The following is a 95,386-nucleotide window of genomic DNA, read 5'->3' as shown; positions in this document are numbered from 1 at the left end:
AATCAAGCTCACAAAATCAGACGCAAAGAAGTAGAACCCACCTCTCTCCTGCCGCAGTTTATCAATAAGTCCTTATTTATATAAAGAAAACATTCGCTAGAAAAATTCAAATATGGGATGGAATTATTAGGGGCTTACGTTGACATGAATAGCTCCTCGTAAAGAAACAGATGATTTTTGAAAACGAGGAGATGCTAGAGCAATTTTCTATAGTCTGTGAAGGAATGAAAAAAGATTAATTCTATTCTGGAAGGATTTTTAATTTGATTTTTTCTGGAAAAATTTTTAGTTAAAATTATTCAAATATTTTCCACACCTTAATATCTTATTTTATTAAATTCTATTGGGTTTGATATTGTTTTAATTTACGGAGTTATCGGACATATCTCTTTTTAGACACTGATCCGTTCTGGCCAATTCTTCAATCACCAAACGAGTAGCGGAGGCAATGACCGCATCGTGTTTAATTGCATTTTTTTCTTTCTGAGTTAAATAAACCACCATAACGATTGGATGACAGTTAGGCGGCCAAATAACTGCAATGTCATTGGTTGTTCCATAGCTACCACTCCCAGTTTTATCGCCGACCACCCAACCTTTTGGAACACCGGCGCGGATTTTTGCATCCCCAGTAGTATTATTCTTTAACCAGGTTTGTAGCTGTTCTCGTTGGGGCAAGGCCAGAAAATCACCCAGCGCCAATTGCTTCAAGCTATCTGCCATTGCATTTGGCGTCGTGGTATCTCTAACGTCTCCAGGAATAGCGGTATTTAATTCGGGTTCCCATCGATCTAATCGGAAGCTTTCATCTGGGATAGTCCTTGCAAATGCTGTTACTGCTGCAGGACCACCTAATAATTTCAAGAGTAGATTCATCGCCGTGTTATCACTATATTCCATAGCAGCTTGGCAAAGTTCCCCAACGCGCATGCCACTTCCAAGATGTTGCTTCGTAATAGGCGCATAACCACTTTCATCCACTTGATTTTGATCATAGGTTATTTGCTTTCTCAATAAATTGGGATCATTTTCGCTTTGCTTTAAGATGGTCGAAACAACCATGACTTTTCCGGTGCTGCAAAAAGGGAATCGTTCTTCACCACGATATTCAATACGTGTATTATTCGCTGTATTGATGGTAGATAAACCCAGGCGCCCACCTGAAGAAGACTCAAGTTCTTCAAATGGTTTTTTTGAGGCAAGAGGTTGAATTTGCTGGGTGTCTGCCATACAAGGTAAACCAGCAAAGATCAAAAAAACCGTAAAAACTAAACGAGATAACCGTCGAGAAATATTCATATTCATTACCTATTTAAAAAGCTATCTTAAGAGTATCACAAATTGCTCGCCCTTTCCCTACTCAATGAACTAAGCTAGATGAAGTAATTATTTCATCATCGTCAAAGACAGTCACGCTTTAATTCACGTATTCGACGGGTATTGTGCAATAAAACAAAGAATGAAAAAAATAAACAGTTAGCTATTATTTTTAATAGTACAGTTTCTTAGTCATGATGGAGGGGTTAATCTATTTAGATTGAGATTTTATTAGCTGAAGTGTTTTGATGCTGTTTGTAACTTTTAAGTCGACATTAATCCAAGAGGTAAATCGAATATAGTTTTTAAAATTGTGTGTCATTGAGAATAATTCGCCAGGTACAATACTGATTTTCCGTTTAATTGCTTCTTGAGTTAGTAAATTCATATCAACATATTCAGGTAATCGCACCCAAAGCAATCCGCCACCTTGAGGAAGCGTTACTTGTGTACCTTGAGGGAAATAACCCTGTATGGCATGCATCATTTCATGCGTATTGTGTTGAAGCGCTTTCCTGAGTTTGCGACGATGTCTTTCATAGCCGCCGTTTTGCAAATATTTAGCAACTAAATGCTGAGAAAATGAGGCAGAAGCCATCGAAGTCATATATTTTAATTTATTGATTTGAACCTGGTGCTTTCCTGGAATAGTCCACCCAATTCTCAAACCAGGAGAAAGCGTCTTGGAAAATGAGGATCAATACTGAACAATACCTTGTTCATCATAAGCGAAAAGAGGTTTAGGTGGTGATCGCTATCAATAACAAATTCTCGAGTCTAACAATACCTTTTGAGTAGCTCTGTTCAATGCTTAAGCCGTATCTTGAACTCTTTAAATCTCGAAATCCCTCTTCTATTTGCATCCGAGTTTTATATAACTTAACAACCCGCTTATCATGCAAATAGTGAGTTTTACCTAGGGAGGAGGCTAATAGCCAAGGTTCCCTAGCTGAATGGCTATAATCTTTAGCCTTTAGGCGGAGTTGCTTTTTATTTCCCAAAATACTGAGCTGCTACTTTGACAATTGCTTCTTGTTGCGCAATCGAGGTGGCAGATTGATTCTGCACTGATTGCACCAGTGCTGGTTCTGCAGTGCTGGGGTGGCCAGCATGAAAAGGAGGAAGTGGATTATATTCCAAGTACAGCTGGATTCTTTTAGCTTCATCAGCGCCAAATATTTCTGCAACAACCTGCAACGCAAAATCAATGCCCGCTGTGATACCACCTCCTGTGATACGATCGCGGTCAACTACAACCCGATCAGGTTTAGGGATAGCTCCAAAATACCGTAGTAAATCTAAAGATAGCCAGTGAGTTGTCGCTTGATATCCCTTAAGCAACCCTGCAGCACCCAATACCAATGACCCTGTGCATACAGATGTAACATAGCTTGCTGTTTGTGCTTGGTTTCGCAAAAAATTTAGCACGATTTTGTCGTTCATTAAATCATTCACGCCACCACCACCAGGCACTGTAATCACATCTAACGCAGGACAATTGGAAATAGTGATATTGGGCATAATCTGTAATCCGCCACTGACCTTAATGGGATCTAAGCCAACTGCCACAGTGTGGATCGTGACGTTGGATAATTGAGAGAATACGTCATAAGGACCTGCAAAATCTAACAATGTCATACCTGGAAAAATAAACAGGCCAAAATGCTTGTGATTCGGGTTAATATTCATAGTGAGTCCTCATGGTTTGTTTCATTTGAGCACCGTGAGCATTTAACAATTGCTAAACGCATGCGTACCAAAAAATTCAAATCTATTGAGCGAACAAGCTGAAAAAATTGCCAAACAAAAATTACAACGAGTTTCGCATTCGATGGCGCTTGAAGCTTAAGAAGTTACCAAGCCCCAACAACAAGAACAATTGGAAGAGCTGATTAATACCCTGCTCTCGGGTACTCTAAAACAATTATGGGATGAAACACCATGAAGTTTGAATACCCGGCAGGCGCTACACCCTTAGACCCGGATGAAATAGTTGGGTTAATTCCAGAACATTTTACAACCCAGACGGAATTAAATGAGTGGGAACAAGCAAATATTCTTGAAGCAGAAATGTGGTTCAGTGCTTTACACCGATTTGCTTACAACAATGTTCCAACTGCTGGTAACGTTATTGGCGGTCAAAATGCTACCCCAAATATCACCGAATTTTTAGATGTCACCTTCCTTCAGCAGATAAAAAAGAATGTTTCACTAAACCTGAATACCGTTAGAAATCCCACAATCAAGTTTTCCTCAATTGCGCGAAGGTAACCACCGAGATTGGATTTATGCCGATTAAAGCCTTCAGAAGCATCCAAGATCTTATTGTAAGGGGCGCTGATATGTGGAGATAAACGCTTTGGTATAAATGTAATCTTATTCTACAATATTCCCTCAGGCTGCGCTTTGTAGGGATAAACACCGTATCACTTAGATATCTTTGTTATTGTTATTATTCTTGGAGCTGTTAAACCAAGATATAAGTGAGAATGCAATTAGCTTAAAAAACCCTTAAACCAGCTGCTTTCCAAGGATCACCCAGTACTTGACCCTCTCATCCGCAAAAAGGCAACTGGAGTGCTATACTTACCAGAAGGAACAATGGAGGATTAGTAAATATGGACAAAAGATATAGCAATTTACTAAAAATTGTTTTTATTTTAGTAATTCCAAGCTTGGCACATACCACATATGCTCAAAGCCCTACAGATGTTATGAATCGATATTGCGCTACCCATAATTCCCCTTCTGCTCAACGAAAATGTACAAAATATTTTTGGGGATATTGGTATGAAAATGAGAATTATTATGATGAGGAACCTTATACTTATTACCCCAATTCATACTATTACCCCAATACATACGATAACCCTAATACATATTATTATTCTAATTCAAATTCAAATTATTACCCTTATTCTTATTATTACCCATATGCTTATTATCCCTATTATTATCCCAATTCATACCTCTCACCCTGAAAGTGTTACCATTGAAAATGAAGGAAATGAATAAGAGAATGAAAGTGGTCAAGTATTCACGTGTGAATACTTGACCACTGGACAGCAGCGCTTGCCATCAAGGCATTTATTCTATCGAATACTACAATTTCAAATATTACTGCACTTTATCCGTAAATACACAATTTGCAGGATCTTTATCTTGGCACACTGCATAGTCAGGATGTTTAGCATTTTCCCACCAATTATTGGTTACTGCTGTATAAAGATGTACAGGTCCATAAAGATCATAAACTAAAAATATCTCGTCTGGATTATCATAGTTGTAGGCACAAGAAACTAAAATGCCGAAGTAGCCTTGAGTTGGTATTCTTGCTAGGATCTGGGCATTATTAAGTGATACAACTTTCTGGCCATCCGGCTTTGGAGAAGCAAGGACTAATTCGCCGTAAGGCATTTGGATATTGGCTCCCTGGGCTTTATTGACTACATCAAGTGGTGGACAAATGTAATTTTCGGCGAATGCTACTGAACAGCTCAAGCTTAATAATGCTATTTTCAAGGTCTTAATAAATTTTTTTTTCATAAAACAGCTCCTTAGTTTTTATTAATTTTTATTTTATTTATCTTTTCAAGGTTGGATTGAATATCTAAAATTTCTTTCAATAGAGATACAAAACAAATTTGAAGACTTGAAGTATAACAGACATTACCCAGTTGTGCTTATGTGACCCTTGCTTTTAGAGCTTACGATCTTTCCCCACTATCTGCACTTAGGAGCATCATGATTTGCATTTTCCACTGAGGGTGGTTTATCAGACCAGCTTGGTCGTCTTATTCTAATATCTGCACCTTCAGCACGCGAAATTATTTTGTTGTTATTTATTATAGTTGGTGTTCCATCTGAAACTCCATTGTTAACAACTTTTGTGTTATTTGTATTTTTTATTACAGTGTAATGCCCTTGACCTCGTGGATGACCTCCACTTAGTGGGGATGGTGGGGATGGTGGGGATGGCGGCGTTGGCTGTTTCACCCTAGCAGGATCAGGGTAATCAGGAGCAGCAGGAAAAGATTGCTGAAAATTTTGACGACCTCGACCTGAACTAGTGCTTGTTCCACTATATTGAGTCTTAGGGGATGAATTATCTATTATGGTGTTTGGGCTATTTGAAATGTTTGTTACGTTGTTTCGGCTATCCGAAATGACTACCCTACCTTTCCCATCTGAGAATACTTTCATATCTCCATCTGATCTTACTTGATTACCCTGTTTATCTGAATACTCTGTGTAATCTCGATGTTTTTTCACAGTGTAATCAGCATTATGGCGTGATGAAGTGGCTTTCGGATCAATAGCTGTCTCATTTTTTATCCCAGCTTGTTGTCCTGATGGCTGTTCTGCAATTTGCGCTGCACGCACCAAAGGGGCAGGAGGAATTGCTTTTGTGTCTTCATTAGGAAAAATTGATCTAAAGAATTCTGCTATCGGCTGCTTATATCGTAAAGGTAAAAATTCTAAACCGGCTTGGATAAAATCCCCAACTCGCTTTAAGAAAGATTTTTTTGGTTGGCCAGATGGCATAAGTGCCCTCATTTAAATTGTAAGGTTCATACTGTAAGATCATGGTTTTACGGGGATTTTTAGCATTTTTTTATTGTACTAGGTATTTATTAACGATTTATTAATAGGTTTAAAGAAAGCAAATTTCCTCTCTGCACTAGACAAAAATATCATGTGCGCAGGCGGGAATCCATTTGTGAATATGACACAGTGCCACAGTTTGAATGGATTCCCGCCTGCGCGCATTAGTGTCCGGTTAACTACTGTAAACCCCCCCGTCTGTAGCCGAAGGGAATCCCCTTATGGGATGGGAGAGGGTTGGGGAGAGGCGAGATTAAGCCATTTCATTAAAAAATTTGAACCTGCCTGTTGGCTGCAACAGACAGGCCAAAATAGTTTAGGTCGACAATGGCGCAAACACACGCAGACGATGTTGATCGGGATCCAACACCACAAAAGTGTAACCAAAATCCATCGCCACAGGTTTTTGCGCAACAACTAGCCCGCGATTTGTCCAATCCTGATATAGCGCATCTACTGCTGCTTGATCCGCTGCAGTAAACGCAAGCTCTGCACCGCCACCGGTACATACGGGGTTGGGTTGCGCTGTATGGCGCGACCATAAGCCCAACTTCATACCGTTATCTAAGGCAAATACTGCAAACGTAGGGTGTAGTTCAAGCGGTGTTTTTTGTAACAAGTTCTCATAGACTTTTGCACTACGCAAAGGGTCATGGACATATAAAATGATAAGGTTGAGTTCTGACATAGAAATCTCCATAGGGATTAGGGAAAAGGGTCACTTGCCCTGGAATACCCATAGTAATGTAGGATTATGTCAGTTTTTGTCAGTAGCGCGATGGGAGGTCATCATTTCCTGCCGCCAGGCTTTTAGCAGTACCTGGCGTTTGCGAGGATAGCGTTCTTGCTTTGCGGTAAATTTACCAATGCGATCGGCGCGGAAGTGACGGAAATCATTACGCAATTCACACCAAGCAATCAGAATTCGCACATGATCAAAATACCCCAATGCGAACGGCCAAATAATTCGAGTGGTCATATCTCCTTGCGCATCTTTATAATCAATGCTAGCTTTGTGTTCTGCGCGAATGGCTTGGCGGATTTCTGCTACATCAGTTACATCAAGGATGTATTCCATTGGTGGACCAGGCAGTAATGTACTGGCATCCAACTCCTCACGTAAATTTGTCGGTAATACAGCAGCAATTTTATGTAAAGCACTATTGGCACCGGACTTTAGTCGCTCATCTCCTCGAGCAGCCACCCAGCGCGAACCTAACACCAATGCTTCAATTTCTTCTTCAGAAAACATCAATGGCGGCAACATAAAGCCAGGTCGCAGGATGTAACCCAAGCCTGCTTCTCCCTCAATATGCGCGCCTTGCGCCTGTAGCGTCGCAATATCTCGGTATATTGTTCGTACGCTGATGCCCAATTCAGCAGCGAGATTTGCTCCAGATATAGGGAAACGGTGATGGCGTAATAGTTGTAATAAATGAATTAAACGCTGGGCACGGGACAAGGTGAAAGGCTCTTCAAATGGTGAATGGCTTCATATAAGGTAAACGGAATAGTATATTTCAATGCGTGATGAATGTTTTTCCGACAGTGTAGCATAATTCAAGCCATATAAAGAGTTTTTCAAGATTAAGGCAGCTAGATTCGTGTAAAATAGATAAGTTTTGTAAAATTTTAAAGAGAGTCATAAACTAGAAATAGTCAAAATTTCTTAACAATCAAACGATGCAATATGAAAAACTTCTTCTATTTTTTCATTAACTCATATATCTGGAAATGATCCATGAAATTTCCTTTTACCCCCATCGATCTTACTCATGTGCTGGAGCACTCTATTCCTACCTGGGATGGTAGCTGTGGTTTTCAACATATCATTCGTTCTGATTATGAAGCATGTGCAAGTGAAGTCAAATTCAGAGTCGGTGAGTTTGCCATGCAGTCTGGCATTGGCACCCATCTGGATGCGCCAGCGCATTGCATACCAGGCACTAACACCATCGACCAAATTTCTTTAACAACATTAATAGCACCCTGCGTGGTCATTGATGTCTCATCCAGTTGCGACGAAAATTACCGTATTTCGCCTCAAGATGTAAAAAATTTTGAGAAAGAATTTTCGTCGATTTTATCCGGCACATTTGTCATGATTAAAACCGGATGGGAACGCTTTTGGCAAGATCCTGAAAAATACAGAAATAACCACCAATTTCCTTCCGTTTCTAAAGAGGCTGCTCTACTATTAATGGAAAGAGAAGCTTGTGGATTGGGCATTGATACTTTGTCGCCTGATTGCCCAGAAAGTGGATTTCCAGTACATCAATTATTTTTACAATCGAATAAATTAATTGTTGAAAATGCGGCCAATTTGGATCACTTGCCAAAAGTTGGGAGTTTTATTCTAATTATTCCTATCAAAGTAAAAGCAACGACTGAAGCACCTATTAGATTATTCGCATTGATTCCTTAGAATGGCTAGCTTGGGGATTTTGAGTCCACGGCAATCGCATTGAATTAATCCCCCTTTCCCCGTACTTCTTCGTCCCAGCATGGATGCCGGGATCCAGTAGGATGTCAAAGTTTCGCTTTCCTGCGAACTGGATCCCAGTATCCATGCCAGAATGACCTACTTAAGAAATTCAATGCGATTGCCATGATTTTGAGTCTGATAGGGCTATCTATTGGCGTGATTGGTTTATCAGAAAAAACTTTTAACTTACGTTGGAGAGCTGTATGCATACAAATACAAAAGAAACCATCGAAGACCTCATCGTTGCCACTAGAATTTTGGTAAATGAACAAGTCATTGATGGCTTTGGTCATGTTTCTATTCGTAATCCAAATCAGTCTGACCGCTATTTCATGACTCGGGACAATCTGGGCGGAACCAGTGAAGAGGACTACATTATTGAATTAGACGCAGACAGCAACCCCTGTAAGCCTAATGGTTCCAAACCCTCATTGGAGCGTTTTATTCATGGGGAAATTTATCGGGCGCGGCCAGATGTTAATGCCGTTGTGCATACACATTCCCCCGCCTTGATCCCTTTTGGTGTTAGCAAAACACCACTGCAGGCACTTTATCATATGTGTGGATTTCTGGCCAAAGGTGTCCCAGTATTTGATATACAGCACCAGTATGGCATGACGAACATGCTGATTCAGAACAACGAACTGGGTCGCTCACTCGCTTCGTCGCTTGGCAAAAGTGCTGTGGTACTGATGCGCGGTCATGGGGCTACAATCGTTGGTAGCTCTGTGAAAGAAGCTGTATTTCGGGCAGTCTATGTGACAATCAATGCTCATCTACAGCCTATCGCAATGCAGCTTGGTGAGCCAAAATTTTTGGATCATGAAGAGGCTATTAAGACTGATGAACTCCACCATGCCGTCTTGAATCGCCCTTGGGACTACTGGAAAAATAGGCTTTAACCAGAAAGAGAAAGATGGGTCAAGTTTTGCATTATACCTTTGGGTACTTTTGAACAGCTGATAATATCAGTCATTGATCCCTCTTGCTGACTTTCGCTCCTATCTGCTCAAAACTCGAGAACATTATGATTTTCATCTTCAGCAGTCTTATTCATCGAATTCTCTTCCAAAGTTTTTGGCATGCCAATTTCCTCTATACCTTTAGCTAGCTGCGTTGCTGACGGAATAGCTAATTCTGCAAGCTCCTGCCTGGTGGAGGACAAACCCTCTCGAAATAGACCAATGCTTTCCAGGCTTTGTTGCAAATGCTTCACCAATGGATCAACTTTAGGCTCTGCTTGCAAAGCCATGGGTATCTGCTCTCCCCAAAATGCTAGAAAATTTTCCCACAAACCCTTTGACTCTGGACTCTGATTCCTCTCCACTTTTGACAAAGGAAAATTCCACAGCTGACAAAGCCTAGCAGCTTCTTCTTTATTATTCACCACTGCCGTATTGTCATCAATCCCACCAAAAAGATATAGTTCAATCAATCTAGCCTGTGCAAACCAAAAACCTTGATTTGCTGCTAATCGATAATATTCAACGGCAGTTTGAAAATTTAACTCCACGCCCTGACCATATTCATAACACCTAGCTAAACGATACTGAGCACCTGCATATCCCTGTTTAGCAGATAATCGGTAAAGCGCGACTGCTTGTGATATATCTTCATTGACCCCTATCCCCTCTTCAAAACACCAACCCAATCTCAACTGTCCTTCTGCATAGCGTTGTCTAGCTGATGCTAAATAATAGAGATATGCATTTTTTTCATCCTTCACTACTCCCAAACCTTCTTCATAATACTGACCCATTAAGCATTGCGCTCTTACGTTGCCTTCTTGAGCTCTCTGTGCAATAGCTTTAAGAGTAATTTTAAAGACTTCTTTATCTTTTAAGGTCCATTTACTCTCCGGTTTAAATTTTTCCGTAGCATTAAATGCAATTCCTTTGATACGACGACACTGCTCAGTGACCTCATCAAAAATTAACCCCAGTGCATGCCATGCTACTTCGGTTGTCGGGGCAGCCAATAGATAATAACTGATGGCTTTATTTATATTTTTTTCAACTCCTATTCCCAGCTCATAGCACTTAGCTAAACTGACTTGTCCTTGTGGTTCTCTTTGGTCTGCTGATAATTTAAATAATGAGAAAGCCATTTTTTTATCTTCTTTTACTCCCTGCCCATCTTCATAGCACTCTCCCAAACAGACTTGAGCACGGGCATTTCCTTGCTGAGCGGAAAGTTGAAAAAATTTGGCCGCTTGTTTCACATCACGTTCTACTCCATTTCCTAATTTATAGCATCTACCAAGAAATAGTTGCGCGCTCTCATTGCCTTGTGCAGCGGATAAACGATACCAGTCGACAGCTTTTTTTATATCCTTTTCTATTCCCCCACTTCCCCTTTCACAACACGAACCCATCCACAGTTGTGCATGCTTATTTCCTTGTTCGGCGGATAGCTTAAACCACTTAGTTGCCTCCTTGATATCCTTATCAATGCCTATCCCTCTTTGATAAAGTTTTCCCAATCGATATTGTCCAGCGGCATTTCCTTGCGTAGCTGAGAGTAGAAACCATGCAAATGCTTTGTGCACATCTTTTTCTGTGCCTACACCATAATAATAACAATCACCCAATCTCCATTGGGCTCTGGCATAGCCTTTTTCAGCAAATAATTTACACCATTCAAAATTTTCAACATCGCTTGTGATTTTTGGAGAACGCGAGGGCTGCTCTAGCTTGGATTGTTCCTCAGACATCTCCAGGAACGAATCGTCTGGAGTTTTTATTTTACTTTCAGATTTTTTTTCTTTAGTTAATTTTTTATCTTCAATATCTTGTAGCATAATCCAATCCTAGTTAAATTATTATTTTTATAAGATCACTCGCGTTTAACTCCTTCTCCTTTTCTTCTACCATCTATAGGTATCAAGCTAAGAATCATTACTACTCTTAACCGTTTTTTAGTATCTGTTTAAGGCTTGATGGATCATCTTCTAGATCTTGTAGTTTACGTTTTTGAATAATTTTTTGTAAAGGTGGTGGCGAAGGTGGTGGCGGAGGAAAAAAACCTAATTGACTAGAAGGCATTGGAACAGACTGTTGTTGCTGTTCTGGTTGTGTTAAAACTTCTATCTTTGCTTCTAATAATTTGGAATCAGAAACAGAACCACTACTTACCTGAATAAATTTAATTTGATCTTCCTTGTAGCCTTCAAATGTAATCACTTGACCTGTTTTATCCAATATGAGCACTGAAGATTCTGGTATTTCATGGATTTTTGTCGGTACTTTTTGCAAATAATGACGGAAAATTTTATTGTATTCATTAATTGATTCCGCGAAGTATTGTTCAGCCTTGGGCTCATACTCTTTATCACGAACTTCTTCGTAACCTGTACGACATATTGCTAACTCAATTGAATAATCAATCTCACCATTCCTGGAAACAAAATCAGCTTCATTTTGGATAAATTCAACATCATCCTCATCATCTTCCAAACTCCCTACATGTGCCAAAGAAAATCTCCGACCATCCCGGCCTTTCATAATAATCGCAAAGCAAACTGCAAAACCACGAGAAAAAAGGCCATTGATTTTCACAGAAGAATCTAAATCTAATCTTTCTGCAGGCATATCTTGCATTGCCTCAATTAAACCTGAGTGAATAGCACCACTAGGAAGCTCAATAGCAAATTTTTTATTACTATTGTTTTTAATTGATTTCATTAATGAACTGATGTCTTTCTGCGAAATTTGATCCAATTGACTTTTTGCTTTTTCTTCTATATCTACATTTGGTTTTGAGGTTTCAGACCCAGCCTCATTTTTTACATGTTTATCAGTAATCCCAATAACTCTATCTAAAGATTCCTGTTTTTCTACTTGCTCTGTTCGCACCAATGCTTCTTTAATTTTAGTCTCTTTCCTTTCCAAAGTAGTCATTATCTGTCTCTATAGAAATCAATTTTTAATAAATTAGGGTCTATCATCAATTAGTCGCGAACAACAGAAATCAGGTTATCATCCTTAACTAAATCTTAAATAAACCTCTTCCCCATGTTTATAGTCTCACTGAAAAAATGCCCTATATAACACGCTAACCCAAAATGAAATTATTAGACCAATTTATCAATTAAATCCTTCTCAAGCAAGGATCATACAAGCCAATGTGGGCTAAAGAAATATGTTAAAGTGTCAATTGTCAAATATTATGCAGCGCTTTAAGGGTTGCACATTCGTTCACATGCCGTTCGGTTAAACTATTACCATCACTGAATTTTTCACCTTAATCAGCTAACTAGAGCGAAAAAATGATGCGTTATTAAATAGCTTGCCAAGAGACCAGATAAAAATCCAAATAAATGCCCCTCCCAAGATACACGCTCTTCTCTAGGAAATAAATTCAGCGCCAGGCTGCCAAAATAGTAAAGACAAAGCAAACCAAGCACAATTGTGAGCGCAGATTTTTCTTCAATAGCTCTGAAGAGCAAGTATCCCCAATACCCTAGAATAACACCACTGGCACCCACATGAATCACACGACGGCCGAACAGCCAGGTGGCAAAACCACCAGCGCCCATAATAATTGCTGTCACTATGAGAAACTCAGGTTTGCCATTCACTAATACCAAGGCACCTAAAATCAGTAATGGCAGAGTGTTAAAAAACAAATGCTGAAAACTGCCATGTAAAAAAGGCGAGGCAAGAATACCAATTAAACCATGAAGGCTTCGAGGGTAAATGCCCAATGTATTCAAGCGATATCCAAATATTTTGTTCACAACCTGGATGACCCATAAGGCAAGTATAATAGCCAGAAGGAAACTTATATTCTCCTGAATACTTGCGGAAATTTGATCAAATGTATTGACTAAGATTTCAAGCATAGATTACCTCAACGAGAATTTAAACTATTATATACATTAGAAAATATCGCAACCCCGCAACTGTCATCCTGAGTGCAAGCAGTTATAAAATATCTTTTAATCACCTATACCAATAACCTAAGTCACAGCTGCAGCGAAGTATTATGCATTTATTTATTTTAATAAAATTCCTTAAAAATAAGACAAACAAAATTATTTGAAATTATTATTATCTTTTTATACCTTCCGGCAAACTTTCTATGTCGAACAGATTTTCTAACCAATTTAATTTGTTGTCACAATAAATATTGATTTTGGGGACCGGATGATATGTTTCTGCGAGTGTTCCCAAATAAACAATATTCACACCAGGATATTTAGGGTTTTTATTATAAATCGGAGACCCACAAACTTTGCAGAAAAATTTCGTTGCTGTAGTCCCCTGTGCACAATAATTACTTAAAAAGGTTTCTCCTTTCAGTAATTTTAAATCTTGCTCCAGCACAATAATATAACTGGCAAAGGCAGCACCTGTCAGTTTTCTACAGAGTGTGCAATGACAGTTCAACACACTTTTGATATCGCCTAATTCATAACAGACAGCGCGGCATTCGCAATTACCATATAGATTATTCATATAAATGTCTTCAACTCCTAGTAGTGATTAAGATAGGAACACCCATTAAATCTGGTTTTGAATGCCTGAATAAAAGCAAAGTAATTGCACGGCTGATGTATTTTCAGAAAACCAGTATTTCAGAGGAGATATACCAGAGTTAAGGCTTCTGGATAGCTATTTCCTTACATCTTCTGGCCATTATTCATTATACAATTATTCCACTTAATACAGGAATTAATACTATATTCCTTTATTGGTAAATTTATTTCCCAATCTTTTTTACGTTAATGTTAAGAGATTGGACTAACGACGGGAGAAAATCATGAGCACGAAATTGAATAATTTGAAAGTAGCAATCCTAGTGGCCGATAATTTTGAACAGGTGGAAATGACCAAGCCCCGAGAAGCATTGGAAAAAGCCGGCGCGAAAGTTTATCTTATTTCTCCTAAAAAAACTGTCAAAGGCTGCCATCATGATAAACCTGGCGATGAATTTTCAGTAGATGTGTTACTTGATGATGCCAATGCGAATGATTATGGCGCTTTATTACTACCAGGCGGCGTTTTTAATCCCGATCATTTACGCACACTCCCCAATGCCATTCACTTTATCCACAAAATCGTTGCAGCACAAAAGCCAGTCGCAGCGATTTGTCATGGTCCGTGGACTTTAATTAATGCTGAGGCTGTGAAAGGCCGAACCCTAACCTCATGGCCATCAATAAAAGTAGATTTAATGAATGCCGGAGCACATTGGGTGGATAAAGAAGTTGTGCGCGATGGCAATTTAGTAACCAGTCGCAAACCTGGTGACATCCCCGCCTTTAACCAAGCGATGATTGAGCTATTTAGTGAAGCTATTTGAATTTTATTTGCTCATCTGTCGTACCAACAAGAAAAAGTTCATCATCTTGAAGCCATCAAGAAATTTTTATTCTCTTACTGCACTTACTTTAAAATTCACTTGAACATCATCTTTTACTGTTTTGGTATCTGACCATTCACCTTGGCCAACACCAAAAGCTGTGCGTTTAATGGTCGTGTTGCCAGTTATTTTGGCTGTCGAAGAAAATTCCTCAAGGGTAAAATTTAAAATAATGGGTTGAGTTTTATCTCGAATTGTTAGGTTGCCTTGGGCTTGATAGGTTTTCTCTCCGGTTTTGGTGAAGCCACTCGATTGAAATACGGCTTGGGGAAATACTTTAGCATTGAACCACTCTGCTGATTTGAGCGTATCAGAAAGTTGATTGTAAGCATCTGAAATGGAGCTCATGTTGACAATGATTTTGACATTGCTTTTATCCAGTTGTGACGGATCAAAATGAATATCGCCTGAAAAATTGCTGAATGTACCTGTAGTCGGTGCACCATTTTGAGTTGCGGTAAAAGTTAATGTGCTTTCATGGGGAACTATTTTCCAAGCCGGAACAGTTTGCGCACCAGCCAAAAGCGGCAGCAAAAGAAAAATTAAAAAAAACCTCTTAAGGCCAAAAAAATATTCTTTACGATAACCATAGAATTTGAATTTTTTCTGTGTTTTTTTTAAATGCATTATCTATTTATCCTTAAAATGAGTTATGGAGTTAGTAATCCTATTGTCATGTGAAAATGATACTTATGTCAAGGCGCTAAAACTACGTTAATAAGTTACACGCAAAAAAAGATCTTGCTTAATCTCCAAAGCTCCTACTTCGTGGTTTTTGTTTAATTTCGGAATGCTCAGTAAATAGGGGAAGATCTGACATGGATAAAGTACGCTGCAGTAATCCCCGGGAAACTATTAATTGTGCGGCAGAATATTTGCCAGTGTCTTGAGCTTTGTGTTTCGACACCTGTAATGATTGCAAAAAATCTGAACAGGGTGGCTTTGGTTCTGTAGGTTTGGCATCAAACTCAGTATCTGAAGGCGTCAACGGATCGGCTGTGCTGGTAGTTACGGTCTTTTTTACATCCAACGGGGGAGATTGCAGCTTTTTAAATTCTCCAGGCTCACTTGAAATGCCATGTTTTATGCGCCAAGATTTGATAGCTTCTAAAGTTAACTGGCTGTGTGGTGTAATGATATGCTTCCTGGGATCATATGGCTCCAAGTAATTAATGCCGTTATCTTCTACTTGACCAAGACGATACCAACATTCTAAACGACGAAAAATGTCATATGCCGGATATATTTTCCCGCTCCAGGTATCAATGATTAACGCATGCGGCCCCCAAGTAGTCGCATCATGAGGATTACTAGAAAGATCTCTATTCATCACTACAAATACATGGGCATGCCTCGTTTCATATTCATACCCTCTATTTTGTGATTGAAAATAAAGTTCTATGCCGGATGTTGCATTGAGTTCCGCCTCTTCAATACAATAAATCTCAGCATTGCCCGAGAAACCATAAGCAATAAGCCTATCTATCACGATTTCGCTATATTCCTGACAATTGGCAAAACCACTTTGTTTGCCTAGCTGCGCCCGAAAATGGCTACGACCCATTTTACTGTCTGCAATTTTTTTTGCTGTATCGCGTAATTTTCCAATGGCCTCATCTATATCCGATCTTTCTACGGGAGTTTTTTTATTAAATTTCAGATCAGTACTACCTTTTAACCTATAAGAAAATATTTCATCTTTAATTTTATGGGCAAGCTTCCAGCCAGGCACCCGAGTACCTGTAAGTAAATAAGGATTCAGATAACAGAATTTAATGTGGGCTGCGGTCAATAATTCTCGAAAAAATACCGCTTCTTTCGTTTTGCATTGCCTGATTAGATCAGAAAAATAAACTGCATTTGCGTGCTGTTGAATTTCACTCAGACACTGGGTAAAACGCTTTTTACTCGTATTTTTGTCAAGATTCTCAATTGCATGGTAAACCGGCAGCATTATTTCAGCCGCCAGATGCTTGTCAGGGAGGTCTCGCTTTATTGCATCAATCACAATTTTAGCCTGTGACTCAGTAATTGGATTTAACCAACCCGATAAAGTAGAATTTTTAAAACCTATAGAAATCGGGTAGCGAAAGCGTGACAAAACCGCTCGCATATAATCTTTAAAACTCAGCCTATCAGCACCTGAATTTTCTACAGATGCATGATCTGTTTTTTCCTGTTTTTTTTCTTTTTTCTCAGTGTTGGCTGTTACTTGCTTTTCCTTCTCTAATTCGTTCAAATCCCCTATCCCCAATGAAATGGATATAATGCTGCATATTTTCAAGCCTGTTTAAAGCTTGTGCAGCCAATAGAATTTCTCAAAAAAAATAGGATATAGAATTAACATTAAGATAATATTAGCAAGAATTTTTTGTTCTTTTTAAATTATATAGCTTTCTAATATCTTTAATCGTTGCAAACGATCACCCCAAATTTCAATAATTTTCGGATGACCATATTTGGGAAATACATCACATATCTCATCACGGAATATTTTCTTAAAACATTTATCTGTAGCCTTGCGAAATGCAGGATTTTCTTCAGTATAGTCTAATAAATGCTCTTTAGTAATGGGTAAGAATATAATTAAATCTAAATGACTCAACGCCTGTTTAATTTCAGTAAATTTTTCTGAAACACTACTGTCATGAATGTCGACTAAATCACGCTCCAATGAACACATAGCATATGCTATAAAATCGATAGGACATCTATCATAAATTATATTTTTCTCATTGGCATATCGATTAAGCTGCAGGATGCTGTAATCAAGTTCTTCTAATAAACTATCTAGAGACGGTTCTAAAGCAAGTTCCATGGTTTTTATATCCTGCAATTCATCATACGGTTCATTTACATCAATATAATCAGGATACTTTTGAATAAAATCGGCAATTAAAGTGCTTTTGCCAATAAAATGGGTGCCCGAAACAGCTATGCGCATAGTCATTTTCTCGTAATGATTGTTTAGCTTGCAAAATTAAACAAATTATATTAAGAAGAGCGAGCGTGCAAGTTCAGAGAATATAATCTTCCTTTGAAGACGGCGGATTAGGAGGATTTAAGCTTTCGCATTATTTATTAAACAATATGACACTCCAAAACTCTTTAAATCCTCCTTTTTCAAGGGGGAGTATAGTTGAGAGTAGTTACTTTTAGTTTACGGAATATCTATGATTAAAAAACCCTTTACTATCGGAGCTGTTCAGATGCGCATGAGCCAAGAGGTTCAGGCGAATGTCGAACATGCCTGCGAGTTACTTGGCAAGGCGGCAAAGTTAGGTGCAGAAATCGTCTGTCTACCAGAGCTGTTTCGCTCACCCTATTTTTGTCAAACTGAAGACCCCGAAGTGTTCAATTTGGCTGAATCTATCCCAGGCCCTACGACTGAAGCACTAGCTAAAGTGGCCAAACAGCAGGGTATTGCTATCATCGGCTCATTATTTGAGCGGCGTGCCGCAGGTATTTACCATAATACAGCGGTGATTATTGATGCCGATGGTCAGTTGGTTGGCATATACCGCAAGATGCATATTCCCGATGATCCACTTTACTATGAGAAATATTATTTCACCCCGGGTGACCTGGGCTTTAAAGCCTTTGATACACAATTTGGGCGCATTGGCACGCTGGTTTGCTGGGATCAATGGTATCCAGAAGGGGCACGCTTGACCAGCTTGCAAGACCCCAGTGTGCTTTTTTATCCCACAGCGATTGGTTGGCATCCTAGCGAAAAACAAGAGTATGGCGCAGCGCAGGTTTCTGCATGGGAGACGATTCAGCGCAGCCATGCGATTGCCAATGGTATTTATGTCGCTGCTGTCAACCGCATTGGTTTTGAACCGACGCCGGAAAATAAGGGGGATGGCATTGAATTTTTTGGTAACTCTTTTATTGCCGATCCGTTTGGACGCATTCTGGCCAAAGCATCGCAGGATCAAGAAGAGATTCTCACGGCAGTGGTCGATCCTAAATTACAAGAAGTCACCCGTCGCCACTGGCCGTTTTTACGCGATCGCCGTATCGACGCTTACAGCAATATCACTGAACGGTTCGGCAAATGACACTTAGGATGCCCGCTGAGTGGGAAAAACAGCAAGCGACCTGGCTAGCCTGGCCGCATAATGAAGCCGATTGGCCGGATAAATTTGCGCCTATTCCTTGGGTCTATGCGGAAATTATCCGTCACCTGACCCAAGTGCAACGCGTGCGCTTGGTTGTCAAACAGCTACGCCAGAAACACCAAGCCACCCAAATACTAGAACGCGCCGGAGTCAATCTCGATCAAGTCGATTTCATCATTGCCCCTACCAATCGCGCCTGGTTACGCGATTCAGGACCTACCTTTGTGTATAGTGGCAAAACTCGCCAACTGCTCGACTGGCATTTTAATGCCTGGGCAAAATATACAAATTGGCAGGCCGACGATAAAATTCCGATGAGAGTAGAGAAGTTTTTGCAACTACCTCGCATCCGCCCCATGCATAAAGGCCGGCGCGTGGTGTTAGAAGGTGGCTCTATTGAAGTTAATGGTAAAGGCACACTGATTACTACCGAGGAATGCCTTATCAGTCAACAGCAATGCCGCAACCCTGGCTTTCAGCATGAAGATTATGAAGCAGTATTTGAACAATATCTTGGCATCAAACAAGTCGTTTGGTTAGGCAACGGCATTGCCGGTGACGATACCCACGGCCACGTCGATGATATCACCCGTTTTGTCAATCCAACGACCGTTGTCACCTGTGTTCAAAAAGATAAACGCGATTGTGACTATAAACCGCTGCAGGAAAATCTAAAACGCTTGAAAGCGGCTAAGCTTGATGTGATTGAATTACCTATGCCTACCCCTGTCACCTTTGAAGGACAACGCCTACCTGCGAGTTATGCTAATTTTCTAATTGCCAATCGATTAGTACTGGTACCGACCTTCAATGATCGCATGGATCGTGTGGCATTAAATATCCTGGCCGAACTTTTCCCCAAGCGTGATGTGGTGGGAATTTACTGTGGAGATTTTGTTTGGGGGTTGGGGACTATTCATTGTGCTAGTCAGCAGGAAATTGCTTGAGAATGAATCTCGGTAATTGCTCACTCAGGTAATTCATAACTGCCGTCCCGGCATGGATGCCGGAATTCAGCCCGCAGAAAAGCGGAACTTTGACTTCCCTGTCAACTAGATCCCGGCATCCATGCCGAAACGACGTATCTGGGGTAAATATTTAAAATAACAACTTAATTTAATGCTCTATCAGAATCAAAGCGATCAGCATTCATCACTTTGACCCAAGCCGACACAAAATCGTGCACGAATTTCTGTTTTGCATCTGCACTTGCATACACTTCGGCGATGGCGCGTAGCTGAGCATGTGAACCAAAAATCAAATCAACACGTGTCCCCGTCCATTTTAAGGCTTGGGTTTTGCGATCACAGCCTTCATACACACCATCATTGGCAGCGGGTTGCCACTTGGTATCCATATCGAGCAAGTTGATGAAAAAATCATTGGTGAGTTTTCCAGGTTGATGGGTAAATACCCCATGTTTTACTCCACCAATATTCGCCCCCAGAACACGCAAACCGCCGATTAATACGGTCATTTCAGGCGCAGTTAGTTTTAATAATTGCGCACGATCCACTAAAGCTTCTTCAGGCCGCATGCGTTGTTTAGCAGTACTGCGATAATTTCGGAAACCATCTGACAACGGCTCAAGATGCGTAAAAGACTGCACATCCGTTTGCTCCTGCGATGCATCCATACGACCTGGCATGAACGGGACAGTTATATTGACATCTGCCGCTTTCGCAGCTTGCTCAATGGCTGCGCTGCCGCCTAAAACGATCAAATCAGCAAGCGATACTTTCTTACCACTTGCATTGAATGCTTGCTGGATAGCTGCAAGTGTTTGCAAAACTTTGGCTAATTCCGGTGGATTATTGACTTCCCAATCTTTTTGCGGCGCCAAACGAATACGTGCGCCATTGGCACCACCACGTTTATCAGAAGCACGAAAGGTTGAAGCTGAAGCCCAAGCTACTGAAACCAATTGTGATACTGATAAACCAGAGGCAAGTATTTTCTCTTTTAAAGAGGCGATGTCCTTGTCATCAATCAGTGGGTGATTGACTTCCGGAATTGGATCTTGCCAAATCAAAATTTCTTTCGGCACCAATGCACCTAAATAACGTGCAACCGGTCCCATATCACGGTGTGTGAGCTTGAACCACGCACGCGCGAAGGCATCAGCGAATTCGTTAGGGTTTTCATAAAAACGGCGAGAGATTTTTTCGTAAATTGGATCAAAGCGCAGTGATAAATCTGTCGTCAACATGGTGGGCACACGCTTTTTCGATTTATCGAAAGCATCGGGAATGGTTGCTTCGGCATTTTTTGCCTGCCATTGATAGGCGCCTGCCGGACTCTTGGTGAGTTCCCATTCGTATTTGAATAGATTCTCAAAAAAGTGATTGCTCCATTGCGTGGGGGTTTGTGACCAGGTCACTTCTGGACCGCCCGTAATTGCATCGGCTCCAACGCCAGTACCATACTTGCTTTTCCAGCCTAAACCTTGATCTTCAATAGCCCCCCCTTCCGGTTCAGGACCAATCAATGACGGATCACCGGCACCATGGCATTTACCAAAACTATGACCACCTGCAATCAAAGCTACAGTTTCCTCATCATTCATAGCCATGCGGCTGAAGGTTTCGCGAATATCACGCGCCGCTGCCACCGGATCGGGATTGCCATTGGGTCCTTCAGGATTGACGTAAATAAGACCCATTTGCACGGCGCCGAGTGGGTTTTGTAGCTCACGTTCACCACTATAGCGTTCATCACCCAGCCAAGTGCCTTCAGGTCCCCAGTACAGTTCTTCCGGCTCCCAGGTATCGACGCGGCCACCGGCAAAACCGAAGGTTTTGAAACCCATAGACTCCAAGGCCACATTACCGGTGAGGATAATCAAATCTGCCCAGGAAATTTTACGCCCGTATTTCTGCTTGATCGGCCAAAGCAAACGCCGTGCTTTGTCGAGATTGGCATTGTCCGGCCAGCTGTTGAGTGGTGCGAAGCGCTGCTGTCCCTGACCTGCACCGCCACGACCGTCGGCAACACGATAGGTACCGGCGCTATGCCAAGCCATACGAATAAACAAGCCGCCATAATGTCCAAAATCAGCAGGCCACCATTCCTGTGAATCGGTCATTAAGTTTTTCAAATCTTTGATGACGGCATTGAGGTCTAGTGTTTTGAATTCCGCAGCATAGTCAAAATCCGCACCCATAGGATTGGATAAAGCTGTATGGTTATGCAAAACCTGCAGATCTAATTGCTGCGGCCACCAATCACGGTTTCTGCGCGTGCGATTATCATGGGTGCCGTGCATGACTGGACATTTACCTGTTGGCTTTTCATCTGCAAATTTGCTCATGTTTGTCTCCTGTGATTTTTTAGTGCTTAGGCGGCTATTCCTAGTGACTAGTGGCTCAATCCTTCTCCCCTTGTGGGGGAGGGGATACAGTAGAATTTTCATACCTGACCAAAGTATTTTACTTGTTTTTATTAATGGCCAAGAAATGCAACACATCCTCATTAAATTGCTGCGGGTCTTGTAAGAATGCAAAATGACTGACCCAAGGTTCTATGAGCAGACCGGCATCGGGTATTTGTGCCGCCATAAATTCCGTATTTTCCCGCGTAACAAATTCATCATGATCGCCATCCACAATCCAAGTCGGCACAGTGATCGACTGTAATTGTTCTTTGGTAAAATGGGGTTGAGTTTCCCACATCTTATTGATTTGATCGTGGAAGATTTGAAATTCTTTGGGTGTGGGGGACAATTTTTCATATTCTTTACTCGTTCTTTGAGCATAAGCATTAAACACCACACTTTTAGCCAGATCAGAGCGCACACCGGAAGGATCAGAGTTAGCGGCATAAGCAAACAGTTTAGTCAGCCGTTCTGGATGATGGATAGCCATATCCAGACCAATAATTGCTCCATCACTCCAACCAATCACTGCCGCTTTTTTAATTTTCAAAAAATCCATTAAGCCAATGACATCTGAAGCCATCAAATCATAGCTGTAAGGTTGAGAACTCCGAGAACTTCTGCCGTGCCCTCTACTATCCATAACAATCACTTGATAATCTTTAGCCAAAACGGGAATTTGATTACCCCAATAATTAGAACTGCTCAAGCCGCCATGCAGTAAGATGACCGGTTGTCCATGACCATAAATAGCATACCAAATACGCACGCCGTTTATGAGTGCATAACCATTTTTTTCAGCCTGCGGCAAGGAAGGTGTAGGCGGCAAATTTAGCCAGCGAGGAGCAGCACTTGCGGGATTAAACCAGATAAAAATTAATAAAATAACGACTAAGAAAATATTTTTTTGCATAATGTCACCAATATCCTATACGCGATCAAAAGGCATATTAGCAAATAAGTATTTAAAATCAAAGCATTACTCCCTCGTCTCGCCGACAAGAAACAACTCGCTATCTTTATCATTAATCTTCACTTAATTAACCTATGTTAAGTTTAAAAGATAAAGGAATCATTTCTTATAGATTTATTGCATTTTTAATAAGGCAACATCCATGATAAATATACATATCGTTATTGACGGGAAAACAATAACACTTACACTCCAGAAAGACAGCACATTTTTAGACTTAGTGATGGCCGTACGAGCTGAGTGTCAAGCGCGTAATCTATCTTTGCCGGCGCATTATTATACTAAGCTGGGCAACCAACACACCAGTTTCACTCTAGGACATCTCGGTCTTAGCTTACAACAGATGGGTATTCACAATGATGCCATACTACAAACTGGCTTTGATTCTAGATTAACCGGCAGCAATCAAGATTTAACTATACAAAATCTGCGTTCCAGAATAGTCGATATCATTCTGGGCAGTTTAGCTAAGGAAATCACAGAATATCGCACTGAGTGCCTATTACATCCACTCTCCCCACCTGAGCCGAATACCCCCCAAACTTGTGCTTTACTTGCTCTGGCCTACCAATATCAGTTAATCAGTGCTGAAAAGGCGCAGGATATGATTTCGGCGTTGCAATCTCGCTATGCAGATCAAATAATTCCTGTAAATAGTCAAGAGCATGTGATTTATACTATGTTGAACTTGATGCTGAGTCCCGCTGGACAATTGCCTATTGCAGAACCTGCAGAAGAAAAACCAGAATCAACAGCAGATAAGAAAGATCCTTCAATAGCGAAAGTATTTGCTGATTTACCTTCAGTGCTTAAAGAAATGATCCGAGATGATGTACCCCCTTGCTCTGAAGCTGATGTGTTTGAGCATTTACCTCTAGGACTTCAAAATATTACTCGCGATTATGTAGAAGGTTTCGATCAGTGGATATGCAATACCGATATAGACCTCTCTATGTTTAGAACTTACTACAACCAGAGGACGCAACCCTTATATCACTTATATCAACAAGGACTTCCAGAAAATTGGGATGAATTGACTGAAAATAAAAAAACAATCTTTCTAAAACAGCATTTACCTGAAGATGAAATTTTACTCAGGCTAGGGTTGTATTTATCTGGGGTCAAACAAAATCTCAATCAATTATTATCAGACAGCACTAAATCTCTAAAATTAATATGGTATTTACAATTAGCGCTGGACCTGGGTGCTGATGTAAATCATAAAAATGAAGAGGGCTGGCCGGTACTTATGCAGGCAATTAATTCTTGCAATTTAATAGCCGTTAAAATATTTCTGGCGCAACCAGGTATTGATGTAAATTGCAGTAAGGATAACTTGAGTGCTCTGATGCTTGCATCATCTTATGGTTATTTCTCTATTGTTGAACTGTTACTAACCCACCCAGGCATTCAGATAGATCGTATGGATCATTTCCATAACACCGCGCTTATCTATGCAGCTCAAAGAAGTTTTAATGACAATGAAAATCTAATTTTAAAAATGTTATTGACGCATGGTGCTGACGAAAACCATACTAATAAAGCAGGTGATTCTGCGCTTATTTTTGCTTCTAGTAGCAACCGTGCTGCAAGAGTAGAAATATTATTAAAACACGGCGTTAATGTAGATCATGCTAATGACGATGGTGAGACTGCGCTTATCCGCGCATGTAGTTGTGGTCACTTGACGATCGTACCTATACTATTAACGTATGGTGCAGATTTAAATCATGTCAATCATGCAGGCGACACCGCACTCAAAATACTCAAGCGCGCATGTCATGTGGGCGATGCTTACCATCAAACCATTATCCTTTTAGAAAAAGAAGCAAAAACAAGACGTAGATCTATGATGGGTAGGCTTACCTCAGGTTTTTCTGAATTAAATCGCAGCCTTCCAAAACTATTGCAGACCCAAGCAAAACATAATGATGATAAACATCCTACTAAGAAAAAAGAGTTTAATATAGAACTTAGCAAAATAGAAATTTAACAAAGACTCCATAAAGTACTAACTGTTATGCTAAACTCTCACGCTCACATTGTTCAGGAGAAATCAATGGCATTAACTTATTCAAACCCCATGCAAGCAGGTACTACTGCCCCAGCATTCAATTTACTTGATACAATATCCGGCAAACAGTTGACATTAGCGCAACTCGCTTCCGACAAAGCGACTGTTATCATGTTTGCCTGTAATCATTGTCCCTATGTGCAACATATTTTATCTAAATTGATAGCGGTAGCTAACACTTATCAGAATAAAGGAGTGAGTTTTATTGCGATCAGCTCCAATGATGTCAAAGAATACCCTCAGGATAGTCCCAGCAAAATGCAACAACTTGCCATAGAAAATCATTTTACTTTTCCTTATTTATATGATGAATCGCAACAGGTTGCCAAAGATTATGGCGCAACGTGCACACCTGAATTTTATATATTTGAGGCTAATTTGCAGTGTGTTTATCACGGGCGTTTTGATGAATCAAGTCCCGGTAAATCAGTTGCAGTGACTGGACAAGATCTCTGCCAGGCATTGGATGCAATTCTAGCTGGAAAATCTATTCCTGAGCCACAGCATCCCAGCATGGGCTGCAATATTAAATGGAAAGCAGCTAAATAGTCGCTGGCACGAAATTCAAAAAATTATAAATTATATTAGAAGAGTATTTTTGCATGGGTCAATTATTTCATTATCTTATTCATTATAAAGGTCGACTTTCCTTTGCGGCGATTGCCAGCATTCTCAATAAAATCTTCGATCTTATGCCACCATTGTTAGTCGGTTGGGTCGTTGCAACCTTAAGCGGTCAAATTCCAAATTGGATACAAGTTTTACTGCCTAATCATAACATCTGGACGCTAGCTATTTTCTTAGCCATTTTGAGCGTGTTAATTTTTGGCTTGGAAAGCGTGACGCAATGGCTGGCTGATCGCGCATTTATGATGTTGGCGCAAGATGTACAGCACGATCTACGCATAGCCACCTATGAAAAAATCCAAGCACGGGAAATTGCATTTTTTGAAAATCATCGCATGGGTGAGACTTTGGCTATGCTCAACGATGATGTCAATCAATTAGAACGATTTTTAAATTCTGGATTTAGCGATTTGTTACAGCTGGCCACGCTGATGGTATTTTCCTGTTTTGTGTTATTTGCAACTTCTTGGCAGCTGGCACTGATTGGCATGGCGCCTATTCCATTGATTATCTGGGGTAGTTTGAAATTTCAACACTATATCGGTCCGCGTTATCGCTTGATGCGCGACAGTGTCGGACAATTATCCAGCCGTTTAGAAAACAATTTAAGCGGCATCATGGTGATTAAAAGTTTTACTGCAGAAAATTTTGAAACGGCACGTGTGACTGCGGCATCGAATCAATATCGCAAAACCAATTATCATGCGATTAATCTTAGTACTTTATTTGTGCCTTTAATCCGCATGTGTGTGGCTTGCGGTTTTGCTGGGGTTTTGTTAGCGGGGAGTTTCTGGATTCTCAATAATGAACACGGTATCAACGTTGCACAACTGGTAATGTTTTCTATGCTGATTCAACGTTTACTTTGGCCATTAACTCGTTTAGGGGTTACCTTAGACAGTTATCAACGCGCAGATGCCAGCGCCCGCCGCACTTTTTCATTGCTGGCTACTGAAGCCAAAATTAAAGATCCCGCGACACCAGTAACCCTATCCAAATGCCGCGGCACCATCAGTTTTAATCATGTGCAATTTCAATATGGTGAATATAAACCCGTATTGCAGGATTTAAACTTGCATATTGCCGCTGGAGAAACCATTGGCATTGCTGGGCAGACTGGTGCTGGTAAATCCACACTGATTAAATTGTTGCTGCGCTTATACGATGTGACGGGTGGTTCTATCTGTATCGATGGTCATGATATCCGGCAACTGTCCCTTTATGATTTGCGTCGTCATATTGGCTTAGTGAGTCAGGATGTGTATTTATTCCACGGAAGTATTGCAGAAAATATTGCTTATGGCTTGGCTGATGTTTCTCTCAATCAAATTATCCAAGCCGCTAAACTTGCGCACCTACATGAGTTTATCAGCACGCTACCGGAAGGATATGCTACCCTCGTCGGTGAACGCGGTATTAAATTATCAGGCGGCCAACGCCAACGCTTGAGCATTGCGCGTGCAATTTTAAAAAATGCACCGATTTTAATATTAGATGAAGCTACAAGCTCGATTGATACGGAAACAGAAAAAATTATTCAAGAGAATCTGAAATTAATTACCTCTGGAAAAACCGCGTTAATTATCGCCCACCGCTTATCGACGATTCGCGATGTCGATCGGATTTTTGTTATCGGCAATGGGGGTTTAATTGAGCAAGGGAGTCATGATGCTTTACTCAATCTCAATGGGGTTTATGCAGATTTATGGCGAGTGCAAAGTGGAGAGATTGAACATAAAGCACCTATCAGCGTCCTCAATTAAAACTAAATTTGTAACTATTCACCCGCTTTGAAAAAGGGGGTGAATAGTCAGAATTTTAGTAAGAAAAAAATGCATTCTAGCTAAATGAGTAACTAAATGCAGGTTTTCAGATCATTCGTACAACATATCTTATATATTAGCAGTTATTTTCAAAGAAATTGAATTCCGATAACTCTTATTCACACCATTAACAGTGTTAATTGAATTTTCAATATTAATCTTTTGATTTTGAATAAACGCATGCGCATAGCTGGTATCGATAGAAAAGATTTTGCTTAGCTTATATCCAACTGATGTCCCAAGTATCATATTATTACCTTCTGTTACTTGATAATTTGGATTCCCAGGTGATTCAACATAGCTGCCTGCTGTGCGAATGATCCATTTGGAAGATAAATGATAATAGCCACCAAAAGTATACACCCAAGCATTGTGGAAATGCAGAGGAATGGTAGCATTAGATAAAATAACTGGATTACCGCCTATTTCCGTTACCACATTATGCACATTGATATTATTGTATATATCCCATTGTATCCATTGGACTGTGGCAATCAAACCGAGACGCCGTGATAAAAACTGATTAACCGAAAGCACGTATCTCGCTGGAGTCCAATAATCAAAGCCAAAGTGATTCGATGCAATTGCAGGATTGCTTTCTAACTGACTAGTTCCCGTGAAGTGATAGGTCATTGAACTGCGGTAATTTAAGCCGATTTGTGTAGAAGAGGTAGGTTTTAACAGTACACCTAAATCACCACCCAAAGCATTGGCACTGGCTTCATCGCGGGTTTGAACATCGGGGATATCCAAGCTCGGGAATCCTGAAATCGGCGTAAACAGGAAATGGGCATGGGAAAAATTAACACTCGCACCGAAAGAGAGATAATCATTCAATTTAAAACCAACTGCAGGAACAACATCAATGTCTTCAATATTATTATCCGACATGACATAACGCAAAATAGAATTTTGGTCTAAGTCGCGGTTATAATTATTTGCCAATACTGCTAGTCCAAAGAACCATCTATCTGAGACAGGAATCCCTAAATAACCGGAAGGCAAAAAATAATTTGACTGGGTTTTAGTTGTGCCAGACTGATCAAAACCCGTGCTGGGTTGCGTCACTTTACCTGTAAATTGACTCTGAAACTGTCCCGCCGTACCCAAAGCGATTATTTGTGCATTTTTCAGTAAAGTTAAAGCAGCTGGATTAAAATAGGTTGCAGTAGCATCATTGACTACAGCAGTCCCCATGGTTGCTTCAATAAAAGAGGCTTTGCTCACTACGGGTACGAATAAAAATGCAGCAAGAATCTTCCATGATAATCTATAGTGAATCCATTTTTTCAACTTTGTCTCCGACGCACCTGCAGATAAGATTTTTTATTGGTTTTTAAATCATAATGCGCTAATGAGGGTATAAAATTATCGCATAATACTATAAGAAATTTATTTGAACACTATGTAGACAACGCGATGCTATGGTCACTTTCTACTCTGCCTATCTCGCAATCCACATTTAATACTATCTTAGCTAATTGGATAAATCAGCTAGAGATTTTTAATTACTTACGTGGAGTCTTAGCTTCGGGAAGCTGATCTGGTAACTCTACAGAGGGATTTCCAGAAGAAATATTTCAGGTCGTTGGACATGAAATCCTGATGGATTGGTTCCCATTGAATAGGTATTTTTTCTTAAAAGTTCTTGGCACTTTAAATATACTTCTTTAAGATTAAATCCAGAATCTACTAATGATTGAACTTGATCTGAATTGAGCTCTGATTCGTGCAATTCAATTTTTTCATTTATGGTTTTTAATAAATCAGATATTCTTTCTAAAGTTGACTTAAGCTCTTGACTAGTTGAGGGATACCCATTTACCCAAATAGGAAAAAAGATGTCACCTGCTTTTGCGCATAGCGCCCGGCAATCCTTTGCAGAAAATATTTTTGGTGCTGCTAAAGATAAAGCTTTAGCCTTTACTATTTCCTCCTCATCATCACTATCGCTTACAATATCTTCTACATCTGTTGTTTGATGTTTGGAATCTGTTTCTGAAGAATTTTTATTATTTAAAAATACAGATAAGTCTAATGCACTTTTTAATTCTTCTTCATCATCGCTTGCAACCTCATCCTCTATATCTGCTGGTTTTGATGTTAATTCTTGATTAATATTAAAGACAGCAAAGGAATGGTTGTTGCTTTCGCTAGTACTCGTAGTGGATGAACTTACAGCGGATGAAGTTGTTGATCGCGCTAATGTACTTAAATTTTGGGTCTCTACTATTTCCTTTAAGGTATTAAGTTCTCTAGATTGTTCGAGAGTAAGTATACGGTTTTTGCACTTAATTTCTAGTTGGTCAAGTAATTCTAGCAGTTCTACTGAAGTTTTACTGCCCACTGCGTCTATAATAGGTGATATTAGAGCTTTCCACTCGTTAGAGTCTATTAAAGTTTTCTTTATTTTTGTGTCTTTTATCTCAGTTTCTTCCACTGGGGGAGGAACTTGCAGATGAGCAGGAGCCGTGGCTCCCTTTTGGTAAAGTTCCTGATCGGTTGCCATTTTTTTGAGCAGATCTTGAACCGGACCCAGTTGCATGTCGAGTTTATATTTTGTAATTCTCTCTAGAAAATTTGCTTGAAGGAGCTTCAAATAGGGGAGGCGTTGATCCCGAGGTATTTCTTTAAGGTTGCTTATATTCTGTAAATAAATTTGTTTCAATTCTTCAATTATTTGGAGTTGAATCTTCGCCTTTACTTCGTCACAATATTCACGAAAAGGCTTTAGTGTAGGCTCTAAGATGTCTAAATTGACTCCTAAGCCCAGGATTGAATCAGGTAATTGCGATTCCAGCTTCGCTAATTGTTCGTAGATTGCTATTGATGAGGATGCTGATTCTACTAAAGCATTAATTTGTTCTTTGGCATTTAGAAGGATTTCATTCAACTTTTCCAATGTTTGTGCTAGGGGGGTTATTTCTGAAGTTGCTTGAGCCATGGCTGCAATACCTATGTTGATAAGGATAATTAGATTACAAGATTCTAATACATTTTCTCATACCTTGCTAAATTATTTTTATAGTCACTTGCAAAGACGCATCAAAAATAGGAACTTGACCTTTTAACACTCCGAATTTTGCTTCTGCCAAAAATTAGCTTCTTCCAAAGCATTTTTAAATTTCGGTAATTTCTTAAGTTTGTTCATAAATACCTCGTTCCTGTTTGCTCATATCACGTGCAGAAATGATTCTGATCAATTTTTTCCTGATAGTAAATGCAATAAATAATTGACGACCCGCATCTGTCACCCCAAGTAGCTACATACGCTTCTCTAAGACAGAATGCTTAACATCTTCAAAAAGTATTTAGCTAGGAATTTCCAACACTATTTTTCCTCGGACATGACCCGACTCAACAGCCTGATGCGCTTTAGCCGCCTCAGTTAAAGGAAATACCGATTGAATAAAGGGTTTAAGAGTGCCTTGCGCCAACAACTTAGCAATCTCTGTGAGTTGTTGAGAATTCGGCAGGGCAAAAACTGTCTTTCCTTCTATACCGTGCGTGTTTGCTGCCTTAATACCTTCAAAATCGATCATCGTGACAACGATGCCACCTTTTTTAACGAGTTGAAAAGATTTCTGCAAAACTTCTCCACCGATTGTATCAATCACCACATCGACTGGCTTTACGGCTTTTTCAAGAGGTGTTTTTGTATAATCTACATATTCATCAACGCCAATTTGGTTGAGAAATTCTGCATTTTTGGCAGAGGCCGTGCCGATCACATAAGCACCTTTCCATTTAGCTAATTGCACAGCTAGATGACCGACACCACCCGCTGCCGCTTGAATTAATACGCGCTGTCCTTCCGATATTTTAGCCACATCAAATAAAGTTTGCCAAGCTGTGATCGCGTTCATTGAGGCAGCGGAAGCTTCATGGTGACTGATTGCAGCAGGCTTAAGTACCGCCTCTTCTGCTTTAATTACATTATACTCTGCATAAGAACTGCCGACACGAAGTGCGTTAGGATAGGAAAATATTGCATCGCCTATTTTAAATTGCGTGACATGCTTGCCAATTGCCACTACTACGCCAGATAATTCCCAACCTAAAATAATCGGTAAAGTATAATAATCTTTTTTGTACCAACCTTCACGCACATGGATATCAAATGGACTGACACCGGCGCTGTGTACGCGAACTAATAATTCATCATCCCCAAAATTTGGTACTGGTACTTCTGCGTATTCAAGCACCTCGCTACCGCCATATCTTTTAAAAATTACTGCCTGCATGTGATTAGGATTTGACATATAACACCCTCTTAATAAAGATTATCCAATAAACTGGCATCATAAGGACGCAGTTCATTCTGATGATAAATACGTTGCACCAGATCAGGATTAGCAATAAATGCTCTGCCAAAAGCCACGCAATCGAATGCCGAATTGGATATAGCATCGATAGCAGTGCTGGGTGTATAACCACCACAACCAATCAACGTGCCCTGATAATGTGAACGTAGAAACTGGCTCATGGTCATTTGATTTAATTCAGCAAATGTTTTGCTATCATCGAAGTTCCCTGTGTGTAGATAAGCGATTGGGTATTTATTCAGCTGCATTAATAAATATTGAAAGACCTGCGCGTCTTTTATATCGCCGATGATTTGATTTAGATAAGCGCCGGGTGAGAGTCTAAGTCCCACACGTTCATACCCTAGCGTTTCACCGCAGGCTTTTACCACTTCCAATGCGAAACGCGTCATGTTTTCAGGCGTGCCACCATAATCGTCTTCGCGTTGATTTGTGTGATAATGCAGAAATTGATCAATGAGATACCCATTGGCACCATGAATTTCAACACCGTCAAAACCTGCGGAGATGGCATTGCGTGCAGCATCGGCATAAGCATCAATTAAATGTTTGATTTCTTCTTGTGTCACCGCGCGAGACTGTCCATAGGTTAGATTTTCTGTGCGATAGACTTTACCTACCATTGTGCTTGCCGAAGGTCCAATAGGTAATTCGCCCCGCAAAAAAGCAGGATGTGAGACGCGACCAACATGCCAGATTTGCAAAAAAATTAATCCATTTTTTTGATGTACTTTATCTGTCACTTTCTGCCAATGCTGAATTTGAGTTTTATTGAAAATACCGGGTACATTAAAGCATCCTAACGCACCAGGGCTTATGACCGTGCCTTCAGTGATAATGAGCCCAGCATCGGCTCGCCTAGCGTAATAATCAGCCATTTCTGGCGTGCTCACCAACTCCGCAGAAGCTTTGGCACGAGTCATTGGCGCCATGATAATTTTATTTTTTAGTGTGAATAAATGATTGAGTCGGTATTCTTGAAATAATGTTGAATGATTCATGATTTTCCTAATTTAGATATTGCAAAATTACGATTAATTTACAGAAAAACTATAGTTCTATAGGGTACTCTCAGAGTTATTGAATAAAATCTAGTTCCATTGCCGCTTAGAAATAAGAGGTGTCGGCCTAAGACTGCAGAGAAATTTAAGAAGCTTAGAAGCACTTCAAGCACTTGACGCCTAGTTATTATATCGTATTTTTCCGAAATATCAATGGGAAATTCTCTCTTTTTTAGTCTGTCATTTTAGTAAGCGTACAGGGCAATCATATTAAAAGGATTAAGTTAAGATTAGATTCGGCGATTACTATGAGTAAACGAAAGGTAACGACTAGAATTCGTTCATCAATGCATCAAACCCGCAATTCTTTACGCATATAAATCCGATCAAATCCCAATAAATAATCCTTAATCGTAGCAATAGGATAGAAACCGTGTTTTTCATAAAATCCTTGCGATTGAAAAGTATAAGTGTCGACATAGAGTTTTGATATACTTTTATTTCTAGGGGCATTTTCAATCTTCTGCAGGAGCTTTAGACCAATTCCTTGTTTGCGATAGGCCATAGCTACCCAAAGCACATCAATGTAAAGTGCATCACTATGCTCCCAAATTAATGCCCCACCAATAATTCTCTGCTGCTGATCTTTAACATAGATGCTCCAGTGTTTTGCAGTTTCTTGAATAACTTGCTTATTGAAATGGATAATTCCTTGACGAATAACTGCATCGTCTTCAGCTTTGGGATCATAATCAATTACATAGGTTAAAGTCGTTGCTAGTTGTGATTCTTGTGTTTTTAATTTGGTATCGAAAGTAAAAACCATACGATACGGCTGCGCCTGATTAGGTCTAACGTGTTTTTTTTCACAACGATATTTATCATGCATATATGCAGCAATAGTTTTTTGCCAAAAAACAAATGCGCTGCGATTTTCGGGAATGACTGTGATCTCCCACAATCCTGGATGTTGATCAAAAATCGCATGCGCAACAAAGCTTCCCACACCTTTGCCCTGAAATTTAGCCAAAATAAAAAATTCGTTCATATTCCAATCGGCATTAATTACGCATGAGCCCTTTTGATTTAATAAAACAAATCCGGCTAACTCATCATTGACGCGTATTAAATAGGCACGGCGCGTCGTCTCTTTAAAATAACTTAATAAATCAAAACATGCATATAGACCATCGGCAGGGATAGTCCAATCGGCTGAGATAAAACCACATTGCCGCGAAAGATCATAAACATAAAACCTTGCCATGTTTTGTATAACTGGATAATCTGGCAAGCTAGCGGATGTTATTTGAATATTCTGCTTCATAATTGTTTCGACATTAGATCTGTGTTTGAACCTCTGAGGCAATGCCAATGATCTCCAATGACTCTATTCCCATCACTGCCATCATTGATCCTAAAGTCTTAGCCATACCGATACAAGAATGCGGTGATGGCATGATGGATTTAACACAACAAAAAAACCTACTGTTCGGGGAATCCCCTGAAATACCAAATAATCAGGATTATACCAAATTGCGCATCGCAGTTTACGAAAAATTACTAATTGCCCAACAATCTTTACCTAATGACCTAAAATTTTGCCTCTATGAAGGCTATCGAAGTTTGCAATTACAAGAACAGTTATTTAATCAACGTTATCAAATGCTCAAGCAACGCCATCCCGACCTTGAACACCCACAGCTTTTTCAAGCAACCACCCGCATGGTTTCACCAACGATTAATTTAGATGGCTCTACAAATATACCGCCCCACGCCACCGGCGGCGCTTTTGATATTTATTTAGTTGATATGGCTGGCGAAATCGTCGATATGGGTATTCGCGCTGCTGACTGGATGCAGGACTATGATGGCTCCCTATCGAAAACTGATTCTTTAATCATTTCTGATCAGGCAAAGCATTACCGCGCCATCATGAGCCAGGCACTGAATGCCGTTGGTTTTGTCAATTACCCTTGGGAATACTGGCATTGGTCTTATGGTGATCGTTATTGGGCACATCAGCTTAAGAGGCCTTATGCTTTATATGGAGCCGTTTCTTGGTGAAAACACCAGTAAATTCCGGAGGTGAAGTCTGGAATTTACTGGTATTTTGAGCGTTGTCCTGGTAATATTTATTAATTTTTAGCAGGATAATAGCTTTATGATCTATAGAAACCTCTTTAACAAGGCTAATCAGCTATTAGAGCAATTCCCCGTCATAGTGCTTCTAGGAGCGCGTCAAGTCGGCAAAACCACCTTAGCCAGACAAATTAGACCCAATTGGCGTTATTTAGATCTAGAAAATCCTAATGACTTTGAGTTACTCACCAGAGACCCGGTTTTCTTCTTTAAGCAATTTCCTGAAAATATTATCATTGATGAAGCTCAGGAATTTCCTGGTTTATTTGCCGTTTTACGTGGGGTCATTGATCAAAATCGACAAACCAAAGGTCGTTTTATTTTAACCGGCTCAAGCAGCCTTGAGTTATTGACAGGCATCTCAGAATCACTTGCCGGCAGAATAGCTATCCTGAAATTAGGCACACTTAAAGCTAATGAGCTTTACCAACAACCTTTAAGCGATTTCTATAAATTATTTAGCCAAAAATTAAACCCTGACAATCTACCTAAAGGCAAACCGCTTCTGACTTTAGCTGAAATGCAAAAAATCTGGTTGCGCGGCGGCTATCCTGAACCTATATTAAATTATAACAATCATTATTACACTGAATGGATGGCTAATTATCGAGATACTTACATTAACCGAGATATTGCTAAATTATTTCCGCATCTTAATAAAAGTGCTTATCAACGTTTTCTGCAGATGCTCTGCCAACTGTCAGGAACTATGATTAATAAAAGCCAAATTGGCCGCAGCATAGAAGTCAGTGAAAAAACCATTAGCGAATATTTAAATATCGTCGCTGGTACTTTTTTATGGCAGCCCATCACCAGTTATGAAAAAGATCTGAGCAAATCCATAGTTAAAATGCCAAAAGGTTATTTTACCGATAATGGTCTTCAGCATTTTCTGTTAAAAATTCACGATCAAGATGATTTATATCATCATCCTAAAGTCGGCTCTTCATTTGAAGGGTTTGTGATAGAAGAATTATATAAAGGTTTACAAGCATTAGCCATTACTAACTGGGAGTTTCATTTTTACAGAACCCGCAACCAGGCTGAAATTGATTTAATTATTGATGGAAATTTCGGTGTACTACCGATTGAAATCAAACAAGGTAGTCAAGTCGCAAGACGCGAACTGATGACATTAACTCGATTTATTGAAGAGCAAAATCTGCCATTTGGTCTTTTAATTAACCAGGCCGAAGAAGCTTTGTGGCTGACTCCTAGAATCTATCAATTACCTATTAACTGGTTATAATTGGAGCAACCTAATTTGCCTAGGCTCACTGCTTTATAACTTCTGCTATCGCATTTATCTCTAGCAAGGCATCATAATGCAGTGCACAGCCGCAAGGAATTACTGTGCGTGCTGGCTTGTGCGCGCCGAGAATAGTTTGATAGACGCGATTAATCTCGCCCCAAAGCGCTAAATCCGCAACAAATATTTGCACACTGACTAAGTGATTCATATCAGAATCAGATGCTTGTAAAATAGCGGCGAGATTTTTAAAAACTTGTTCGGTTTGAGCAATAATTCCTTCGGGAATAAACTGATCTTTATTCGGCGTAAGAGGCAAAATACCCGAAACAAATACCAAACCTTGAGAAACGACCGCTTGTGAATAATGGCCGGCAGGCAGCGGGGCATTCACGGTTTCAATTAATTTCATGCGAGACTCCTTAAAAAAGAACAAAAAGAATTTAAATCAACATTACCTCCGCTTAAAATAACCCCTACTCTAGCGCCTTTAATATCTACTGTTTGGTTAAAAACTGCAGCCGCACCAAGACAACCGGTTGGTTCAACCAGTATTTTCATGCGTTCAGCAAAAAAACGCATTTGTTCACAAAGCGCTGTATCGCTAACTGTAACAATGTTTTTGACATGCGCAAGCAAAATAGGCAACACCAATTTGCCAATAAATTGCGTTTGTGCGCCATCGGCAATGGTATTCGGCACTGGGATGCTGATGATTTTTTTGCTTAAGAAGGATTGTTGTGCATCATTGCCTGTTTCAGGTTCTACGCCTATCACCTGACAATTTGGCGATAACTGCGCTGCAGAAATCGTCGAACCTGAAATTAGCCCACCTCCACCTATTGGAACAAATAAATAATCAAGTCCACCTACTTCTTCAAATAATTCTTTTGCGGCAGTTCCTTGACCTGCGATCACATCTTGATGATCGTAAGGTGGAATTAATTCTAGCCCACGGCTATTGACCAATTCTGCTGCAATGGCTTCACGATTTTCTCGTTGTCTATCATAGGTGATGATGTCTGCGCCATAACCTCTGGTAGCATTTAATTTGATGGTCGGTGCATCTTTGGGCATCACGATGGTGGCAGGGACATTGAGAAGACGCGCTGCCAATGCAATCGCTTGTGCATGGTTTCCTGATGAAAAGGCCACGACACCGCGTTGTTTTTGTGCTGGATTCAGGCGGCTAATGGCATTGTATGCACCACGAAATTTAAAGGCACCCACGCGTTGGAAGTTTTCACATTTGAAAAATAGCTTGGCGTTGACTTTTTCATCGGCCTGATGTGAAGTGAATACGGGGGTGCGATGCGCAATATGGTTTAATGTTTGCGCGGCTCTGGCAATATCATCATAATTGATAGGCAAATGGGTTGAGCTCATTAAAAAGACTCCGAATTAATGTGTAACTTTCTCGTAGGTAGTTACACAATTAATTACAAATTTATGTTTCTGTATCCTATTTTATTTTCCCAATGCCTGAAAAATCTTCTGCAAATCTGCCTCCAAAGAATGGGTTTCAATGGTTAATTTGGCAACTTGTGCATAGAGAGCATCCCGCTCAAGATGCAACTTGTTTAAAAAGGCTTTTCTGTTTTCTTCTGATAACAATGGGAAAGGTGGGAATGAACTTTGCGCCATGCGATCCAGCTGAGTCTGGGTGTCCACTTTTATATAAATTACATATTCCTGTGACAACAACTCTCTAATTTTTGGGCTTAAAATCACTGTATCATCGGTTGTAATCACCAGGTTTTCTTGCTTGGTATAATGAGATAATAAATCAGCTTGATATTGGAGAATCACTTCTTCACTCTGCTTACCCACCACATCATTAAGCGAACGACCCATATAACGTTCTAATCCTAGGTATATATCGATAAATTGCCAATCTAATTGATCGGCTACAGCTTTACCCAGTAAAGCTCGACCAGCGCCCATGTGGCCAACTAAAATAATACGTTTGGGTTTTTGCATAGCAATATCCTCGAAAAGATCAAACTCATGAAAGTAGAATTAACTCTTAAATACCAACCCCTCTTCGCCCTTGGTCACCACTATTTTATTTCCCGGCATAAATTTGCCAGATAAAATATCCTGCGCCAGTGGATTCTCCAAGTACTGTTGCACCGCCCGTTTTAACGGTCTTGCACCATAGACTGGGTCGTAACCGGCTGCAGCTAGAAAATCTAAGGCGCTGTCGGTCACTTCGAGGTGCAAATCTCTTTCCTTCAAGCGCTCTTCAACTCGCTTGATCTGCAGAGAAGTAATTCTGTGGATCTGGCTCTTATCCAGCAGATGGAATACAACCAACTCATCCACACGGTTGATAAATTCAGGACGGAAGTGTTGTGATACCACCTCTAACACGGCTTTTTTCATGGCCTCATAGGCACCGCCAGCCATTTCTTGGATCAAATGCGAACCGAGGTTAGATGTCATCACAATGACGGTATTGCGAAAATCTACGGTGCGACCTTGGCCATCAGTCAGACGGCCATCGTCCAATACCTGCAATAGCACGTTAAACACATCAGCATGGGCTTTTTCCACCTCATCCAATAGAATCAAGCTATAAGGCCGACGTCGCACCGCCTCAGTCAAATAGCCACCTTCTTCATAACCGACATAACCTGGCGGTGCACCAATCAAGCGCGCGACGGAATGCTTCTCCATAAATTCCGACATATCAATCCGCACCATGGCTTCTTCGGTATCAAATAAAAATTCGGCCAAGGCTTTGCACAACTCGGTTTTGCCGACACCCGTGGGTCCCAGAAATAAAAATGAACCAATGGGTCGATTGGGATCAGACAAGCCGGCGCGAGAACGGCGTATGGCGTCGGATACGACTTTGATCGCTTCATCTTGACCTATGACGCGCTGATGCAATAACTCTTCCATTTTTAGTAATTTTTCACGCTCACCTTCCAGCAATTTGCTGACAGGAATATGCGTCCATTTAGAAACGACTTCAGCAATTTCTTCAGCCGTGACTTTGTTGCGCAGCAAATGCGTTTCTTTTTTCTCAGCTTGCAAGGCAGAAGCCAGCTGTTTTTCTAATTCAGGAATGCGGCCATATTGCAATTCCGACATGCGCGTTAGATCGGAGGCGCGTCTTGCAGCCTCTAATTCGATACGTGCACGCTCCAAAGCTTCTTTGATCTGCTGGGCACCTTGCAGAGCAGCTTTTTCAGATTTCCACACTTCTTCTAAATCGGAATATTCTTTTTCCAGCTTTTTGATTTCATCTTCTAATTGCTGCAGACGTTTTTTACTGGCTTCATCCGTTTCTTTTTTTAAGGCTTCGCGTTCGATTTTGAGCTGAATCAAACGACGTTCTAATTTGTCCATCACTTCCGGTTTGGAATCTATTTCTAAGCGGATTTTACTGGCGGCTTCATCCATTAAATCGATGGCTTTATCCGGCAATTGGCGATCAGTGATATAACGATGCGAAAGCGTCACAGCAGCGACAATAGCCGGATCGGTAATTTCCACACCATGATGCAATTCATAGCGTTCTTTAAGGCCACGCAAAATGGCGATGGTATCTTCGACGCTAGGTTCATCTACTAATACTTTTTGGAAACGTCGCTCTAGCGCCGCATCTTTTTCGATATATTTACGGTATTCATCTAAGGTCGTAGCGCCAACGCAATGCAGCTCTCCTCGTGCCAAAGCCGGCTTTAACATATTACCCGCATCCATAGCGCCCTCGGCCTTGCCCGCGCCGACCATGGTGTGCAATTCATCGATAAATAAGATAATCTGTCCTTCTTGTTTGGCCAGATCTTTTAGTACGGCCTTTAAACGTTCTTCAAATTCACCGCGATATTTTGCGCCGGCGATTAGGGCACCCATATCGAGTGCTAAGACGCGTTTGTTTTTTAGTCCTTCAGGCACTTCACCATTGACGATACGCTGTGCCAGACCTTCGACAATGGCTGTTTTACCGACCCCAGGTTCACCAATTAAGACTGGATTATTTTTGGTGCGACGTTGCAGCACTTGGATAGTGCGGCGTATTTCATTATCACGACCAATCACGGGGTCTAGCTTGCCCTGTTCGGCACGGGCGGTTAGGTCTATGGTGTATTTTTCAAGCGCTTGGCGTTGTGACTCGGCTTCTGGATTATCGACTTTTTCACCACCGCGTAATTTATCAACGGACTTTTGCACGCCGTCTTTCGTGCCACCCACTTCGCGTAGGATGCGGCCTAACTCGCCTTTATCTTCAATAGCCGCCAGAATAAATAACTCAGAAGAAATATAGGCATCATTGCGTTCCTGAGCCAATTTATCCGCCACATTGAGCAAGCGATTTAAATCATTGGAAATATGTAGCTCACCACTGACGCCTTGCACCTTGGGTAGACGCGCCAAAGCGGCTTCTAAGCGGGTTTGCAATTGCTGGACGTTCACCCCGGCTTGGGCTAATAAATGCCGGGCGGTGCCACCGTCTTGCTCTAGCAATGCCAACATGAGGTGTAGGGGTTCTATGAACTGGTTATCTTGGCCGATGGCTTTTGATTGGGCTTCAGCTAAGGCGGTTTGTAATGGGGTAGTGAATTTATCAAAACGGGGCATAGGGGTCATCCTGTCAACTAATATAACTGGTAAATTGGGATGATCTCTGGTTTTTCAAGCTTTGAAGAACAAGCAGTTTGCCAAACTCAGCGCGCCCCCAGGGAAACTCATACCAACGAATAGTTGCTGCTTGGCAGGCTTTTCTGCGATAATTTTCTGGAATATGCCATTAACTGATTAAAAGGTTCATCCATTGTTTTAATGACAATATCAAATTCTTGCGGATTATCTTTATATTGCTCTTTTTTTAGCCTCTTAAAAATCCCATAAGCCATTTCTACTCCTCCGATCAATTTCAATACCTCTTCCGCTTCAGTACTTAAAATAAAATTTCCCTTCCTCTCATTTAGGAAAATAAAGATACAATCCATAATAAACTCATGGTCGCTTGGAAATATAGTCAATTCTTTAATAGCTTCTTTTAAGAATATAAAGCTGCGCTTACTTCTTTCAGCTTCGCATTCCTGACATAATGTCTTATATTGTTTTTTGAGCTCAGGAATTCTGCTGCGTTGCTGAATAATATCAGGATCTGAAGAGTCTGATTTTTGAATAATTTCTGCTACATCACCTAGAGAATCATCAGCATGTCGCAATGTTACCTTAGCCTGCTCTAAGGGTATAAAATATTTTTCCTTTAACTTTGCAATTCTTCCTTTACCCCATAAAGCTTTAAAATCAGCGTCTGTAAACTTTAATTTCGAAACTTTTTTTTCAGCTGGGTTTAGTTTAATTAATTGACCCACCTCGGCCAATATTTCACTAATTTCTTGCAATTGTTGCAGAATACCGTTTGTATCCTGTCCAGCTTTAAAAAATCTAATATTGGCTGTAGGAGACGCCGTTTGAAATTTGTTCCTACGTGCATCTAATTTTTCGTCATGATCTTTAGAAAAATCTAACTGGTTATAAAATATTTTTAAAGTCTCAATAAGGACTTGCATTTTCTTAAAATCATCTCTTGATCTATTTTTACTTTCTTGGTTTACAAACGCATTAGCTTGCAACACCTTATCTATCACTTTAAGCAGGTCATAAATAAATTGGTGGGCTATCTCAAATTCACAAGAATTTTTTACAAAGAGTGTCAAGCATGCTGCAGCCACATGAAAGTCTAATTGAGTAATTTTTTCCGCAGCTTCCTCTAAGATATGATAAGCTTGCCAAAGTCCCGTCTCATTTCTAATCAACAACAAATCATCACAGTACTTTTGTAACTCTAGAATTTTTTGAAGTAATATCGGGGATGCCAGAGCACCCACTTTGTTTTCATAGAGTGGTAAAAATTCTCCTACTATTGCTATTTCGGGCTTTGCTCTTTCTAGCGCTTCATAATATTTCAATTGCAATTCCATAAAGAGCGTACTTTCAAATCGCGCTTGGAATTTTTCATCGACAATTCTTGCTTTTTCTTCAGGAAAAAGGCCTTCCTCAATCAATCTTTGTATCGCACTTAATTGATCTTCAGCATCTTCCCAATTGGCTTGACCTTTAATAAATCTTTCTGAATCACAAGGCAAATCAAGGACAGGTCTAGATTTTTTTTCTTGGGACATATACTAAATAATACTCAACGACGTCTTTTTAAATCGACCACATAAAAAATCAATCCAACCACTAATAGGAAAATACCCCACCACAATGAAGGGTTTAACTGATATAGCACTGTTTGGGTATCGGGTTTAAACAGATAATAAACACCGGCACCGGCGATAATAATTCCGTAAATCATTAAAATAAAGCCGACAAATGACCAGATACTTAACTGCAGTTTGTTGGTAGTTGGCATTTTATATCCTCTTTCGTAGACCCCATTGGTTCGCATTACCAAAAGACAACGTTTAATACAATCAGCACTATGAATGATATCCCAGCCCACACTGCCGGTTTTTTATGCCAGGGTAAGGCTTCTGTCACTACTTCTCTAGGTGCACCTAGTACCAATCCTTTAATTGAGTCAAGCGGCTGCGGTGCTGTCAAAAGACTGATGATAATTGTTAATACAAAGGTAATGACCCAAGCCCAGATAGCTCGCCAAAAATCTGCAGCCATTGGGCTGGCAACCGCCGAAATGGTGAAATCAGCGGCAGACATCAGATTAAATTTCACCAATAAAAACATCACGGCTGAAACCACCATGCCGATCAGCAATCCCCAAAAAGCACCGGTGCCATTGGCACGTTTCCAAAACATCCCCAGCAGAATCGTGGCAAATAATGGCGCATTGACGATAGAAAATAACGCCTGCATGTATTCCATGATGGTGGGCATATCCATAGCCCAATATGCCGTCATAATGCTGATAAACATGCCTGCTAGCGTTGCCAGCCGTCCTATCCAAACATAATGCGTATCACTGCCATTTTGCACCCAATGCGCACGGTAAATATCATAGGTGAATACGGTATTGAAGGCGCTGATATTACCCGCTTGTCCAGACATAAAACCCGCCAACAACGCCGTAATTCCTAAACCCAACAAACCCGGCGGATAATAACGTTCTATGAGTACTAATAATGCTTCATCCGGGCGTTCTAGTGCATCGATATTATGTAACTTGACCAAAGCTAAAACGATTAAACCGGCAGTAACAACGATCAGTGGCACTGCCATTTTAAAGAAAGAAGCTAAAATCGGCGTTAATTGTGCTGTACGCAGATCTTTGGCCGAAAAAGCCCGCTGTACCACAAGAAAATCCGTCGTCCAATAACCAAAAGCCAAGACAAATCCCAATCCCATCGCCATGCCAAACCAATCGATAAACATGGGATTATTATGGGCACTGCCAGTATTTGCCCATAAATGCACAAAACCGGAGGGAATGCGTTCAGCAACGGCATGCCAACCGCCCGTCTCAATCACACCCAAGATAACAGCTAAAAACAATCCGCCCCAAATCAGAAAAAACTGCACCACCTCGGAAAAAATCGCTGAAGTTAATCCACCCAAGGCCACATAAATCGCCACCGTCAATGCGGAAATCCACATGCACGCAGAAATATTCCAGCCCAAAAAAATATGCAATACCAAGGCCATGGCATATAAATTGATACCGCTCACTAACAGGGTCATAATGGCAAATGCGATGGCATTTAACGTGCGAGTGGATTCGTTATAACGGAATTTGAGATAGGAAGGCACGGAGTAAATACCGCTGTGGTAGTAAAAAGGCATCATGTATAGTCCTAAAAACAACATCGCGGGAATGGCACCAATGAGGTAGAAATGCGCTGTGAGTATGCCGTATTGATAGGATTGTCCAGCCATGCCTAATAATTCTAGCGCACCTAAGTTGGCACTCAGGAAAGCCAGGCCAGCGACCCAGGAGGAATTTTTTCTTCCGGCCATAAAGAAATCATTGGCGCTCTGGGTGTGTTTTTTTACGTAGAAACCAATGCCAAGTACGAATAGGAAATAAATGAGGATAATGAGCCAATCAATGAAACTTAGGTGTGAGGTTGGCATGGGTTCTCCAGTGGCGGTTTTATTTTTTTGGTAACTGCGTCTAAAAGCTGCCGTATTGTCTCATATGAACCTGAAAATGCAATAAATTTGCAGAGATAATCAGGGAATACAGCCAAATTTCCTATATTTCACAAATTGCTTCACTCTGATATAATTTCATTTAGCAAATCTCCAAAAACCTATTTAGTGTAATGAAGCTATGTCAGATAAAAAAAACCACGAAACCTCGCAAACCTATGCACAATTGGCTTCTCTCTCTAAACCTTCTCTGCCAGAATTTTCCACCACCACTTCAAAACTTGACCAGGATACATTACTCGCCACTACGAATTTGGATACAACATCCAAAGAATTGAAAAAGAAATCTACGCAACTAGTTTTTGAAGATATAGACACTGATATAAAACTGGAAACTGAATTAACGTCCAATGAAGATTATGATTTAGATTTTGATTCTAATTTTGATTTTGATTATGGTTTGGAAAATGAAGCAATCTATAAAAAATGGGTAGAATTACGTAAAACCAGCGAAGAAATAGATAATTTAGAACAAGCAGAAGCTTTTGAGAAAAAAACAAAAAAATATGATAGCTTCAACATTAAGGGTTGTCTTTATGACGAACAACTGGAGGATTTAATTTACAAGCTGAATGTTTTCGTTACCAAAAAGAATTCACTGCTTAAAGATGCTTTTGCAATGGCAGAAAAAATTCTCCCTCTTCTTCAAAACCATTTAAGCAGACCTGAAATTCCTTCTCAAGTGTACCACAATTATGCTCTAAGTTTTCTGGCTATTACACAGACCAGGATTACTACATTTCATCAATTAGCCTTAGAATATCATGATGAATTTATCAGAGAACCTAATTTAACACATACCCACTATTGTGAGGTACTACATCGACTCGTTGAATTTACTATACAATCTTTCAAAGATCTTAAACTCCTCGAAAAAACTAAAGAACTTTACCAACACTGTGTGATTCAATTGCTTCTAAGCAATATTACTATATTACATGTGCATAACAAAAATATTAAAACACTGTGTGAATCAAAGTTATCTTTAGTCAATCGGGAATCAGGGAGACCAAGCTTTCTGTTACTTAAGAAAAATTTAGATAACAATATACAAGAATATTATCTTAACATACTAAAATTAATTCCTAGCTATGCTTTCGAGAAACTTAGTTTATATTTAGAAATTGTTCTTTATTTATCTCCACAAAATATTTCAAAAGAATTTAATGAGCAGACAAAAGAAGCCAGAGAATTTCACAAGGAAAACAAGCCAAAAAGAGTATTAGATTTGTTTAAAACAGCAACCGATCAGTTAGATTCAGATTTTGGCGCAGCAGTCCATAACTTTAAAATAACTATTAGATTTTTAAAACACATTAAACCTGAAGAAATTTTTTTTAATCTCATCTCTCCCCTAGTGGCAAAAGTTCAAGTCCACATAGAGCAACTAACAGATCGCTTAACGTTTTTATACAAAAAAATCCATGATAAAGGACCATCAAAGCTACAACTAAAAAATGATCTTGAGAAAATATCTATTTTATCTAAGGTCTTGATGGAAATTATCAATCTCGTACTTAGGCTTAAAAAAACACAAGACTACAATAAAATAATTTTTTGCGTCGAGTGTTGTCAGGCGAGGGTGAATCAAATCCGTGGCTGCTTTGAACAATTACACGGGCGTAGCAATGAAAAATTTTTAAAATCGGCTTATGAATCCCTGTTAAAATTAACTAGAAAAAATCAAGAAGCAATGACGCTTTTTTCTCTGGCAGAAACTTGCATGGCGTTAGGTAATTTTTCAGCGGCGTCTGCCGCCTGCCAGGAGAGCATTACTCAATTACACAAAGAACATAAAACAAAAACCACAGAACACCTTGATTTATTTAATGCTTTTAAGTCACTAAATGCCCAACTTACAACGCTGAGTCAAATTCAAACGTCTTACACACAATTAACAAAAAAAATAAATCTATTTTCTGCACAAATCGATGATAAATTAAAGAAATTAAAGGAATCTAAAGATAAACCCAAAGCTAATTCATTGGATTTTACAACATCACCACTCAGAACCTATCAAGAAAAATTAAATAAATTGGAGCAGTCAATATCGCAATATATCTCAACGCATGATGAAATTGATCCAGCAAAAAAATTGGCCGAAAATATCAGAAAAACACAAAAGGATATGCAGGATTTATCTGATAGAGTAGCACATGAAAAGCAGTTATTAACCCCAACCAATACACCACCCAAACCATCTATCCCTGAGACTGGCACAACTCCAACCATTGATAATTCTGTTCCTCAAGAACCCACCAGCCTTGAAGTACCCACAAAAACTTATAAATATCCTAAAAAAAAGCGGAGCACAAAACCACGGTTGAATAAAAACAATAAAACCGAACGAAAAAACAAAACAAAAAACACAGGATCAAGGAAAAAGCCAACTGCAGATACTAGCTTATCTGCAGATAATTTACCGAGCGATGACGTCAAAAATCAAAAAAATTCTGTGGAAAATACTACCAATGTATCTGAGGAAGCTTCCACTTCGAACCAAGAAAGTACGCCACCTCCATCTTTAAAATCTACAGATATCAATAGCAAAGCTATTTTGATAGACGATGCGCTAGAAAAATCAAAAAACCTAGCACCGCCTAAAGAAAGTACCAATCCTAAAGAAGATGCAAAAGCAGATCAATCCTTAACAGCAGAATCTAAAGCCCCGCCTGCAACCATTCCCATGCGCAAATCTATACCTGCTGAATTTACTGAGGATGCCATTCAAAGTGTACTTAGCCCCGAGAAAAAAGCAACATTGATTAGATTAATTACGCTAAAAAATGACTCAGATGTTAAAAAGCATGAAATTAACCTGCAATTACGCGGCTCGTTTATTATTTCTTGTGCCAGCGTATTTTTAATGGAGAAGCTATATATTTCTAGCGACATTGATTCAGCCTTTTTAACGTCTCAAGAAAATTTAACACAATTTGTGAGAATAGCTACTAACAAAAAGTATGGTTATTTAATTGTTTTTCAGCAAGGCAACTGTGTGGGGTTGAAGCACAGTAAAGATAAACTATCAGATATTCAAGGTGCAACACCAGACTATGTACCTAACTATAACCCTTTTATACTCACGCGTTTTCCTATGGACATTCAACTCAAAGATGGTAAATTGCATTTTGCATTATCTAGGAACGTCAGAAAAGCATTGGAGTTTTGCTTGTTGAATGGAATTTTTCCAGCCGAACTAGCACCACCAAACCGATCAAAAAATATCATGCATTATTTTCCACGTCTGATAAAATATACTATTAATTTCAAAGATATATTAAACATAGTTTTTAATGAACAAGACAAGGATTCTAATAAATTTACGCGGATAAAACCTGAAACCGTTTTTAACTATTTTAAACAATATTTTCGTGATCTTTTTGCTCAAAATGATGATTATTACATAAAGCATCATTTTTCTAGTTTGATTAAAATGATACAGATGGGAATTTTTGCCACCGCAGCTGCAACTGTTTACCTCACCCATCTTAATGAAGCCTACCTGTTACGCGATAAAGCCAGTAAAGACTCTACTCCGACGAGCCTGGAAGCTGCAAAAAATACGACGGCTATCCTTCAAACTTATTTTGATAGAAATCCAACGCGGGCACCCATTTTGCAACAAATAATGCGGCATTTATCTCGATTCAATTTAGAAGTTTTAGCCAGTGAAACGGAGAAAGCTCGGCTGATTGATGGTCTAGAAAAGCTATTTAATTTTTCATTTGAAAATTTACATCAGAAAAAAATTTTATTTCTTAGTTCTTCCTCAAACCCCAAAATTCAGCAACCATCTAACAATGAGCAAACAACACCACAGCCTACCAACCAGGAGTTAATATTGGGATAATATTTCTGCATAACACTCAGCACAGTATTCTGTTTCGGCTAAAAACCGAACAGGGCACCTGACGTGCCCTGTTGCAATCACTTTTTCGGGATAGCATACAAGGCTAACCTTCAACCCTGTCCATCCAATACCGCAGTATCGTCAACATAAGAAATTAAACTCACCCCAACAGCAGGAAAAGTTAAATCGAAGTGGCCGATGGTTGGCTTCAAAGCATTATCATTATTGCGCCAAAATATGCCTTTAACCAAATGAAATTGTGGGTTGCTAAAACTGACTGTCCGGTGCTCTTGATCCAGATTTACATCTACAGTCCCACCGCTTTCTGTAATTAGAGTACCCAGTTCACTGGGGCCTAAAATGCTCACGAAACAATGTGTCGTGGTTGCACCATTTAATCGCTGATTAATTAACTCATAGGAAAAATACCTGCCTGATTTAACATCAGCACTCGACCATACATCATATCTACCATTACACGTTAACAAACTCTCAACTCGCATATCGTTAGAATGAACCACCATGCCAATTTCACTTTCGGCATAAGCGCCAAGAACAAAGCATCCAAAAAATAATAGCAGAAATATTTTTTTCATTATTGTTATCCTGATAGTTTTGAGGGAATATAGAAATCACGATTAATGTGATTCCCGCTTTACAACATCACCACTACTCCCTACCAGGAAATCCAAATCAGCTCCCTGATCTGCCTGTGTGACATGATCGATATATAATTTCACATAGCCACGTTTAAAACCTAAATCTAATGGTTGCCAGCTAGCGCGGCGACTAGCCAATTCTTTATCTGTAACTTCTAACTGCAAACTACGTTTTTGAACATCGAGGCTAATCATATCGCCAGTTTTCACCAATGCCAAAGGACCACCAACAGCCGCTTCTGGACTGATATGCAGCACTACCGTGCCATAGGCAGTACCACTCATACGGGCATCGCTGATTCGCACCATATCGGTGCTACCTTGTTGCAATAACTTTTTGGGGATGGGCATGTTTCCAACTTCAGGCATACCGGGATAACCTTTAGGACCGCAATTTTTCAATACTAAAATGCTATCGCTGGTCACGGGTAAATCTGGATCGTCAATTTTCGCTTTTAGTTCTTCAATGGTTTCAAAAACATAAGCTGGACCGCGATGAGTTAATAAATGTTCAGACGCGGCAGAACGTTTAATGACAGCACCTTGTGGACAAAGATTACCGGTTAAAACCACGGTGGAACCGTGTTGATTCAATGGTTTTGTGCGAGAAAAAATCACTTCATCATTATAAATTTTAGCCCCTTTGACATTTTCGCCAAGGGTTTTGCCGGTGATGGTCAAAGCGTCACGATGCAACAAGTCTCCCAATTCTTCTATGACCGCAGGTAAACCACCGGCATAGAAAAAATCTTCCATTAAATATTGACCTGAGGGTTGTAAATTCACCAACAGCGGTACATCGCGCGTTAGGGTGTCAAAATCTGCTAGTGTCAATGGTATACCGGCGCGGCCAGCAATAGCCAAAAGATGCACGACGACGTTAGTTGAGCCGCCAATGGCCGCATTAACGCGGATGGTGTTTTCCAGAGATTTGCGTGTGATAATTTTGAGAATATTTAATTCTTCATACACCATTTCAACAATACGCTGCCCTGCTCTATGTGCTGATTGATAGCGGCGCGCATCGACTGCGGGAATTGCCGCTGAGCCGGTTAATTGTAGACCCATGGCTTCGGATAAATTAGTCATGGTCGACGCCGTACCCATGGTATTGCAGTGGCCGTGACTGCGCGACATACAGCCTTCAGCAGCAAAAAAATCCTGGGCACTCATCTCACCAGCACGAACCGCTTCGCTCAAACGCCAAACATCCGTGCCTGAACCTAAGTCTTTACCTTGATATTTACCATTTAACATCGGGCCGCCGCTAATGACTAGGCTGGGCAGGTTGACACTGGCAGCCCCCATAATTTGCGCTGGGGTGGTTTTGTCACATCCGCCTAATAAGACGACCCCATCGATGGGATAAGCGCGGATAGATTCTTCAACGTCCATGCTCATTAAATTGCGGAACAGCATGGCGGTGGGGCGCATTTGTGTTTCGCCTAGGGACATGGTGGGGAATTCTAAGGGGAAACCGCCGGCTTCCCAGACACCGCGTTTGACGGCTTCAGCGACTTCCCAGAGGTGGACATTGCAAGGGTTGAGTTCGGAAGCGCTATTGCAGATGCCAATGACGGGACGGCCGTCAAAGACATGATCGGGGAAGCCTTGGCTTTTCATCCAGGAGCGATGAATGAAACCGTCACGGTCGAGTTTGCCGTACCAATGACTGCTACGGAATTTTTTGGTTTTTTGGGTCATAGGGAGGGGCTCGCAATTTTTTGCTTTAAATGTGCTTAAAGGCATCAAACTTAATGGGTAGATATTTTGCTTGGGAAGATAATACTTTATGTGATGGGAGACTGCCAAGAATAACAAGTGAAAGCCGTAGCACTACCCCTTCCCTGATGGGCGCTTTGTTGAATAAATGAAGAGAGTTTCCTATGCCTAAGTGCAGTCCGCCTGAGATCCCGCGACTTGATCGCGGGATCTCAGACGGATAGCACTCAATAAAGATTGTCGCCCAATTTATTCAACAACCTCCTTGTGGGAAAAGGAAGTATAGATATTTAATCAGCTGCTACTTACCTGAAAACTATCACTTCTTCTGGCAAGAGTCGGCTTCTCCTCAGGTTTATCTATTGATTGTTTCCGCTGCGTAGCTACCGGAGAATTAAAAATAGACTGCTTCCGCTGTTGCACAGGCTTTGCCGGCGACCTTTTAAAACACGCAAAAACTGATTGCATAAAGGAAGGTTTCGCAACCGGTTTAGGTTTATCTTCATGAGCCTGACTAATAACTGGAGAAGTTTTTACAACTCTCTTCTTATCAGAGAATAGTTTATAGGTTACATCTTTAGCTTTGGTTTCAGCAGGAGCAACTGGCTCCAATGGAGGCTGTGCCATTGGCTTGGTTCTATCATTTCGGCGAAAGAAGCTCCAACATCCAGAAAAGAAAGCACCTGCTCTGGCGAAGAAACTTTGTTTAGGTGGAGGCGGCGCAACAGTCAGATCTAAAGTAACTTCTTCGCTTGAGCGTTTTTTATCCTCAAGATCACCTTTCAGTGTTGCTAATTCGTGAGCTACCTCACCTGTAGAAGTATAACCTACTGGCACAAAAGCATTATTTTTTTCTTGATAAACTAACTGCAAATTGCCAGAAACTTTTTTATCTTTACCCATACCACCAAGTGGCTTTTGCACATAATCACTCAACGTACATACTATATAAACTGAACCTTCCGATGTGCCAATTGTTACGTCATATTTTGTCGGTTGCAGGAAGTAACCGCGATTTTGAGCACAAACTGTGTTTATCGTCTTAGCCAGAGTTGTCCAAAGTTTTTGATCGAGAGAATTTAAAGCTTCTAAAGAAAAATCGACTTTCCAACGTTGGGATAAATACCCTCGAATCAATTCACACTCTTGTCTTTCAATAGCTTGCTTATCAGTTTTTTTCGGAGTATTTCTTCTCCGCTGTTCCAATTTTTGCAACTCTTTTTCTATTTTGGAAAATGCTAGAGAATCCTTCCCAAAAACCCCACGTGATACATCCTCAACAATTTTTCCTAGCTTTTCGCTGGCAGTCACCGTAACAAAACCTGTTTGCTCCCCTTGCTGCTCTTCATCAATAAATTGCAAATCTTTTGGATCTTTCAGTTTAAAGTGTCTGTGTTCGATTATGCTCATGGCTAGCTCCCCCTACGATATGCGTTATATTTCCTATTATAAAATACAATCATTAAGATTTTATTAATTAATCGCCTTATTCTACCAACTCTTCACGATATTTAATACAGGAGGAAATGCCACTCACTACCACAGCAAACCCACCTATAGCTAATAAAGCCATTGCCGTAGAAAAATCAATATCCTGATGCAGCCACCAACCTAGGCCGCCTAAAGACAAGCCTATGGCAATACCTATTAATTCATTTTTATAGACGCTAGAAAATTTAACTAAAGCGTTTATTCCTAGTTTTTCATATAACTTTTGATATTCGGGCCCGTCGGGGAGGTGGAAAGTCCAGCCGGTTTTGGGTGTCCATTGCATTTCTACTTCAAAGGGCTGCTCTAGCGGTATTAACTGAAATACCGCAGGAGGACCATTTTTACGTACACCCAAAGGTCCTTTGAACGTACAAATGATAAGCACCTGACCATTGCGTGTGGTTAAATTGATCTCTGGTTTACCCGAATTGATTAATTCGCGTTGTTTTCCATAGAAAATGGCTGCTTGTAGTAGATGGAAGCCAAATTTGATGACGCCTCGGGAATAGTTTTCCGATGTTTCTTTTAAGTTTTTTGCACGGTTATTGAACTCTGCGCTGGCCAAGGCGCTTAAAAAAAGTTCATTAAATTCATCAATACTGATAGTTATTCCCAACTCTTGAAAACTGCTAATAATGGCATGGGAGTATAAATCTCCTTTAAGTCCAATGGTTAAAATGTGTTGGAGATTTTCTTGGCTGAGTGTGGGAAATTTTTTTTGTAGCAACGTTTTTAAGGTTTGGAATATTCTATGTTCGATGATATTCGGGGTTTTGATTTTAAGCCAGGTGAGGAGATCACGTTTAAACATAGCCAATGGATCTGCTGGGTCTTTATCTTCTGGTGTATTGAGTTTTTTTAAATATTCTTGAGGGGATAGTGGAAGTATTTGAGATGCTGCACTACCGGTATTTGAGAGCTTTTTGCTGCTTCTTAATTTTGTTGTTATTTTTTTCATGCACAACTCCGGCAATTTTTCAATATAACTTGATGTTTTTGATTGTTTCATTTCTTCAAACCACGCTCTAGTACCCATTTATCAGACTGTTATAGTAATTGAAGTTTCTTAGGAAAATATTAATAAAGGAAGAAGTGGAGATTAAAGCTCTGTACTAGACAAAAAACGTCATTTACAAAAAAGCACTGTCATTCCCGCCTTCGCGCGGGAATGACAGTATTTTTTGTCTAGTACAGAGAAGCTAAGGTTATAGCTCATTAGAAGCCTCGACTAAGACCGAATCTTGCTGTAACAATTCCCAACCGGAATCTGGACGAAAACGCTCGCCATACTGTGCTTGTAAATTCTGCAGTTGTTCCACAATAACAGGAATGCCTTGATTCGCCGCATAATGCAATGGACCACCTCTGAAAGGTGCAAAGCCCGTACCAAAGATCATACCGGCATCTAACAGATCAGCATCGGCAACAATTTTTTCACGTAAACAGGCGACTGCTTCATTGAGTATACGCAGTATCAAACGATCACTGATGACGGCTGGGCTGATTGCAGCTTCGGTTACAGGCTGCTTGACCTTCTTACCATTGGCAAATTTATAAAAACCTTGACCGGATTTACGCCCCAATTCACCTTTAGCTACTTTTTGACGCAAACCTTCCGGTACCGCGCTACCGTACTGGCCTACCATAATTTCAGCAATTGCTAAGCACACATCCAAGCCCACTGTGTCAGCTAGCTCAACTGGGCCCATAGGCATACCGAATTTGACAGCGGCCGCATCGATATTAGCAGCGGGGATACCTTCTTCCAACATAAGCATAGCTTCTAATAAATACGGTAATAATATGCGATTCACTAAAAACCCTGGGTGGCTTTTTACCGGCAACGGCAAGCGATCAATGCTGCGCACAAAAGCAATGGCTTTATCTGCCATAGCGGGGTCGGTTTTATCACCGGTGACGATTTCTACCAATTGCATCATAGCGACGGGATTGAAGAAATGGATACCTACCAGGCGTTCAGGATTTTTCAGCACTTGATTTAATTCATCTAATGGCAAGCTGGAAGTGTTGGTGGCCAAAATCGCTTCGGGTTTCAACTGTGGTTCTATGGCCTGGTACAGGGCTTGTTTGATTTGTAAATTTTCTGAAATGGCTTCTATGACGACATCGGCATTGCGGACGCCTTGACCGGTCAGATCTGGGTTAAAGCGATCCATGGCGGCTTGCACTAAACGTGGCAATTTAAGTTTTTTTGAAAATAATTCATGTGCGCGTTTAATGGCTGGCGCAATTAACTCCGGGGTGCGATCTTGCAAGGTGACACGCATACCGCGCAATGCACACCAGGCGGCAATATCACCACCCATTGTGCCTGCGCCTATCACATGCACATGCTGGGCTTTAAAGCGCACGTCTTTGGCTAAACCTTTCAACCGGGTCTGTAGAAAAAATACCCGTACTAGATTGCGGCTGGTGGGTGTCATCATTAAATGGGCAATGGATTTAGCCTCATTTTCCATAGCTCGTTTGCCATAAGGACCGTCTTTGACCCAGTTTTTAACAATGGCATAGGGTGCAGGATAATGTTCAGGATTTACTTTCTCGGCTAATTTTTTATCTAGCATCTTTGCAACTAAAGGTCTGACCCAGCCATAGCTGGCCATTTCTTGTAGTAGTGATGGGCGATGTTTAGGGGGTTTATTTAATATATAATAACGTGCTGCCCGCGCTAATTGACGCGTGGGAACGGCGGCATCTACCAAACCCAGTTTGGCGGCTGTTCTGGCAGATACGGAGCGGCCGGATAAATTCAAATCCATAGCTGGGAATGCCCCGATCAAGCGGGGCAGGCGCACAGTGCCGCCCCACCCAGGATGCAAACCTAATTTCACTTCTGGAGCGCCTAATAATGTCTTAGGACCTTCGTCGGCGATACGGTAACGACAAGCCAGTACGAGTTCCAAACCGCCACCCAGACAAAAGCCTTCAATCATGGCAACGGTGGGAATTTTCAAGGCTTCGAGTTTATCAAATACGAGTTGCGCCTGGCGAATTAATTCGAAGGCTTCGGTTTCTGTTTGTAACTTCACAAATTGTTCGATATCAGCGCCAGCAATAAAACCAGATGATTTGGCAGAAGAAATAACCACACCGACGAGTTGTGGATCTTCTGCTATGCTCTTTAGTATCTCATCAAACTCTTGAATAACTTCCTGGTTTAAGGAATTGACAGCGGAATCCTTTCTATCGATGCTGAGCCATAGGATATGGTCTTCGTCGATATGCAATTTCCAGTTTTGATAGGTTGTTGAAAGCATATTTTAATCCCTTTTGTATAGTTCAATAATTTTTCTTCTTACAGCCATGGCTGTAAGAAGATGTATTGAGTTTTAAACTCTTTCCAGCAGCATGGCTCCGCCCTGGCCACCACCGATGCATAAAGTGGCAATTCCGCGCTTAGCATTTTTGCGCTTTAGCACATCTAGAAGGTGCAGTACTATTCTAGCGCCGCTTGCACCTACCGGATGGCCTAATGCAATGGCACCGCCATCTATGTTCAGGCGTTCCTGGTCTATTTTGCCTAACGCATCGGTAAGACCTAGATTTTTGCGGCAGAAATCAACATCTTCCCAAGCGGCAAGACAAGCTAGTACCTGCGCTGCGAAAGCTTCATTGATTTCCCAGTAATCTATATCGGCCAGCGTGAGTTGATTGCGCTCTAGCAAAGGAGTGCTAGCATAAACTGGCCCCAATCCCATCACTTCAGGTTCCAAACCCGCCCAATTCGTATCAATTAAACGGCCTAAAACCGGTAAATTATAACGTGCCACCGCTTCTTCGCTGGCCAGCAACAACAATGCTGCACCATCTGTAACCTGAGAACTATTGCCCGCGGTTACCATACCGAATTTTTTGTCAAAAAAAGGTTTGAGTTTAGCTAAGGCTTCTAAAGAGGAATCTGCTCTTACCCCATCATCTAATTCATAGAGATGTCCTTTATCGGTATAAATGGGCGTGACTTCATCAAAATTAGAATTTTGGGCAGCCACTACACGCTGATGGCTTCGCACCGAGAAAGCGTCCATTTGTTCACGGGTAATATGAAATTGATAGGCCAGATTTTCTGCAGTCTGTCCCATATTCAAACCAACCACTGGATCGCTCAAGCCATGCAGTAAAGAAATGATGGGTTTTAGGAAATGTGGTCTGATATCGGCTAATAGTTTTAAACGAGTGCCGAAACGCCGCGCCATACTCCATTCTGCAAACCAATTCACCATAGACGCGTTCCATAATAAAGGCGCACGGCTCATGGCTTCTGTGCCACCTGCCAGCACCAAATCATGGCGTCCGAGGGCAATATCCTGGGCGGCACAATCGATGGCTTGCATGGCAGAGCCGCAGTTACGCTGGACTGTCCAAGCAGGAACTTTTTTACCGCAACCCAAACGTAATGACACTATGCGACCAATATTGGCTTCATCGGGGCTGGGTATCATGCAACTGATGATGACTTCATCTAAGTCACTTGGAGCAAACGGCTGATTGAGCAGCAATGCTTTACCCGCACTAACGGCTAAATCAGAAGCGGAAAAAGGGCCGGGTTTTCCACGGACTTTTAAAAAAGGGGTTCTCAATCCGTCGATGATATAAACCGGGCGGGTTTGGGTAGTTGCCATATGTTTATTTCTCCTGTCTTTAATCTTTTGGTGAGTGTTTGAGTTGTCACCCTGAGCGCAGAAATTCATCCACTTGCACAGCATCCCAACGTCTATCCAGCATTTCCTTAAGTAATTTTATTTCATCAGACGATAGAATGCCTGCTTGCTCTGCCAGGGTAATTCGCTCTTCAAGACTAGCATGACCGTGGCCTACCCCGCTTTCTGACAGTGCATGGTGTAATTTGTTTAATGCAGCATTTGCCGCTTCAATGGCACAGAAGGCAGTCTCTATCGTGCCCGTTGCACCCCCTGTGCCTTGACCTATGTAGCAATATTCACTCAACCGATCACGTTGCAATGAATTATGCATTAAAGCTGTGGCTATTCTCTGCTCCAGTTTATCCAGAGGTAAACGGTAACGTTTACCCCAGGGAAAAATAATGAAGCGCAACACACCTGCTACCCAGCGCGGCGTCAAGTTGTGAAACAAGCCATTAAACGCATTTTGAATATCAAATAAGCATTTTTCCAATGACCATTGTAGAAACGGCCAGTCCTCCTGGGATTGATTATGATCTTGATAATATTTTATCACCGAAGAGGCTAGATAGAGTTGACTCAATATATCACCTAAACGTGCTGAAAGGCGTTCTTTTCGTTTTAATTTTCCGCCAAGAATAAACATGGTAATGTCCGCTGAAAATGCTAAAGCAGCGCTCATGCGTGTGAGTTGTTGGTAATACTTAGTTAAAAGATGACTGTTTTTAGGCACAGTAATTAGATAGCCGCCAGTCAAACCATAAGCCAGGACACGCGCAAACTGGCTAACCACATAACCAATATGCCGGCACAATAGCTTATCAAACTGGCGTACACGTTTTTTAAGATCGGGTTCAGCTAGCGTGGCGATTTCATCTTTTATAAAAGGATGGCTGCGGATAGCGCCTTGTCCAAAGATAATTAAATTGCGCGTCAGCAAGTTAGCACCTTCTACCGTAATGCATATCGGTACAGCCTGGTACAAATGCCAAAGGTAATTGCGCGGCCCCGATTGAATACCTCGTCCACCATGTATATCTAGCGCATCGTTGACAATCACACGGCTCATTTCCGTCAAATGGTACTTAGTTATCGCCGCAGCCAAAGCTGGTCGAGTGCCGGCATGAATCCCGCATAAGGTGAAATGCCGTGTAGCCTCACATAAATAGGTCAGACCGCCAATACGCGCCAAAGCTTCCACTACACCTTCAAATTGGCCAATGGGGACATTGAATTGTTCTCTAATCCGCGCATAGGCACCGGTCATGCGATAACACAGTTTGGCAATGCCCGTGCTTAATGCCGGCAAAGAAACCCCCCGTCCACCGGCTAGTGCTTCCATCAGCATACGCCAACCTTTGCCTCGCATATTTGCACCGCCAATAATGAAATCCAGAGGCACAAAGACATCTTTTCCACGCGTAGGCCCGTTTAAAAAGGCTAAACCTGCTGGCTGGTGGCGTGAACCCATTTCAACCCCGGGCAATCCGGTGGGGACTAAACATAAGGTGATGCCTATGGATTCTGTATCGCCCAATAAGTGGTCAGGGTCATACATTTTGAAAGCTAAGCCCAGTAAAGTCGCAATGGGCGCCAAGGTAATATAGCGTTTGTTCCAATTCAAACGAATGCCCAATACTTCCCTACCCTCAAATACGCCTTCACAGACTATGCCAGTATCTGGAATGCTACTGGCATCACTTCCTGCTGTGGGCGCAGTCAAGGCAAACGCGGGGATTTCTTCGCCACGTGCTAAGCGTGGTAAATAATATTGTTTTTGCGCTGTGGTGCCATAATGTTGTAAGAATTCTCCCGTTCCCAAGGAATTAGGTACCATCACAGTGATAGCAGCACTGGTGCTACGCGTAGCCAGTTTTGCCACAATTTGTGATTGTGCTAAAACTGAAAAACCTAAACCGCCGTAGGCTTTATCAATGCTGATGCCAAAAAACCCTTGTTGTTTTAGATAGTCCCAGATTGCTTGAGGAAAATCCTGTCCGTGTTGGGTGGCATGCCAGTCATCTAATAATGCGCAAAGTTTTTCAACTTGGGTGTTTAAAAAAGCTTGTTCTGTTGCGCTGAGCGTAGGGGTTTTGATGGTCTTAAGTTTGTTCCAATCAGGACGTCCGCAAAACAGCTCTTTTTCCCACCAAACATCTCCTGCTTCCAATACTTCGCGTTCAGTGCGACTGATCGTGGGTAAATTTTTCTGGAAATATTTCAAAAGTGCTGGGCTGATAAAATGCGTGCGTAGCCAAGGTGCATTGAATAAGATAGCTGGAACTAAAAAAATTAACCAAAATATGGCTAATACTGGCGAGGCAAAGGCTCCCCAGAATGTCAGGAGTAGAAGGATGATTGCTATCAGCGGCGCCCATATTCTAGGAGATACCTGGAAAAAAGCCATTACCCAGATTACTGCAATCAATATCATGATTTCTATGAATGACATATGAATGATCCCGGTTTGTAGATTAAACACTGCATCCCCTCTCCTCTTGTGGGGGAGAGTTAGGGAGAGGGGATTACAGTGCTTAATCTAGCCCATGTACAGAGGAAGAAGTATTTTGCATAGATACCTATCTTATGGCCTGCGAACCCTTTTTCTAAGGAGCAAATCGCTCGTAAAGATAACGCGCCACGGCACGCAGTGCACAAGCCTCGCCGCCTTCAGGCGCTGCGGGTTTAGAGCTGGTATTCCAAGCCATAATATCAAAGTGAGCCCAGGCAATATCATCTGGAACGAATTCTTTTAGAAAAACTGCTGCAGTAATGGCTCCGGCATAAGGTGCTTGAGATGAATTAGTCAGGTCAGCAATTCTGCTATCCAACATTTTTCGATAAGGTGCATGAATAGGCAAGCGCCAAAGCAGATCGTTCTCCGCCTTCCCACAAGCCATTAAACTAGCCGCCAATTCGTCATCCGGTGTAAAAAGCGCAGCGATATCCGTCCCCAAAGCAACTCGCGCTGCACCGGTCAAGGTAGCAAAATCCAGTAACAACTCAGGTTTTTCCGTTGCCGCTTCATGCAGTGCATCGCTTAATACCAAACGACCCTCAGCATCTGTGTTAGTGACTTCGACGGTGAGTCCTTTGCGTGTGACCAGCACATCACCTGGATGATAAGAATCGCCTGAAACCGCATTTTCCACAGCAGGAATCAATACACGCAGGTTGACCGGTAATTTTAGTGCCATGATAATTCGTGCCAACCCAAGCACATGCGCAGCACCAGCCATGTCTTTTTTCATCAAAGCCATGCTCGATGCATTCTTGATATCCAACCCTCCCGTGTCAAAACACACCCCTTTACCCACTAAAGTGACCTTAGGATGACTGGGATTACCCCAATGCAGATCAATCAAACCAGGGGGATGTTGACTGGCACGGCCAACCGCGTAGATCGTGGGGTAACCAGCTTTTAACAATTCATCGCCAAAAATGTGTTTTACTTTGCCACCCAATTCTTCAGCCACATGCGAAGCTGCCTCCATTAAATCACCAGGGGTCATATCATCGGCAGGTGTATTAATCAAATCCCGGACCAGATAAATGGCTCTCAGCACAGCTTCTAAATATGCACTATGGACATCATTCTCAGACAAATAGAGTTTTGCTTCTAGAGGAGGAAATTTTTTAAAGGGGGTAAACTGATAGCTGGCCATGCCCCAAGCTAAAAAAGCCTGGTAATATTGTTCTTTATCAAATGCTGCGGCAATTTTGTAGTGCCCCTTGGGCAAATTGACTGCCAATTGTCCGAATACAGCTAAATCTTTAGCATGGGTCATGCCCAATAACACTTTTTCAAGCTTACCCGTTGCATCACACAACAAACCAAATGTACCGGATTTAGCGCGAAAACCTATTGAATTTACCCAATTTTTAACCCTTTCTTCCTGTTGTTCTGACCAATTGGCCAATTGATCCTCATAAATCGGGATAATGGGAACAGCGCCTTCTTCCATCTGGGTAAAGCAATTTAGCATAATAAATTCCTATGAAGTTTTGTCTTACCATTTTATTGCCAAAGCGATTACAAGGCAATCAAAGGGATACTGCTTCTTATAGCCATAACTTTTTTCCTTCTCTCCTTGTGGGAGAAGGAAAAACGCCACGGCTGTAAGAGGACTAACGCTTATCCCACTGATGTGCTAAAATATAGTCAATATTCAATCATTTATTTAAGATAGGATACAATGAAAAAATCACGCGCTCCCCATTATTCCAGCTATGCCAGAACCATAGTGAGCGAACTGAAAACACTCTCTAATCTCATTCGAAAATATTCATTATCCGAACCTCAAGAGGCGCCAAATGCCGCTGACACATTAAATCTCTTAAGTGCCAAACAAATCATAGATTCTCAGCTTAATCCACAAAATGCTATCAAACCCTGTTTGGCAGCTTACGCCTATGTAGTCAGAGTCCACCGTGACATTATTAATACGATGGAACAGGCTAATACGCAACGACGTATCCTCAAAGATAGCCTGACTAAATTACGTGATCGCTTGCCTTCAGTCACGATTCCCGTGCAGCACAAAGATTTACAAGAATCCATCAACACCTTGGAAAAAGCCTATAAGAAAACTATTGAGACACAAAAAGAATTACCGGAACTGGAATCACGTCTTGCTGTGTTCGAAAAGAAGTTGGAAAAATTAACTAAAGAGCTGGATAAAGAGTGGGATGATTATAGAATGAAATTCATCCAACAAATGATTACTGAGCTACAAGATGCTGGATATAATTTAAATGAAGAAGAAATCACGGATTTAAAAGCACAGCAACCTTGGCCAGAAATTCTGACACGATTTAAAGCACGAGGCATCACGGTGCCGGCTAAGTTGCAAGTTGATGACCCCGATTATACAACTTATTTTAAATTAAAAGCTTATATCGTCATTCATGCCTTCCTGGAGCGGCGCATGCTGCCCAACACTCCAGAAGAAGTGACTAAAATCCTGAAAAACCTATTAAAGAGTTAAATTATGGCCATGACCGCACAAGAAGTAGGTAAAAATCTAGCTGAATCAGGTAGACAAAAATTAAGAGCCTTATTAGATGATGTAAAAATAGGCGTCGAAGAACCGTTTGCGGCAATATTTAAGACTTTGGCATTTGAAAGTGCAAGTTCAAAAGATATCCTTGCAAAGCAGCATCTGTTATCTGAAGAAGAACTTAAAGAGGCCAACCTGCCAACTGAAGGTATGGGACCTACCGCCGGATCGAGTGGACCTGGGCTCTAAGAGAGTTGCATAAATAAACTTCCGACAACACGGACAAGCACTATATCCCCTCTCCCACAAGGGGAGAGGGGGTTACAGCACTTACTCTTACCTCTACACCCCACAAAGCAACAAGAGGCATAGATATTTATGCAACAACGTCCTTTGAAAAAGTGGGTGAGCTCCCAAGGTGACAGGGGAACAGGGGATATAGCGCAAAAGAATAGGTGCAACACGAATCATGCTCCTGCCTAGTCCTAATTCCAATTAACATTAAACCCATGACCCAACTCCTTCTCATCATCTTAGCCCTATTACTGGTGGCACTTAACGGATTCTTCGTTGCAGCAGAATTTGGCCTGGTTAAATTACGCAATACCCGCATACAAGCCATTAAAGCTGTTTATGGTAAACGCGGCGAAATTTTGGAACGGGTTCATACACATCTAGACGCCTATTTATCCGCCTGCCAGCTCGGCATTACTTTAGCATCACTGGGATTAGGCTGGATTGGCGAACCTGCTTTTGCACGGCTGTTAGAACCACTCTTGCATGAAGTGGGCATTTTTTCCGAAAGAGCAGTCGCCGGCATCGCATTTTTTCTCGCCTTCTTCATTATTTCTTTTCTACATATTGTCGCAGGAGAGCTCGCTCCCAAATCCTTAGCCATTCGTCAGCCACAAAAAATTTCGCTGTGGACATCTTTGCCTTTGTATTATTTTTATTGGCTTATGTATCCGTTTATTTGGTTATTAAATAAAAGCGCTAATTTAATATTGAAATTTTTGGGAACTGCCGCCAAACCTGAAACTGAAAGCGTGTATTATTCATCTGATGAACTAAAATTAATACTCCACGGCAGCCATACCCACGGGGAGCTTGAGGAAGAAGAACATGAAATTTTAGATAATGTCTTGGATTTCGCTGATTTAAAAGTGGCTGATATCATGCGCCCCATAGAAGAAATGGTCGCTTTATCACTCAATTGTGCTTTTGATGCGAATGTTACCACTATGAGCCAACATCGCTTTAGCCGTTATCCCGTTTATGAAACTGATCCTCAGCATATGATGGGTGTCGTGCATGTAAAAGATATTTTCTTTAAGCAAACGCGTGAACCTTCCTTGGCCGAGCTGATGCGACCCATATTAACTGTGGGTACTGACTTGTTGGCTTTGAACTTGTTCCGCAGGTTTCGTGCGGGTTTAACCCATTTTGCTGTGGTTAAACATAGCGGGACTTTAGTGGGTTTTGTGACCTTGAATGATATTTTAAATGCGTTGCTAGGTCAGATTCATGATGAATTCAGTAAATCTACGCCAGACTGGTTAACTACAAAAGACGGCGCTTTATTAATGCGAGGTAATGCGCCTTTGTATCTTTTGGAAAAAGCTTTGCATATTACTTTACCTGAAATGGAAGCAAATACTATTGCGGGTCTGTTATTATCGACGCTGGAACGTTTACCTAAGCCGCATGAACGGGTTAGTTTTGAGCAGTTTGATATTGAGGTTTTAAAAATTAAGGGACCGAAGATTTTATTGGTGAAAATTATAACTACTATTTCTCCCCCTTTGAAAAAGAGGAAGGAATAGTAGTTACTTTTAAACAAATGGAGCACAAATTCAATGTTCAGTTTTGCAAAAAAACCACTCAACCTAATTGGCATTCTCCGCGATGGCTTCAACCTTTATAAAACCAGTTTTACTAGTATTTGGCGTTGGCAATTACTCTGGCTGTTACCGATGGTATTTCTACCTGCCTCATCCAGCTTAAACACAACCGGAACGATGAATGTTTTGACTACCCCACTCAATACTCCTTCTTTTAGCTGGTTAATGATTTTATATTCTATCGTGGTTTTGCTGATTACCATCTATGGCGAAATCTTTATTCTAAGTCGTATTTACAATATCGGTACACAGAAACCTCTCAATGCAGGAGCATCTTTGCGACTAGCCAAAGATAAGTTTTTGCCGATACTGGGTGGTTATGTAATCACTTGGTTAATTTTACTAGCATTATTTATTGTTGCAGGACTCATTTTTGGTTTGATTTATTTTCTCATTTCACTGGTCAGCAGCGGGCATTCAGGTTATTCGCTGATTATTATGATGACTACTTTGATGATTGTCATCGGAGTGTTTCTCGTCATATTAATGTTCTTTTTTAATTTATTCATCTTATTGGAAAATACCAAAATTGTGCAAGCTATCAAAGCTAGCGTCCAATTGGTCTGGGGAAATTGGTGGCGAACCTTTGCAGTGATATTAGTACCAGCGGTAGTGATATTTTTACTGGTACAAATTGTAAACTTCCTGGTGGGTTTGGTTATGCCCAGAGTGTATGTCGCAAATAATATCGCCAACTTATGCCTACTAACGTTCCTATATCCTTGGTTCAGCTCAGTGATTTTAGTGCAGTTTAATGATTTAAAATTACGTAGATTAAATAGTCAACCCAAATAAATAGCAAGTACATCTTTTTTCATTTCAAAGGAGTGAACCTTTACAGTCAATAGACACAGCGTGGTAATGACAAGCTAAATAGATGCTGAGCTATTCTAACCCATGAGGTATTTTATGCCTAGAACACCGATGACCCCAGAAAGAGAAAAAAAACTAAAACTAGAAAAAGGATCACCAATTAGAAGATCCAGTGTATCCGACGCTATATCCAATACATACTTCACTCCCCAAACCCAAACTCCACGATCATCCAATCCAGATAGGAAGAAAGAAGAAGTCACTCCTTCGCACAAATTAGGAATCGATTACTATAACTTAGCATTAAATCATGAAGAAGGTAACGGTGTTGACAAAGATCTAAAAAGAGCTCTGCATTTTTATCATTTAGCCGCCGACCAAAGACACCCAAAGGCACAAAATAAATTAGGTCTGCGTTATCTACGCGGCGATGGCGTTGAAAAAGATTTATCAAAAGCCGTGCGTTTATTTCAATCATCTGCTAACCAACAAGATGCTGAAGGTCAATATCAACTAGGACTATGCTTGCTAGATGGTGTAGGTGATTTAAAAAAAGATAGCAAAGCAGCGATCAGCTATTTAACACGCGCTACTCAGCAGCAGCATAAATCCGCTTTAAAAAAATTAATTGAAATACTACCAAACAGTCATCGAGATAATCCCGAAGAACTCTATAAGTTAGCAATGTGTTTTGAAGGTGGCATTAATGTAAAAAAAGATATACCAGAAGCGATGCGATTATATAAATTAGCTGCATTGAAAAGTGCAGAAGGCATACACCTACATAAACTGGCGGCTGCTCACGGAGATTCGGCGGCAGAATGTCGTTTAGGCAAATTTTATGAACGAGGGCTAGGTGTTGAAGTAGATCTCAAACGTGCTGTGAAATATTACGCTTTAGCGGCTAGCCATGGAAATATTGAAGCACAAAATCATTTAGGACGTTGTTATTACGAAGGTATCGGTGTGGCAAAAGATGTTAAACAAGCTGCGCTTATTTATGAAGCCATTCCCCACGCTGAATTAACTCCAACATCTAAAATTAATCTTGGATTTTATTATTTACTAAATCCAAAACCAAACATAAGACCACGTATATTCCAATTGTTTAGTGAAGCAAGTGACTATAATTATGATGCGAAACTTTCTTTAGGCTTTTGTTATGAAAAAGGCATAGGCATATTTCAAGATAGAAAAGCAGCTATACGCTATTATACAGAGGTCTGGGAGCATGGAAGACAAACCGAAGCCTTACATAGATTAGGATATTGTTATCAACAAGAAGCTAAAGCAGGAAAACCAAATGCTGATCTCAAAGCGGTTGAATATTATAAACAATGTTGTGATAACCTGAGCGCTGAAGATGATGCAGAAAAAATAGAAGAAGTTTGCGGGCAATTATTGGCATTAGCTACTGAACACAACAGTCGACCTGCTCTTGAGCAATTAGTAGATATCTGCTTGCACAAATTAACCGATCGCTCAAAAATATATCATTACATACAACCGGCGGCCGGTTTAGGACATGCCTTGGCACAAAATAAGCTAGGAGAATGGTTGGAAGCAGGCGATCCTTCCATCAACATAGTTCCAGATCAAAAAACAGCTAGACTATATTACCAAGCGGCTGCTAATCGAAATAATGCAAAAGCTATGTATAATTTGGCACGTTGTTACCAACATGGTATAGGTGGTGAAAAAAACCAAATCATAGCTACAGCCTGGTATAAGGATTCTGCCAATCAGGGTAATACCGATGCAATGTATCATTTTGCACATTGCCTACGTCAAGGCAGAGGAATCGAGAAAGATATATCTGAAGCTTTACGCTGGTATTGGTGTGCAGCTGAACAAAGCCCAGGCCATGCAAAAGCGCAGAATGAGCTTGCTCTTATTTATGAACAAGGCAATGAAGTTAACAAAGACATAAAAGAAGCCATACGTTTATACAAATGCGCAGCTGGACAAGGCTATCCTCCAGCGCAATATAATTTAGCTAACTGTTATGCGGAAGGCTGTGGTGTTACACAAGACCTAAAAGAGGCAGCACGTTTATATCAATTAGCTGCTGAAAAAGGCCATACTAAATCACAATTTAGTTTAGGTATCTGTTATGAACAGGGATACGGTGTAGAAAAAGATGCAAAGGCAGCAATCGGTTTATATAAATTAGCAGCTGATGCTGGACTAGATAAAGCTCAGTATTATCTTGGGAAGTGTTATTCCACTGGCGTTGCTGAAGCGGAGTTGGAAAAAGATCCAGAAGAAGCCAAAAAGTATTTTAAGTTATCTGCTGAACAGGGATATACAGAAGCCAAAAAAAGTTTAAGTAAACTAACACCTGGAAGTTTAGAGCGTTTTTTTAGAAGGTCTAAAAAGACTCCGCAACCACTACCTCCTAAAACACAATCATCTTCACTTGAAACAACTTTGAAGGTATCCCCCACGGGTATCATTGATTCTGGGCATTGAAGTCATGGTTATGCTCAAAACGTTTGCTGCAGCACAATTACATCCAGTACACAAATACAAACAATAGCAACCATACCACGTCTACAAAGTGCCAATACCACGACACCGCCTCAAAAGCGAAATGGCTGTGCTGATCAAAATGGTGTTTATAAATACGGAAAAAAATGACGATCAGCATGATCGTGCCAATGGTGACGTGCAGTGCGTGAAAGCCGGTCAGCATGAAAAAGGTCGTACCGTAAATGCCTGAACCTAAGGTTAAGCCTTTTTCCAAATAGGCGATGGTATATTCGTGTGCTTGCATGGTAAGAAAGCAAATACCCAGAAGCGCAGTTAAAGCTTGTGCAATCAAGGCTTGCATGCGACGGTTTTGCAGTATACCCCAATGTGCTACAGTGATGGTGACACCGCTGGTCAACAGGATAAGGGTATTCAATGCTGGCAAACCCCAAGTTTCCATCACGCTTTTGGGCGCAACAAATAAGCTGGGATCGGGGTTATGTAATACCGGCCAGGTGGGATTGAAATTAGGCCATAATAATATATGGGTCATTACACCATGCCCCTCTCCACCTATCCAAGGCACAGAGAGAACTCGCGAATAGAATAACGCGCCAAAAAATACACCAAAGAACATGACTTCTGAAAAAATGAACCAACACATGCCTAAGCGAAATGACATGTCTATGTGTTTATTATCGTATAGGCCATGCTGATTTTCGCGTATGACTGTGCCAAACCAACCAAATATCACAAAAATGATGATGGCTACGCCCAGAAAAAATATATACGGACCATAGTAGACACTGTGTAACCAGTTTGCTGCACCAAACATGATACAAAATAAACCGATTGAGCCTATGATAGGCCAAAAGCTTGGGTCTGGTAGGTAATAACCACCTTTGGTTGGTTGTGACATTTTTTTATTCCTCAAAAAACTTTTACTACCACTATTATATTAGTCATTTAACCAGGAATTCCCGCTGTTACACAGCGAGAATTCCTTCCCTGATTTGATGCTGCGCGCGAAACAAGTTCGCGCTTGCAGCCAAGGGGGAGAATCGCGATTCTCCCCCTTGGCAAACCCCCATCGCGCAAGGAAATTCCCGCTAAGTCAAAGAATTATAAATTTCTGAAGGGCGGGAATTGCTGTTATTTAATCTTACCAATCTCATCTGGATTAGCCGTTTTTTTCATCCCGGTAACATCAAATAAAGTATAGGCTAAAGTCACCGTCTTAACATCTTTGGGTAAATCTCGATCCAGATGGAACAAAAGTGGCATATCCATGCTTTCATTGCTATTTAAAGTCTGTTGAGCGAAACAAAAGCATTCGGTTTTTTTCAAATATTTAGCAGCTACCCCAGGGCTCACGCTGGGTACGGCTTGAACCGTCATAGGATGATCGGACAGATTCTTCGCAAAATAAGCTATCTTAGCATTTTCACCTGGATGCACTTCGATACTGGTGCGATAGGGGTGGAACTTCCAGGGAAGATTGGCATTATTCGTTGCCAAAAATTGTACGGTAATCGTTCTGGATTCATCTACTGCTGAAACCGCAACCGGTGCCACCATGCCGCTAGTTTTACCATTAAATCCCAGTTTTTGACACAATACGTTGTATAAGGGTACCAATGCATAGCCAAAACCAAACATGAACACGGCACAGACTAATAATATAATCACCAGACGCTTGCTGCTTTTAGTTCGTGGTCGATTGCTAGCAGGTGCAGACTCAGGCATGGTTCTCTCGTATAAATAAAAAAATGCAATCAAACTTTAGGCGGTGTTGTCCAGCTATGATACGGAGCGGGTGAAGGCAATTGCCACTCCAGCCCATGTGCACCTTCCCATACTTGCGCGGTTGCCGGTCTCCCTTTACGAATAGTCCAAATGATGTTTATAAGAAACAATAACTGTGAAAAACCAAATATAAATGCGCCGACACTAGCGATAGCATTAAAATTCGTAAACTGTAGCGCATAATCAGGAATGCGTCGCGGCATACCTGCTAATCCCAGAAAATGCATAGGGAAAAATGTGATGTTCAACCCAATGACCGATAACCAGAAATGCCATTTGCCTAAAGCTTCACTATACATTTTACCTGTCCATTTTGGCAGCCAATAATACACGCCGGTCATGATGCCAAAAATTGAACCTGGCACTAATACATAGTGGAAATGCGCCACCACAAAATACGTATCTTGATACTGATAGTCCGCAGGGACAATCGAGAGCATCAGACCGGAAAAGCCACCAATGGTAAATAAAAATACAAAAGCGATAGCAAATAACATAGGTGTTTCAAAAGTGATAGCACCCCGATACATGGTGCTGACCCAATTGAATACCTTAATTCCCGTAGGCACTGCAATCAACATAGTGGCATACATAAAGAATAATTGCGCCGCCAGAGGAATACCGACCGTAAACATATGATGCGCCCAAACAATATAAGACAATATGGCAATAGCCATAATGGCATAGACCATGAAGTGATAGCCAAATAAAGGCTTACGGCTAAAAGTTGGAATGACTTCTGACATGACACCAAATGCCGGCAAAATCAGCACATAGACTTCGGGATGGCCGAAAAACCAGAATACATGTTGAAATAACACTGGATCGCCGCCGCCAGCCGCATTAAAGAAGGTGGTACCAAAATGCCGGTCAGTCAGCATCATGGTCACTGCACCTGCCAACACTGGCATAATCGCTAATAACAAAAATGCCGTGATAAACCAACTCCAGACAAACACCGGCATTTTCATATAATGCATGCCTGGAGCGCGCATGTTAATGATAGTGGCGATGATATTGATAGCACCTAAAATAGAGGAAATCCCCATCAGGTGTATGGAAAAGATCATGAAGTCTGTGCTAGGCGGGCCATAAGTGGTTGACAATGGTGCATAGAAAGTCCATCCATAATTAGGCGCTGAGCCTGGTAATAAGAAGGTACTTAATAATAGAGTAAACGCAAACGGTAATATCCAGAAGCTCCAATTATTCAATCGCGGCAAAGCCATATCTGGTGCACCGATCATCATTGGGATCTGCCAGTTAGCAAGGCCAACAAATGCCGGCATAACCACACCAAATACCATGATTAAACCATGCATGGTGGTCATTGAATTAAACAAATCAGGATTGAGTAGACGCTCGCCTGGCTGGAACAATTCCGCGCGGATCAATAACGCCATGGTTCCTGCCACAAAAAACATGATGCAGGATAACCACAGATATAACGTGCCAATATCTTTGTGATTAGTGGTAAAAACCCAACGCTTTATCCATGCGCCAAGACCCTTGCCATACCAGGCAGGACCATGCTCAGCGTGCACTTCATGTTCTTGCGTTACCGAATTTTCACTCATTTTGTTTCCCCACTCATTGTTTGACGCGCGGCCGCAACTTCTGCGGGTTGTACTAGGCCGCCTGCATGTTTGCCATATTTATTTTGTTCAGCATTTCCCCAAGCATTGCGCTCATAAGTAATAATGGCAGCAATGTCCGCATCATTTAGCTGTTTGCCAAATGCTGCCATGGCAGTGCCGGGTTTACCATTTAAGACAATATCGATATGGTTTTTAACCGGACCCGTGGCAATTTTACTGCCCACCAGTGCTGGAAAGGCAGGAGGCATGCCAAGGCCATTGGGTTTATGGCAGGCAGCACACTGGCTGTTATACAAATTTTCACCGCTCTGCATTAATTCTTGTTGCGTCCAGGTTTTGTTATTATCTGCTACCGCTTGGGTTTGCGCCTCCGCTGCGCCTGATTTCTGCGCCTGTACCCACTTCGCATAATCTTCTTCACTGCGGGCATCTACCACTATGGGCATAAAGCCATGATTTAATCCACATAGTTCAGCACATTGTCCGCGATAAATACCTGGGGTTTCAATTCGCGCCCAAGCTTCATGGATAAAGCCTGGGATAGCATCACGTTTGATTCCTAAAGCAGGTACCCACCAGGAATGAATAACATCATTGGAGGTAACTAAAAAGCGGATTTTTTTATGTACTGGGACAACCAGCGGTTTATCGACTTGTAATAAGTACCACTTATCTTTGGGGGCTTTGTTTTTGATCTGATCCAATGGGGTTGAGAGATTGCTATAAAAACTAATACCTTCATCTAGGTATTCGTATTGCCATTTCCACTGATACCCGGTGACCTTAATGTTGACATCGGCGTTACTGCTATCTTCCATACGCATTAATACTAAAGTTGCTGGCACCGCCATAATAACCAGGATTAAAAAAGGTACGACTGCCCAAAAAATTTCAATACGGGTGTTGCCATGAAAAGTTGCAGGTTTGACGCCTAAGGATTTACGATGCCTGATTAAAGCGTAAAACATAATGCTAAAAACCACGACACCAATGGCAACACAAATCCAAAAAATGGTCATGTGCAGGTTATAAATATCCTGACTGATAGGCGTAACGCCGGGTGTGAGATTTAAAGTATAGTCAGCATGGGCATTGGTCATTCCCAGAAAACCAAGGAATATGAGAAAAAAAATTTTTAGGCTACGCGTCAAGCGCATGGGCTCACTCTCTTGAATCTTAATTTTTAGTGATGGGGCGGAAAAACTTCCACCCTGTTTTAGTTGGTTATCATCTAATCTGATGAGAATTAAATGATCCTGCTTCTTCTGGTTATGTTTTCTTCTTAAAGCCTTGGCATTTTCCCTTCTCCCGTCTGTGACCGAAGGGAATCCCCTTGTGGGATGGGAGAAGAAAAAATGCTAAGGCTTTAAGAGAATCACCACAATTTATAATTTCCTGTACCGCTTTCCTGCGCCATGTATTTCACCGCCGAGATAATATCAGCATCGCTACACTGATAACACGCTCCCATAGGCGGATGACCTTTGTATCCCTTAATTGAGCGTTCGATCAATACATCGAGATTATTCTGTAAGATCGGTGTCCATGCCTCCTTGTCTCCTAATTTGGGTGCACCCAGTTGCCCATTGGTGTGACAAACCGAGCAAACTTCCGTATATACCTCTTTACCTTTTTGCAGTGAAGTCAGGGATTGGACTGCAGGCGCAGCTGCCTGAGATTGGCCTGCAGTGCCTTTACTGTTGTTCACAATATAATCTACCGCATTTTTCACTTGGTCATCTGTGCAGCTATCACAATTGCCTTTGGGAGGCATACCACCAACACCATGAATGGCATTGGTATAAACTTTGTCCATACCAGCAGCAAGGAACGGCGCCCATTGACTTGAATCACCAAACTTAGGTGCACCACCGCCACCACTCATATGACAGCCAGCGCAATATTTTTGATAGATCGCTTCTCCTGCTTTTGCACCGGTTCCTACGCTAGGCGCCGGCGGCATTTTGCTTTCTACCGTACGTAAATAAGTCACAATCGCATTCAGATCATCTACACTCAGATAACGTAGGCTATCATGATTGACTTGCAACATGGGACCTTGCACCATGCCCCCAGTGTATTTTTGATCTTTTAAAAACACATCGAGAATTTTTTGTGTGGGCACATCTTTTAATCCGCTTGCCGAAATATTAGGGGCGGAATATCCATCAACAAAGCCGCCGGTCAAATCATATTTCTTTTTAGCAAAGCCAAAGAAATTCAACGGACTATGGCACATGGCACAATGACCTGGGCCTTCAACCAAAAACGCTCCGCGGTTCCATTCAGGAGATTTGCGCAAATCAGGCTGAAACTCCCCTTTGCTAAAATCAAAGAATAAGAAGCGCGAAAAACTCTGCAACTCTCGCCAGCTGAAAGGCCATGGCATATCCAAAGGACGGTTTGGCTGGTGGACAGCAGGTATGGCATTTAAATAAGCTCTGATATCAAGCACATCTTGGCGGCTCATTTTATCAAAATACATAAACGGGAAAGCCGGAAAATAATAATGCCCCTTTTTAGAAATACCTTCGTGCATAGCACGCACGAAATCGTCATCCGACCAATTGCCTATACCCGTTTCTTGGTCAGAAGTAATGTTGGGAACATACATGGTGCCAAAAGGCGTCTTGATAGGTAAACCCCCCGCAAATGGTTTGCCACCGACATTCGTATGACAGGCGATGCAGTCACCTGCTTTCACGAGATACTCACCCCGCTTAATGCTGTCCGCCTGAGGACCTGTACCATAATTTACGGGAGGATAGGGCACTTCAGCGTATTTATCCGCATTAGCCGCTTCATCCGCAAAGCATAAAGTAGTAAAAAACAGGCTCAAACCCAAAACTATCCATTTTACGGAACGCGCAATAAACCGAAGGGCTATGCCGCCCAGTTTTGCCTGTGAGTAAAAGTAGCTGTACATTCTTTATCCTTAGTCTGTTCACCGCATGTGAAGGCACAAAGACCCTGAGGTCGCGAGTATATATGCTGCAACTAAGGATGCGCAAGAGGTTGAGTTCTCGTGTAATTCAATGGCAGCATTTTTTCCTCGCTTGGCTCTGTAGCTCCCTCTCCCATCTGTGACCTAGGGTATGCAGTGCTAAAATACACTTGACTTGGTAGAATCATATGTTTGACTATACCAAATCTGCCTCTGATTAGAGTTACAAGTAACTGCTCGCACGCAATATGATCCGTCTTCCTGGCATCCTGCGGGACGACTGACAAGCAGTTACAGTTACGAAGGATTTAAAAAGCGAGGGATTATGCGCTGTATATCTTATTGCACGGCAAAAAACTACCAATTGAATGAAATGGTAGCTTATTTCAAAAGTAGGCAATATCAAACCCGGTTTTACCGTGATGTGCTGCACCTTTGCAAAAACGGCCAACCTGGTGATATCTTTTGTTTTCCGCAAGGCTGCATGGTGGTCTGGGCATTAACCCGGAAGCAAGAACTGCAGCTTATGGCAGAAATACAAAAATTTTCCATTGCGCTTTTGGATAGAGTAGAAATGGACAGTTTTTCCTTTCGCCTGGGTGAACGTACCCGTATTTATGTGCATGAGCGTTTTAATATCGACATTATCGAGCTTGAATCTAATAGCGTCGCGATTAAACTCGCTATTTCTTACGGCCTAGCCCAATCTATTAAGCTGGCTGCTTATGAAGAAGCTATCCAAAAAATGATTAAGCAAAATGAAAAAATACCTGAAGAACTGGCCAAACGCGGCAGAATTAGACTCTCTCACCGCGCCATCTCTAAACGCATGGGTGAAATCTTTTTAGAACGCAGCGATGTCAATCTCAGCAGTGAATACTTAGAAATGCCCGAATATTTCTGGCAATTTCCCAATCTAGAAACCAATTATGTGATGACGGAAAAATACTTAGATGTACCAAGACGCGCGCATGCTTTAAATCGCAAACTAGATGTGTTGCATGAAATCATTGATATGCTGAATACACAGCTGCACCATCTGCACAGCAGTATGTTGGAAACCATTATAATTTTATTGATTTTAATGGAAATTTTCATCAGCCTGTTTCAGATACATTTTTTTTAGTGAAGTTAAGTTTATGTATCAACTCCTCGTCATAGCAGCAGGCGGCGCATTAGGATCGATGTTACGTTTTGTCATGTCGCAGGGGATTAATCAATGGACTGGCATTAAATTTCCCCTGGGAACTTTATGTGTGAATGTATTGGGTTGCCTCTTGATCGGTTTTTTAAGTATGTTGTTTATAGAACGTTTAGCTACTTTACCCATTTGGCGCGCGGCAGTTTTAATCGGCTTTTTGGGAGGATTTACGACTTTTTCCAGTTTTAGCCTGGATACGTTTAATCTATTTGAGCAAGGTGACTTAACCAGTGCACTATTCAATGTGGCGTCAAGTCTGGTACTGTGTTTACTGGCAACCTTCATTGGCGTATATATAGGGAGAAATTTATGAATGCAACTCAAATCACCTTGGTGCGGATTTATGTGACTGAAGGCGATAAATTGCTCAATGCCATTATGAATTATTTGCATAATGAAATTAAAGTATCTGGCGTTACCGTATTTCGCGCCATCAGCGGGTTTGGTAAGTCCGGCGCCATGCACAGCAATGAAATATTGAGCATGTCATTAAATTTACCACTGGTGATTGAATTTTTTGATGTCCCGGAGAAAGTGGCTAAGGCACTTGAATTCCTCGTTCCCCTGGCTGGACAAGGGCATGTGGTTAGCTGGGAAGGGAAGGGTTATTAATTTAATTAAACCAGATTGAAGTACAGATATTCACAACACATGAGCCTACCTTTATGTTAGATCCAAAACTATTTCGCGAACAATTAGCAGATATCGCCGCACGTCTCACCACACGCGGCTACATGCTGGATATTACTGCATTACAACAACTAGAAGCCACTCGCAAATCATTGCAAACCGCCACACAAGAATTACAAAACCAACGCAATCTCATTGCCAAACAAATCGGCCAAAAAAAATCTAAAGGTGAAAATGTAGATGATTTGCTTACCCAAGCTGAAGCTTACAACAAAGAATTAGAAAATCAAGAAACCAAATTAGCTGCTGTCATGCAAACCTTACAAGAACGCTATCTGGAAATTCCTAATCTGCCACATTCCTCTGTACCCGAAGGTAAAAACGAAGCGGATAATGTAGAAGTACGACGTTTTGGAGAAGTTCGACAATTCGATTTTAAACCTAAAGATCACATTGACTTAGGTGAAAAATTAGCACTGATGGATTTTGCCGCCGGCGCTAAAATATCCGGTGCGCGTTTTGTGGTATTACACGATAAACTGGCGCGTCTGCAACGTGCGCTCATTCAATTTATGTTGGATATACATACCAAAGAACATGGTTATAAAGAAGTTTATGTGCCTTATTTGGTGAATGAACAGAGTCTTTACGGCACCGGCCAGTTACCTAAATTTCGAGCCGATCAATTTAATGTCCAGGGTGATTGGGGTTATAGTTTGATCCCGACGGCGGAGGTGCCTGTAACCAATTTAGTCCGCGATATGATTATTGACGCCAAAGATCTGCCATTAAAATTTGTGACCCACACACCTTGCTTCAGAAGTGAAGCGGGCTCTTACGGTAAAGATACGCGCGGCATGATCCGCAACCATCAGTTTGAAAAAGTGGAATTGGTGCAAATCGTGCCGCCCGCCACTTCTTACGAAACCCTAGAACAATTGACCCAACATGCAGAAGTGATATTGCAACGCTTAGAACTACCCTATCGCGTGATGGCGCTTTGCACTGGCGATATAGGTTTTTCCTCAGCCAAAACCTATGACCTAGAAGTCTGGTTACCTAGCCAAAACTGCTATCGCGAAATCTCCTCCTGCAGCAATTTTGAAACGTTTCAGGCACGGCGCATGCAAGCACGTTGGCGCAATCCAGAAACACAAAAACCTGAACCTGTGCATACATTAAATGGTTCGGCTTTAGCAGTAGGACGCACCTTGGTTGCTATTTTGGAAAATTATCAGGATGAGCAAGGTAAAATCTACATTCCTCAAGCACTGCAACCTTATATGGATCATCTGCAGGTGATTGAATAAATTGTCAGTAGCTTATCCTGAGCTGTGCTTAGGATAAGCTTTTTAAAACATAAAACTTAACTACCGGATTAATAATCTGATACTGATCGTCTACTCTTTCAATCACATCTTTCTCCTCTAAGCCTTCCAAAGCAGTGATAATTGAACTGCTGGACATCTGCAAAGCCAAAATCGTTTTTTTTCCGGTCAGATGCTCCACATTTTTTGCAATTTCCAATAAAACGTTTTTTTGACCCATCGATAATAGCGAGATTTCTTTCACTGCATCACTTTTTTCTTCTGCCGCAATTTCCAGCCAAACTTTTTCTACCTCAGTGATCGACGGTGGTTTGCTATAATATGTCCATAGCCGATCACAAAGCTTATTCACATAAAACGGATGTCTTTCTGTCAATGAGAGTATCTTTTGCACTACAACCTCTTCGAGCAATTGATTCCAAGCTGATTTAGCAGCTTTTTGCAAATGTACACTGTATTCAGCAGTAGCAATCCTTTGCAATGGCAACTTCCAGCAAAGCTTATACAGCGGACGTGTTTCATCTTCAAACATAGTCTTAAGTAACTTACGGTTACTGCCAGAAAATATAAAGGTGATATAACGCGTCTGTTGTGCGACATGACGAATAGCCGCTTCAATGCCTTTACCCTGCGCAATCACGCCTACTTCCTGAAATTCATCCATTAACAACACGACTTGCTTTTGCTTTTCAGCTAATAAACGCTCTAATAATAACAACCCTTCTTTGACATTAGTCGCCGGATCTGTTTCCAAGTCAGTGGTTAATTCAAGCTTAAGTGCCGAAGAACCAATTTCCAATTTGGGCTTAAGATGTTTTACATAGCTTTTGATAGAGGCTATTAATTTATCAATGGGACCCAACGCCTTACCTATTAGATCTACTACAGCGGTTAATATATAAGATTCTATGATTTTCTCATTTCTAGCCATGTAGAAATCGCGCTCAACATACGGCAGATTACTGAGTTTAAGTGCCCGTAAGGCCAGACTGGATTTTCCATATCTGCGAGTTGCTATCAACAAAGTATGTTTGCCATTTTGTATATTTTTTATCAGTACGCCAATTTCCTTTTTACGATTGCAAAAAGCATCGTTAAACGCTATTCCTAAAGGGAAATAATCTCTTAAACGCATTATCTACACCTTGCCTGTAGTTTTACAAAACGGGTCAATTATAACTCGCAACTTTACGACTCGCAACTTTACGACTCGTAAATTGGTCACTTACAGAGTTTATATTGGTAACCATTTGATTAATATTGATAAGATGGCAAGTGAACATTAAAAAGAAGATGGTGTGACCCTAGGCCACACCATTTCAAAAGGCGGGATAATTATAGGGAAAGGTTAAGCTTCAGAATTAGCTTTAACCGTCTGATTATTAGCCATCAAAGTAGCAGCTGGGCAATTTAAGTATTTAGACTGTTTCAACCAAGCATTATCTGGATAATAGGCAAATACCAAAGTACGATCTTTAATAGTGTTAATAATAGGCTGTGCTAGCTTCTGCGGCACAGCAGGGCAACCCCAACTGCGGCCTAATTGACCCGTCTTAGCAATTTGGTCACTCACATAAGAAGCGCCGTGAACGACAATACTACGCGCTTCCGCCTTATCGTTAAATCCTGCATCCAGTCCCTTAAGTTTTAAGGAATAACCATTGTGACCGGTATAGGTAGTACCTGTCACATAAAGACCAATACTGGAAGCATGCGTACTAGACTGGTTAGAGAAGAAATTTGCACTCACTTTGCTACCTGAGCCCTGACCATGTGCAACCACATTATTGAACAATAACTTACTGCTGGCCAGATCAAATACCCACATACGCTTTTGCGCTGCCGGCAGCGAATAATCAATGATGGTCAAAGTCTGACTTTTAGATACACCAGATAACTTAGCGCAATTGTAAGCATCTAGTGCCAACTTAAGTACTTGTGGGTTTAAATTTCCGGCTGCAGCCTGCAAAGCAGGCATCTGGGTATCAATATTTACATTACTATCTGAACTAGTCCCAACACTGGCGGTTGCATAAGTCACAGGAGCTAATATAGCAAAAATAGGAACCAACCATCGTTTCATCATTTACCTCTCTTAAGCGTTCATTTTGAACAAACAACGACCATATTTTGAGCATCCGTAAAGAGCGAAGCGAGGCTCAAAATATGGCCGTTGTTTGTACTATTATGGTGTTGGGCACCTGAACAATAACCTATTGATTAATATAACAAAACCACTAGATTTGAGTACATTTTACACAGTTTTTTCCCCTTTGCCAAGCTTTTTTTACCCTAATATTACGGGTCAAGAGTTGCTTTAATTACAATAATTTAATACTGCCATAAGCTGGAATATGCTAGCATCTATACTAAAATAAAAAGTAGAAACGTCTATAATGCAACTATAATGCAATGCATAGGTAAGGTATCAGATGAATAAATCGATTAAACCTGCAGACATCATGCTGCAACAAGACGGGAGCATTTACCATATAGGATTAAAACCCGAAGATTTGGCTGATACGGTCATCTGCGTTGGTAATCCCGAGCGAGTGGAAATAATTAGCCAATATTTTGACGAGATTGAGCTAAGAAGGCAGCACCGCGAATTCGTCAGCCATACCGGCTGGCTGGAAAAAAAACGCCTCACCGTCATTTCCACCGGCATTGGCACCGATAATATTGATATAGTGCTGAATGAACTCGATGCCCTGGTAAATATCGATCTCAAAGAGCGTGTGGTAAAACCCGCTCATAAAACCCTCAACATCATCAGATTAGGTACTTCCGGCGGCTTGAACGCTGATATTCCTGTAGATTCCTTTATTATTTCACGCTATGCCATAGGCATGGATTTATTATTAAATTTTTATGAATTTTTGCCTACTGACGAAGAAATAGATGGGCTGTCTGCCTTTCTGGAAGCCATTCCTAGAGCACGCGAATTATGCAAACCCTATTTTGTCAGAAGCTGCGAACAACTCTACAACCACCTTAAAAGCGGATTTCTCGAAGGCATCACCATCAGCGCGGCGGGTTTTTTTGCGCCTCAGGGTAGATTACTACGCGCTGGCTCCAGTTTCCCCAATCTGCTAGATAATCTACGTAGCTTTTCTTTTCATGGCGAGCGTATCCTGAATCTGGAAATGGAAGCTTCTGCCCTTTATGGTTTAGGTGAAATGCTGGGACACCATTGTTGTACTATAGCCGTATTGGTCGCTAACCGAGCAACCGGGGACGTCAGCAAAAACCCTACTAAATCTATGCATCAATTGATTGAATCCACGTTACCAAAAATTTTGACCATTCCAGAGAGCTTGAGCAAACTCCAGCATGACCAGGTGTGTTTGGCTGTGTAAAGCTGCTCCTATAAAAAACACTGTCCCGCCTGCGCGAGAATGACAATGCTTCTAAAATTTCATTTCTCAAATTTTCAATAACTTACCAAAACTCCCCTACACATCATCTTGTGGTTTGCTCATCAGCCAACTACAATATCTTGGGTTTGGAAACGTTTAACACTCAAGAATGCCCCAACGGATCAGGACAGAACCCACAACACAAAGGACATGCATTGACTAATCAATAGGAGATAACCCAGATGGAAACCTCTACCCCCATCGCTATGAATTCATCCCGTGTAAATGAACAAAAATTAGACAACCTTCACGACGAATTGGCTGCCACCACCCCCGGCCTGCTACGCGTCATCCGCCGCAATGGCGGTGTAACCCCCTATGACGACAGCAAAATCACTGTTGCCATTACCAAAGCCTTTCTAGCGGTAGAAGGCGGGCAAGCCGCTGATTCGGCACGCATACGCCATACCGTCGCCGAAATGACCCGCCACATTACCGAAGCCTTCAAACGCCGCCTGCCACAAGGCGGCACTATCCATATTGAAACCATCCAGGATCAAGTGGAATTAGCACTCATGCGCGCCGGCGAACATCAAGTCGCACGCTCCTACGTGCTTTATCGAGAAGAACGCCGTAAAGCCCGCAATGCCGAACTACAAGCTGATGCATCTGATACCACAACCGGTTTCACTATCACTTTGCCCAATGGACAAAAAGCCCCGCTTGACCATGCCTGGCTGAACCAAGTGGTGCAAGATGCCTGTCAAAACCTCACCGAGGTTGAACCCGAACTGATTCTTACCGACACCCGACGTAACTTATTCGACGGCGCCCCCTTAAGTGACGTGCAAAAAGCTTTGATTATGAGCGCACGCACCCTGGTGGAAAAAGAACCTAATTACACCTATGTTGCTGCTCGCCTGCTACTCGATCAGTTACGTAGCGAAGTGCTAGGCTTTTTAAATTTATCCACCGCCCATCATCAACTGGACGCCATGCAGGCGCTGTATCCTGAATGCTTCAAGCGTTACATAGCCCGCGGTATCGAATTGGAACTTTTGGACCCAAGACTCGCCGGTTTTGATTTGGATATCCTCGGCAAAGCGCTGGATGCCAAACAAGACCTGCTATTCACCTATATTGGCTTACAAACGTTGTATGACCGCTATTTTCTGCATTCGCGCGGCACACGTTTTGAACTACCGCAGGTGTTTTTTATGCGCGTTGCTATGGGGCTCGCCGTTGCCGAAACTAAAAACCGTGAACAATACGCCATTGAGTTTTATCAATTGCTGTCTTCCCAGGATTTCATGAGCTCCACCCCTACCCTGTTCAATGCCGGCACTTTACGCCCGCAGCTCTCTAGTTGCTTCCTAACCACAGTGCCAGACGACTTAGAGGGGATATACGGCGCCATCCGCGACAATGCCTTGTTATCCAAATACGCCGGCGGCCTTGGCAACGACTGGACACCGGTACGTGCCATGGGGGCCCATATCAAGGGCACCAATGGCAAATCGCAAGGTGTCGTACCATTTATGAATGTCGCTGATGCCACAGCCATTGCTGTCAATCAAGGCGGAAAACGCAAAGGTGCAGTCTGTGCTTACCTGGAAACCTGGCATCTGGATATAGAAGAATTTCTAGAATTGCGCAAAAACACCGGTGATGAACGCCGCCGTACCCATGACATGAATACCGCCAACTGGATACCTGATTTATTCATGAAGCGTGTATTTGAAGGTCAGGATTGGACGTTGTTTTCACCCAACGATGTGCCTGACTTACACGATCGCTTTGGCCTGGACTTTGAAAAAGCCTATAGCGCTTATGAAGCGAAAGCCCAACGTGGGGAACTACGCGCTAAAACTATCAGTGCAACGACACTATGGCGCAAAATGCTGAGCATGATCTTTGAAACCGGCCACCCCTGGATCACTTTTAAAGATCCATGCAACCTGCGCTCACCACAGCAACATGCTGGCGTCGTGCACAGCTCCAATTTATGCACCGAAATTACCCTCAACACCTCAGCCAGTGAAATTGCTGTATGTAATCTGGGCAGCATCAATTTGGTCAACCATATGCAGACTAACGGCCAAGGTCTGGACGTCACCAAAATAAAACGCACGGTGAAAACCGCCATGCGTATGCTGGACAATGTCATAGACATCAATTTTTACACCGTACCGCAAGCACGCCAGTCTAATCTGCGCCACCGCCCAGTGGGACTCGGCATCATGGGATTCCACGATACACTGTATCAACAACACATTCCCTACGCTTCAGAAGCCGCGGTGGAATTCGCTGACCGCTGCATGGAAACCATCAGTTATTATGCTATTCAAGCATCAACTGACCTAGCCGAAGAACGTGGTACTTATGAAAGCTATGAAGGTTCGCTATGGAGCCAAGGCATATTACCCATTGATTCTATAGAACGCCTGCAAGCTGCACGCGGCCAATATTTAGAACAGAATCGCAGCCAAACGCTGGACTGGAATAGTTTACGTCGTCGTGTTGCTACGGTGGGTATGCGTAATTCCAATACCTTAGCCATCGCGCCAACCGCAACTATTTCCAATATCTGCGGTGTTTCACAATCGATTGATCCGACTTATCAGAATCTGTTTGTGAAATCGAATATGTCCGGTGAATTCACCATTGTGAATCCTTATCTGGTACGTGATCTCAAAAAGTTGAACTTATGGGATGATGTCATGATTAATGATCTAAAATATTACGACGGCAGCGTCAAAAATATTAGCCGCATTCCAGATCAGTTGAAACTTCTCTATGCCACTGCTTTTGAAATCGAACCACGCTGGTTGGTAGAAGCGGGCTCGCGACGTCAAAAATGGATAGATCAGTCACAATCACTCAATCTGTATTTATCTGAGCCTTCTGGAAAAAAACTCGATGTGCTTTACCGCATGGCTTGGTTGAGTGGTTTAAAAACGACATATTATTTGCGTACATTGGGAGCTACTAATGCAGAAAAATCTACTTTAGCAACTAACAATTTAAATGCAGTAAAAATGACGACAGGGGCTGCATGTTCTATCGATAATCCAGATTGTGAGGCGTGTCAATAGTTGTAACTGCTCTCCCCTATAAAAAATACTGTCATTCCCGCGCAGGCGGGAATCTATCCTGATTTTGGCTCTATGCCAGAAAAGAAATAGATTCCCGCCTGCGCGGGAATGACAATGCTTCATGTTCTGTATATTTTTTATTGGAACAAGTGTGTGTCGGATATACAAGTAACAACCATGAAATCTAATCCTCAACCCAATAATATTGTTCAGATAACTCCCCAACTTCTACCGTCGGAAAGCATTTAATTCCTTGCTGTTTCTTTATCGGATCAAGATAGCGTTTAACAATGGGAATTAAATCTTTAGCTATATTTTCTTTAAATTGATTTGTGCGCTCTTTCCTTGGCTTCATTAATACTCGCAAAAAGGCGAAAGCATTTTCACCATTTTCCGTACCGATATAATAATTCTCTTGGGCAACAGCACGAATTTTACAGGTACCTATATTCGGTAACCGCGCCATCACTTGGTAGATATCTGCAAATAAATTTTGATAATCAATATTGATTAGATTAGCTGAGTGTTCAAATATAATTTGTGGCATAAGAAATTCCTCTGAAATAGTAAATAAAATAGAGCTAAGAAGAAGTACATCCTTTTCTCAAAGAGTGTGAGCCGTTACCCGTTCCCACAACATATCACGTTTAATGTTGCTGCCTACCGTAGTTAACAATAAGCGATTGCCATCAAAATGATATTGTCTGATATTATCTTTCCCTACCAAATTGGGAAAAAGATGTCCCTGGATGTGATGAATAACCGTGTTTTTTGCTTCATCAATTTCATATGTTCCAAAATAAGCATTATAATTTTGCGGCAATGTATGACACTCTTCCGCTTGAGCTAACATAAAGTCATCGACAATAAATAATGCTCTATTCGGACGCATAATTTGCACTGCCATTATTTGATTGGACATATAGATAATATAACCTATGGCATCGGCACCCCAAGGATATGAAACCTGACCATCAGGATCAGTTTGGCTACAACTGATGAGCCGCCATACGCCTATAAATTGCTTTGCTATATTTGACATGCCGCTCTCCTTATTTGACTGGTGCTTCAGGATAAGTAGATTCACCTGGAATTAACTGAAAATCGTACTCCAATAAAAAATAATCCTTGGCTTTTTTAAAATGACCGATCATATTCTCCATTGCTGTAAACACCACATCCGTCGCAATGATTTTATCTCCAGCCACAAAAACCTGTGTCACCAAGGTTTCAAAATCCGGTGCCGATACAATAAAGTGAATATGCGCAGGTCTATAGGGATGGCGATTAGCAATCGCTAATAAATCACCAATAGGGCCATTCGTAGGTACCGGATAAGGTGTAGGCATCAATGCAAACAATTCATAAGTACCATCATTATCGGTTTTAAAACGGCCGCGAAGATTCATTGTTGTTTGATTAGGATCTTGATTCTCATAAAAACCATTGGTTGCAGCCTGCCAAACATCGACAACGGCATTGGCAATCGGCTGACCTGATGCATTGACTACTTTTCCAGTGATGAATACACGCTCACCTTCTGTGTCTTCTGTGCCAATAAATGCGCCTCTGTCTCTCCAAGGTGGATTTTCACGATAAAACGGACCTAATAAAGCATAGCCCACTTGAGTGGCTTCTGGCGGATGATTAATCATTTCTATCAGCTGACTGACACCTAGCACATCCGCTGCCAGAATAAATTCATTTTGGCCTTGATGCGTCATCTCTGCCATCTGAGTAAGAAATTGCCAAGCATATTCCCATTCGCTTTCACTGAGTTTGGCTTCAATTACAAAGGCATGCCAATGTTTAATTAAAGCTTGTATTAATTCTCGGACTCTAGGATTGGCAATCGCGGAATAAGCACCTAATACTTTGGCTGTCAGTTGTTCTGGTTTTAAATAAGGTTTTTCCATGATAATTCTCCTATGTGATTTATTTTGGGTGTAGACTTTTCCAGCACCTTAAGTTCAATGTGGTTGATATCTTGAGCACGAGAAGTAAGATAAAGTGCTTCCATATTTTTAGTCCTTGATTGAGTAGATAACAGAAGCTATAATATATTAAGAATTTAATTATTTCAATATTCTTAATGAAATTCTTAATATATGCTCCCTTAACTTAACATGAGGTAATCTATGCTAAATAAAGAAGACGATAAGTCCATTATATCTGTGCCATTGCCAGAAGATCATGATCTACCACAGGAAACCCGAGATTTTCTGAAAAATTTACCGGCACTGAACGTGTTTCGTATGTTTGCACATTTACCGCAAAGCCTGCCGCCGTTTATACAACTAGCTAAATCTTTTTTAGAACAAGGTAAATTCAGTCCGCGCGCACGCGAAATTGCTATTCTCCGAGTCGCCTATCTGACCAAAGCACCCTACGAATGGCATCAACATGTTTTTTTAGGTCAAACGGCAGGAATTACAGATGAAGAGATGGAAATTGTCTGTCATGAAAATCCAGTGAGAAGTTTAAATGCAGAAGAAAATTTTATTTGTCAGGTAGCGGATGAATTAACATTGACTAATCATTTACAGGATGAGACATTTAAAAATTTATTTAGCCTGTATAATCATGCACAAGGCTGTGAGCTTATTTTGAATATCGGATTTTATAATATGGTATCGCGTTTTCTTAATGGCACACGCACTCCCATTGAGACGACTAATCCTTTAGCGGGGCTCAGCTCGCCCACTTCAGGATGACAGCTATGTGGATGACAATATGAAAATATTTATAAAGGTATCTCTATGCCCTCAATCCCAAAAAATTTAGTAACCACCCATCTATTATTAAGCAGCAGCATGCCTTTAACTTTATCCGATAGAAGGCTGTATAATTATTTATTACTTCATGCCCTACCCCAATTAAAGAAAACCCAAAATTTTACCCTACCTTTAGCTGAATTAAAGGGTGTTTACGGCACCAACATACCACTAGCAATGCCGGTGAAAGAATCACTCAGAAGATTATTGAGAACCTTAATCGAATTCCAATCTGAGCCACAAAAATGGATTGTGACCAGTTTATTAGAACATGGTGAACTGGATGAACAAAAACAGGAGCTACACTACGCATATTCCGACTATTGCTGCTGGCTATTTACTCAACCTTTAACCTTAGAAAAATGTCTAATTCAAGCACATTTTACGCAAAAATATAGCAATCTACTATATGAAATTTTAAGCCAAGCACATTTTGCAAATCAAAAAACGCTGACATTAGAAGCAACCGATTTACGCGACCGCTTGCTCACTTTAGAAAAAAAATTCTCTAATTTCGGTGATTTCAAACGTTTTGTATTAATGCCAGCTCTGTATGAGATTAATGCCTATGCCAGTTTTGCTGTAAAGTTTCATCTGCAAAAAAAAGGCATGAAAGTAACCCATGTGATGTTTGAAATGACTCCTAAAAGAAAACTGACGCGACTAACTGATGTGGCGACGGTGATCCCTCCGAAAAGACCGATATTTTTTATTGACAATCCTGAATTAGAAAAAGCTTACAGCTATCTCCTAAATGCCGATACGCCACTGCGTCGTAAATTATTCAATAAAGCCATTAAAGCGGCGAAAACAACAGGTATTGTTTTAGATGAAGAGGCTTTTGATTGCCCCGATGTTTGGTTTGATTGGGTTCAAAATGAATTGTTAAATTTAAGCCAATAACAAAACTACACACGCCTTAAAGCGTTTAACAAAAAAATTTTGCGAGTAAAATTACCTCTTGTATTGCCTCTAAGAAACGAGGACGTATAATATAGAATATTTAGACGTACTAATGCGCACTATGAACCAAGAAACAAAACTAACTTTGTGAATCAACAAAGACTTAATTAATTTCGCAAAAAATTATTCAGCGACTCATCATAAATCTATATCAAAAATAGTTGCAGAGTATTTTACATTATTGGCAGAAAAAACCTCATTACCACATCAAGCCACAATTAAAACGGAAACACCTATTACCCAATCCTTAATTGGAATAATGCGTCGGCATAAAGTTTCTAAAAAGGATTAGTAACTATGCAACACCAGGAGAAACGTATGAATAGCCACCTTCAAATGAAACTGTTTATCTTTTCATGACAAATTAATTCACCCACTTTATTTAGTTTCTCAACTTGTTCATATAACTTCATCAACTCATCATGAGTAATTGTATAGTTAGGTCTGTAACGTGCTTCTACATAGGCTTTTTTAAGTAGTTTAAATAATCTTTTATTTTCTGCATTATCCAGGGGAAACACTTGTGCTAAATGATAATCAACTGAATTAGCTAGTTTTCTTAATACATACAGATCATGCGTATTGGGTTTATATCGAATAAAGACTAGCAAAATACCCGAATATAATCTCTCGGTTACTTGATGCAATAAAAATGCTGCCTCAGTATAGTCTTTATTTTGCAAATAAAATCGAAACCCAGATATAAACTTTTCAGCTTTTGAAAACCAATAATTAAAATCTTCCTGTGCAAATTTTTTTCTTTCTGCTGGCGATAACTCTCTTGCTTCTTTTAATTGAAACTTCGCAGAGTCATATAATAAAACACCTTCATTTTTAATATCAGTAAAAAAGTATTGCGCCCTGCTCAAACGCTTATTTACAAAATCAATATCATTTACAATAACGGATACCGGAGTCTTAATATCCACATTTTTTCTAATCCTCTCCTCTATATCACGCTCAAGTTTTGCCTGGGTTGATTCACTATGCGTTTTAACAATGACCAAAATATCAATGTCACTTTGATAGCGATAATAATTTTCATCGTATTTAACCTCTACCCATTCATTACGCGCGTAACTACCAAACAAGATAATCATTTCGGGCATGGAGATTTCCATAATGATCTTAACTATGTCAGCGAGTTCGATTTGTTTATTGCTTGGAAGATATTCTAGGCTGTTTTTCATCAGTCTTCCTGAATTATTTTTTTACAAATAAAGTAGGTTTCGAAGGCAAGATATCCTGCATTTAAATGAACCACCGCAATTCTTGACCCCGACTTGGATGATGCGTATATTCATTTAATGCCTCTTCTACTAAAGAATCAATACCTAATATACCGGAGCAATCATGAGTTTACTAAACTGGAATGAATTCAATGACAATGACAGTCAGACCCCACCCATGCCTGAACCGGATTTGACGCAGGCAAATGCAATAGCAGCCACCAACTCAGCAAACGGCGGTGCAACTGGTTTGGAAGCCGTCAAATTAGGCATGGCGCGTGTGCGCGTGGATGACAAACAAATAATCAATTGTCGGGCTGACCTGAATCAGCTAGTGCCGTTTAAATACCGCTGGGCTTGGGAAAAGTACCTGGCGGCCTGCGCCAACCATTGGATGCCAGGCGAAATCAATATGGCGGCGGATATTGCCATCTGGAAAGACCCCAACGGTTTAACCGAAGATGAACGCCGCATCATCAAACGCAACTTAGGTTTTTTCTCAACTGCCGACTCTCTAGTCGCTAATAATCTGGTACTAGCCGTCTACCGCCATATCACCAATCCCGAGTGTCGCCAATACTTACTACGCCAGGCGTTTGAAGAAGCGCTGCACACCCACAGCTACCAACACATTATCGAGAGTCTGGGGCTGGATGAGGGTGAAGTGTTCAATATGTACCATGAAATACCTTCAGTGGCTGACAAAGCGGCCTGGGCATTAAACTATACCCAAAGCCTCAGCGATCCGGCTTTCCACACCGGTACCCCCAAAGATGACCAACGGTTGTTGCGTGACCTGATCGCCTTTTATGTGATTTTTGAAGGAATATTTTTCTATGTAGGCTTCACCCAGATACTCTCACTGGGACGACGCAACAAAATGACGGGAACTTCCGAACAACTGCAATATATTCTGCGCGATGAGTCGATGCATATGAATTTCGGCATTGATGTCATCAACCAAATCAAAATTGAAAACCCACACCTATGGACGACAGAGCTGCAACAAGAAGCCCAAGATATGATCCGCTCTGGCGTAGATCTAGAATATCAGTATGCCGTAGATACCATGCCACGCGGTATCCTGGGGTTAAATGCTGAAATGTTCCATACCTATTTGCGTTATATTGCCAATCGTCGTTGTGCACAGATTGGTTTACCGGAGCTATTCCCGGGAGCTGAGAATTCCTTCCCGTGGATGAGTGAAATGATGGATCTTAAAAAAGAGAAGAATTTCTTTGAAACCCGAGTGACCGAATATCAAACCGGCGGCACGCTGAAGTGGGATGATGAAGCTTAATCATAGGTAAATATTTTATGACAAAAAACATCAAACACCATCGCCTGATTATTCTGGGCTCTGGACCCGCCGGCTATACCGCCGCCATTTATGCCGCGCGCGCCAATTTAAAACCCGTCCTGATTACTGGCCTTGAACAAGGCGGTCAATTAATGACCACCACTGAAGTCGACAACTGGCCTGGTGATATTGAGGGATTACAGGGGCCGGCCTTGATGGAACGTCTGTTAAAACATGCGCAGCGTTTTGACACGGAAGTGGTGTTTGACCATATTCGCAAAGTAGACTTCCAACAGCGACCGCTCTATTTAATCGGAGAATCCCACGAATATACTTGTGATGCCTTAATCATTGCCACCGGTGCTTCGGCTATTTATCTGGGCATGGAATCAGAAGCCGCATTTATGGGTCGCGGCGTTTCCGGCTGCGCGACTTGTGATGGATTTTTCTACAAAAACCAGAACGTGGCAGTGATCGGCGGCGGTAACACCGCAGTTGAAGAAGCCTTATATTTATCCAATATCGCTAAACACGTCACCGTTATCCACCGCCGCGATAAATTCCGCGCTGAGAAAATTCTCGCTAACCGCTTGTTGGAGAAAAGCAAAACCGGAAATGTGACTATTGCTTGGGATCATGTTGCCGATGAGATTTTAGGCGATGACAGTGGTGTGACCGGTATTCGTATTAAAAATGTCCAAACTGATGAAACCAAAACCTTAGATTTGCAAGGCGTATTTATTGCCATAGGCCATAAACCCAATACCGATATATTTATCGATCAGTTGCATATGAAAAATGGTTATATTCTGACCCACGGCGGCGCCCACGGTAATGCTACCGCCACCAGCGTACCCGGCGTTTTTGCGGCAGGAGATGTGGCGGATTCAGTTTATCGACAGGCAGTGACTTCTGCGGGCACGGGTTGTATGGCAGCGCTGGATGCAGAAAAATATTTGGAAGCGCTGGAATCACAGGAAGGTGCCACACAATCGGCAAATGCAGCTTTAGAGAAGCATTCACAGTGAGTCTTCAGAGAGCCAAAATTATTTTAAACCATTTTTATTATTAAATTCTCTTTTTACCAAGGAAAAGTTGCTTATTTACTACATTTAAGGCATCATCACCGTTTTAATTATTTAAGCCTTAATTTTTATGCCAAAAGAAGATCAAATTGAAATGGAAGGGGTGGTGGTTGAAGCTCTGCCCAATACCATGTTTCGCGTTAAATTAGAAAATGGTCATGTCATCACAGCGCATATTTCGGGAAAAATGCGTAAAAACTACATCCGAATTCTGACAGGTGATGCCGTCACCGTGGAAATGACACCCTATGACCTGACAAAAGGACGCATTATCTATCGTAATCTCGATAAGAAAAAATCTGAAACAGCTCCCGCCGAACCCTCATCATAGCTATTCAGTCCTGTGCCGAATAGTTACAGTTACTCTACTATTTCATTCCCACTCCCCAGATTGCATTTGGGTCAGTCTAGAGCACGTACGCGCAAATTCAAACAATAACTGACCCGAGGTATAAATCTCTGCTATAGGTTGTGCAGCTGCAATCACTAGACGCGTTTTGGCATCATACAGCACATCGATAAAACGTATAAAGGAACGCGCCAAATCATTATCATTTTCACCGATCTTAGTGAGATTGCTAACCAAAATAGTGTCAAATTTTTTCGTGATCGCCAAGTAGTCTTCATGACTGCGAGGAATACCGCAAATATCCATAAAATCAAACCATACCACAGAGCCTGCCTGCTTTTTAATGCGGATACTGCGATTGTTAATCAGCAATGGCGCAAAATCCAAAGCAATACCATGAGAAAACCCAACGAAACACTGCTCCATATTTTCCAAGGTCTTGGTGGTCAACGGATACCAATAATATTTAGTTTGATTACGATAATTAGCACGATAATCATCGACGATTTGTAAATGCACGACATCTAGCCTAGCTTTAATCTCAGCAATAGCCGGTAAAAATAATTCACGCTGTAAGCCATTTTTATATAAATCATCAGGTGACACATTAGCCGTAACAATTAAACAAATTCCCTGTTGAAACAATGCTTGTAGTAAACCACCCAACAACAGCGCATCTGCGATATCGGTGATAATCAATTCATCAAAGCAAATAATTCTGGTTTTGCGCGCCCAGTTTTTCGCTATCATCTGCAATGGATTTTTAGTGCCCTGCAATGCCCGTAGCTCATGGTGCACCTCACGCATAAATGCATAAAAATGGATGCGTAGTTTATCTTCAAATGGCAGGCAATAATAAAAAGTATCCATCAAGAAGGTTTTGCCAATTCCAACACTACCCCATAGATACAACCCACGCGGTGGTGATTTTTTTCGAAATTGGGAAATAAAACCCTGCGGCTCAGTAAGCAGCGCAGTATAGATCGCTTCAAATTTTTCGATGGCAGTTAATTGCTGCCGGTCTTCTAGGATTTCTCCAGCAGCGATTTTTTTTTGATAGTATTCTAAGGGGGTCATGCTGATAGTTTAATGGTTTCTTTTCTGGTATGGGTGTTCAAAAAATACTAAATTTTAAAAAGTGTGCTATTGAAGAACTATCTTAACTCAACCCCGAACTTTTCACCAAGGTCTGTTTCTTGCTTTTCACCCTTTTCGCGCTTTTTCAACACTGCAATTACTTTGTCTTCAAATTTCACCTAATAATCTAGCGGCTTCATAGCGCATCACTAGAATCGCTGCAAAATTCAACGAAAATGCGAGCTGCACCTTCAGATACCCTTAAATGGCGAAGGTGAAGATGGAGAGCGGGTAAGGTGAGAATTTTCTAACTCTTCTTGAAATAAATCATCATCAGAAGATGAACTCCCAAATAGTGAAAAATTATTTTTTCCTTTATTGAAAAAGGCTGGACTTCGGGGAAATAGCTCAGTTTCTATATAATCGTGGTCTACTGGATCAAGCTCTTTAGTTTGTATATCTAATTCATCAATCTCAGCATCACCCGCTTTTAGCAATTCTTCGGTTATTTGTTCAGCTTCCTCTTCGGTTAAAGAGACTATTGCATCGACTGCTTCCCTAGTCCATTTAAAATCACGACCAACTATCTCTTTTCTTAGTCCAACCGCAGCAGCAGCTTGAGTAGTAAAATCTCTTACCATATTTTTAATATCTTGGTCCGTATTTGTTGTTTTATTTGTTTTTTCATCTGACATAACACACCTCTTAATTTATATACCTTAAAATTCACTATTTACACTTTTGAGATACTAACAATAAAACAAATTGCAATAAATGGCCAAAAAGGTTAATGTTAGTTGACAAAATTGCAACTATTGGGCTATTAAATGAGCAAATTCGAGCAAATTGCCACTTTCGTCTCCGTCATTCAAGAACATGGCTTCGCCGCCGCTGCCAAGAAACAAGGGATATCTACCTCGGCAGTTAGCCGACAGATCGCTAAATTGGAAGCCTCTCTGGGAATACAGCTACTCGTGCGCACTCCAAGACGCATAGCCCTCACTGAAGCAGGAAAACAATATTTTCAATATTGTAAAAATGCCTTACACGAAATTACTAAAGCAGAAACGGCTATCGCCGGCAGCCAATCAGAAGCTGTAGGGATTTTAAATGTGATGGGCAATCGTTTTTACATTGAAGAATTTTTTTTCCCACGCTTGGCGGAATTTATGCAGCAAAACCCAAAGCTTAAAATCCGCTTTGAACTGGCAGAAAGGTTCCCAGACCTAGAGGAAGAAAACGTCGATATTATATTTGGCACATCCCTGGAAGGGCCACCCAGTTTAGTGCGCCGTCGCGTGGCAACTACCCGCTATGTGTTATGCGCATCGCCAGAATATCTGAAAAAATATGGCACTCCAGCAAAACCTGCCGATCTAGTCAATCATCGTTACATCACGCATGCCGTGCGAAAACCAGATATCATTCAGTTTAAAAATAATGAAGAATTATATTTAGAACCGATTTTATGGCTCAACGACAGTCATACCATGTTGGAATGCGCCATCCAAGGTATAGGGATTATCAAAGTATTAGAAAATATTGCTGAGGAAGCACTGCGAGAGAAACTGCTGGTTGAAATCTTGCAGGAATACAATGATTCACAGCGGACAATTTACCTCTATTATTTACCAAACCGCTACTTACAACCTAAAATTCGGCGCTTTATTGATTTTTATACTGAGAGTAAATGAACTCCACCTCATAGAGTAAACATGGGAATGCGCAATAAATTCTTTGCCGAAGAGAATTCAGTCTTTGATTTAACAAATTATCTGCGCGAGATTCAATGCCCCTTACTTATTTTGGCTTATCTTTTGAAAAAGTTTTTGGCGAATTGTTGGAAGGTGCTCCTTCCATGGTTTTTGCTATCTTTTGTGGCCGTTTTTTGAATTTATATACGATTACTAAATTAAAAATGTTAACTAGGGGTAGATATTTCTGGTTAAGGAGTATCTTTGCCTGCTTAATAGGTGACCTAATCACTTTAACCTTAGTATACTCTATAATTTTTCATAATCTTCCGTTTTCTGCTGTATCTCAGTTATACTTCTCTGATTTATTTGTGCGCGTTTCCTATTCTATCGTCGGCGGCGGACCTGCTGTATTGGTGGTTAATTATTTAAAGAAGAAAGAAGGTTTAGATGTATATGACCATGGCACAAATTTTAATCCATTTAAATTCAGTCTTTCAGATTAGTGATTATGGCCAAGAAATATCTTAGCCTGGGTAAGGTTCTAAAAAAACTTTTATTTGAACGCGATCTCAAGCCCGCTGATTTAGCTCGGGAGGTCAATATACCTCCCCCAACTATTCACAGACTCATCACCGGCAAATCCACGCGACCCTATGAATCATCTTTAAAACCTATTGCTAAATTTTTTCAATTTCAGTTGAACAGCTTATCAAAAATCCGCTATTGATTCAGAAAATAAATTACTTATATCAATACCTATCATCAGTTGGAAACAACTGGATAACTGGCCATCAGCTATTAAATCTTCCGATAAAAAAATAGTAACGCTAGGAAATTTAAGCCCAAATTGCTTTGCCTTAGTACTCGATGATTCTTCCATGGAACCTGCTTTTCAGGTAGGCGCATTGCTGATCTTTGATCCCGAAAGACAACCTCGAGATCGAAGCTATATCCTAGTCAGACTAGAAGAAAATAATCGCTACTTCTTTAGACAATTAATTATAGACGGCAACGATCATTATTTAAAACCTCTGAATCCTGATCTCAGTTTATTTAAAATGCGATTCTTAGATAAAAAAGACCAGGTCATAGCTTGTTTAATAGAGTCTAGAAATAAACTTCTACCCGAAGACCAATTGAAAATGTTGGAGGATATTTGAAATGTTAAAAAAAAAATACTTACGAAGATCCGTAATTTAGTTAAAGAATTATCTTCATTATACCAAAAACCAAGCTACATCCCAGCCTATCGTGTCGTTGAAATTAGTCTAACCGACACTGATGAATACATAATTACTGCGCAATTAATTTATAAAAATTCAATTTTTCAAGCTAAGCCAGAAGAAATTTTAGCCAGTGATCATTTAGTTGACCAATTTTCTCCTCGTGATATACGCGCCCTGACTTATTTAGGATACCTTATGATAAACAATCCAAAATATAAAATATTGGCACAACATTTATCTGAACAGCAAGATAAAATGTTATTTGCTTTACGCAAGAAAGGGCAAAAAAATGTTATTATCAAAACTGCTGATGAAATAATGAAGGAAAAAGATATTCTAAATAATCTAAAAGCAGAAGATGCGCAAATGATTGGCTACACCTGCAACTAAAGCATTGGCTCTCCCCTAATTAAGGGGGCATTTTAATCAAAAATAATATACCTTACTCATTGATTGGATGAGAAAAAGGAGATTAAAAATGCCCCAACGGGATTTTATCCTAAATTTGCCCGGCTTTACTATCAAAAAAGTCAGTG

82 protein-coding genes and 2 pseudogenes are annotated in these 95,386 nt (G+C 41.0%); 32 read left to right on the top strand and 52 right to left on the bottom strand.

Annotated features, from left to right (window positions below; translation table 11 throughout):
• Positions 1-360: 360 nt before the first annotated feature.
• From bla to VHE99_05945, 4 genes and pseudogenes are all read right to left on the bottom strand, one after another.
• Entirely contained in the window at positions 361-1,305 is a 945-nt protein-coding gene (bla, locus tag VHE99_05960; protein ID HVV68561.1) for a class A beta-lactamase, read from the bottom strand.
• 223 nt (positions 1,306-1,528) lie between these two features.
• A pseudogene (locus tag VHE99_05955) lies at positions 1,529-1,999 on the bottom strand (aminotransferase class I/II-fold pyridoxal phosphate-dependent enzyme).
• A gap of 58 nt (positions 2,000-2,057) precedes the next feature.
• Positions 2,058-2,219: a transposase gene (locus VHE99_05950; protein ID HVV68560.1), complete on the bottom strand. Its 162-nt coding sequence runs from the start codon at positions 2,217-2,219 to the stop codon at positions 2,058-2,060.
• 88 nt (positions 2,220-2,307) lie between these two features.
• Positions 2,308-3,006, bottom strand: coding sequence for a DJ-1/PfpI family protein (locus VHE99_05945; protein ID HVV68559.1), 699 nt, complete (start codon positions 3,004-3,006; stop codon positions 2,308-2,310).
• A 252-nt stretch (positions 3,007-3,258) separates the two neighbouring features.
• On the opposite strand from VHE99_05945, the pseudogene VHE99_05940 reads away from it, so the two are divergent.
• Positions 3,259-3,393: pseudogene (locus VHE99_05940) on the top strand (mobile mystery protein B).
• A 1,041-nt stretch (positions 3,394-4,434) separates the two neighbouring features.
• Here the strand turns inward: VHE99_05940 and VHE99_05935 are convergent.
• The 4 genes from VHE99_05935 to VHE99_05920 all read right to left on the bottom strand — a co-directional run bounded on the left by VHE99_05935 (position 4,435) and on the right by VHE99_05920 (position 7,384).
• The gene (locus VHE99_05935) at positions 4,435-4,863 is read right to left on the bottom strand and encodes a hypothetical protein (protein HVV68558.1); all 429 of its coding nucleotides are present in this window, start codon (positions 4,861-4,863) and stop codon (positions 4,435-4,437) included.
• Between the two features lie 177 nt (positions 4,864-5,040).
• A complete protein-coding gene (locus VHE99_05930; GenBank protein HVV68557.1) occupies positions 5,041-5,862 on the bottom strand; it encodes a hypothetical protein in 822 nt (273 codons plus the stop codon).
• A gap of 376 nt (positions 5,863-6,238) precedes the next feature.
• Positions 6,239-6,610, bottom strand: coding sequence for a VOC family protein (locus tag VHE99_05925; GenBank protein HVV68556.1), 372 nt, complete (start codon positions 6,608-6,610; stop codon positions 6,239-6,241).
• A gap of 69 nt (positions 6,611-6,679) precedes the next feature.
• Positions 6,680-7,384, bottom strand: a complete 705-nt coding sequence (locus VHE99_05920) for a YafY family protein (protein ID HVV68555.1) — start codon at positions 7,382-7,384, stop codon at positions 6,680-6,682.
• A gap of 279 nt (positions 7,385-7,663) precedes the next feature.
• Here VHE99_05920 and VHE99_05915 point away from each other — a divergent pair, with 279 nt between their 5' ends.
• Positions 7,664-8,347, top strand: coding sequence for a cyclase family protein (locus tag VHE99_05915; protein ID HVV68554.1), 684 nt, complete (start codon positions 7,664-7,666; stop codon positions 8,345-8,347).
• Positions 8,348-8,610: 263 nt separating this feature from the next.
• Entirely contained in the window at positions 8,611-9,309 is a 699-nt protein-coding gene (locus VHE99_05910) for a class II aldolase/adducin family protein (protein HVV68553.1), read from the top strand.
• A gap of 107 nt (positions 9,310-9,416) precedes the next feature.
• Here the strand turns inward: VHE99_05910 and VHE99_05905 are convergent, their stop codons facing one another.
• The 4 genes from VHE99_05905 to VHE99_05890 all read right to left on the bottom strand — a co-directional run bounded on the left by VHE99_05905 (position 9,417) and on the right by VHE99_05890 (position 13,866).
• The gene (locus VHE99_05905; protein HVV68552.1) at positions 9,417-11,207 is read right to left on the bottom strand and encodes a tetratricopeptide repeat protein; all 1,791 of its coding nucleotides are present in this window, start codon (positions 11,205-11,207) and stop codon (positions 9,417-9,419) included.
• 106 nt (positions 11,208-11,313) lie between these two features.
• Positions 11,314-12,306, bottom strand: coding sequence for a hypothetical protein (locus VHE99_05900; GenBank protein HVV68551.1), 993 nt, complete (start codon positions 12,304-12,306; stop codon positions 11,314-11,316).
• A gap of 347 nt (positions 12,307-12,653) precedes the next feature.
• Positions 12,654-13,250 carry a rhomboid family intramembrane serine protease gene (locus tag VHE99_05895; GenBank protein ID HVV68550.1) on the bottom strand — a complete coding sequence of 199 codons (597 nt, stop codon included), beginning with the start codon at positions 13,248-13,250 and terminating at the stop codon, positions 12,654-12,656.
• Between the two features lie 208 nt (positions 13,251-13,458).
• On the bottom strand, positions 13,459-13,866 hold the full coding sequence (locus VHE99_05890) for a GFA family protein (GenBank protein ID HVV68549.1): 408 nt from the start codon (positions 13,864-13,866) through the stop codon (positions 13,459-13,461).
• Positions 13,867-14,170: 304 nt separating this feature from the next.
• Here VHE99_05890 and VHE99_05885 point away from each other — a divergent pair, with 304 nt between their 5' ends.
• Positions 14,171-14,713 (top strand): type 1 glutamine amidotransferase domain-containing protein, encoded by a 543-nt coding sequence (locus VHE99_05885; GenBank protein ID HVV68548.1) that lies wholly within the window; start codon positions 14,171-14,173, stop codon positions 14,711-14,713.
• Between the two features lie 66 nt (positions 14,714-14,779).
• Here the strand turns inward: VHE99_05885 and VHE99_05880 are convergent, their stop codons facing one another.
• The 3 genes from VHE99_05880 to VHE99_05870 form a co-directional block, all read right to left on the bottom strand.
• A complete protein-coding gene (locus tag VHE99_05880) occupies positions 14,780-15,400 on the bottom strand; it encodes a YceI family protein (protein ID HVV68547.1) in 621 nt (206 codons plus the stop codon).
• A gap of 118 nt (positions 15,401-15,518) precedes the next feature.
• Positions 15,519-17,012 (bottom strand): hypothetical protein, encoded by a 1,494-nt coding sequence (locus tag VHE99_05875; protein HVV68546.1) that lies wholly within the window; start codon positions 17,010-17,012, stop codon positions 15,519-15,521.
• Between the two features lie 141 nt (positions 17,013-17,153).
• On the bottom strand, positions 17,154-17,717 hold the full coding sequence (locus VHE99_05870; protein HVV68545.1) for an AAA family ATPase: 564 nt from the start codon (positions 17,715-17,717) through the stop codon (positions 17,154-17,156).
• 229 nt (positions 17,718-17,946) lie between these two features.
• Between VHE99_05870 and VHE99_05865 the strand changes: the two genes are divergently transcribed.
• Together VHE99_05865 and VHE99_05860 are read left to right on the top strand one after the other, a co-directional pair.
• The gene (locus tag VHE99_05865) at positions 17,947-18,837 is read left to right on the top strand and encodes a carbon-nitrogen hydrolase (GenBank protein HVV68544.1); all 891 of its coding nucleotides are present in this window, start codon (positions 17,947-17,949) and stop codon (positions 18,835-18,837) included.
• 8 nt (positions 18,838-18,845) lie between these two features.
• Complete coding sequence (locus VHE99_05860) at positions 18,846-19,844, top strand: agmatine deiminase family protein (GenBank protein HVV68543.1); 999 nt, start codon at positions 18,846-18,848, stop codon at positions 19,842-19,844.
• A 164-nt stretch (positions 19,845-20,008) separates the two neighbouring features.
• On the opposite strand, the gene katG is transcribed toward VHE99_05860, so the two are convergent.
• The gene (gene katG / locus VHE99_05855) at positions 20,009-22,207 is read right to left on the bottom strand and encodes a catalase/peroxidase HPI (protein HVV68542.1); all 2,199 of its coding nucleotides are present in this window, start codon (positions 22,205-22,207) and stop codon (positions 20,009-20,011) included.
• 118 nt (positions 22,208-22,325) lie between these two features.
• Positions 22,326-23,183 (bottom strand): alpha/beta hydrolase, encoded by an 858-nt coding sequence (locus VHE99_05850; GenBank protein ID HVV68541.1) that lies wholly within the window; start codon positions 23,181-23,183, stop codon positions 22,326-22,328.
• A 202-nt stretch (positions 23,184-23,385) separates the two neighbouring features.
• On the opposite strand from VHE99_05850, the gene VHE99_05845 reads away from it, so the two are divergent.
• The 3 genes from VHE99_05845 (at position 23,386) to VHE99_05835 (ending at position 27,707) form a co-directional block, all read left to right on the top strand.
• A complete protein-coding gene (locus tag VHE99_05845) occupies positions 23,386-25,236 on the top strand; it encodes an ankyrin repeat domain-containing protein (protein HVV68540.1) in 1,851 nt (616 codons plus the stop codon).
• A 66-nt stretch (positions 25,237-25,302) separates the two neighbouring features.
• The gene (locus VHE99_05840; GenBank protein ID HVV68539.1) at positions 25,303-25,866 is read left to right on the top strand and encodes a thioredoxin family protein; all 564 of its coding nucleotides are present in this window, start codon (positions 25,303-25,305) and stop codon (positions 25,864-25,866) included.
• 53 nt (positions 25,867-25,919) lie between these two features.
• Positions 25,920-27,707 carry an ABC transporter ATP-binding protein gene (locus tag VHE99_05835; GenBank protein ID HVV68538.1) on the top strand — a complete coding sequence of 596 codons (1,788 nt, stop codon included), beginning with the start codon at positions 25,920-25,922 and terminating at the stop codon, positions 27,705-27,707.
• A 129-nt stretch (positions 27,708-27,836) separates the two neighbouring features.
• Here VHE99_05835 and VHE99_05830 read toward each other — a convergent pair whose 3' ends face one another.
• The 6 genes from VHE99_05830 to VHE99_05805 all read right to left on the bottom strand — a co-directional run bounded on the left by VHE99_05830 (position 27,837) and on the right by VHE99_05805 (position 34,417).
• Complete coding sequence (locus VHE99_05830) at positions 27,837-29,060, bottom strand: outer membrane protein transport protein (protein HVV68537.1); 1,224 nt, start codon at positions 29,058-29,060, stop codon at positions 27,837-27,839.
• Positions 29,061-29,319: 259 nt separating this feature from the next.
• Positions 29,320-30,711 (bottom strand): hypothetical protein, encoded by a 1,392-nt coding sequence (locus VHE99_05825; protein HVV68536.1) that lies wholly within the window; start codon positions 30,709-30,711, stop codon positions 29,320-29,322.
• Positions 30,712-30,904: 193 nt separating this feature from the next.
• Positions 30,905-31,021 (bottom strand): BrnT family toxin, encoded by a 117-nt coding sequence (locus VHE99_05820; GenBank protein HVV68535.1) that lies wholly within the window; start codon positions 31,019-31,021, stop codon positions 30,905-30,907.
• Between the two features lie 57 nt (positions 31,022-31,078).
• Entirely contained in the window at positions 31,079-32,029 is a 951-nt protein-coding gene (locus VHE99_05815; protein ID HVV68534.1) for an NADP-dependent oxidoreductase, read from the bottom strand.
• 11 nt (positions 32,030-32,040) lie between these two features.
• Entirely contained in the window at positions 32,041-33,093 is a 1,053-nt protein-coding gene (locus VHE99_05810; protein HVV68533.1) for an alkene reductase, read from the bottom strand.
• Positions 33,094-33,445: 352 nt separating this feature from the next.
• A complete protein-coding gene (locus VHE99_05805; protein ID HVV68532.1) occupies positions 33,446-34,417 on the bottom strand; it encodes a GNAT family N-acetyltransferase in 972 nt (323 codons plus the stop codon).
• Positions 34,418-34,464: 47 nt separating this feature from the next.
• Here VHE99_05805 and VHE99_05800 point away from each other — a divergent pair, with 47 nt between their 5' ends.
• Positions 34,465-35,157 (top strand): M15 family metallopeptidase, encoded by a 693-nt coding sequence (locus VHE99_05800; GenBank protein HVV68531.1) that lies wholly within the window; start codon positions 34,465-34,467, stop codon positions 35,155-35,157.
• Positions 35,158-35,254: 97 nt separating this feature from the next.
• The gene (locus VHE99_05795; protein HVV68530.1) at positions 35,255-36,481 is read left to right on the top strand and encodes an ATP-binding protein; all 1,227 of its coding nucleotides are present in this window, start codon (positions 35,255-35,257) and stop codon (positions 36,479-36,481) included.
• 25 nt (positions 36,482-36,506) lie between these two features.
• Here the strand turns inward: VHE99_05795 and VHE99_05790 are convergent, their stop codons facing one another.
• The 7 genes from VHE99_05790 to VHE99_05760 form a co-directional block, all read right to left on the bottom strand.
• Entirely contained in the window at positions 36,507-36,893 is a 387-nt protein-coding gene (locus VHE99_05790; protein HVV68529.1) for a RidA family protein, read from the bottom strand.
• On the bottom strand, positions 36,890-37,867 hold the full coding sequence (locus VHE99_05785) for a threo-3-hydroxy-L-aspartate ammonia-lyase (GenBank protein HVV68528.1): 978 nt from the start codon (positions 37,865-37,867) through the stop codon (positions 36,890-36,892). Before VHE99_05785 ends, VHE99_05790 begins: the two co-directional genes overlap by 4 nt.
• Positions 37,868-37,948: 81 nt before the next feature.
• A complete protein-coding gene (locus VHE99_05780; GenBank protein HVV68527.1) occupies positions 37,949-38,461 on the bottom strand; it encodes a shikimate kinase in 513 nt (170 codons plus the stop codon).
• A gap of 39 nt (positions 38,462-38,500) precedes the next feature.
• The gene (gene clpB, locus VHE99_05775; protein HVV68526.1) at positions 38,501-41,074 is read right to left on the bottom strand and encodes an ATP-dependent chaperone ClpB; all 2,574 of its coding nucleotides are present in this window, start codon (positions 41,072-41,074) and stop codon (positions 38,501-38,503) included.
• Positions 41,075-41,181: 107 nt separating this feature from the next.
• Positions 41,182-42,630 (bottom strand): hypothetical protein, encoded by a 1,449-nt coding sequence (locus tag VHE99_05770; GenBank protein HVV68525.1) that lies wholly within the window; start codon positions 42,628-42,630, stop codon positions 41,182-41,184.
• Positions 42,631-42,644: 14 nt separating this feature from the next.
• Positions 42,645-42,863, bottom strand: a complete 219-nt coding sequence (locus tag VHE99_05765) for a hypothetical protein (protein HVV68524.1) — start codon at positions 42,861-42,863, stop codon at positions 42,645-42,647.
• A 35-nt stretch (positions 42,864-42,898) separates the two neighbouring features.
• On the bottom strand, positions 42,899-44,539 hold the full coding sequence (locus VHE99_05760) for a sodium:solute symporter family protein (GenBank protein ID HVV68523.1): 1,641 nt from the start codon (positions 44,537-44,539) through the stop codon (positions 42,899-42,901).
• 199 nt (positions 44,540-44,738) lie between these two features.
• On the opposite strand from VHE99_05760, the gene VHE99_05755 reads away from it, so the two are divergent.
• A complete protein-coding gene (locus VHE99_05755; protein ID HVV68522.1) occupies positions 44,739-48,470 on the top strand; it encodes a hypothetical protein in 3,732 nt (1,243 codons plus the stop codon).
• Positions 48,471-48,580: 110 nt separating this feature from the next.
• On the opposite strand, the gene VHE99_05750 is transcribed toward VHE99_05755, so the two are convergent.
• From VHE99_05750 to VHE99_05715, 8 genes are all read right to left on the bottom strand, one after another.
• A complete protein-coding gene (locus VHE99_05750) occupies positions 48,581-49,066 on the bottom strand; it encodes a hypothetical protein (GenBank protein HVV68521.1) in 486 nt (161 codons plus the stop codon).
• A 42-nt stretch (positions 49,067-49,108) separates the two neighbouring features.
• Positions 49,109-50,833: an IlvD/Edd family dehydratase gene (locus VHE99_05745; protein ID HVV68520.1), complete on the bottom strand. Its 1,725-nt coding sequence runs from the start codon at positions 50,831-50,833 to the stop codon at positions 49,109-49,111.
• Between the two features lie 312 nt (positions 50,834-51,145).
• Positions 51,146-52,261, bottom strand: coding sequence for a hypothetical protein (locus VHE99_05740; protein ID HVV68519.1), 1,116 nt, complete (start codon positions 52,259-52,261; stop codon positions 51,146-51,148).
• A 76-nt stretch (positions 52,262-52,337) separates the two neighbouring features.
• A complete protein-coding gene (locus VHE99_05735) occupies positions 52,338-53,351 on the bottom strand; it encodes a hypothetical protein (protein ID HVV68518.1) in 1,014 nt (337 codons plus the stop codon).
• A gap of 196 nt (positions 53,352-53,547) precedes the next feature.
• Positions 53,548-55,620, bottom strand: a complete 2,073-nt coding sequence (locus VHE99_05730) for a 3-hydroxyacyl-CoA dehydrogenase NAD-binding domain-containing protein (GenBank protein ID HVV68517.1) — start codon at positions 55,618-55,620, stop codon at positions 53,548-53,550.
• Positions 55,621-55,692: 72 nt separating this feature from the next.
• A complete protein-coding gene (locus VHE99_05725; GenBank protein ID HVV68516.1) occupies positions 55,693-56,982 on the bottom strand; it encodes an acetyl-CoA C-acetyltransferase in 1,290 nt (429 codons plus the stop codon).
• A 46-nt stretch (positions 56,983-57,028) separates the two neighbouring features.
• On the bottom strand, positions 57,029-59,455 hold the full coding sequence (locus VHE99_05720; GenBank protein HVV68515.1) for an acyl-CoA dehydrogenase: 2,427 nt from the start codon (positions 59,453-59,455) through the stop codon (positions 57,029-57,031).
• A 154-nt stretch (positions 59,456-59,609) separates the two neighbouring features.
• The gene (locus VHE99_05715; protein ID HVV68514.1) at positions 59,610-60,989 is read right to left on the bottom strand and encodes a leucyl aminopeptidase family protein; all 1,380 of its coding nucleotides are present in this window, start codon (positions 60,987-60,989) and stop codon (positions 59,610-59,612) included.
• A 210-nt stretch (positions 60,990-61,199) separates the two neighbouring features.
• Between VHE99_05715 and VHE99_05710 the strand changes: the two genes are divergently transcribed.
• The 5 genes from VHE99_05710 (at position 61,200) to VHE99_05690 (ending at position 67,189) form a co-directional block, all read left to right on the top strand.
• Positions 61,200-61,991, top strand: coding sequence for a hypothetical protein (locus VHE99_05710; GenBank protein ID HVV68513.1), 792 nt, complete (start codon positions 61,200-61,202; stop codon positions 61,989-61,991).
• A 3-nt stretch (positions 61,992-61,994) separates the two neighbouring features.
• A complete protein-coding gene (locus tag VHE99_05705; GenBank protein ID HVV68512.1) occupies positions 61,995-62,252 on the top strand; it encodes a hypothetical protein in 258 nt (85 codons plus the stop codon).
• A 260-nt stretch (positions 62,253-62,512) separates the two neighbouring features.
• Positions 62,513-63,826 carry a hemolysin family protein gene (locus tag VHE99_05700; protein HVV68511.1) on the top strand — a complete coding sequence of 438 codons (1,314 nt, stop codon included), beginning with the start codon at positions 62,513-62,515 and terminating at the stop codon, positions 63,824-63,826.
• 33 nt (positions 63,827-63,859) lie between these two features.
• Positions 63,860-64,699, top strand: coding sequence for a hypothetical protein (locus tag VHE99_05695; GenBank protein HVV68510.1), 840 nt, complete (start codon positions 63,860-63,862; stop codon positions 64,697-64,699).
• Positions 64,700-64,813: 114 nt separating this feature from the next.
• The gene (locus VHE99_05690; GenBank protein HVV68509.1) at positions 64,814-67,189 is read left to right on the top strand and encodes a tetratricopeptide repeat protein; all 2,376 of its coding nucleotides are present in this window, start codon (positions 64,814-64,816) and stop codon (positions 67,187-67,189) included.
• Positions 67,190-67,226: 37 nt separating this feature from the next.
• Here the strand turns inward: VHE99_05690 and VHE99_05685 are convergent, their stop codons facing one another.
• The 5 genes from VHE99_05685 to VHE99_05665 form a co-directional block, all read right to left on the bottom strand.
• Positions 67,227-68,108, bottom strand: coding sequence for a cytochrome c oxidase subunit 3 (locus VHE99_05685; GenBank protein HVV68508.1), 882 nt, complete (start codon positions 68,106-68,108; stop codon positions 67,227-67,229).
• A 233-nt stretch (positions 68,109-68,341) separates the two neighbouring features.
• On the bottom strand, positions 68,342-68,935 hold the full coding sequence (locus tag VHE99_05680; protein ID HVV68507.1) for a cytochrome c oxidase assembly protein: 594 nt from the start codon (positions 68,933-68,935) through the stop codon (positions 68,342-68,344).
• 29 nt (positions 68,936-68,964) lie between these two features.
• Positions 68,965-70,572, bottom strand: coding sequence for a cytochrome c oxidase subunit I (gene ctaD, locus VHE99_05675; GenBank protein HVV68506.1), 1,608 nt, complete (start codon positions 70,570-70,572; stop codon positions 68,965-68,967).
• A complete protein-coding gene (gene coxB / locus VHE99_05670) occupies positions 70,569-71,693 on the bottom strand; it encodes a cytochrome c oxidase subunit II (protein ID HVV68505.1) in 1,125 nt (374 codons plus the stop codon). The genes ctaD and coxB overlap by 4 nt, the downstream gene beginning before the upstream one ends.
• Before the next feature lie 275 nt (positions 71,694-71,968).
• Positions 71,969-73,519 (bottom strand): c-type cytochrome, encoded by a 1,551-nt coding sequence (locus VHE99_05665; protein ID HVV68504.1) that lies wholly within the window; start codon positions 73,517-73,519, stop codon positions 71,969-71,971.
• Between the two features lie 343 nt (positions 73,520-73,862).
• Here VHE99_05665 and VHE99_05660 point away from each other — a divergent pair, with 343 nt between their 5' ends.
• The 4 genes from VHE99_05660 to serS are packed head-to-tail and all read left to right on the top strand — an operon-like array spanning position 73,863 to position 76,678.
• Positions 73,863-74,663, top strand: a complete 801-nt coding sequence (locus tag VHE99_05660) for an RMD1 family protein (GenBank protein HVV68503.1) — start codon at positions 73,863-73,865, stop codon at positions 74,661-74,663.
• 13 nt (positions 74,664-74,676) lie between these two features.
• Positions 74,677-75,051 (top strand): fluoride efflux transporter CrcB, encoded by a 375-nt coding sequence (crcB, locus tag VHE99_05655; GenBank protein HVV68502.1) that lies wholly within the window; start codon positions 74,677-74,679, stop codon positions 75,049-75,051.
• Positions 75,048-75,350: a DUF190 domain-containing protein gene (locus VHE99_05650; protein ID HVV68501.1), complete on the top strand. Its 303-nt coding sequence runs from the start codon at positions 75,048-75,050 to the stop codon at positions 75,348-75,350. Before crcB ends, VHE99_05650 begins: the two co-directional genes overlap by 4 nt.
• Positions 75,351-75,403: 53 nt before the next feature.
• Positions 75,404-76,678 (top strand): serine--tRNA ligase, encoded by a 1,275-nt coding sequence (serS, locus tag VHE99_05645; GenBank protein ID HVV68500.1) that lies wholly within the window; start codon positions 75,404-75,406, stop codon positions 76,676-76,678.
• Between the two features lie 28 nt (positions 76,679-76,706).
• Here serS and VHE99_05640 read toward each other — a convergent pair whose 3' ends face one another.
• Positions 76,707-77,831 carry a hypothetical protein gene (locus VHE99_05640; GenBank protein ID HVV68499.1) on the bottom strand — a complete coding sequence of 375 codons (1,125 nt, stop codon included), beginning with the start codon at positions 77,829-77,831 and terminating at the stop codon, positions 76,707-76,709.
• Between the two features lie 213 nt (positions 77,832-78,044).
• A complete protein-coding gene (locus VHE99_05635; GenBank protein HVV68498.1) occupies positions 78,045-78,782 on the bottom strand; it encodes a murein L,D-transpeptidase catalytic domain family protein in 738 nt (245 codons plus the stop codon).
• A 346-nt stretch (positions 78,783-79,128) separates the two neighbouring features.
• Here VHE99_05635 and VHE99_05630 point away from each other — a divergent pair, with 346 nt between their 5' ends.
• Together VHE99_05630 and VHE99_05625 are read left to right on the top strand one after the other, a co-directional pair.
• On the top strand, positions 79,129-80,055 hold the full coding sequence (locus VHE99_05630) for a nucleoside phosphorylase (GenBank protein ID HVV68497.1): 927 nt from the start codon (positions 79,129-79,131) through the stop codon (positions 80,053-80,055).
• A 266-nt stretch (positions 80,056-80,321) separates the two neighbouring features.
• Positions 80,322-83,150, top strand: a complete 2,829-nt coding sequence (locus tag VHE99_05625) for a ribonucleoside-diphosphate reductase subunit alpha (protein ID HVV68496.1) — start codon at positions 80,322-80,324, stop codon at positions 83,148-83,150.
• A gap of 184 nt (positions 83,151-83,334) precedes the next feature.
• Here VHE99_05625 and VHE99_05620 read toward each other — a convergent pair whose 3' ends face one another.
• From VHE99_05620 to VHE99_05610, 3 genes are read right to left on the bottom strand one after another with little or no spacing between them, the layout of a single operon-like run.
• Positions 83,335-83,697, bottom strand: a complete 363-nt coding sequence (locus VHE99_05620; GenBank protein HVV68495.1) for a hypothetical protein — start codon at positions 83,695-83,697, stop codon at positions 83,335-83,337.
• Positions 83,698-83,754: 57 nt separating this feature from the next.
• Positions 83,755-84,192, bottom strand: a complete 438-nt coding sequence (locus VHE99_05615) for a lipocalin-like domain-containing protein (GenBank protein HVV68494.1) — start codon at positions 84,190-84,192, stop codon at positions 83,755-83,757.
• Positions 84,193-84,202: 10 nt separating this feature from the next.
• Positions 84,203-85,066 (bottom strand): dioxygenase, encoded by an 864-nt coding sequence (locus VHE99_05610; GenBank protein HVV68493.1) that lies wholly within the window; start codon positions 85,064-85,066, stop codon positions 84,203-84,205.
• Between the two features lie 222 nt (positions 85,067-85,288).
• Between VHE99_05610 and VHE99_05605 the strand changes: the two genes are divergently transcribed.
• Positions 85,289-85,864, top strand: a complete 576-nt coding sequence (locus VHE99_05605) for a carboxymuconolactone decarboxylase family protein (protein ID HVV68492.1) — start codon at positions 85,289-85,291, stop codon at positions 85,862-85,864.
• A gap of 45 nt (positions 85,865-85,909) precedes the next feature.
• On the top strand, positions 85,910-86,827 hold the full coding sequence (locus VHE99_05600) for a replication initiation protein (GenBank protein HVV68491.1): 918 nt from the start codon (positions 85,910-85,912) through the stop codon (positions 86,825-86,827).
• A 392-nt stretch (positions 86,828-87,219) separates the two neighbouring features.
• On the opposite strand, the gene VHE99_05595 is transcribed toward VHE99_05600, so the two are convergent.
• Positions 87,220-88,077, bottom strand: a complete 858-nt coding sequence (locus tag VHE99_05595; protein HVV68490.1) for a HEPN domain-containing protein — start codon at positions 88,075-88,077, stop codon at positions 87,220-87,222.
• Positions 88,078-88,240: 163 nt separating this feature from the next.
• Between VHE99_05595 and VHE99_05590 the strand changes: the two genes are divergently transcribed.
• The 3 genes from VHE99_05590 (at position 88,241) to infA (ending at position 90,832) form a co-directional block, all read left to right on the top strand.
• Positions 88,241-89,416, top strand: a complete 1,176-nt coding sequence (locus tag VHE99_05590) for a ribonucleotide-diphosphate reductase subunit beta (protein HVV68489.1) — start codon at positions 88,241-88,243, stop codon at positions 89,414-89,416.
• 17 nt (positions 89,417-89,433) lie between these two features.
• Positions 89,434-90,444 carry a thioredoxin-disulfide reductase gene (gene trxB / locus VHE99_05585; protein ID HVV68488.1) on the top strand — a complete coding sequence of 337 codons (1,011 nt, stop codon included), beginning with the start codon at positions 89,434-89,436 and terminating at the stop codon, positions 90,442-90,444.
• A 127-nt stretch (positions 90,445-90,571) separates the two neighbouring features.
• Positions 90,572-90,832, top strand: a complete 261-nt coding sequence (gene infA, locus VHE99_05580; protein HVV68487.1) for a translation initiation factor IF-1 — start codon at positions 90,572-90,574, stop codon at positions 90,830-90,832.
• A gap of 42 nt (positions 90,833-90,874) precedes the next feature.
• On the opposite strand, the gene zapE is transcribed toward infA, so the two are convergent.
• A complete protein-coding gene (gene zapE / locus VHE99_05575) occupies positions 90,875-91,927 on the bottom strand; it encodes a cell division protein ZapE (GenBank protein HVV68486.1) in 1,053 nt (350 codons plus the stop codon).
• A 251-nt stretch (positions 91,928-92,178) separates the two neighbouring features.
• Positions 92,179-92,622: a hypothetical protein gene (locus VHE99_05570; GenBank protein ID HVV68485.1), complete on the bottom strand. Its 444-nt coding sequence runs from the start codon at positions 92,620-92,622 to the stop codon at positions 92,179-92,181.
• A gap of 132 nt (positions 92,623-92,754) precedes the next feature.
• Here VHE99_05570 and VHE99_05565 point away from each other — a divergent pair, with 132 nt between their 5' ends.
• Both VHE99_05565 and VHE99_05560 read left to right on the top strand, forming a co-directional pair.
• Positions 92,755-93,621: a LysR family transcriptional regulator gene (locus VHE99_05565; protein ID HVV68484.1), complete on the top strand. Its 867-nt coding sequence runs from the start codon at positions 92,755-92,757 to the stop codon at positions 93,619-93,621.
• Between the two features lie 95 nt (positions 93,622-93,716).
• On the top strand, positions 93,717-94,127 hold the full coding sequence (locus VHE99_05560) for a VUT family protein (protein ID HVV68483.1): 411 nt from the start codon (positions 93,717-93,719) through the stop codon (positions 94,125-94,127).
• Between the two features lie 206 nt (positions 94,128-94,333).
• Here the strand turns inward: VHE99_05560 and VHE99_05555 are convergent, their stop codons facing one another.
• A complete protein-coding gene (locus tag VHE99_05555; GenBank protein HVV68482.1) occupies positions 94,334-94,504 on the bottom strand; it encodes a hypothetical protein in 171 nt (56 codons plus the stop codon).
• On the opposite strand from VHE99_05555, the gene VHE99_05550 reads away from it, so the two are divergent.
• Both VHE99_05550 and VHE99_05545 read left to right on the top strand, forming a co-directional pair.
• The gene (locus tag VHE99_05550) at positions 94,503-94,784 is read left to right on the top strand and encodes a S24 family peptidase (protein ID HVV68481.1); all 282 of its coding nucleotides are present in this window, start codon (positions 94,503-94,505) and stop codon (positions 94,782-94,784) included. The two genes, VHE99_05555 and VHE99_05550, sit on opposite strands and share 2 nt — an antisense overlap.
• A 261-nt stretch (positions 94,785-95,045) precedes the next feature.
• Positions 95,046-95,240, top strand: a complete 195-nt coding sequence (locus VHE99_05545) for a hypothetical protein (protein HVV68480.1) — start codon at positions 95,046-95,048, stop codon at positions 95,238-95,240.
• The last annotated feature ends 146 nt before the right edge of the window (positions 95,241-95,386 follow it).

The organism is Gammaproteobacteria bacterium (genome assembly GCA_035546635.1).
Taxonomy (GTDB): Bacteria; Pseudomonadota; Gammaproteobacteria; order JAURND01; family JAURND01; genus DASZWJ01.
Note: the sequence above shows the minus strand (reverse complement) of the source record. Positions and strands in the feature narration are given on the sequence as shown.

What these genes read in the sequence shown, in the direction of transcription:
- VHE99_05890 (HVV68549.1), bottom strand. Translation starts at nt 13,866, where the DNA reads ATGAATAATCTATATGGTAATTGCGAATGCCGCGCTGTCTGTTATGAA.
- katG (HVV68542.1), bottom strand. Translation starts at nt 22,207, where the DNA reads ATGAGCAAATTTGCAGATGAAAAGCCAACAGGTAAATGTCCAGTCATG.
- VHE99_05925 (HVV68556.1), bottom strand. Translation starts at nt 6,610, where the DNA reads ATGTCAGAACTCAACCTTATCATTTTATATGTCCATGACCCTTTGCGT.
- VHE99_05615 (HVV68494.1), bottom strand. Translation starts at nt 84,192, where the DNA reads ATGTCAAATATAGCAAAGCAATTTATAGGCGTATGGCGGCTCATCAGT.
- serS (HVV68500.1), top strand. Translation starts at nt 75,404, where the DNA reads ATGTTAGATCCAAAACTATTTCGCGAACAATTAGCAGATATCGCCGCA.
- VHE99_05695 (HVV68510.1), top strand. Translation starts at nt 63,860, where the DNA reads ATGTTCAGTTTTGCAAAAAAACCACTCAACCTAATTGGCATTCTCCGC.
- VHE99_05740 (HVV68519.1), bottom strand. Translation starts at nt 52,261, where the DNA reads ATGAGCATAATCGAACACAGACACTTTAAACTGAAAGATCCAAAAGAT.
- VHE99_05785 (HVV68528.1), bottom strand. Translation starts at nt 37,867, where the DNA reads ATGAGCTCAACCCATTTGCCTATCAATTATGATGATATTGCCAGAGCC.
- ctaD (HVV68506.1), bottom strand. Translation starts at nt 70,572, where the DNA reads ATGAGTGAAAATTCGGTAACGCAAGAACATGAAGTGCACGCTGAGCAT.
- VHE99_05735 (HVV68518.1), bottom strand. Translation starts at nt 53,351, where the DNA reads ATGAAACAATCAAAAACATCAAGTTATATTGAAAAATTGCCGGAGTTG.
- VHE99_05765 (HVV68524.1), bottom strand. Translation starts at nt 42,863, where the DNA reads ATGCCAACTACCAACAAACTGCAGTTAAGTATCTGGTCATTTGTCGGC.
- VHE99_05690 (HVV68509.1), top strand. Translation starts at nt 64,814, where the DNA reads ATGCCTAGAACACCGATGACCCCAGAAAGAGAAAAAAAACTAAAACTA.
- VHE99_05825 (HVV68536.1), bottom strand. Translation starts at nt 30,711, where the DNA reads ATGGCTCAAGCAACTTCAGAAATAACCCCCCTAGCACAAACATTGGAA.
- VHE99_05880 (HVV68547.1), bottom strand. Translation starts at nt 15,400, where the DNA reads ATGCATTTAAAAAAAACACAGAAAAAATTCAAATTCTATGGTTATCGT.
- VHE99_05665 (HVV68504.1), bottom strand. Translation starts at nt 73,519, where the DNA reads ATGTACAGCTACTTTTACTCACAGGCAAAACTGGGCGGCATAGCCCTT.
- VHE99_05550 (HVV68481.1), top strand. Translation starts at nt 94,503, where the DNA reads ATGGAACCTGCTTTTCAGGTAGGCGCATTGCTGATCTTTGATCCCGAA.
- trxB (HVV68488.1), top strand. Translation starts at nt 89,434, where the DNA reads ATGACAAAAAACATCAAACACCATCGCCTGATTATTCTGGGCTCTGGA.
- VHE99_05565 (HVV68484.1), top strand. Translation starts at nt 92,755, where the DNA reads ATGAGCAAATTCGAGCAAATTGCCACTTTCGTCTCCGTCATTCAAGAA.
- clpB (HVV68526.1), bottom strand. Translation starts at nt 41,074, where the DNA reads ATGCCCCGTTTTGATAAATTCACTACCCCATTACAAACCGCCTTAGCT.
- VHE99_05895 (HVV68550.1), bottom strand. Translation starts at nt 13,250, where the DNA reads ATGCTTGAAATCTTAGTCAATACATTTGATCAAATTTCCGCAAGTATT.
- VHE99_05790 (HVV68529.1), bottom strand. Translation starts at nt 36,893, where the DNA reads ATGAAATTAATTGAAACCGTGAATGCCCCGCTGCCTGCCGGCCATTAT.
- VHE99_05885 (HVV68548.1), top strand. Translation starts at nt 14,171, where the DNA reads ATGAGCACGAAATTGAATAATTTGAAAGTAGCAATCCTAGTGGCCGAT.
- VHE99_05715 (HVV68514.1), bottom strand. Translation starts at nt 60,989, where the DNA reads ATGCTAAATTGCTTTACCCAGATGGAAGAAGGCGCTGTTCCCATTATC.
- VHE99_05630 (HVV68497.1), top strand. Translation starts at nt 79,129, where the DNA reads ATGAATAAATCGATTAAACCTGCAGACATCATGCTGCAACAAGACGGG.
- VHE99_05545 (HVV68480.1), top strand. Translation starts at nt 95,046, where the DNA reads ATGATAAACAATCCAAAATATAAAATATTGGCACAACATTTATCTGAA.
- VHE99_05930 (HVV68557.1), bottom strand. Translation starts at nt 5,862, where the DNA reads ATGCCATCTGGCCAACCAAAAAAATCTTTCTTAAAGCGAGTTGGGGAT.
- VHE99_05870 (HVV68545.1), bottom strand. Translation starts at nt 17,717, where the DNA reads ATGCGCATAGCTGTTTCGGGCACCCATTTTATTGGCAAAAGCACTTTA.
- VHE99_05595 (HVV68490.1), bottom strand. Translation starts at nt 88,077, where the DNA reads ATGAAAAACAGCCTAGAATATCTTCCAAGCAATAAACAAATCGAACTC.
- VHE99_05840 (HVV68539.1), top strand. Translation starts at nt 25,303, where the DNA reads ATGGCATTAACTTATTCAAACCCCATGCAAGCAGGTACTACTGCCCCA.
- VHE99_05915 (HVV68554.1), top strand. Translation starts at nt 7,664, where the DNA reads ATGAAATTTCCTTTTACCCCCATCGATCTTACTCATGTGCTGGAGCAC.
- VHE99_05725 (HVV68516.1), bottom strand. Translation starts at nt 56,982, where the DNA reads ATGGCAACTACCCAAACCCGCCCGGTTTATATCATCGACGGATTGAGA.
- VHE99_05650 (HVV68501.1), top strand. Translation starts at nt 75,048, where the DNA reads ATGAATGCAACTCAAATCACCTTGGTGCGGATTTATGTGACTGAAGGC.
- VHE99_05600 (HVV68491.1), top strand. Translation starts at nt 85,910, where the DNA reads ATGCCCTCAATCCCAAAAAATTTAGTAACCACCCATCTATTATTAAGC.
- VHE99_05835 (HVV68538.1), top strand. Translation starts at nt 25,920, where the DNA reads ATGGGTCAATTATTTCATTATCTTATTCATTATAAAGGTCGACTTTCC.
- bla (HVV68561.1), bottom strand. Translation starts at nt 1,305, where the DNA reads ATGAATATGAATATTTCTCGACGGTTATCTCGTTTAGTTTTTACGGTT.
- VHE99_05745 (HVV68520.1), bottom strand. Translation starts at nt 50,833, where the DNA reads ATGACCCAAAAAACCAAAAAATTCCGTAGCAGTCATTGGTACGGCAAA.
- VHE99_05705 (HVV68512.1), top strand. Translation starts at nt 61,995, where the DNA reads ATGGCCATGACCGCACAAGAAGTAGGTAAAAATCTAGCTGAATCAGGT.
- VHE99_05910 (HVV68553.1), top strand. Translation starts at nt 8,611, where the DNA reads ATGCATACAAATACAAAAGAAACCATCGAAGACCTCATCGTTGCCACT.
- coxB (HVV68505.1), bottom strand. Translation starts at nt 71,693, where the DNA reads ATGACCAATGCCCATGCTGACTATACTTTAAATCTCACACCCGGCGTT.
- VHE99_05845 (HVV68540.1), top strand. Translation starts at nt 23,386, where the DNA reads ATGATAAATATACATATCGTTATTGACGGGAAAACAATAACACTTACA.
- VHE99_05570 (HVV68485.1), bottom strand. Translation starts at nt 92,622, where the DNA reads ATGTCAGATGAAAAAACAAATAAAACAACAAATACGGACCAAGATATT.
- VHE99_05620 (HVV68495.1), bottom strand. Translation starts at nt 83,697, where the DNA reads ATGCCACAAATTATATTTGAACACTCAGCTAATCTAATCAATATTGAT.
- VHE99_05605 (HVV68492.1), top strand. Translation starts at nt 85,289, where the DNA reads ATGCTAAATAAAGAAGACGATAAGTCCATTATATCTGTGCCATTGCCA.
- VHE99_05865 (HVV68544.1), top strand. Translation starts at nt 17,947, where the DNA reads ATGATTAAAAAACCCTTTACTATCGGAGCTGTTCAGATGCGCATGAGC.
- VHE99_05810 (HVV68533.1), bottom strand. Translation starts at nt 33,093, where the DNA reads ATGAATCATTCAACATTATTTCAAGAATACCGACTCAATCATTTATTC.
- VHE99_05640 (HVV68499.1), bottom strand. Translation starts at nt 77,831, where the DNA reads ATGCGTTTAAGAGATTATTTCCCTTTAGGAATAGCGTTTAACGATGCT.
- VHE99_05555 (HVV68482.1), bottom strand. Translation starts at nt 94,504, where the DNA reads ATGGAAGAATCATCGAGTACTAAGGCAAAGCAATTTGGGCTTAAATTT.
- VHE99_05860 (HVV68543.1), top strand. Translation starts at nt 18,846, where the DNA reads ATGCCCGCTGAGTGGGAAAAACAGCAAGCGACCTGGCTAGCCTGGCCG.
- VHE99_05850 (HVV68541.1), bottom strand. Translation starts at nt 23,183, where the DNA reads ATGCAAAAAAATATTTTCTTAGTCGTTATTTTATTAATTTTTATCTGG.
- VHE99_05935 (HVV68558.1), bottom strand. Translation starts at nt 4,863, where the DNA reads ATGAAAAAAAAATTTATTAAGACCTTGAAAATAGCATTATTAAGCTTG.
- VHE99_05685 (HVV68508.1), bottom strand. Translation starts at nt 68,108, where the DNA reads ATGTCACAACCAACCAAAGGTGGTTATTACCTACCAGACCCAAGCTTT.
- VHE99_05780 (HVV68527.1), bottom strand. Translation starts at nt 38,461, where the DNA reads ATGCAAAAACCCAAACGTATTATTTTAGTTGGCCACATGGGCGCTGGT.
- VHE99_05680 (HVV68507.1), bottom strand. Translation starts at nt 68,935, where the DNA reads ATGCCTGAGTCTGCACCTGCTAGCAATCGACCACGAACTAAAAGCAGC.
- crcB (HVV68502.1), top strand. Translation starts at nt 74,677, where the DNA reads ATGTATCAACTCCTCGTCATAGCAGCAGGCGGCGCATTAGGATCGATG.
- VHE99_05800 (HVV68531.1), top strand. Translation starts at nt 34,465, where the DNA reads ATGATCTCCAATGACTCTATTCCCATCACTGCCATCATTGATCCTAAA.
- VHE99_05760 (HVV68523.1), bottom strand. Translation starts at nt 44,539, where the DNA reads ATGCCAACCTCACACCTAAGTTTCATTGATTGGCTCATTATCCTCATT.
- infA (HVV68487.1), top strand. Translation starts at nt 90,572, where the DNA reads ATGCCAAAAGAAGATCAAATTGAAATGGAAGGGGTGGTGGTTGAAGCT.
- VHE99_05700 (HVV68511.1), top strand. Translation starts at nt 62,513, where the DNA reads ATGACCCAACTCCTTCTCATCATCTTAGCCCTATTACTGGTGGCACTT.
- VHE99_05905 (HVV68552.1), bottom strand. Translation starts at nt 11,207, where the DNA reads ATGCTACAAGATATTGAAGATAAAAAATTAACTAAAGAAAAAAAATCT.
- VHE99_05755 (HVV68522.1), top strand. Translation starts at nt 44,739, where the DNA reads ATGTCAGATAAAAAAAACCACGAAACCTCGCAAACCTATGCACAATTG.
- VHE99_05590 (HVV68489.1), top strand. Translation starts at nt 88,241, where the DNA reads ATGAGTTTACTAAACTGGAATGAATTCAATGACAATGACAGTCAGACC.
- VHE99_05560 (HVV68483.1), top strand. Translation starts at nt 93,717, where the DNA reads ATGCCCCTTACTTATTTTGGCTTATCTTTTGAAAAAGTTTTTGGCGAA.
- VHE99_05660 (HVV68503.1), top strand. Translation starts at nt 73,863, where the DNA reads ATGCGCTGTATATCTTATTGCACGGCAAAAAACTACCAATTGAATGAA.
- VHE99_05710 (HVV68513.1), top strand. Translation starts at nt 61,200, where the DNA reads ATGAAAAAATCACGCGCTCCCCATTATTCCAGCTATGCCAGAACCATA.
- VHE99_05805 (HVV68532.1), bottom strand. Translation starts at nt 34,417, where the DNA reads ATGAAGCAGAATATTCAAATAACATCCGCTAGCTTGCCAGATTATCCA.
- VHE99_05945 (HVV68559.1), bottom strand. Translation starts at nt 3,006, where the DNA reads ATGAATATTAACCCGAATCACAAGCATTTTGGCCTGTTTATTTTTCCA.
- VHE99_05750 (HVV68521.1), bottom strand. Translation starts at nt 49,066, where the DNA reads ATGAAAAAAATATTTCTGCTATTATTTTTTGGATGCTTTGTTCTTGGC.
- VHE99_05795 (HVV68530.1), top strand. Translation starts at nt 35,255, where the DNA reads ATGATCTATAGAAACCTCTTTAACAAGGCTAATCAGCTATTAGAGCAA.
- VHE99_05635 (HVV68498.1), bottom strand. Translation starts at nt 78,782, where the DNA reads ATGATGAAACGATGGTTGGTTCCTATTTTTGCTATATTAGCTCCTGTG.
- zapE (HVV68486.1), bottom strand. Translation starts at nt 91,927, where the DNA reads ATGACCCCCTTAGAATACTATCAAAAAAAAATCGCTGCTGGAGAAATC.
- VHE99_05730 (HVV68517.1), bottom strand. Translation starts at nt 55,620, where the DNA reads ATGCTTTCAACAACCTATCAAAACTGGAAATTGCATATCGACGAAGAC.
- VHE99_05815 (HVV68534.1), bottom strand. Translation starts at nt 32,029, where the DNA reads ATGTCAAATCCTAATCACATGCAGGCAGTAATTTTTAAAAGATATGGC.
- VHE99_05900 (HVV68551.1), bottom strand. Translation starts at nt 12,306, where the DNA reads ATGACTACTTTGGAAAGGAAAGAGACTAAAATTAAAGAAGCATTGGTG.
- VHE99_05720 (HVV68515.1), bottom strand. Translation starts at nt 59,455, where the DNA reads ATGTCATTCATAGAAATCATGATATTGATTGCAGTAATCTGGGTAATG.
- VHE99_05625 (HVV68496.1), top strand. Translation starts at nt 80,322, where the DNA reads ATGAATTCATCCCGTGTAAATGAACAAAAATTAGACAACCTTCACGAC.
- VHE99_05770 (HVV68525.1), bottom strand. Translation starts at nt 42,630, where the DNA reads ATGTCCCAAGAAAAAAAATCTAGACCTGTCCTTGATTTGCCTTGTGAT.
- VHE99_05610 (HVV68493.1), bottom strand. Translation starts at nt 85,066, where the DNA reads ATGGAAAAACCTTATTTAAAACCAGAACAACTGACAGCCAAAGTATTA.